This window comes from Piscirickettsia litoralis, assembly GCF_001720395.1.
GTDB classification, from domain to species: Bacteria; Pseudomonadota; Gammaproteobacteria; order Piscirickettsiales; family Piscirickettsiaceae; genus Piscirickettsia; species Piscirickettsia litoralis.
On sequence record NZ_MDTU01000001.1, the window covers coordinates 1745572 to 1860692 of the forward strand.

General features: G+C 41.1%; 113 protein-coding genes, 5 tRNA genes and 7 pseudogenes. 57 read left to right on the forward strand and 68 right to left on the reverse strand.

Going from position 1 to position 115121, the window contains the following annotated elements; genetic code table 11:
* Positions 1 to 277: 277 nt before the first annotated feature.
* Positions 278 to 1030: an SDR family NAD(P)-dependent oxidoreductase gene (locus tag BGC07_RS08670; RefSeq protein ID WP_069312779.1), complete on the forward strand. Its 753-nt coding sequence runs from the start codon at positions 278 to 280 to the stop codon at positions 1028 to 1030.
* Between the two features lie 735 nt (positions 1031 to 1765).
* On the opposite strand, the gene aroF is transcribed toward BGC07_RS08670, so the two are convergent.
* Genes aroF through trpR form a run of 9 tightly spaced genes read right to left on the reverse strand, consistent with a single transcriptional unit; the run spans position 1766 to position 9505 of the window.
* Complete coding sequence (aroF, locus tag BGC07_RS08680; protein ID WP_069312781.1) at positions 1766 to 2764, reverse strand: 3-deoxy-7-phosphoheptulonate synthase; 999 nt, start codon at positions 2762 to 2764, stop codon at positions 1766 to 1768.
* 3 nt (positions 2765 to 2767) lie between these two features.
* Positions 2768 to 3529 (reverse strand): tryptophan synthase subunit alpha, encoded by a 762-nt coding sequence (trpA, locus tag BGC07_RS08685; RefSeq protein WP_069312782.1) that lies wholly within the window; start codon positions 3527 to 3529, stop codon positions 2768 to 2770.
* The gene (gene trpB, locus BGC07_RS08690) at positions 3526 to 4719 is read right to left on the reverse strand and encodes a tryptophan synthase subunit beta (RefSeq protein WP_069312783.1); all 1194 of its coding nucleotides are present in this window, start codon (positions 4717 to 4719) and stop codon (positions 3526 to 3528) included. Before trpB ends, trpA begins: the two co-directional genes overlap by 4 nt.
* The gene (locus BGC07_RS08695; protein WP_069312784.1) at positions 4703 to 5353 is read right to left on the reverse strand and encodes a phosphoribosylanthranilate isomerase; all 651 of its coding nucleotides are present in this window, start codon (positions 5351 to 5353) and stop codon (positions 4703 to 4705) included. The genes trpB and BGC07_RS08695 overlap by 17 nt, the downstream gene beginning before the upstream one ends.
* 4 nt (positions 5354 to 5357) lie before the next feature.
* Positions 5358 to 6134: an indole-3-glycerol phosphate synthase TrpC gene (locus BGC07_RS08700; RefSeq protein ID WP_069312785.1), complete on the reverse strand. Its 777-nt coding sequence runs from the start codon at positions 6132 to 6134 to the stop codon at positions 5358 to 5360.
* Between the two features lies 1 nt (position 6135).
* Entirely contained in the window at positions 6136 to 7134 is a 999-nt protein-coding gene (trpD, locus tag BGC07_RS08705) for an anthranilate phosphoribosyltransferase (RefSeq protein WP_069312786.1), read from the reverse strand.
* A gap of 1 nt (position 7135) precedes the next feature.
* Positions 7136 to 7714: an anthranilate synthase component II gene (locus BGC07_RS08710; protein ID WP_069312787.1), complete on the reverse strand. Its 579-nt coding sequence runs from the start codon at positions 7712 to 7714 to the stop codon at positions 7136 to 7138.
* Complete coding sequence (locus BGC07_RS08715) at positions 7711 to 9174, reverse strand: anthranilate synthase component I family protein (RefSeq protein WP_069312788.1); 1464 nt, start codon at positions 9172 to 9174, stop codon at positions 7711 to 7713. Before BGC07_RS08715 ends, BGC07_RS08710 begins: the two co-directional genes overlap by 4 nt.
* A 43-nt stretch (positions 9175 to 9217) precedes the next feature.
* A complete protein-coding gene (gene trpR, locus BGC07_RS08720) occupies positions 9218 to 9505 on the reverse strand; it encodes a trp operon repressor (RefSeq protein WP_069312789.1) in 288 nt (95 codons plus the stop codon).
* A gap of 177 nt (positions 9506 to 9682) precedes the next feature.
* On the opposite strand from trpR, the gene BGC07_RS08725 reads away from it, so the two are divergent.
* Positions 9683 to 10609: a DMT family transporter gene (locus BGC07_RS08725; RefSeq protein ID WP_069312790.1), complete on the forward strand. Its 927-nt coding sequence runs from the start codon at positions 9683 to 9685 to the stop codon at positions 10607 to 10609.
* Between the two features lie 69 nt (positions 10610 to 10678).
* Here BGC07_RS08725 and BGC07_RS08730 read toward each other — a convergent pair whose 3' ends face one another.
* Positions 10679 to 11398, reverse strand: a complete 720-nt coding sequence (locus tag BGC07_RS08730) for a PhzF family phenazine biosynthesis protein (RefSeq protein WP_201258132.1) — start codon at positions 11396 to 11398, stop codon at positions 10679 to 10681.
* Between the two features lie 79 nt (positions 11399 to 11477).
* On the opposite strand from BGC07_RS08730, the gene BGC07_RS08735 reads away from it, so the two are divergent.
* The 3 genes from BGC07_RS08735 (at position 11478) to BGC07_RS08745 (ending at position 13464) form a co-directional block, all read left to right on the forward strand.
* Positions 11478 to 11903, forward strand: coding sequence for a MarR family winged helix-turn-helix transcriptional regulator (locus BGC07_RS08735; protein ID WP_069312791.1), 426 nt, complete (start codon positions 11478 to 11480; stop codon positions 11901 to 11903).
* Between the two features lie 370 nt (positions 11904 to 12273).
* On the forward strand, positions 12274 to 12813 hold the full coding sequence (locus BGC07_RS08740) for a peroxiredoxin (protein ID WP_069312792.1): 540 nt from the start codon (positions 12274 to 12276) through the stop codon (positions 12811 to 12813).
* Positions 12814 to 12927: 114 nt separating this feature from the next.
* Positions 12928 to 13464 (forward strand): carboxymuconolactone decarboxylase family protein, encoded by a 537-nt coding sequence (locus BGC07_RS08745; protein ID WP_069312793.1) that lies wholly within the window; start codon positions 12928 to 12930, stop codon positions 13462 to 13464.
* A 391-nt stretch (positions 13465 to 13855) separates the two neighbouring features.
* Here BGC07_RS08745 and BGC07_RS08750 read toward each other — a convergent pair whose 3' ends face one another.
* The 6 genes from BGC07_RS08750 to BGC07_RS08775 all read right to left on the reverse strand — a co-directional run bounded on the left by BGC07_RS08750 (position 13856) and on the right by BGC07_RS08775 (position 14847).
* A complete protein-coding gene (locus tag BGC07_RS08750; RefSeq protein ID WP_235603049.1) occupies positions 13856 to 14203 on the reverse strand; it encodes a DUF3135 domain-containing protein in 348 nt (115 codons plus the stop codon).
* A gap of 160 nt (positions 14204 to 14363) precedes the next feature.
* Positions 14364 to 14439 (reverse strand) — tRNA-Phe (locus BGC07_RS08755).
* Between the two features lie 15 nt (positions 14440 to 14454).
* Positions 14455 to 14531 (reverse strand) — tRNA-Arg (locus tag BGC07_RS08760).
* 16 nt (positions 14532 to 14547) lie between these two features.
* A tRNA-Glu gene (locus BGC07_RS08765) sits at positions 14548 to 14623 on the reverse strand.
* A gap of 60 nt (positions 14624 to 14683) precedes the next feature.
* Positions 14684 to 14759: transfer RNA gene (locus BGC07_RS08770), tRNA-His, on the reverse strand.
* A gap of 11 nt (positions 14760 to 14770) precedes the next feature.
* A tRNA-Pro gene (locus BGC07_RS08775) sits at positions 14771 to 14847 on the reverse strand.
* Positions 14848 to 15050: 203 nt separating this feature from the next.
* Between BGC07_RS08775 and glyQ the strand changes: the two genes are divergently transcribed.
* The 10 genes from glyQ (at position 15051) to BGC07_RS08825 (ending at position 23456) form a co-directional block, all read left to right on the forward strand.
* A complete protein-coding gene (glyQ, locus tag BGC07_RS08780) occupies positions 15051 to 15995 on the forward strand; it encodes a glycine--tRNA ligase subunit alpha (protein ID WP_069312794.1) in 945 nt (314 codons plus the stop codon).
* Positions 15995 to 18076: a glycine--tRNA ligase subunit beta gene (glyS, locus tag BGC07_RS08785; protein WP_077216826.1), complete on the forward strand. Its 2082-nt coding sequence runs from the start codon at positions 15995 to 15997 to the stop codon at positions 18074 to 18076. Before glyQ ends, glyS begins: the two co-directional genes overlap by 1 nt.
* Positions 18077 to 18213: 137 nt before the next feature.
* Positions 18214 to 18726, forward strand: coding sequence for an acyl-CoA thioesterase (locus BGC07_RS08790; RefSeq protein ID WP_069312795.1), 513 nt, complete (start codon positions 18214 to 18216; stop codon positions 18724 to 18726).
* 4 nt (positions 18727 to 18730) lie between these two features.
* A complete protein-coding gene (gene gmhB / locus BGC07_RS08795; RefSeq protein WP_069312796.1) occupies positions 18731 to 19288 on the forward strand; it encodes a D-glycero-beta-D-manno-heptose 1,7-bisphosphate 7-phosphatase in 558 nt (185 codons plus the stop codon).
* The gene (locus tag BGC07_RS08800) at positions 19275 to 20021 is read left to right on the forward strand and encodes a lysophospholipid acyltransferase family protein (protein ID WP_069312797.1); all 747 of its coding nucleotides are present in this window, start codon (positions 19275 to 19277) and stop codon (positions 20019 to 20021) included. The genes gmhB and BGC07_RS08800 overlap by 14 nt, the downstream gene beginning before the upstream one ends.
* Positions 20022 to 20247: 226 nt before the next feature.
* Complete coding sequence (locus BGC07_RS08805) at positions 20248 to 20565, forward strand: hypothetical protein (protein ID WP_235603050.1); 318 nt, start codon at positions 20248 to 20250, stop codon at positions 20563 to 20565.
* A gap of 87 nt (positions 20566 to 20652) precedes the next feature.
* Positions 20653 to 21444, forward strand: coding sequence for a sterol desaturase family protein (locus BGC07_RS08810; RefSeq protein ID WP_069312798.1), 792 nt, complete (start codon positions 20653 to 20655; stop codon positions 21442 to 21444).
* A 30-nt stretch (positions 21445 to 21474) separates the two neighbouring features.
* The gene (locus tag BGC07_RS08815; protein WP_069312799.1) at positions 21475 to 21732 is read left to right on the forward strand and encodes a hypothetical protein; all 258 of its coding nucleotides are present in this window, start codon (positions 21475 to 21477) and stop codon (positions 21730 to 21732) included.
* Positions 21733 to 21840: 108 nt separating this feature from the next.
* Positions 21841 to 22368 (forward strand): hypothetical protein, encoded by a 528-nt coding sequence (locus BGC07_RS08820; protein ID WP_069312800.1) that lies wholly within the window; start codon positions 21841 to 21843, stop codon positions 22366 to 22368.
* Positions 22369 to 22388: 20 nt separating this feature from the next.
* On the forward strand, positions 22389 to 23456 hold the full coding sequence (locus BGC07_RS08825) for a 4-oxalomesaconate tautomerase (RefSeq protein WP_069312801.1): 1068 nt from the start codon (positions 22389 to 22391) through the stop codon (positions 23454 to 23456).
* A gap of 81 nt (positions 23457 to 23537) precedes the next feature.
* On the opposite strand, the gene BGC07_RS08830 is transcribed toward BGC07_RS08825, so the two are convergent.
* Positions 23538 to 23879: a hypothetical protein gene (locus BGC07_RS08830; protein ID WP_069312802.1), complete on the reverse strand. Its 342-nt coding sequence runs from the start codon at positions 23877 to 23879 to the stop codon at positions 23538 to 23540.
* A 484-nt stretch (positions 23880 to 24363) separates the two neighbouring features.
* On the opposite strand from BGC07_RS08830, the gene BGC07_RS08835 reads away from it, so the two are divergent.
* On the forward strand, positions 24364 to 25230 hold the full coding sequence (locus BGC07_RS08835; RefSeq protein WP_069312803.1) for a hypothetical protein: 867 nt from the start codon (positions 24364 to 24366) through the stop codon (positions 25228 to 25230).
* 17 nt (positions 25231 to 25247) lie between these two features.
* Here BGC07_RS08835 and BGC07_RS08840 read toward each other — a convergent pair whose 3' ends face one another.
* Genes BGC07_RS08840 through def form a run of 8 tightly spaced genes read right to left on the reverse strand, consistent with a single transcriptional unit; the run spans position 25248 to position 31287 of the window.
* Positions 25248 to 25610, reverse strand: coding sequence for a diacylglycerol kinase (locus BGC07_RS08840; RefSeq protein ID WP_069312804.1), 363 nt, complete (start codon positions 25608 to 25610; stop codon positions 25248 to 25250).
* Between the two features lie 18 nt (positions 25611 to 25628).
* Positions 25629 to 27080, reverse strand: a complete 1452-nt coding sequence (locus BGC07_RS08845; protein ID WP_077216828.1) for a potassium transporter TrkG — start codon at positions 27078 to 27080, stop codon at positions 25629 to 25631.
* Between the two features lie 6 nt (positions 27081 to 27086).
* Entirely contained in the window at positions 27087 to 28466 is a 1380-nt protein-coding gene (trkA, locus tag BGC07_RS08850) for a Trk system potassium transporter TrkA (protein ID WP_069312805.1), read from the reverse strand.
* A 25-nt stretch (positions 28467 to 28491) separates the two neighbouring features.
* The gene (rsmB, locus tag BGC07_RS08855) at positions 28492 to 29469 is read right to left on the reverse strand and encodes a 16S rRNA (cytosine(967)-C(5))-methyltransferase RsmB (RefSeq protein WP_235603051.1); all 978 of its coding nucleotides are present in this window, start codon (positions 29467 to 29469) and stop codon (positions 28492 to 28494) included.
* Positions 29456 to 29803 carry a transcription antitermination factor NusB gene (locus tag BGC07_RS22140; RefSeq protein ID WP_235603052.1) on the reverse strand — a complete coding sequence of 116 codons (348 nt, stop codon included), beginning with the start codon at positions 29801 to 29803 and terminating at the stop codon, positions 29456 to 29458. The genes rsmB and BGC07_RS22140 overlap by 14 nt, the downstream gene beginning before the upstream one ends.
* Positions 29793 to 30530, reverse strand: a complete 738-nt coding sequence (gene fmt / locus BGC07_RS08860; protein ID WP_235603053.1) for a methionyl-tRNA formyltransferase — start codon at positions 30528 to 30530, stop codon at positions 29793 to 29795. Before fmt ends, BGC07_RS22140 begins: the two co-directional genes overlap by 11 nt.
* A gap of 1 nt (position 30531) precedes the next feature.
* A complete protein-coding gene (locus tag BGC07_RS22145) occupies positions 30532 to 30759 on the reverse strand; it encodes a formyltransferase family protein (protein ID WP_235603054.1) in 228 nt (75 codons plus the stop codon).
* A gap of 24 nt (positions 30760 to 30783) precedes the next feature.
* A complete protein-coding gene (gene def / locus BGC07_RS08865; RefSeq protein WP_069313845.1) occupies positions 30784 to 31287 on the reverse strand; it encodes a peptide deformylase in 504 nt (167 codons plus the stop codon).
* Positions 31288 to 31422: 135 nt separating this feature from the next.
* Here def and dprA point away from each other — a divergent pair, with 135 nt between their 5' ends.
* From dprA to BGC07_RS08895, 6 genes and pseudogenes are all read left to right on the forward strand, one after another.
* Positions 31423 to 32601, forward strand: a complete 1179-nt coding sequence (dprA, locus tag BGC07_RS08870; RefSeq protein ID WP_069312806.1) for a DNA-processing protein DprA — start codon at positions 31423 to 31425, stop codon at positions 32599 to 32601.
* Positions 32598 to 33077 (forward strand): DUF494 family protein, encoded by a 480-nt coding sequence (locus tag BGC07_RS08875; RefSeq protein ID WP_069312807.1) that lies wholly within the window; start codon positions 32598 to 32600, stop codon positions 33075 to 33077. Before dprA ends, BGC07_RS08875 begins: the two co-directional genes overlap by 4 nt.
* 127 nt (positions 33078 to 33204) lie before the next feature.
* Positions 33205 to 35533, forward strand: a pseudogene (gene topA, locus BGC07_RS08880) (type I DNA topoisomerase).
* Positions 35526 to 36089: an L-threonylcarbamoyladenylate synthase gene (locus BGC07_RS08885; RefSeq protein WP_069312808.1), complete on the forward strand. Its 564-nt coding sequence runs from the start codon at positions 35526 to 35528 to the stop codon at positions 36087 to 36089. The pseudogene topA and the gene BGC07_RS08885 overlap by 8 nt, the downstream one beginning before the upstream one ends.
* Positions 36090 to 36093: 4 nt before the next feature.
* Positions 36094 to 36998 (forward strand): annotated as a pseudogene (gene hemF / locus BGC07_RS08890) (oxygen-dependent coproporphyrinogen oxidase).
* A 59-nt stretch (positions 36999 to 37057) separates the two neighbouring features.
* Positions 37058 to 37657, forward strand: coding sequence for a DUF4823 domain-containing protein (locus BGC07_RS08895; protein ID WP_235603055.1), 600 nt, complete (start codon positions 37058 to 37060; stop codon positions 37655 to 37657).
* Positions 37658 to 37745: 88 nt separating this feature from the next.
* Here BGC07_RS08895 and BGC07_RS08900 read toward each other — a convergent pair whose 3' ends face one another.
* Positions 37746 to 38036 carry a hypothetical protein gene (locus tag BGC07_RS08900; RefSeq protein WP_069312809.1) on the reverse strand — a complete coding sequence of 97 codons (291 nt, stop codon included), beginning with the start codon at positions 38034 to 38036 and terminating at the stop codon, positions 37746 to 37748.
* Between the two features lie 9 nt (positions 38037 to 38045).
* On the reverse strand, positions 38046 to 38495 hold the full coding sequence (locus BGC07_RS08905) for a hypothetical protein (protein ID WP_069312810.1): 450 nt from the start codon (positions 38493 to 38495) through the stop codon (positions 38046 to 38048).
* A 229-nt stretch (positions 38496 to 38724) separates the two neighbouring features.
* On the opposite strand from BGC07_RS08905, the gene BGC07_RS08910 reads away from it, so the two are divergent.
* The gene (locus BGC07_RS08910) at positions 38725 to 39501 is read left to right on the forward strand and encodes an SDR family NAD(P)-dependent oxidoreductase (RefSeq protein WP_069312811.1); all 777 of its coding nucleotides are present in this window, start codon (positions 38725 to 38727) and stop codon (positions 39499 to 39501) included.
* On the opposite strand, the gene BGC07_RS08915 is transcribed toward BGC07_RS08910, so the two are convergent.
* From BGC07_RS08915 to BGC07_RS23225, 3 genes are all read right to left on the reverse strand, one after another.
* Positions 39498 to 40091, reverse strand: a complete 594-nt coding sequence (locus tag BGC07_RS08915) for a DUF924 family protein (RefSeq protein WP_201258133.1) — start codon at positions 40089 to 40091, stop codon at positions 39498 to 39500. The genes BGC07_RS08910 and BGC07_RS08915 overlap by 4 nt on opposite strands.
* Positions 40092 to 40153: 62 nt before the next feature.
* Complete coding sequence (locus BGC07_RS20620) at positions 40154 to 40327, reverse strand: hypothetical protein (protein WP_158006898.1); 174 nt, start codon at positions 40325 to 40327, stop codon at positions 40154 to 40156.
* A gap of 700 nt (positions 40328 to 41027) precedes the next feature.
* Positions 41028 to 41153, reverse strand: a complete 126-nt coding sequence (locus BGC07_RS23225) for a hypothetical protein (RefSeq protein WP_268801635.1) — start codon at positions 41151 to 41153, stop codon at positions 41028 to 41030.
* Positions 41154 to 41514: 361 nt separating this feature from the next.
* Between BGC07_RS23225 and BGC07_RS08920 the strand changes: the two genes are divergently transcribed.
* A complete protein-coding gene (locus tag BGC07_RS08920) occupies positions 41515 to 42114 on the forward strand; it encodes an ATP-binding protein (RefSeq protein ID WP_069312813.1) in 600 nt (199 codons plus the stop codon).
* 154 nt (positions 42115 to 42268) lie between these two features.
* On the opposite strand, the gene BGC07_RS08925 is transcribed toward BGC07_RS08920, so the two are convergent.
* From BGC07_RS08925 to BGC07_RS08935, 3 genes are all read right to left on the reverse strand, one after another.
* Positions 42269 to 42607, reverse strand: a complete 339-nt coding sequence (locus BGC07_RS08925) for a hypothetical protein (RefSeq protein WP_069312814.1) — start codon at positions 42605 to 42607, stop codon at positions 42269 to 42271.
* A gap of 1 nt (position 42608) precedes the next feature.
* Positions 42609 to 42881, reverse strand: a complete 273-nt coding sequence (locus tag BGC07_RS08930) for an alpha/beta fold hydrolase (RefSeq protein WP_069312815.1) — start codon at positions 42879 to 42881, stop codon at positions 42609 to 42611.
* Between the two features lie 108 nt (positions 42882 to 42989).
* Positions 42990 to 43727: a class I SAM-dependent methyltransferase gene (locus BGC07_RS08935; protein ID WP_158006899.1), complete on the reverse strand. Its 738-nt coding sequence runs from the start codon at positions 43725 to 43727 to the stop codon at positions 42990 to 42992.
* Positions 43728 to 43943: 216 nt separating this feature from the next.
* Between BGC07_RS08935 and BGC07_RS08940 the strand changes: the two genes are divergently transcribed.
* The 4 genes from BGC07_RS08940 to BGC07_RS08955 all read left to right on the forward strand — a co-directional run bounded on the left by BGC07_RS08940 (position 43944) and on the right by BGC07_RS08955 (position 47263).
* Complete coding sequence (locus tag BGC07_RS08940; RefSeq protein ID WP_069312817.1) at positions 43944 to 44231, forward strand: hypothetical protein; 288 nt, start codon at positions 43944 to 43946, stop codon at positions 44229 to 44231.
* A gap of 243 nt (positions 44232 to 44474) precedes the next feature.
* A complete protein-coding gene (locus BGC07_RS08945; RefSeq protein ID WP_069312818.1) occupies positions 44475 to 45158 on the forward strand; it encodes a TVP38/TMEM64 family protein in 684 nt (227 codons plus the stop codon).
* Positions 45159 to 45166: 8 nt separating this feature from the next.
* Positions 45167 to 46597: a dihydrolipoyl dehydrogenase family protein gene (locus tag BGC07_RS08950; RefSeq protein WP_069312819.1), complete on the forward strand. Its 1431-nt coding sequence runs from the start codon at positions 45167 to 45169 to the stop codon at positions 46595 to 46597.
* Between the two features lie 99 nt (positions 46598 to 46696).
* On the forward strand, positions 46697 to 47263 hold the full coding sequence (locus BGC07_RS08955) for a GNAT family N-acetyltransferase (protein ID WP_069312820.1): 567 nt from the start codon (positions 46697 to 46699) through the stop codon (positions 47261 to 47263).
* Here the strand turns inward: BGC07_RS08955 and cyoE are convergent.
* Genes cyoE through cyoA form a run of 5 tightly spaced genes read right to left on the reverse strand, consistent with a single transcriptional unit; the run spans position 47241 to position 51949 of the window.
* Positions 47241 to 48077, reverse strand: coding sequence for a heme o synthase (gene cyoE / locus BGC07_RS08960; RefSeq protein ID WP_069312821.1), 837 nt, complete (start codon positions 48075 to 48077; stop codon positions 47241 to 47243). The two genes, BGC07_RS08955 and cyoE, sit on opposite strands and share 23 nt — an antisense overlap.
* The gene (locus BGC07_RS08965) at positions 48078 to 48419 is read right to left on the reverse strand and encodes a cytochrome o ubiquinol oxidase subunit IV (RefSeq protein ID WP_069312822.1); all 342 of its coding nucleotides are present in this window, start codon (positions 48417 to 48419) and stop codon (positions 48078 to 48080) included.
* 1 nt (position 48420) lies between these two features.
* Positions 48421 to 49023, reverse strand: coding sequence for a cytochrome c oxidase subunit 3 (locus BGC07_RS08970; protein WP_069312823.1), 603 nt, complete (start codon positions 49021 to 49023; stop codon positions 48421 to 48423).
* Positions 49020 to 51014, reverse strand: coding sequence for a cytochrome o ubiquinol oxidase subunit I (gene cyoB / locus BGC07_RS08975; RefSeq protein WP_069312824.1), 1995 nt, complete (start codon positions 51012 to 51014; stop codon positions 49020 to 49022). Before cyoB ends, BGC07_RS08970 begins: the two co-directional genes overlap by 4 nt.
* 20 nt (positions 51015 to 51034) lie before the next feature.
* Positions 51035 to 51949, reverse strand: coding sequence for a ubiquinol oxidase subunit II (gene cyoA / locus BGC07_RS08980; RefSeq protein WP_394332134.1), 915 nt, complete (start codon positions 51947 to 51949; stop codon positions 51035 to 51037).
* Positions 51950 to 52191: 242 nt separating this feature from the next.
* Between cyoA and BGC07_RS08985 the strand changes: the two genes are divergently transcribed.
* Positions 52192 to 53586 (forward strand): MFS transporter, encoded by a 1395-nt coding sequence (locus BGC07_RS08985; RefSeq protein ID WP_069312826.1) that lies wholly within the window; start codon positions 52192 to 52194, stop codon positions 53584 to 53586.
* Between the two features lie 81 nt (positions 53587 to 53667).
* Here the strand turns inward: BGC07_RS08985 and BGC07_RS08990 are convergent, their stop codons facing one another.
* The 25 genes and pseudogenes from BGC07_RS08990 to rpmH all read right to left on the reverse strand — a co-directional run bounded on the left by BGC07_RS08990 (position 53668) and on the right by rpmH (position 81038).
* Complete coding sequence (locus BGC07_RS08990; protein ID WP_069312827.1) at positions 53668 to 54528, reverse strand: AraC family transcriptional regulator; 861 nt, start codon at positions 54526 to 54528, stop codon at positions 53668 to 53670.
* A 359-nt stretch (positions 54529 to 54887) separates the two neighbouring features.
* The gene (locus BGC07_RS08995; protein ID WP_069312828.1) at positions 54888 to 55832 is read right to left on the reverse strand and encodes a COG2958 family protein; all 945 of its coding nucleotides are present in this window, start codon (positions 55830 to 55832) and stop codon (positions 54888 to 54890) included.
* Between the two features lie 23 nt (positions 55833 to 55855).
* The gene (locus BGC07_RS09000) at positions 55856 to 59398 is read right to left on the reverse strand and encodes a DEAD/DEAH box helicase family protein (protein ID WP_201258134.1); all 3543 of its coding nucleotides are present in this window, start codon (positions 59396 to 59398) and stop codon (positions 55856 to 55858) included.
* 198 nt (positions 59399 to 59596) lie between these two features.
* On the reverse strand, positions 59597 to 60658 hold the full coding sequence (locus tag BGC07_RS09005; protein ID WP_069312829.1) for a restriction endonuclease subunit S: 1062 nt from the start codon (positions 60656 to 60658) through the stop codon (positions 59597 to 59599).
* Complete coding sequence (locus BGC07_RS09010) at positions 60658 to 62271, reverse strand: type I restriction-modification system subunit M (protein ID WP_069312830.1); 1614 nt, start codon at positions 62269 to 62271, stop codon at positions 60658 to 60660. Before BGC07_RS09010 ends, BGC07_RS09005 begins: the two co-directional genes overlap by 1 nt.
* Positions 62272 to 62498: 227 nt before the next feature.
* Positions 62499 to 64334, reverse strand: a complete 1836-nt coding sequence (gene glmS / locus BGC07_RS09015) for a glutamine--fructose-6-phosphate transaminase (isomerizing) (RefSeq protein WP_069312831.1) — start codon at positions 64332 to 64334, stop codon at positions 62499 to 62501.
* A 5-nt stretch (positions 64335 to 64339) separates the two neighbouring features.
* A complete protein-coding gene (glmU, locus tag BGC07_RS09020; RefSeq protein ID WP_069312832.1) occupies positions 64340 to 65710 on the reverse strand; it encodes a bifunctional UDP-N-acetylglucosamine diphosphorylase/glucosamine-1-phosphate N-acetyltransferase GlmU in 1371 nt (456 codons plus the stop codon).
* 73 nt (positions 65711 to 65783) lie between these two features.
* On the reverse strand, positions 65784 to 66212 hold the full coding sequence (locus tag BGC07_RS09025) for a F0F1 ATP synthase subunit epsilon (protein WP_069312833.1): 429 nt from the start codon (positions 66210 to 66212) through the stop codon (positions 65784 to 65786).
* Positions 66213 to 66234: 22 nt separating this feature from the next.
* Complete coding sequence (gene atpD, locus BGC07_RS09030) at positions 66235 to 67626, reverse strand: F0F1 ATP synthase subunit beta (RefSeq protein WP_069312834.1); 1392 nt, start codon at positions 67624 to 67626, stop codon at positions 66235 to 66237.
* A 30-nt stretch (positions 67627 to 67656) separates the two neighbouring features.
* A pseudogene (gene atpG, locus BGC07_RS09035) lies at positions 67657 to 68518 on the reverse strand (F0F1 ATP synthase subunit gamma).
* A 25-nt stretch (positions 68519 to 68543) separates the two neighbouring features.
* On the reverse strand, positions 68544 to 70085 hold the full coding sequence (gene atpA, locus BGC07_RS09040; protein ID WP_069312836.1) for a F0F1 ATP synthase subunit alpha: 1542 nt from the start codon (positions 70083 to 70085) through the stop codon (positions 68544 to 68546).
* 16 nt (positions 70086 to 70101) lie between these two features.
* The gene (locus BGC07_RS09045) at positions 70102 to 70629 is read right to left on the reverse strand and encodes a F0F1 ATP synthase subunit delta (protein ID WP_069312837.1); all 528 of its coding nucleotides are present in this window, start codon (positions 70627 to 70629) and stop codon (positions 70102 to 70104) included.
* A gap of 11 nt (positions 70630 to 70640) precedes the next feature.
* Positions 70641 to 71111: a F0F1 ATP synthase subunit B gene (locus BGC07_RS09050; protein ID WP_069312838.1), complete on the reverse strand. Its 471-nt coding sequence runs from the start codon at positions 71109 to 71111 to the stop codon at positions 70641 to 70643.
* 53 nt (positions 71112 to 71164) lie between these two features.
* Positions 71165 to 71581 (reverse strand): F0F1 ATP synthase subunit C, encoded by a 417-nt coding sequence (atpE, locus tag BGC07_RS24160; protein WP_069312839.1) that lies wholly within the window; start codon positions 71579 to 71581, stop codon positions 71165 to 71167.
* 42 nt (positions 71582 to 71623) lie between these two features.
* Positions 71624 to 72439 carry a F0F1 ATP synthase subunit A gene (atpB, locus tag BGC07_RS09060; RefSeq protein ID WP_069312840.1) on the reverse strand — a complete coding sequence of 272 codons (816 nt, stop codon included), beginning with the start codon at positions 72437 to 72439 and terminating at the stop codon, positions 71624 to 71626.
* Positions 72439 to 72690, reverse strand: a complete 252-nt coding sequence (locus tag BGC07_RS22155) for a hypothetical protein (RefSeq protein ID WP_235603395.1) — start codon at positions 72688 to 72690, stop codon at positions 72439 to 72441. The genes atpB and BGC07_RS22155 overlap by 1 nt, the downstream gene beginning before the upstream one ends.
* Before the next feature lie 267 nt (positions 72691 to 72957).
* Positions 72958 to 73845, reverse strand: a complete 888-nt coding sequence (locus BGC07_RS09070) for a ParB/RepB/Spo0J family partition protein (protein WP_069313847.1) — start codon at positions 73843 to 73845, stop codon at positions 72958 to 72960.
* A 14-nt stretch (positions 73846 to 73859) separates the two neighbouring features.
* Positions 73860 to 74703 (reverse strand): annotated as a pseudogene (locus BGC07_RS09075) (ParA family protein).
* Between the two features lie 23 nt (positions 74704 to 74726).
* The gene (locus BGC07_RS22160) at positions 74727 to 74990 is read right to left on the reverse strand and encodes an RsmG family class I SAM-dependent methyltransferase (RefSeq protein ID WP_394332117.1); all 264 of its coding nucleotides are present in this window, start codon (positions 74988 to 74990) and stop codon (positions 74727 to 74729) included.
* Positions 74965 to 75351, reverse strand: coding sequence for a 16S rRNA (guanine(527)-N(7))-methyltransferase RsmG (rsmG, locus tag BGC07_RS22165; protein WP_235603058.1), 387 nt, complete (start codon positions 75349 to 75351; stop codon positions 74965 to 74967). The genes BGC07_RS22160 and rsmG overlap by 26 nt, the downstream gene beginning before the upstream one ends.
* Before the next feature lie 3 nt (positions 75352 to 75354).
* Positions 75355 to 77247, reverse strand: a complete 1893-nt coding sequence (gene mnmG, locus BGC07_RS09085; RefSeq protein ID WP_069312841.1) for a tRNA uridine-5-carboxymethylaminomethyl(34) synthesis enzyme MnmG — start codon at positions 77245 to 77247, stop codon at positions 75355 to 75357.
* 85 nt (positions 77248 to 77332) lie between these two features.
* Positions 77333 to 78697, reverse strand: a complete 1365-nt coding sequence (mnmE, locus tag BGC07_RS20100) for a tRNA uridine-5-carboxymethylaminomethyl(34) synthesis GTPase MnmE (RefSeq protein ID WP_069312842.1) — start codon at positions 78695 to 78697, stop codon at positions 77333 to 77335.
* A gap of 6 nt (positions 78698 to 78703) precedes the next feature.
* Positions 78704 to 80371: a membrane protein insertase YidC gene (gene yidC, locus BGC07_RS20105; protein ID WP_069312843.1), complete on the reverse strand. Its 1668-nt coding sequence runs from the start codon at positions 80369 to 80371 to the stop codon at positions 78704 to 78706.
* A 154-nt stretch (positions 80372 to 80525) separates the two neighbouring features.
* On the reverse strand, positions 80526 to 80885 hold the full coding sequence (gene rnpA / locus BGC07_RS09100; protein ID WP_069312844.1) for a ribonuclease P protein component: 360 nt from the start codon (positions 80883 to 80885) through the stop codon (positions 80526 to 80528).
* Between the two features lie 18 nt (positions 80886 to 80903).
* Complete coding sequence (gene rpmH, locus BGC07_RS19425) at positions 80904 to 81038, reverse strand: 50S ribosomal protein L34 (protein ID WP_077216832.1); 135 nt, start codon at positions 81036 to 81038, stop codon at positions 80904 to 80906.
* 619 nt (positions 81039 to 81657) lie between these two features.
* Between rpmH and dnaA the strand changes: the two genes are divergently transcribed.
* The 5 genes and pseudogenes from dnaA (at position 81658) to gyrB (ending at position 87849) form a co-directional block, all read left to right on the forward strand.
* On the forward strand, positions 81658 to 83154 hold the full coding sequence (gene dnaA / locus BGC07_RS09105; protein WP_069312845.1) for a chromosomal replication initiator protein DnaA: 1497 nt from the start codon (positions 81658 to 81660) through the stop codon (positions 83152 to 83154).
* 26 nt (positions 83155 to 83180) lie between these two features.
* Entirely contained in the window at positions 83181 to 84287 is a 1107-nt protein-coding gene (gene dnaN, locus BGC07_RS09110; RefSeq protein WP_069312846.1) for a DNA polymerase III subunit beta, read from the forward strand.
* 27 nt (positions 84288 to 84314) lie between these two features.
* Complete coding sequence (locus BGC07_RS09115) at positions 84315 to 84854, forward strand: AAA family ATPase (RefSeq protein ID WP_158006900.1); 540 nt, start codon at positions 84315 to 84317, stop codon at positions 84852 to 84854.
* Positions 84854 to 85408: a DNA replication/repair protein RecF gene (locus BGC07_RS09120; protein WP_069312848.1), complete on the forward strand. Its 555-nt coding sequence runs from the start codon at positions 84854 to 84856 to the stop codon at positions 85406 to 85408. The genes BGC07_RS09115 and BGC07_RS09120 overlap by 1 nt, the downstream gene beginning before the upstream one ends.
* 30 nt (positions 85409 to 85438) lie before the next feature.
* Positions 85439 to 87849: pseudogene (gene gyrB / locus BGC07_RS23655) on the forward strand (DNA topoisomerase (ATP-hydrolyzing) subunit B).
* A 33-nt stretch (positions 87850 to 87882) separates the two neighbouring features.
* On the opposite strand, the gene bioA reads toward gyrB, so the two are convergent.
* Positions 87883 to 89202: an adenosylmethionine--8-amino-7-oxononanoate transaminase gene (gene bioA, locus BGC07_RS09130; protein WP_069312849.1), complete on the reverse strand. Its 1320-nt coding sequence runs from the start codon at positions 89200 to 89202 to the stop codon at positions 87883 to 87885.
* Positions 89203 to 89297: 95 nt separating this feature from the next.
* The gene (locus BGC07_RS09135) at positions 89298 to 89477 is read right to left on the reverse strand and encodes a hypothetical protein (protein WP_069312850.1); all 180 of its coding nucleotides are present in this window, start codon (positions 89475 to 89477) and stop codon (positions 89298 to 89300) included.
* 251 nt (positions 89478 to 89728) lie between these two features.
* Here BGC07_RS09135 and BGC07_RS09140 point away from each other — a divergent pair, with 251 nt between their 5' ends.
* From BGC07_RS09140 to BGC07_RS09235, 21 genes and pseudogenes are all read left to right on the forward strand, one after another.
* On the forward strand, positions 89729 to 90031 hold the full coding sequence (locus BGC07_RS09140; RefSeq protein WP_069312851.1) for a YcgL domain-containing protein: 303 nt from the start codon (positions 89729 to 89731) through the stop codon (positions 90029 to 90031).
* Complete coding sequence (locus tag BGC07_RS09145; RefSeq protein ID WP_069312852.1) at positions 90021 to 90464, forward strand: YcgN family cysteine cluster protein; 444 nt, start codon at positions 90021 to 90023, stop codon at positions 90462 to 90464. The genes BGC07_RS09140 and BGC07_RS09145 overlap by 11 nt, the downstream gene beginning before the upstream one ends.
* A 14-nt stretch (positions 90465 to 90478) precedes the next feature.
* Positions 90479 to 91408, forward strand: a complete 930-nt coding sequence (rsmH, locus tag BGC07_RS09150) for a 16S rRNA (cytosine(1402)-N(4))-methyltransferase RsmH (RefSeq protein ID WP_139121659.1) — start codon at positions 90479 to 90481, stop codon at positions 91406 to 91408.
* A 6-nt stretch (positions 91409 to 91414) separates the two neighbouring features.
* A complete protein-coding gene (ftsL, locus tag BGC07_RS09155; RefSeq protein WP_077216834.1) occupies positions 91415 to 91735 on the forward strand; it encodes a cell division protein FtsL in 321 nt (106 codons plus the stop codon).
* A 371-nt stretch (positions 91736 to 92106) separates the two neighbouring features.
* Positions 92107 to 93456 carry a peptidoglycan D,D-transpeptidase FtsI family protein gene (locus tag BGC07_RS09165; RefSeq protein ID WP_077216835.1) on the forward strand — a complete coding sequence of 450 codons (1350 nt, stop codon included), beginning with the start codon at positions 92107 to 92109 and terminating at the stop codon, positions 93454 to 93456.
* Complete coding sequence (locus BGC07_RS22185; RefSeq protein ID WP_268801637.1) at positions 93407 to 94189, forward strand: Mur ligase family protein; 783 nt, start codon at positions 93407 to 93409, stop codon at positions 94187 to 94189. Before BGC07_RS09165 ends, BGC07_RS22185 begins: the two co-directional genes overlap by 50 nt.
* Before the next feature lie 25 nt (positions 94190 to 94214).
* Positions 94215 to 94928 carry a Mur ligase family protein gene (locus BGC07_RS23230; RefSeq protein WP_268801638.1) on the forward strand — a complete coding sequence of 238 codons (714 nt, stop codon included), beginning with the start codon at positions 94215 to 94217 and terminating at the stop codon, positions 94926 to 94928.
* Entirely contained in the window at positions 94894 to 96264 is a 1371-nt protein-coding gene (locus tag BGC07_RS09175; RefSeq protein ID WP_069312855.1) for a UDP-N-acetylmuramoyl-tripeptide--D-alanyl-D-alanine ligase, read from the forward strand. Before BGC07_RS23230 ends, BGC07_RS09175 begins: the two co-directional genes overlap by 35 nt.
* A complete protein-coding gene (gene mraY, locus BGC07_RS09180) occupies positions 96258 to 97199 on the forward strand; it encodes a phospho-N-acetylmuramoyl-pentapeptide-transferase (RefSeq protein WP_235603059.1) in 942 nt (313 codons plus the stop codon). The genes BGC07_RS09175 and mraY overlap by 7 nt, the downstream gene beginning before the upstream one ends.
* Positions 97200 to 97300: 101 nt before the next feature.
* A complete protein-coding gene (gene murD / locus BGC07_RS09185) occupies positions 97301 to 98644 on the forward strand; it encodes a UDP-N-acetylmuramoyl-L-alanine--D-glutamate ligase (protein WP_069312856.1) in 1344 nt (447 codons plus the stop codon).
* A complete protein-coding gene (ftsW, locus tag BGC07_RS09190) occupies positions 98641 to 99795 on the forward strand; it encodes a putative lipid II flippase FtsW (protein WP_069312857.1) in 1155 nt (384 codons plus the stop codon). The genes murD and ftsW overlap by 4 nt, the downstream gene beginning before the upstream one ends.
* Entirely contained in the window at positions 99782 to 100159 is a 378-nt protein-coding gene (locus BGC07_RS23235; protein ID WP_268801639.1) for a UDP-N-acetylglucosamine--N-acetylmuramyl-(pentapeptide) pyrophosphoryl-undecaprenol N-acetylglucosamine transferase, read from the forward strand. Before ftsW ends, BGC07_RS23235 begins: the two co-directional genes overlap by 14 nt.
* Positions 100089 to 100883: an undecaprenyldiphospho-muramoylpentapeptide beta-N-acetylglucosaminyltransferase gene (gene murG / locus BGC07_RS09195; RefSeq protein WP_268801640.1), complete on the forward strand. Its 795-nt coding sequence runs from the start codon at positions 100089 to 100091 to the stop codon at positions 100881 to 100883. Before BGC07_RS23235 ends, murG begins: the two co-directional genes overlap by 71 nt.
* A complete protein-coding gene (gene murC / locus BGC07_RS09200) occupies positions 100858 to 102315 on the forward strand; it encodes a UDP-N-acetylmuramate--L-alanine ligase (protein ID WP_069312858.1) in 1458 nt (485 codons plus the stop codon). The genes murG and murC overlap by 26 nt, the downstream gene beginning before the upstream one ends.
* Positions 102316 to 102328: 13 nt before the next feature.
* On the forward strand, positions 102329 to 103303 hold the full coding sequence (locus BGC07_RS09205) for a D-alanine--D-alanine ligase (RefSeq protein ID WP_201258135.1): 975 nt from the start codon (positions 102329 to 102331) through the stop codon (positions 103301 to 103303).
* Positions 103303 to 104037: a cell division protein FtsQ/DivIB gene (locus BGC07_RS09210; RefSeq protein WP_069312860.1), complete on the forward strand. Its 735-nt coding sequence runs from the start codon at positions 103303 to 103305 to the stop codon at positions 104035 to 104037. The genes BGC07_RS09205 and BGC07_RS09210 overlap by 1 nt, the downstream gene beginning before the upstream one ends.
* Before the next feature lie 58 nt (positions 104038 to 104095).
* A complete protein-coding gene (gene ftsA, locus BGC07_RS09215) occupies positions 104096 to 105331 on the forward strand; it encodes a cell division protein FtsA (protein ID WP_069312861.1) in 1236 nt (411 codons plus the stop codon).
* A 46-nt stretch (positions 105332 to 105377) separates the two neighbouring features.
* Positions 105378 to 106514 carry a cell division protein FtsZ gene (gene ftsZ / locus BGC07_RS09220; RefSeq protein WP_069312862.1) on the forward strand — a complete coding sequence of 379 codons (1137 nt, stop codon included), beginning with the start codon at positions 105378 to 105380 and terminating at the stop codon, positions 106512 to 106514.
* Positions 106515 to 106586: 72 nt separating this feature from the next.
* Positions 106587 to 107447 carry a UDP-3-O-acyl-N-acetylglucosamine deacetylase gene (gene lpxC / locus BGC07_RS09225; protein WP_069312863.1) on the forward strand — a complete coding sequence of 287 codons (861 nt, stop codon included), beginning with the start codon at positions 106587 to 106589 and terminating at the stop codon, positions 107445 to 107447.
* A 136-nt stretch (positions 107448 to 107583) separates the two neighbouring features.
* A complete protein-coding gene (gene secA / locus BGC07_RS09230) occupies positions 107584 to 110310 on the forward strand; it encodes a preprotein translocase subunit SecA (protein ID WP_069312864.1) in 2727 nt (908 codons plus the stop codon).
* A gap of 211 nt (positions 110311 to 110521) precedes the next feature.
* Positions 110522 to 111653 (forward strand): annotated as a pseudogene (locus tag BGC07_RS09235) (fatty acid desaturase).
* 500 nt (positions 111654 to 112153) lie between these two features.
* On the opposite strand, the gene BGC07_RS09240 reads toward BGC07_RS09235, so the two are convergent.
* Together BGC07_RS09240 and BGC07_RS09245 are read right to left on the reverse strand one after the other, a co-directional pair.
* Positions 112154 to 112810, reverse strand: coding sequence for a 2OG-Fe dioxygenase family protein (locus BGC07_RS09240; protein ID WP_069312865.1), 657 nt, complete (start codon positions 112808 to 112810; stop codon positions 112154 to 112156).
* A 235-nt stretch (positions 112811 to 113045) separates the two neighbouring features.
* A complete protein-coding gene (locus BGC07_RS09245; RefSeq protein ID WP_235603062.1) occupies positions 113046 to 113384 on the reverse strand; it encodes an acylphosphatase in 339 nt (112 codons plus the stop codon).
* Between the two features lie 41 nt (positions 113385 to 113425).
* On the opposite strand from BGC07_RS09245, the gene BGC07_RS09250 reads away from it, so the two are divergent.
* Positions 113426 to 114199: a phosphodiester glycosidase family protein gene (locus BGC07_RS09250; protein ID WP_069312866.1), complete on the forward strand. Its 774-nt coding sequence runs from the start codon at positions 113426 to 113428 to the stop codon at positions 114197 to 114199.
* 244 nt (positions 114200 to 114443) lie between these two features.
* Here the strand turns inward: BGC07_RS09250 and BGC07_RS09255 are convergent, their stop codons facing one another.
* Positions 114444 to 114650 carry a hypothetical protein gene (locus BGC07_RS09255; protein WP_069312867.1) on the reverse strand — a complete coding sequence of 69 codons (207 nt, stop codon included), beginning with the start codon at positions 114648 to 114650 and terminating at the stop codon, positions 114444 to 114446.
* Positions 114651 to 114876: 226 nt separating this feature from the next.
* Here BGC07_RS09255 and BGC07_RS09260 point away from each other — a divergent pair.
* Positions 114877 to 115121: pseudogene (locus BGC07_RS09260) on the forward strand (DUF2933 domain-containing protein); the annotation flags it as partial.

Sequence of the window (115121 nt, forward strand, 5' to 3'; positions counted from 1 at the left end):
TGTTAGCCTGAGGCTTTTTCGCTACCGACTCGCCGCCGGTGAAAGTGAATTATACGCACTTTTTAACACCCGTCAACACCTAACTCATCTTTTTTTAAGTTTTTTTTCATATTCTTACAAATACGCATTTTAGCCGGAGTTTACTCTATATATAGCTAAAAATCTAAACAAGAAGAACCTAAAAGAGTAAGCCGCATTAAAAACTGTTAAAATCTTGCTCTAGTCACTTTTAACATCGAACCAGCACAATACTATCAACATTCAATAGGTAAAAAATATGCCAACAATTTTAATCACAGGGGCCACATCAGGCTTTGGTCGCACTACAGCAGAGCTGTTTGCCAATAAAGGATGGAACCTTATTGTAACGGGCCGTCGCAGCCAATACCTCAAAGAACTCAAGACAACTCTCTCACAAAAAGCAGCCGTACATACGATCACTCTTGACGTACGCAATACCGATGAGGTTTTCAAAGCGCTAGAAAACTTACCCACTCCGCTCAACAACATTGATGTTTTAATCAATAATGCCGGACTTGCTCTAGGTTTAGAAACTGCCGACCAGGCCAACCTCAATGATTGGCATCAAATGATCGACACTAATATCACCGGCCTAGTCAATGTTACTCGCGCCGTGCTACCTCAAATGAGAAAGGCGAATCAGGGTTACATCATCAATATCGGCTCTATCGCCGCCAACACCCCTTACACAGGCGGCAATGTTTACGGCGCAACTAAAGCTTTCGTCGATCAATTCACCAAGAACCTCCGTACCGATTTAATTGGCACAAAAATACGGGCAACAAACATCGCTCCCGGGCTTGCAGAAACAGAGTTCTCTATCGTTCGTTTTAAAGGCGACAAAGGTCGCGCAGACCAAGTGTATAAAGATTTAAAGCCACTGACCGCCCAAGATATTGCAAATACAATTGGCTGGCTCGTGGACACTCCAGAACATGTGAATGTCAATTATTTAGAAGTCATGCCCACCTGCCAAACCTGGGCTGGCGTTACCGCCAAACCAAACTAAAAAAGGCCCAATTCGGGCCTAGAAATAAAGACTTAAAAACACACTTAATTTTATCAAAAGAAATGCACTACAGTAACAGGATTATTTTCGTTACTTGGCTTTGCTTCTTCTTTTTTAAACCTCTCTTTTTTCCTACAGATGAATGATACCCTTGTAAATAGCTCTCTCTAATTTGATTCGCTTGCAGCCCACACCACTTTATGTTGCCGCTCTCCTGATAACTATAAAATTTTTCTTGATTATTTCTAGCATCTAAGGCCCCTGATTTAAATGCGAATTGATCATCACAATATATTGACACCCATTTACCCTTATAATTCTGCACAGAGGCGCAACCCACTAAAAAATGATACAGCTACCAATATTATAGTTATCATTACTTTTTGCTTCACATCAGCTCTTCAAATTTTTAATCAAAAACAAAATATAGCCGATACTATTCCCTGTTTATTAAATTAGTCTTAAACAACTCAAAATTCATCGACAAAAAAGCCCACAATCGTGGGCAAGAAACAGCTAATTGGACCGATTTAGTTAGAACAGTACTGATGCTAGGCCTTCAACTGATAGAAAATTTAAATAGATTGGTTAGGTGCTATATTCCCAAAAGAACAAATTTTGATGAAATTAACCAAGGTATTATATTGGACCTCCAGCGAGTATTTAGCTTTAAGGGAGGTCACTGCTTAAAAATGAAATACTGCAGTTGCTCAAACACTTTTAAGAATAATGATATTAGCCTTTGATCACACGATGCAAACACTGTAACTCTTCAGCCAATTGATTAAAGCTTTCACAGCTAATCGTTTGCTGAGCATCTGTTAATGCTTCATCGGGATTAGGGTGAGACTCTATTAGTAATCCATCGGCACCTGCGGCCACTGCCGCTTTTGCCATCGGCGCAACCAATGATCTCTTACCGGTACCATGGCTAGGATCAATAATCACAGGTAAGTGAGATAGCTCTTTAAGTACCGGCACAGCAGCAATATCCAAGGTATTACGAGTATAGGTTTCGAAACTACGGATACCGCGCTCACATAAAATCACCTCAAAATTACCACCGCTCATGATGTATTCAGCGGCGTGCAAAAACTCATGATAAGTTGCAGAGAGGCCCCGCTTTAATAACGCAGGCGTGCGTGTTTTACCGACTGCTTTTAGTAAGCTGAAGTTTTGCATATTGCGTGCGCCAATTTGCAAGATATCAGTATAGCGACTGACAAGCTCCAGCTCTTGCACATCCATCACTTCGGTGACGACAAGCAACCCATAAGCATCAGCCGCTTCGCGCAAGTAAATTAAACCTTCTTCACCTAAGCCTTGAAAATCATAGGGAGATGTTCTTGGTTTAAACGCGCCCCCACGTAATATTTTTGCACCACTTTGGCTAATTGCCTCTGCCGTTGCAAAAATTTGCTCACGTGACTCGACTGAACAAGAGCCACTGATTAGTGTCAACTCATCACCACCAATAGTGACATCTTTAATCTTAATTTGAGTGCCTTCAGGCTTAAAACTGCGACAAGCCAGCTTATATTTTCCGGTCAACTGTTTTACCTCAAATACACCAGGTAGCCGAACAAATTGCTCTGAATCTACCTGATCATCGACACCATGAATCACGATAAGGTCTTGTCCTTGCTCGATGACAGAAAATCCCATTTGCTCTAAACGCGTCATCAGGTGCTGTTGATCTTGTTGGGATATCCCCTCTTGGAGCTTCAAGTGCATAAATTACCTCGGATCGATCTCTTTCACTAGTGTTTCTATCTGTTCTGGATTAAGCTCTTGATCAATTAAATTGACAATATACGAACCAACCACAAAACCATCGGCTGACTCTAAGGCATCTGCCGCCGTTTTCTTACAACCTATGCCAAAACCAATCACCACCGGCTTTTGTGCTATCTCTTTTACCATGGCAACATGCTGTACTGTTGTCACCACATTTGTTTGCAAATTATTAACACCGGTTACCCCTTTACGACTTACATAATAAAGGAAAGGACTGTCTAATGCAGCAGATTCTTTCACACGCTCCATCGACATCGTATTAGTAATAAGAGGAATGATCTGTAAATCATACTGTTGGCATAATTTAATATGATCTGACATCTCCTCTAAGGGCAAATCGACGACTAATACTGCATCAACACCCGCTTGTTTACTGCGACGATAAAAGTTTTCCCCCTGCTTTAAGACCGGGTTGTAATAGCTAAATAAAACAAGAGGAATATTCGAATATTCACGTACCCGCTCAACGATATTGATCACATCATCAAAAGTCGTTTGGTTGGTTAAAGCTCGAGTCATTGCCTTTTGAATCACCGGGCCATCAGCAACTGGATCTGAAAATGGCAAACCAAGCTCAATAATATCAACTCCTGCACGCTCTAGGCTTAAAATGGACTCGACCGTTTGATCCACAGATATGTGGCCTGCGGTAATATAAGCAATAAAGGGCTGTTTCTTCTTAAAAATTGCTGAAATACTCATGATAAGTCCTCCTGATATTGCTCAACCTGGCCTAAATCTTTATCGCCTCGTCCAGATAAATTGATCACTACATTTTGTCCTTGCAGCTTATCTTTTTCACGAATGACATAAGCTAAAGCATGTGAAGACTCTAAGGCGGGAATAACCCCTTCAAGCCTTGCTAGAGTTTTCATCGCCGCTAACGCTTCACTATCACTCGCCGAAGAGTATTTTGCACGACCACTATCTTGCAAAAAAGCATGTTGAGGTGCAATGGACGGATAGTCTAAGCCTGCCGAAATCGAATGAGTTTCACTGATTTGGCCATCATCATTTTGTAATACATAGCTTTTTACCCCGTGCAGTACACCGATTTGCTTGTCAAAAAATCGTGCTGCATGCTTTCCTGGCGCTGCGCCACTACCACCGGCTTCAACACCGATTAAAGCAACTTCTTCATAAGGAACAAATTCGGCAAAAATACCTATTGCATTTGAACCGCCACCTACGCAAGCAACAATAGTATCAGGCCGTTTGCCGAAGGCTTTCAGCGCTTGCTCATGCGCTTCTTGACCGATAACCGCCTGAAAAGTTGCCACCATCTCAGGAAAAGGGGCCGGACCCAAGGCAGAACCTAAGCAATAATGGGTATGATCAAAACTTGCCGCCCAATCGCGAAGCGCAGCATTAACCGCATCCTTTAAGGTTTTTGTCCCCGTTTCTACGCTGATCACTTTCGCACCCAGGAGCTTCATTCGCTGTACATTCGGTGCTTGGCGCGCCATGTCCACCGCCCCCATATAAATAATGCACTCCAAGCCTAGACGTGCACAAGCAGTCGCTGTAGCAACACCGTGCTGACCTGCACCAGTTTCTGCAATAATGCGCTTTTTACCCAACTTTTTAGCAAATAAACATTGGCCCAAAGCATTATTAAGCTTATGCGCTCCTGTGTGTAATAAGTCTTCACGCTTTAGATAAACATTAATATCGCCCAGAGATTCACTCAAACGTCCAGCATAAGTCAGTGGCGTGGGCCGCCCAGCGTACTCACGCAAAGTCGCCAATAAATCGTTAGTAAATACGTCATCACTCATCACCTGATTAAATAAATCATTAATTTCATTGACCGGGTCAACAAGAATTTCTGGAATAAATTGACCACCAAACTCACCAAAATAGTGGTCCACCGCTTTAATTGTTTGCAACATAACACTCTCCTAGAGCTTGAGCTAAATAAGTAAACTGTTTGATTAATGTCTGCGACTTAATACCTCGAATAGACTCTACGCCGCTAGCAACATCAACGCCATAAGGCTGATATTCATGAATTTTAGCTTGGATATTGTCAATATTTAAGCCGCCAGCAATAAAATAACGAAAATCACTCAGCATGTTTTTTTTGTTTAATTTCGCCTCTTGGCCAGTGCCAGGTGTTGTCGAATCAAAGAGTAAATAATCTCGCTCTTTATCTAGTTTTTTAAAACTCTCTTGATCAATGTTATTAATATTGCCCAATTCATCAAATTCAACGATATAAATTCTTTTTAAATCACTAGGCAAGTTTTTATTGGCTAAGCGTGAATTTTCACCATGCAATTGCACTGTATTTAAGCTACAGGCTTTGGCGATGCTAATAATTTTTTCTGCATCATGATGGGTAAAAACACCAACGGGGATAGCTCCCTCACTGACGATAAATGCACTGAGGTGCGCCGCATCTTGCACTGTTAAATAGCGAGGTGACTTTTCTTCAAAATTTAAACCGATATAACGCGCACCTGCATCAATCGCAACTTTTGCATCTTTAATCGTCTTAATGCCACAAATCTTTACTTGAGTCATGATGCTAACCTTGCAACATTGTTTGAATCAATGATTTCGGATCATCACTTTTAACCAGCAACTCACCAATTAAAGCCGCGTTAAAGCCTGATTTTCTAACCTCTTTGACTTGATCAACTGAATGTATAGCAGATTCAGCAACAATTTTAATACCTTTATCGCTAGATACATGATCAATCATACGCAAGCAATGCTCAGGGTCGACTTCTAAAGTGTGCAAATTACGATTATTAATACCTAGCACTGTTGCTCCTGCGTCTTCGGCGATCTTAATTTCATCAATACTGTGGGTTTCGACAAAAGGCTGCAAGCCGACTTCAAGCGCTACTTTAATTAAGTGAGCAAGCTCGCCTTTCACCATCGAAGTGATCAACAATACCGCATCAGCACCAAAAGCTGCAGCTTGATAGATTTGCAGTTCATCGATGATAAAGTCTTTGCGCAATACTGAAATATTGGTATTTCTTAAGCGCTCGGAAACTTGCTTTAAATCAGTTAAAGAGCCATTAAAATACTTTTCTTCGGTCAATACAGAAATTGCTTGTACACCGCCTTGAGCATACTGGTAAGCCAAGGCAAGAGGATCAGCAATTTCGGCCAAATGACCTTTGGATGGAGAGCTGCGTTTAATTTCAGCAATAATATTAAAAGCATCAGGCAAAAATTCTTTTTTAACTGATTTTGTTAAACTAATAACGTCCAGTTTTTCAAAAATTTCTTTTTCATTAATATTAGCGATTTCTTCTTTTTTAATCGCGATCATTTTTTCAATAAAGTTCATATTAACTTTGCTCCTGAACTAAGCCTTTTAAAGTCGCTAATGCCTTGCCTTCTACGATAGACGCTCTTACCAAACTAATAGCTGCAAGTAGAGAGTCGGTAATGCCATAGAGCTCTACCGCAACCGCCGCATTTAATATTAAGGTATCGGCTAATGGACTTTGCTCACCTTCTAAAACATCTAAAATTTTACGAGCATTAAACATTTTATCACCACCGGCCAAGTCACTAATCTGGCATTTCTCAAACCCTAAAGCCTCAGGATCAATAATTTTTTGAGTAATTTTCCCATCAATTATTTCTAAGCACTCTGTGATTGCATGTGTTGTTAGCTCATCGATGCCATCACCGTGCACAAGCAATGCTTTTTTCACATTCATTTTAGCAAGTACATTTGCAAGTAAATTCATGCGTTCTTTGTTTGCCACACCAACAATAAGGTAGTCTGCTTGAGCGGGGTTGAGTAGCGGCCCCATCAGGTTAAAGCACGTCGGAATCCCTAAGGCTTTGCGTGTGCTTTTAATATGGGCAAAACTTGGATGAAACATCTGCGCAAAGAAAAAACCGATATTATATTTTGCAAGTGAAGACTGAATCTTAGTTTCATCAGTATATAAATTAACACCTAACTGCTCTAAAACATCTGCCGAGCCACAGCTTGATGTCGAAGCACGGTTACCATGTTTAACCACTTTTACCCTACAACTTGCCGCTAAAATCGCAGCTGCTGTAGAGATATTGACGGTATTCGCACCATCACCCCCTGTACCCACAATATCCAAAGCAGGTTGGCTGACAGTGATAGGCATTTGCTGCTCTTTTGCAACTTTCACAATTCCTAAAAATTCATCCACCGTCTCACCTTTTGCCGATAATAGACTTAAAAAAGCAGCAGATAGAGGAGCATTATCAGTAATAAATAACTCTTTCGCTGCATTATAGCTTTCATCTAGGCTTAAATTTTCCCTATTAACTAATTTTTTAACCACTTGCCCTAACATGCTAATGAAGCTCCGCCGCTGTATTTAGAAAATTAATGACAATTTTTTCACCGTCCGGTGTTAAAATAGATTCTGGATGAAACTGTACCCCATAAAGCGGTAAATCTTTATGTGAAATTGCCATCACCGTCTCATCAGCCACTTCGCCATGAATATTAAAGTTATCTTCAATAGATTCTTTTTCAACAACTAAAGAGTGGTAACGCGCCGCTGGAAAAGGTAATTTTAAACCAGAAAATAACATACTGCGATCATGGTAAATATAATCATCTTTGCCGTGAATGACTTCACCAGAGTTAACGATATTACCCCCAAACGCCTCAGCAATAATTTGATGCCCTAAACATACCCCTAAAATTGGAATAAACTTTGAGCACTCTCTAACAATCTCTAAACAGTTTCCAGCCTCATCTGGACGACCAGGCCCCGGAGAAATAACGATTGCTTGCGGCGCTAAGGCTTTAACATCACTTGCAGTGACTTCATCATTCTTAACCACCTTAACATCTTGACCTAACTCAATTAACTGCTGATAAAGATTAAAAGTAAAGCTATCATAATTATCAATTAGTAAAATCATTGTTTTTTCTCCGCAAGTAAAATGGCTTCTAATAACATTCTGGCTTTATTGCGTCTTTCGTTCACTTCTTCTTGAATATCTGAATCATGGACAATACCACCACCGGCGCGAATCGTTCCTACACCGTTTTTAATCGATAACATGCGAATCGCAATCGCACTGGTTAAATCCTGCTTAGAGTCAGTCATACAAAAACAACCGCCATAATAACCACGTGGACTGTTTTCTAATTGGTTAATCAACTGCATAGCTCGAATTTTCGGCGCCCCCGATAACGTCCCTGCCGGCAATGTCGCCGAAATAGCATCGAAAGAATCACAATCTTCTTTTAACTCACCAACGACCGTTGATGACAAGTGCATGACATGAGAAAGCTTGAGCACTTCTTTTAAAGCGGTCACTTTTACTGTGCTCGCCTTTGCTACTTTTCCTAAATCATTACGGCTTAAATCAACCAACATCATATGCTCAGCGCCATCTTTTTCTGAGTTTTGCAACTGCCCGGCTAAAGCATTTAAATCATCTCCAGGTTGAATCCGCACCGTTCCCGCAAGTGGCCGTGTTTCTATACTCTGCTCTGTGACATTGACCAATGCCTCTGGGGAAGCGACCATAACATCCTGGCCTGCAACCTGGCTAAAACATAAATAAGGCGCAAAACTTAACTTTCTTAAGTGTTGATAAATCGTCAACGCAGCTGATTTGATACTAATCTTAAATTCAGCCGAAGGCACCATTTGGAAAATATCACCCGATAAAATATAGGGTTTAGCACGTTCTACCATGTCTGCATAGTGCTCATCATCAGTAGCAATATCCAAGTGTTGATAAACATCTAGACCACTTGGCTGTACCTCCAGTACTTGTTCACTGGCAGTTTGGGCAGTTAATGTTTCTATACGATCTAAAGCTTGATAATAACCATCTGCATCATCATTAAGATCAACAATAGTCGCAATAGTTAATTTACGATTTTTATAATCATAATGCATTTGATCTTGATAAAAACGAAAAAGATAATCCGGATTATCACTTTGCTGTAATTCGCTAATTCCAGGCAAGTGCTTAACCGATTCATAGCTGATAAAGCCAAATGAGCCACCAATCACACCAGGTAATGCTTGGCTAGAAACAGCTTGATAATTTCTCTGAGCATTGCGTAATACAGCAAAAGGAGTGACATCTGACTCAAGATGATGCTTATTTTGGATGGTATATTCACATTGATTATTCTTGATAGCGATCTCAGCAACAGGCCGACTTGCAATCGTTGTCGTAGTGAAGTACTTATTTTCAGGATCCGCAGTCTCTAATAAAACGGCTCGGCTATCAATCGCTTGAACATTTTTAAATGACTCAACAGCACCAAAATGATCAAAGCTTATTTCTTTAAAGACAATAATACGTGTTTGCGTTTTAGCAAGAGCAAGAAACTCTGAATGAGACAAGGACGATAACATGCTTTACTCCTGGTACTAAGGCCATAGCACCAGGAGAGCAAGTTTATTGAACTAAGGCTTCTTTAAGCACTGCTCTCAAGTCGCTATCGACTCGTTTTAATTCATTGGACCCACGAGTAATCTTGGTAATGCTGATGGCAAGGTCAGCTGCAATTTGTCTCTGGGTCTTCTCCCCACTCAACAACTCACCAACTAACAATGCACGCATCGATACATCATCAGCTTCTGCAGCGGTTAAAAAGATCTTAAGCACTTGGCTTAGTTGATCTTTTTCTAGGCCGGCGCACAAATCAACAAAGCGCCACCAACCTTCTTCTGTTGCTTGATTCATCAAATTACCTCTCTAGGTCTTGTGTATTTATATAACGGTACAAAAGCACTGTCAAGCTTTATTTTGCTCATTATATCTCAGCCCTGGCCTGTAAAGAAACTCACCTCGATACCTATATACGCTAGTTTTAACTAAATTGTGCTAAAATGGCCCAACTCGGTTACAGCAAATACCACTATGAAACAAAATACTCTTTTCGCCTTAACATTGCTCATACTCGCCCAGCTAATGACAGGCATTAATATTACGACCTCTAAATATCTCGTTAGCCATCTGCCAGTGCTCTTACTCATGCAAGCCCGCTTTAGCATTGGCGCTCTTATTTTATTGATTTGTCTCTGCTTTCCCAAAAAGTCAACGAATAATATCAACTATTCACCATTGACCAGCCTTAGCTATAAAGATTGGCTCATCATCTTTGCTCAGGCCTGCTGTGCCGGCATACTGTTCAATATTCTAATGCTGTGGGGCGTGCAATATACCTCGGCGAGCATGGCCGGCATCATTACCAGCGCCTTACCCGCGACCATCACGGTATTTTCAATTATTTTGCTTAAAGAAATACTCAATAAGTTCAAATTACTTTGTATCGGCTTTGCAACCGCAGGTTTACTCGTCATTAATATGCAAAGCTTGCACTTTAGTACTCACTCGAACCTCGCCTTATGGGGAGACTTTTTAATCATTCTCTCACTGATTCCAGAGGCTTTGTATTATATTTTAACCAAACTCAGCCAGAGCAATGTCTCTCCCATCACCCTGGCTTTTTTAATGAATGCAATCAATGCCGTATTAATGTTACCGTTAATGCTGCTATTGCATGACCCTATTCATCTAACAGTGACAGATTGGTCTATCTTAATACTTTCTGGTGTCTCTTCGGCATTTTTCTATTTATTCTGGTTCCAAGGCGCTCCAACTATTGATGGTACAACATCAGGCTTAATGACAGCATTGATGCCAATTTTCACCTTAATTCTATCCTGGGCTTTTTTAGCAGAAAAAATTAGCTTATTACAAGCAACCGGTATGCTCTTAATATTACTTTCAATCTTTTTCAGCACCCGCTCAAAAAAAAGATCCAAGCAAAAAGTTCAAGCCTGATTCATCTTAATTTTTCCTTGTAAATACAACACAGCTTGACCGGTTAAATTCACTCGATCACCCATCACTTCACACTGAATTAGCCCCCCCACGTTTGGAGGCTTGATAAGCGATGAGCTGGTTTTTATCAAGTTGGTTCGCCCAAAAGGGTGCTAATACACAATGTGCACTACCAGTGACAGGGTCCTCATTGACGCCACACTTAGGCACAAAATAACGAGAACTAAAATCATATCGACCGCTCGCAGCCGTTACACTAATCCCTCTTAAATCTAATTTCATCAATTGACTAAAATCAGGCTGGATCTCTTTAATAGTTTTTTCATCATTAAAAACAGCCACATAATCTTGCTTTGATTGATAAAGTTTATTTGGAGTAGCTCCTAATGCAGCACTCACTTCAGGGAGTCGTTCTATCTGCCAAGAAGGAATCACTGGAAAATTGAGTTGTATAAGGTTATTTTCCTGTCGCTTGACAATGAGAGGTCCACTTAAAGAGTCAAATATAATTTCATTTAATTCTGGTTTGATATGATTAAAAATCACATAGGCGCTAGCAAGAGTTGCATGGCCACAGAGCTTAACTTCATTCGTCGGAGTAAACCAACGTATTGAAAAGCCAGCAGAGTTTTCCACAAAAAACGCGGTTTCTGATAAATTATTTTCCGCAGCAATGTGTTGCATCAACTCATCACCTAGCCAAGCATCCAAAGGACATACCGCCGCAGGATTACCACCAAAAAGCTGGCCACTAAAGGCATCTACTTGGTAAATGTCAATTTCTTTCATTACTCACTCTCCTCTTGCCCTACTTTAAATAGCTTGCTAAAATATAGCATACTATATTATTAAATCAAGAATACTCAATATGCCTGACAATTTAGAGCACAGCACATCAACTTTACTTAAAAAAGCAGCCTTACTTCTCACTAAGCAAGCCAGTCAGGAGCTAAGAAAAATAGACCTTGCACATGCCTACACTCCTTTTTTAATGCAACTATGGCAAACTGATGGACAAACTCAAACCGAATTGCGCAAAAAAATAGGAATCGAGCAACCGACTGCGGTTAGAACACTAGACCGCATGCAAAGAGATGGGTTAATCCTGCGCAAGGCCAGCTCAAGTGATCGACGAGTTAGCTATATATACCTGACTCAATATGCTAAAAATTTGGAGGCAGACGTCATGGCTTGTGCTCAGACCATTAATACACTCGCTCTAAAAGATTTCTCAAGTCAAGACAAAAAAACAATCAATAAACTATTAATTACCATTATAAAAAACTTAGAATAATTTAAAAAATATAATTATTTTAAAAATAAAAAAAGACTAATTAATATTTATAATAATAAAGATACCCTACAGAACTTCTTGCCATTCAAGTTTACACTATTTAATTATCCTATCTGTTCTATACCTATAACTCAAAACCAGTAAAACCAAATAAATTTATAAAATAGGCTATTTAAACAATGAGTTAAAATCAATGCCCCACCTCTTCAGCCCTTCATAAATTACCTTAACTAACCACCTCATTCATCATTTAACTCTATTGATAGACTGTATCTATCAATTTTATAAAAAATAACGATTTTACATATTAATCAAATTGCCCGATACTGAGCTTGTCAACGAAATACTAACCTATAGAGGATTAAACACGATGATTAGCGTCGGTCAAAAACTACCTGAGTTTACTGTTAAAGCAACAATTTCTAACAACCTTACTGACAATGCTTTTACTGAAATTACCGATAAATCTTATGAAGGTAAATGGAAAGTCTTATTTTTCTGGCCTAAAGATTTTACCTTTGTCTGTCCAACAGAAATTGCTGCCTTCAACGCACTTTATAGCGACTTTGATGATCGCGATGCTGTTTTACTCGGCGGTAGCACCGATAGTGAATTTGTTCACTTAGCTTGGCGCCAACACAAAGAAGAATTGCATGATCTGCGCTTTCCAATGATCGCTGATGTAAAGCGTGAACTCTCTGAAAAATTGGGCATTTTAGATGCTGAAGAAGGTGTTGCACAACGCGCAACATTTATCGTCGATCCTGAAAACATCGTTCGTTTTGTTATGGTGACTGATTTAAGTGTCGGCCGTAACCCACAAGAAGTCATCCGTGTACTAGATGCTCTGCAAACAGATGAACTTTGCCCATGTAATTGGCAAGCCGGAGAAGAGACGATCACGGTTTAATTTTATTTTGCTGGGGCAACCCAGCATATTTTTACTAACTTTCAAATTAACAATTTAAATAATAAATTTAATAATTTAGATTTAATTTAAAAGTTAAAACTTAAGGAATACATCATGAATATAGATAATTTAAAAAAACTAATGCCATATTATGCCAAAGATATCAAACTCAACCTTTCTTCTGTGTTGTCAGAACAAGGTGCCCCAGGACTCACTATTAATCAAATTGCAGCGATTAGCCTAGCTTCTGCATTTGCAACTAAAAGCAATGTCATTATCAACGAAATTCTAAGCTCTGCACGTGAGCATATTTCAGACAATGAGCTTGAGGCAAGTAAATTAGCTGCAACTTTAATGGCGATGAATAATATTTATTACCGCTATGTGCACTTAGCGTCTAATAAAGAAGTCACTCGCCTTCCGGCCAAGCTACGCATGCAAGGCATCATGAATCCAGGAGTTGATAGTATCGACTTTGAACTTTATTCTCTTGCAGTATCTGCAATTAATGGTTGCGGTATGTGCATGGACTCTCACACTAAGCAATTACTCAAGCATAATGTAAAGCCAGAAGCAATTCAATCTAGCATTCGCATTGCCAGCGTTATTCATGCAGCAAGCCAAGCTATTCATATCGAGCAAAGTCTATAGTTATAAAAGAAGAGCTTGCCTCTTCTTTTATATTAATATAATCCTATAAAAAGCAGATTATTTCTCTATAGTCAATACCAGAAATTGATTGATATAGTTATAGCACTACATAATAATAACAGGGAAAGTTGCTATGCTTATTCACAGTATTAAAAATAAAATTTTATTAATTTTAAATAATTTATTTTACAATAATGCAAGTCAAATTTATTTACTTACTAAAAACTACCATTTACTCAACAGGGAAAATAAAGAAGAGACTTTTAATCGTATTAATAACATCAATAATAAAAGATAAGCAAAGCTAGATTCAAGCGGATTTTATTCGATCTATCCTCTATAGGTGTCTGTGTAGCCGCTCTGTTATACTAAAAATTGTCGCTTAACTATTTTAACTATCGCGCTTTCTCTTTAACAAAACAACATTCTCACCCAGGGTAGCTTCTTCTTGCTTAAAGCTATTTTCCCTGCAGAGCGCATTAAGTTCTCGAGCGTTGACTAAAAGCTGTTGCATAGAACTCCATAACTCAGAAAATGATTCATGCATCATCTGTGAAAAACGCACACACCGGCCTAATTCATTACTATTTTTACGCTGACGCTCTAGATTGAGCTTAAAGTCCAAGCCACGCAGGCGACGCTGAGTCTCCGTTGACGAAGACCGGCTAATCAATTCTTCTGTCCACTGCTGACGCAAAGACTCTAATTTTTCAGGATTATCTTTTGCTAACTGGCTCAACTCTTCGAAAGAATAACCATGAATATCAACATTTTTTTTGAGAAGTAAAACTATCCATAATCCAGCTCAGTGAAGTTTAATTTAAGAATCAAATAGTTAAGATTGAAAAATAATCTCAAGAAGTGATACTGTATCAGGATTAGACATCAAAGACAAGAAATGGTGGCCGGAGGCGGAATCGAACCGCCGACACGAGGATTTTCAATCCTCTGCTCTACCAACTGAGCTATCCGGCCAGCATGTAAGGAAAATGGCGCGCCCGGAAGGATTCGAACCTCCGACCGCCTGGTTCGTAGCCAGGTACTCTATCCAGCTGAGCTACGGGCGCGTAAAAAGAACAAAAGTGGCGTCCCCTAGGGGGTTCGAACCCCTGTTACCGCCGTGAAAGGGCGGTGTCCTAGGCCACTAGACGAAGGGGACATAAACCTTCTATTGCAAGAATCTCACTTGCTTTAATTTAGACCCAAGATCCAAATTAATTGGGGTGGATGATGGGACTTGAACCCACGACCACCGGTACCACAAACCGGGGCTCTACCAGCTGAGCTACACCCACCGTCGTAAAACTGGTCGGGACAGGAAGATTCGAACTTCCGACCCCCTGTACCCAAAACAGGTGCGCTACCAGGCTGCGCCATGCCCCGACTCGACGGAGAGAGATATTACCTAAGCATTAAATAAATTGCAAGTTTTTTTATCAACTTTTCTTCGCACTCCTAGATATGGGGGTGTGGATAAAGTTATCCACTATATTCAGTGGTTATCCACAAGCTTCAGCCACTATATTCATGGATGAATCCCAGGTATAATCAAGAGTTCTGTTTAACGAGGCGGGTTTAACCTAAATATGAGTCAGCTAGCTACAACATCGCAACATGACGTACGTACCTTTCAAGGTCTGATATTAACATTACAAGAATACTGGGCAGCACAAGGCTGCGCGATTGTTCAGCCTTATGATATGGAAATGGGTGCAGGGACATTTCACCCCGCGACTTTTTTACGCGCCGCAGGCCCTGAGCCGTGGAGTGCAGCTTATGTGCAACCCTGCCGCCGCCCAACCGATGGTCGCTATGGTGAAAACCCAAACCGTGGTCAACATTATTACCAATTTCAGGTGGTCATCAAGCCTTCTCCACTTAATATTCAAGAACTCTATTTAGGTTCACTTAAAGCACTCGGTATCGATACTTTAGAATACGATGTACGCTTTGTTGAAGATAACTGGGAATCTCCCACCCTTGGCGCTTGGGGGTTAGGCTGGGAAGTCTGGTTAAACGGTATGGAAGTGACTCAATTTACTTACTTCCAGCAAGTCGGTGGTATGGACTGCTCTCCTGTTACCGGTGAAATTACTTACGGCCTAGAACGTATTGCGATGTATGTTCAAGGCGTCGACTCTATGTATGATCTGGTTTGGACCGATGGTCCCTTAGGGCGCATTACTTACGGTGATGTGTTCTTACAAAATGAAGTTGAAATGTCGACCTATAATTTCGAGCACGCACCCGTAGCACAATTATTAGAGCAATTTAATCATTGTGAAACCGAAAGTCAGCGTCTTATTGATGAGAAGCTCCCCTTACCGGCCTATGAAATGATGGTGAAAGCCTCACATATTTTTAATTTACTCGATGCTCGCCATGCGATTTCGGTGACCGAACGCCAGCGTTACATATTGCGCGTACGTGCACTGTCGCGCGCTATTATCGAAAGCTATTACAACGCACGCGAAGCACTTGGCTTCCCCATGCTCCAACAAACACAAGATAAAGATCAGGAGTCAATGTAATGAGTGCAATGACCGAATCATTTCTATTTGAAATAGGCACCGAAGAATTACCCCCTAAAAGCCTCGAGAAATTAGCTCTTAGCCTAAAAGAAAGTTTTGAGACCTCTTTAAAAGCAGCAAAATTAAATCATGGCAATATAGAAGTATTCGCCGCGCCTAGACGCATCGGCTTATTAATTAAAAAACTCGACAGCACACAACCGGATCAAATCATTGAGCGTCGCGGCCCCGCAGTACAAGCTGCTTTCGATAAAGACGGTAAACCAACGCCTGCAGCCTTAGGCTTTGCCCGCTCTTGCAAAACCGATATCAACAATATTGAACGATTAGAAACAGACAAAGGCCAGTGGCTCTTTTTTAAACTTTTAGAGAAGGGTGTTAACGCCACAGAATTACTGCCTAAAATCGCCGAGCAAGCAGTGAAAAAGCTGCCCATTGCAAAAGCCATGCGCTGGGGTAGCCATAAAACTCAATTTGTTCGCCCCGTCCACTGGATTACTATGCTCTATGGTGCTGATGTTGTAGATGCTAGTATTTTAGATTTAAATGCCGGCCGCATCACTCAAGGCCATCGTTTTCACAGTGCTGGTGCACTCTCCCTAACGCATGCTGATGATTATGCCAATGTGCTCAAGGAACAAGGCCATGTGATCGCGAGCTTTAACGAACGCCGTAGTCTGATTAAAAACCAGCTAGAAAGCATTGGCGCAACAGTCAATGGTCACGTCGATATCAATACAGATTTGCTCGATGAAGTTACCGCCCTGGTCGAATGGCCCGTCGCTTTAATGGCTAATTTTGATGAAGAGTTTTTGGCCGTCCCACAAGAAGCCCTAATCTCTTCTATGCAAGAGCATCAAAAATGCTTTGCTGTATTAGACCAACAGGGCAAGATGATGCCTCATTTTGTCACAATTAGTAATATCGATAGCAAAAATCCAGCAACCGTTATATCAGGCAATGAAAAAGTTATGCGCGCGCGCCTTGCCGATGCGGCTTTCTTTTATCAAACCGATAAGAAGCACTCGCTCGAGTCTCACTTAACGCGCTTAAAAACTGTGACTTTCCAAGCAAAATTAGGCACGCTCTATGACCGTGCCGAGCGCCTTGCCTCAATCAGTGGTTTTATTGCCAAGCAACTCTCAGCAGATCGCAAACTCGCCGAACGTGCAGGCTTACTGGCAAAAACTGACTTGATGAGCGAAATGGTGATGGAGTTCCCTGAATTACAGGGGATTATGGGAAATTATTACGCTCAAAACGATGGTGAAGCGAATGAAGTGGCCATCGCCTTAGAAGAGCAATACTTACCGCGCTTTGCTGGCGATCGTTTACCTCAGTCAACGATAGGCGCTGCCGTTGCCCTTGCCGATAAATTAGATACTTTAGTCGGTATCTTTGGTATCGGCCAAAAACCAACCGGGGATAAAGATCCCTTTGCACTACGCCGTGCTTCTTTAGGCTTATTGCGCATCCTCGTCGAGAACAAACTAGCACTTAATCTAGCTGATCTTATTCAGCATGTGATTGCACTCTATGGCAATAAACTCAGCAATGAAAATACAGAGCACGATGTACTCCAGTTTATCAATGAACGTTTGCGCGCTTATTACTCTGAACAAGATATTACTCCAGACACACTAGAAGCCGTCACCAGCTTGGGTTTAACCACACCGCTGGATATCGACCAGCGTATCAAGGCAGTGCATGATTTTCGTAAACTCGAAGCCGCCGCAGCCCTTGCCGCTGCAAATAAACGCGTAAAAAATATCTTAGAGAAGCAAAAAATTGCGATTCAGCAGATTAGTATCAACCCTGAATTATTTGCTGAAAGTGCAGAAAAAGAACTCTATCAAGCCATCTGTTCTAAACAACAAGAGATTCAGCCCCTGCTTGGCGAATGCGCCTATGGTCAGCTTTTAGAGTCACTAGCAAGCTTACGCCACAGTGTCGATAACTTCTTTGACCATGTTATGGTGATGGCCGAAGATGAAAGCTTAAAAGCCAATCGCTTAGCTTTACTAGCAGAGCTGCGCCAGTTATTCCTAAAAGTAGCTGATATTTCTTACTTGCAAAGCTAGTTGCCATAAAGAAAATCTATAGACCCCTCTGCGATACAAATTACAATGATAGTGGGGTCTGTCAAGCTTGCTATTCGGCCTAATTATCGAAGAAGCTAATATAGAAATTAATAGCAAGCCACAACGGAGTATTTATTATGAGCCCATCTATTCCCAAGGCAAAAACGGTTGATGAATCTGCCGTCCATGAGCACGTTTATAAGGTATTTCCAAATGACTTAAATGCCCACCGTACAGTATTTGGTGGCTTGGTCATGTCTACCCTGGATCGCATCGCTCTCGTTGTTGCCGAACGCCATAGCGGCCATGTCTGCGTGACTGCATCTGTCGATGCCATGCACTTTCTCGCTCCAGCCAAAGATGGTGATACGCTCATTTTTAAAGCCGCAATCAATCGCGCTTGGGATAGTTCGATGGAGGTTGGCACTAAAGTGATCGCAGAAAATAGCTATACTGGTGATGAACGTCATATTCTCTCTTCTTACTTCACCTTTGTCGCCCTAGATGAACACGAAAAACTTGCAAAGGTCCCGGCAGTGATTGCGAATACCGCCGATGAAAAGCGTCGCTTCAAGGAGGCCCAATTACGCCGTGATTTACGCTTACAGAACAAAAAAGCCATTGCCAATTCACGCAAGAAAGGCGATTAACATTATGCAGCAAAAACCCTTGGTTATTTTAGATCGTGATGGTGTCATTAATGAAGACTCAGAACATTACATTAAATCTGCTGAGGAATGGCAGCCAATCGAGCACAGCTTAGGCGCTATCGCCAAACTCAATGCAAATGACATTAAAGTCGCTGTCGCGACAAACCAGTCCGGCATGGCCCGCGGCTATTTCGATTTAGCAACTTTACAAGCCATGCACAAAAAAATGGCCACCTTACTTAAAGAGCAAGATGGCAAGATCGATTATCTAGAATACTGCCCACATGGCCCTGATGAAGGATGTGGTTGTCGTAAGCCTAGGCCAGGTATGCTCGAAAGTATCTTACATTATTTTAATTTACCAGCAGAGCAGGCTTATTTTGTCGGTGATAGCTACAAAGACATTCAAGCCGCACGCGCCATCGGCTGTACACCTATTTTGGTCTTGAGTGGCAAAGGACGTGGTACACTCAATCAACACCCAGAACTTGAAAAACAAATCAAAATCTTTCAAACTCTGAATCACTTTGTTAACGAGTTACTAGCCAATGCAACAGCCTAAACCGAGTTTATTTTTAAAAACAACTTCTCTCATCCGTTCAATTATTTATTATATTATTGTCGGTATCATCACTGTATTTATCAGCATTACATCGATTATTACTTTACCCTTACCTTTTAAAATCCGTTATAACTATATTATGGCCTTTTGTCCAATTGCCTTACTCTGCGCACGCTGGATTTGTGGCATACGTTGTAACATAGAAGGTAAAGAGCACTTAAGCGGCGAAAAAGTCGCGGTAATCATCAGCAATCATCAATCTGCCTGGGAAACCTTCCTTTTTCCGACTATTTTTCCGCCATTGGCAATTATTATCAAAAAATCTCTGCTTAAAATCCCCTTTTGGGGCTGGTCTTTTGCATCTCTTGAGCCTATTGCCATTAACCGTGATGATGGCAAAAAAGCCATGCTACAAATCCTCCGTCAAGGCAAAGCCGCCGTTGATAAAGGCCGCTGGATTGTCATTTATCCAGAAGGAACTCGTTCACAGCCTGGAGAAATTGCTCCTTTTAAAAAAGGCAGCGGCATACTCGCCGCCTCTTTACATCAGCCTATTTTTCCTATCGCCCATGATGCGGGCAAGTGCTGGCCAAAAAATAGCTTTATTAAATACCCTGGCACAGTCAATGTGCGCATCGGCAACAAAATTGACACTAAAAATAAAAAGCATGACCAAATTAACAGCGAATGCTACGAATGGATAAAAGAACAACTTCAAAGCTTTAAAAACTAACCTGTTGATTCTAAAAAAATCTAGCTATGCAGCTTAGAGTTTCAGTGGCATAGCTTTTGCACTCCTAGACAATAGAACAATCAGGAGGCAAATATGGTTGCACGCTTCAAAGATCTTTTTAAGGCCGACGGCTCAACTGAAATTAGTTATAAAAGCACGCTTGAATATACCGCGACAATAACTCAACTCCCACACACCAGAGGGTCTGAAAAAAAAGACTGCTGGCGTGAACAAAAAATGCCAATATCCTAAAGGTTTCCCTAAAAAAATAATAAAAAAATTAGAGAAATTAAAAACAAACCCACAAATTAGCGCTGAAGATATTTTATATTTAGAGTGCGAAATTCTCGCAACACCGATGGCGATATATAGTCAAGATTCGCAGAATTTAAACAATCACCTTTTTCTGACTCAAGGCTTTTGCCTGGAAAATTATATCAATGAACGCATTGAGAATATCTATAAAGATATGCTTAATAATATGGAGCACCACCATTTACAAGAGCAACGCCGCGTCATCAGACTGTTGCAGCTGCTTATTTAAATCAAAAACAAATTTTTAAAAATTTTTAGCAAAATCAAATAGATAAACTAACCTCATAATAAAAGTAGTAAATGAGGTATGCAGGTCATGCAGCAGTTTATCGGCCAATATGGTCATGTTATTATTATTCTTTGGTTTATCAGCTTAATTTTATTAGAGTCTTTAATACCACATTATCTATCATTCAAAACCAATCTAGAGAAAATCTCACGTTTAACAAAACACATTAGCCTTTGGCTAATAAATCAAGGCGTTGGATTAGTTATCGTTCTGCCAATGATTATATGGGCGAGCCAACATGCGCTCTGGCAACAAACGGCCTTTATTCCTCTGCCTGTTGCGATTATTTTAGGCTTATTAGCTTTAGATTTAATTAGCTATTGGTATCACCGCATCGCCCATATTTTACCCTTTTTGTGGCGTTTTCACGAAATTCACCACTTAGATGAGGGCTTAGATGTAAGCACAGGCTTGCGTGTACATTTTGGCGAAGTGATTATCACCGGACTCATTAAAGCGTGTTTTATTTTCTTACTTGGCATTCCGCTAGAAGCGGCCATCTTATTTGAAACTCTAGTTGTTTTACAAGGGATTTATCATCATTCTAATTTTAAAACACCCAATGGGTTAATTAACACTTTATCGCTTATTATTACCACACCAAAACAGCACGCTGTTCATCACCACGCACTGCGCGAAGATACTGACTCGAATTATGGCTTTATATTTATCTGGTGGGATAAAATATTTGCTTCATTCAATACAGCCAAACGGCAAAAAAATTGGCGCATCGGCTTAGAATATAGCAATGATTTGTCATTTTTTTTCTTTATTAATTTCACCTTTTCAAATCAAGCTACTAAAAGAGCGAGTCAATGATAACAAAGGTTCAGAACAGGAGCCATCACTATGAAAGCAATTAAGCTAATTAAAGAATCGCTCGTACAGCAAACTGCAATTATTTACATGATCATCTCGGCAATATGTATTGCTTCTGCCGGTTTTTTTGCAAAAATTGCCATGCAATATACAAGCGTGCAAATGACACTACTCGCACGTTTTGGCGTGCCACTAGTACTATTAGTTATATTTTTCACTCTTTATAAAAAGTGGCGAGATTTACAGTTAACTAATACAAAAAACACTTTATCCGCGCTGTATTTTTAACACTTGCCCAATTTCTATTATTTATCTCTATCATTCATTTATCTCTTGCAGAAGCAACTGTTCTTTACAGCACTGGACCTATTTTATTGCTATTTTTCTTTTTCAAAAATGAAAAAAATTAACCTTCAATCACTGGTTGCTGTACTCATCGGCGCTGCCGGTGTTGGTCTGATGATGCATGTGGAAAATGGTGTAATTAATCCATATGTTTTAGTTGGCTTATTATCAGGTTTTTGCCTATCGGCCTCACAATTGCTATTGCACAACGCAGCTAAAAAAGAAAAAAATAGCCATGTCATGCTCTTTGTTTATTTATTTTCGACACTCTTATCCTTTGTTTATTTTGGCCTAGCGGATATAGAAGCAGAATTGAAAGCACTCAGCCCTCTTCTTTCATTTTCTATTCCTTTAATCGGTATTTTAATGCTGGTTGGTTTAGCCAGCTTAGGCAATCAATTTTTCCGTGGCAGAGCCTATCAGCAGGTACGCGATCCGGCGAGTATCGCGCCTCTTATTTATATTTCTATATTAGTCGCAGGGCTCTATGACATTTTCTTCTACAATCACCTGCCTGATATGGAAGTCATTATCGGTGCCATCTTAATTGTGACCAGTGCTTTATTTAGCAAAAAATAGCCAATAGTTAGGAGAATATCATGAAAGGAATTCCATGTATTTTAATGCGCGGCGGTACATCAAAAGGCCCTTTTTTCCTGGCCTCCGATCTGCCTGATAACCCCAAAGAACGCGATCAAATCTTATTAAAAATTATGGGTTCCCCCCATCAATCTCAAATCGATGGCATCGGTGGAGGCAGCAGCGTTTCCAGTAAGGTTGCGATTATTAGCCCCTCTAATCGAGAAGGTATCGATGTTGATTATTTATTTTGCCAAGTCGTCATCGGTGAGTCTCGCGTCGACTCTAGCTTAAACTGTGGCAATATGCTCTCAGGCGTCGGCCCTTTTGCAATCACGAAAGGCTTGGTTAAAGCTCAAGAAAAAGAAACCATTGTCCGTATTTATAACCAAAATACTGGGGTAGTCGTCGAAGCAAAAGTGCAAACACCCAACAAAGAGCTTAGCTTTGATGGTGAAGTCACTATTGATGGAGTGCCTGGACAAAGTGCACCAATAGAACTCAGCTTTCTAGATTCTGTCGGTGCTAAAACAGGCAAATTATTACCAACAGGCGCAGCTGTTAATACTATTGAGAATATAGAAGTTTCCTGCATTGATGTCTCCGTGCCTGTTGTTATGATGCTAGCAAAATCGCTTGAAAAATCAGGTTATGAAACCAAACAAGAGCTGGATCAAGATAAAAAACTAATAAAAAAAATGGAAGCTATCCGCCAAAAAGCAGCAATACTCATGGGTATGGGCGATGTCAGCCAGTCGGTCATACCCAAAATGGCATTACTCGCAGAACCTCGTTTTAATGGCAATATCAGCTCACGCTACTTCACTCCCAAAGACTGCCACCCCAGCCATGCAGTCACCGGGGCTATTTGCATTGCAACCGCTTGCCTTATCCCTGGCTCTATTGCTAATAAAGCTGCTCATAATATTCTTACTCAAGAAGAATCCCATGGAATTATTGTCGAGCACCCAGCTGGAAAAATAGATGCTGTGATTCATAAAGAAATGACTGGAGAAACCATCGATATTCCTAAAGTTTCTTTTATCAGAACAGCAAGGCCATTATTTTCCGGTGAAGTGATGATTTAATTACTAAACCTGATTATCAAGCAGTAGCTGCCTTTGTAACCCTTGCTCTTCGCTTTGATTGCGAAAAAGAGTGGCCACTGTTTACGTCGCCGACGTTAACTTAAGGGCAGTTGCTGTGCCATAGCCATAGCCATATTTCCCACTATGCGATGCTAAGGGTTGGCGCAAGTCTGTTAAGCTTTGTGCTCTTTTCTTTTTGTCATTACCTAAATTTGCTTGAAAACAGGCTGCAATTTTTACATGATCACCCACACCAAAGTCATGTCGGTGTGGAGCCAATATCGGACTACCATCGCTAAGCTCATCTTTTAACGGTATATCAATGGTATATAATCTTGTTTTAGAGCCGGATTCGACATCACTTAAATTATATTTTTGGGGTTCACTTTGAGCACGTTTTCTGACATCTTCTGGATTTAACATAAACCTCTCTCTAATTAGTGATGAAGCGACTCACAATAAAACACTCTAACTTATTTAAGTTTCAGCCAATTATTTTAGTTTTTTATTTAAACTTATAGTTTTATTAGGTTAATAATTTTGATATTTAATATTAATTTATTAATAGTCTTATATTTATTTAATCTTTTTATATTAATCTTTCACGCGCTAAATCTATCATATCACCCTCAAAAAATGTAAGTTTTGTGTAAATTTTTAGTTAGTTTTAAGGCTACGCTGCATAAAATTGTAAATAAAAAGTCAGTAAAATGCGAAAATTTCACCAAAAAAATCAAAATTAAAATTAAAAAATAAAATACAAACAATATAAACCATAATATGAATATTTTAAATTATTTTCTCTAACGTGAAAAATATAGGATTTTATGTGCATAAATTACATTTTTTGAGATTAAGTTAATAATAGATTAATATCTATGTCATATTCAGCATAGGAACGAATAAAATGATTGATTTAAATAAACTAACACCCAGCCAGAGAACTCAAATTGCTGCGATCTGCATAGGGCTTCTTTACGACATTATCGTCGAAAAAGACCAACAATATCAATTAGAGCGTCTTAATCTTATTTTAGAAGAATCAGCTTACACACCGACAAAACAAGCTCCAGAATATGAACCCATCACAAAACCAGATGCACCTGAAATAAAATTGCTTGCAGATAGTCCTAGTTTAGAACCCGCAGTTAAAGAAATAAGTACTTGGTCAAAAGACGACTGGGACGATAACTTAAATAAAAAAACTAATACACTCACTGTAGAAGCATTGAGCCGACTCCTCAAAGATTCAGGTGGTACATTTACCAATATAACGTCAACAGGTGCAGGCTTAGTTGTTACAGGTTATAAAGCACCACCAGCTCCAGGTCATTCACCGACAACAGGGACAGGGGCGACGATTACATTTAATCAACCTGCTGGCACAAACACCCTAGAAGTTAGCGCAGACCCTTCAGCTGATTTAGGGGATGATAATAGCGATGAAACTTTTTTCAACTATGTCAGAAATGTTGCATATGGAGCAGCAGCTGTCGGAGACGAAAAGAGCCTCAAGTTGAGTTTTGACAAGATTCCTGAAGGCAAAGAAGCATCGTGTGCAACCGCTGTAGCCGCCGAGTTTGTTGAATTCGGGCGCTCAGGAGAAAATGATATACTCCAGATTACTGGAATATCTTATCAGCTAGCAGACCTCATACAAAGTCTGAAGGAAAGTATGGAGCGACAAAGACTAAGCTCGACCCCTCTTAAAGATCGACATGATGAGCGAGAAAGAGCTAGACCTGTTGAGTTAGACATCGATTACGACAACTAATAAAAGAAAATCTGAATCTAAAAAATTAAAATAACCAGCCAAGTACACGCAACATTTATCATCGCCACAAGGACTGTGGCACTACCAATGTCCTTGGCTTTTTTAGAAAGAGAATGACGCTCCATAGAGATTCTATCTATCACCGCCTCTATGGCGGTATTGATTAACTCTGCAATTAAAACAAGTAATATACTGCTGATCATCAGCACTTTAGCAACAGCCGATACCTGTAAAAAAAGAGCCACGGGAATAAAAATAACGGCGATTAATAACTCTAATCGAAATGCAGCTTCTGACTTAAATGCTGCAATTAATCCTTCATACGAGTACATTAATGCTTGTGCTAAGCGAATAATTTCTTTTTTTACAACCTCTAACATTGATGCACCTAATACGCTTTATACACGCCAAAAAGTCCGGCTAAATAGTACTAACACAGTAAATACTTCTAAGCGGCCCAATAACATTGCAAAAGACAATATCCACAGAGCAGAGTTATTTAATGTGCCATAATTGCTAATTGCTTCACCCAAAGCCGGCCCTGTGTTAGAAATGCAAGCGATCAAAGCAGAAAATGCTGTCACTTGGTCCAAACCTGTTGCCATCAGTAATAACATTAAAATGACAAAACTCATCACATACGCTGCTAAAAACCCCCACGTTGCATTAATAACATTAGCAGGCACCGGAAAACCACCAAGTTTAATATGAAATACACCATTTGGGTGAACTAAGCGCTGGATTTCACGCTGGCTTTGCTTACGTAATAAAATCAGGCGAATCACCTTAATTCCCCCTGAGGTTGACCCCGCACAGCCACCAATCGCACCTAAAATTAATAAGCCAACTTGAATGAGTTGAGGCCAAGAACCAATACTTACCGAGCCAAACCCCGTGGTGGTCATAAAGGATGAAACTTGAAACATGGAGTCTCGAATCACTTTGCTCACCGAGGTTTCTGTTCCTGAAAAATAAAGCCAGGCCGCAATCACAATCGAAGCAATAAGGAAAATACCAATATAAACTTTAAACTCAGGCTCACGCCAATACGTTCTTAAGTCTCCCTTACGTAACATGATAAAATGCAAAGAGAAGTTAGTTCCACCCACTAGCATAAAAAACACCATCGCATATTGAATCAAAGCAGATGAATAAAACGCACCGCTAGCATCATGAGGAGCATAACCTCCGGTTGAAATCGTTCCGAATGCATAGCAAATGGCATTGAATAAATTCATACCAAAGAGCCAAAACGTCATAATACAAATAACAGTGAGGCCAACATAAATATACCAAAGGGTTTTCGCTGTTTCGGTAATACGTGGTGTGAGTTTATCTTTTACCGGCCCGGTGACCTCTGCACGGTATAATTGCATACCGCCAACGCCAATCATAGGCAGTACAGCGATGGCCAGAACAATAATTCCCATACCACCTAAAAATTGCAACTGCTGACGATAATATAAAATCGATGGCGGTAAATTTTCTATATGGCTAAGTACTGTACCTCCGGTTGTCGTAAAGCCTGATATCGCTTCAAAGACCGCTTCACTAAGCACCATATGAGGATGATAAGACAGCATGAAGGGCAGCGCACTGTAAATACCAAGCACAAGCCAAAATAAGAAAACAACCACAAAACCATCACGTGCTTTTAAATCAACTTTATGTTCACGAGTTGGCAACCAAGCAAAAAAACCTGAGAAAAAAGCCAAGCAAAACGAAATTAAAAAGGGTGTTGCATCATAATCTTGATAAAGCCAGGACACATAAACGGGAGGCAACATACTAAAACTAAAGAGCATTAACAAAATGCCAATAATTTTAAGAATCGATTTTTCTTGTATCATGACTTATTATAAAAACCCAGTGGAAACCTGAAATAAACTTTCGATATCACGAATTTTACGTTTATTGGTCATGAATAAAATGACATGATCATCCGCTTGAATCGTAATATCTTCACAATGAATATAAACCTGATCACCGCGCACAACAGCACCCACAGCAGAACCTTCAGGCAACTTTAGTTGAGACACTTTACGACCAACCACTTTCGATGTTTGGGCATCACCGTGCGCCACCGCCTCAATCGCCTCAGCGGCCCCTTTGCGTAAAGAATGAACTTTTTCTACATCACCACGGCGAATATGCGCAAGCAAAGCACCAATCGTTGCATGCTGTGGAGAAATCGCGATATCAATATCTCCGCCTTCGACTAAATCAACATAAGCCGGGCGATTAATCAAAGAAATCGCATATTTCGCTCCCAAACGCTTTGCTTGCATCGCTGACATAATATTATTTTCATCATCATTGGTCAGTGAACAGAATATATCAATATTTTCGATATTTTCCTGGCTTAATAAATCAGAATCTGTCGCATCACCTAATAAAATAATCGTCCGATCGAGCGTATGACAAGCACGCTCGCTGTGCTTTGGATCAATTTCGATGAGTTTAATATCATAATCCGCTTCTAAACGCTTAGCGACGTGAGTGCCAATATTGCCGCCACCGGCAATCATAATACTGTTAAAACGTGGGCGATCTTCATAAATTTTCGACATTAATGTTTTAATATCATCGTTAGCACTGATGAAAAATATTTCATCTCCAGGCAATAAAGTCGTATTAGCGCCTGGGATAATCCCTTGATTATCGCGAAAAATCGCCACCACTTTTGCATCAATATGCTTATCAATATTAGATAAAAAGCTCGCTGGATGTCCGGCCAATATACTGTTTCTATCAACTTTAATGGCAACAAGGCGTACTTTCGTGCCAGCGAAGTTTAACACCTGTAAGGCCCCTGGGTAACGGATTAAACGACAAATTTGTCGCGTGACCACCTGCTCTGGGCTAATAATCACATCTATCGGAATAACTTTATTAGTAAATAGCTCATCACCATGTTTGGTGTAACTTTGCGAGCGAATACGTGCGATTTTCATCGGTGTTTTAAATAAGCTATGTGCTATTTGACAAGCAATCATATTCACTTCATCACTACTGGTGACGGCAACAACCATGTCCGCATCTTCAACTCCAGCTTGTATCAACACATGAGGATAAGAGGCGAGGCCGGTGACTGTGCGAATATCAAGCTTTTCTTGTAAGGCTTCTAGGTTTTCACTATTCGCATCGACGATAGTAATTTCATTATCATCTTCTTGGCTCAATTGTGCAGCAATCGTCGAACCGACTTGACCTGCACCGAGAATAATAATTTTCATAATCCCTACCGCTCACTACTTCAATTTAACTTTTTGCAACTTTACGCAGTTTTGCATAATAAAAACCATCCATTCCATCCACTTCGGGAAATATTTGTCGACCAAAAGGGCGAGCAACTCCCCAATCCGCCTCAATTTTAACTTCCTCACTTCCTTTTTGCGTTGTCAGAAATTTCTTAATTACCGCTTCATTTTCTTCAGGGAGTATAGAACAGGTCGCATAAACAAGAATACCGCCCTTTTTCAAGCACGGCCACAACGCTGTTAATAAATGCAACTGCAAGTGATGCAGTTGGCCGATATCTTCTAGAGTACGTAATAGCTTAATATCTGGATGACGACGTATCACCCCTGTACCCGAGCACGGTGCATCTAATAAAATACGGTCAAATAGCTGACCGTCCCACCAGTCATCAATTTTTTCAACCGCGGCCTCAAGCAGCTCTGCAGATAAATTCAATCGTCTTAAATTCTCTTGAACGCGCTCTAAGCGCTTGCCATCAACATCGACACAGGTCAAATCAATATTGTCCGCTGTCTCTAAAATATGACAGCTCTTACCGCCAGGCGCGGCACAAGCATCTAAAACTCGTTGTCCTGACACTAAATCCAATAAAGACGCTGCTAATTGTGCCGCTTCATTTTGGACTGAGCATGCGCCTTCGGAAAATCCCGGCAATGCTGTCACCGCCGTTGGTTTTTCTAAACGAATGGCTTGCTTACAAGCATTAATTTCTATCGACTCAGCAGCAATATTCACTTCAGCTAATTTCTCTAAATACGCCTCTCGTGTTCCCCAACGCTGATTCACACGTAAACTCATTGGTGGGCGTTCATTATTGGCTTTTAAAATATTTTGCCAGCGCTCCGGCCAAGCCCGCTTGCAGCGCTTAATTAACCAATTGGGGTGTGAATAAACAGCAATATCTTGGGTTAATAACGGATAATCTTGACGTTGCGCAGCACGTAAAATCGCATTGACTAAACCTTTAGCATGTGGCATTTTTTAGATCCTTTACCGCATCCACCGTTTCAGAAATCGCAGCGTGCGGCTTGATACGCATAAACAACAGCTGGTATAAACCGACGATTAATAACATCTTCAAGCTCGCTTCACGACGGCGCAGGGGTCGGTTTAACAGCTGATCACAAATTGCATCTAATCTCTGGTACCAACGCGTAGAACCAAAGCACAGCTCTTGCAATAAACTCTTATCACTATCATTCAATGCTGAGTTATATTTAAGCAAGGCAGCAGGCAGTGACATCCCCTGGTGAATCACATCGGCAAGTACTCGACTAGCAAGCGCTCGCAAGTTTATCGCTTTATTGGCCAAAACAACGCCCCACAGCAAAGCGTTCGGCCTTACCATTTAAAATATCTCGCGCGGATAGCGCCTTACTACCAGGCAATTGCAATTGCTTAATCAACAAACTTCCAGAGCCTGTCATCACCTCTATGCTCTCTAGGTGATGCTTAATGATCGTCCCAGGTGCTGCCGCCTTATTCAAGGCGTTATTATCTACCGTTGTTACTGCTTGTGCTTGCCAAATACGAATATTATCACCATCGAGGGTGCTAAAGGCGACCGGCCACGGGTTAAATGCCCGCACTTTACAATCTAATTGCACCGCAGTCTCTGACCAATCTAAACACGCCTCTTGCTTGGACAGCTTACGCGCATAAGTCACGCCGGCTTCATCTTGTCGAGTGCAAATCGCTTTACCCTCAGCAATATCATCGATCACTTGGGGCAATACATCGGCCGTTAAATCAAGTAACTTATTGTATAAATCAGCACTGCTGTCTGTATTAGCTATCGCACATTTTGCTTGTGCTAAACTCGCTCCGGTATCCAAGCCAATATCCATCTGCATAATTGTCACCCCCGACTCAGCATCACCGGCTTCTATCGCCCGTTGAATCGGCGCAGCGCCACGCCACCGCGGCAATAAAGACGTATGCACATTAATGCAGCCTAAACGCGGAATATCTAAGACTTCTTGGGGTAATAACATGCCATAAGCAGCAACGATCATTAAATCGGGTTTTAGCTCACGCAACTCATCTTGCTCTGCTATTTTTTTTGAAGCTCGCCGGCTGTAACACAGGAACATTGAGTTTTTGAGCGACTTGCTTTACTGGCGTTGCCGTAAGCTTACGGCCTCGGCCTTGTGGGCGATCAGGTTGGCTATATACCGCAATTAAGTTATGCGACGTTTTTGCAACCATCGCCAAGATTTCTGCTGCAAACTCTGGCGTGCCGGCAAAAACAATATTTAATGACTTCATAATGATCCTAACACCCGCCTTAAATTATAGGGCCTGGCGACGCTGCTTTAATAACTTTTTCTCAAGGCGTTTACGTTTTAACGGTGATAAGTAATCAATAAACACTTTGCCTTGCAAATGATCAATTTCATGCTGCAAGCACACTGCCAGTAAACCGTCGGCTTCAAGCTCAAATTTTTCACCTTTTTGATCAAACGCAGAGATTTTAATGCGCGCAGCACGTTCAACTTTAGCAAATACACCTGGGAAAGATAAACAACCTTCTTCATACTCAGTGTGATCAAACGTCTCTAATATCTCAGGGTTAATCACACACAATGGATCAGATTTGTCGTTAGACAAGTCCATGACTAAAACCTGCTGTTGAATATTCACCTGCGTCGCAGCTAAACCGATGCCTGAGGATTCATACATCGTTTCATACATGTCCTCTATCGTTTTTGCTAAAGCATCATCAAATACAGTGACTTTTTTTGCCTGTAAGCGTAAACGTGAATCTGGGTATTGCAAAATATTTAATAAGGCCATGATAAAACTGCGCTTGCCTCTTGTCGTTTTCAAAACTTGAATGATAACACCATCCCTTTAGAGTGTATAGAAAGCTGGCATGAGTAGCTTTTTTTGTTTAGTCTGAAAGTATATTGGTGTGATCGTGGAGGCATTATGAACCAAGAACAAGCAGCCTGTATTGCACTTTACCACACCCGTCATATCGGCCCACAACGCCTCTACCGTTTGCTCGATCATTTTCAAACTGCAAGCAACATTGTCAATGCCGACCTCCAGCAATTACAATCAGTTAATTTATCTAAGCAGCTTATTAGCGCCATACTCAAGCCCAATTGGCGCATGGCCGATAAAGTCGCAACCTGGGTGTTAGAACCCGACCATCATGTTGTTTTTTTTAATGAGCCAAGTTACCCCACCTTGCTCAAGCAAATTAATACACCACCAGCACTGTTATATATAGTTGGTGATATTCAGCTATTAAATAAACCGCAGCTCGCTATGGTGGGCACGCGCAAGCCCACCCCCTCAGGGCAAGAAGCGGCCTATCAATTTGCTTATGAAGCTGTATATAATCAATTATGCATTACTAGCGGACTTGCCATCGGCATTGATACGATTAGCCATCAAACCGCCATAGACAACCAAGGGAAAACCATCGCCGTGCTTGGCTGTGGTGTCGATGTTATTTATCCATCGCAAAACAAAAAGCTCTATCAGGACATTCGTGAACAAGGCGCTATTGTCTCTGAATTTGCTCTCGGCGCCCAGCCTACTGCCAGGCATTTCCCCCAACGCAATCGAATTATTGCAGGTCTTAGCTCTGGCACACTCGTTGTCGAGGCGGCGGTTAAAAGCGGCTCCCTCATCACCGCTCAATATGCCCTGGATGCCAATCGTGATGTTTTTGCCATTCCAGGTTCTATTTATAACGAGCAGGCCCAAGGTTGCCATTCATTAATCAAACAAGGCGCAACGCTGGTTGAAAGCTTCAGTGATATTGCTGATAACTTTAACTTCAATCATTTTAATTCGGTCACTAGCGGACCCTCTAGAATACAACCTAAAGCAGCGCTAAAAACAGTTAAATCACATCACACAACACAGGAGAATCAACTCCCACAACAATCTGCTCTTGATTTAACAGAAATTGACCCCACCTCTATCTGCGTGTTAGAACATTTAGGCTTCGAAGCGACAGCAATAGATCAGCTGGTTGAAAGAACAGGGCTAGCTGCAGAGGTCATTTCCTCGTCGCTATTGAATTTAGAACTCGACGGGCGAGTCTCAACAATACCTGGCGGCTATATAAGAACTAAGGGGAAGCGACTATGATAAAAGAAAGCGTACTTGACGTTTTGATGTATTTATTCGATCAAAATAGCGAAGCAGATCAGCCTCTTAGCTCAGATCAAGCCGTTTTAAGTGCTCAGCTTGAAAAAGCAGGCTTTGCTAAAGACGAAGTCGATCGCGCCTTTCATTGGTTAGAAGGTTTAGTCGATACCAGCAAATGGCCAAAGCGGTTTGAGCGCTCAACGACAACACGCGCCTTTGCAGATGAAGAAATGAGCACAATTGGTCCAGAGTATCTTAACTACATACTCTACCTTGAGCATATTGGCGTACTCAATGTAGAGTTACGCGAGCTGGTGATTGATCGGATCATGGCACTCGGTGTTGATGAAATTGATTTAAGCCATGTGAAATGGGTCGCTTTAATGGTACTGAATAATCATTATGAAGATGATTTTGAGACCGAGTGGTTCGAAGAAATGATCCTCACCGACCCCAAGGCTGAAGTACAACACTAATAACTAGTACTTGTATAAACTTTGATAAAGTTGTAAGTTTGCGCTTTAAGTAATATAAACCACCATAACAAATTTTTATGGTGATAGCGTTCAATAGTTTTAGATTTAGAGATGATCGATTGCAATCATGGGTAACAAATTAGTCATTGTAGAATCTCCCGCAAAGGGAAAGACCATCAATAAGTATCTGGGTAAAGACTTTGAAGTCATGGCCTCTTATGGGCACGTCCGCGACCTTTTGCCGAAAGAAGGTGCCGTTCAGCCGGAACACGACTTCTCGATGACCTACCAACTCACCGAGCGTGGTGAGAAAAGCATCAGTGATATTATTAAAGCATTACGTAAATCATCTGATCTTTATCTGGCATCTGACCCTGACCGCGAAGGAGAAGCCATCGCCTGGCACTTGCTTGAAGAGCTCAAAGAGCGTGGCGAGCTAGAGGGCAAGAACGTTCACCGTGTTGTTTTTTACGAAATCACCGAACGCGCCGTCCAAGATGCAATTAACAATCCCCGTGGTGTTGCCATGGAACTCGTTGATGCTCAACAAGCCCGTCGTGCACTCGATTATCTCGTTGGCTTTAATTTATCCCCTCTGCTTTGGCAAAAAAATTCGCCGTGGCTTATCTGCTGGTCGTGTTCAAAGTCCAGCACTGCGCATGATTGTCGAGCGTGAGCAAGAAATTCAAGCCTTTAAACCTCGCGAATATTGGACCATTGCTTCTGACTTAATTCACGATAAACAAGAATTCGCGGCAAAGCTAACCCTCTATGCCAATGAAAAAGTCAAGCAATTCACATTTAATAACGAGAAGAAAGCAACAACCGCTCAAAAAACGCTGATTAAAAAAGCCAATAATGAACTAAAAGTTGTCAAAATAGAGAAAAAGCAACGCAAGCGCAATCCTGCCGCGCCATTTACAACCTCAACCTTACAGCAAGAAGCTGTGCGCAAACTCGGCTTTTCTGCTCAACGCACCATGCGCACCGCGCAGCAGCTGTATGAAGGGATTGAAACCGGTGATGGCACTGTCGGTTTAATCACCTATATGCGTACCGACTCGGTCCATCTCGCCGATGAGGCCATTGCTGAATTGCGTGATTTTATTCTTGAGCGCTATGGCAAAGAATCATTACCCAAATCACCACGTAGTTTTAAGTCTAAGGCTAAAAATGCCCAAGAGGCTCATGAGGCGGTTCGACCCACTTCATGCTTACGTTTGCCTAAAGAGTTAAAACCTCATTTATCGAGCGATCAATTTAAGCTCTATGAGCTGATTTGGAAACGCACCGTCGCTTGTCAAATGCAACACGCATTAATCGATACGGTTGCAGTGGATCTTGCTTGCGGCGATGCAGAACATTTATTCCGCGCCAATGGCTCACAAGTAGCGAAGCCTGGCTTTTTATCCGTCTATGAAGAAAGCAAAGACGACGATAAAGCCAAAGATGATGATGACAAACGCTGGTTACCAATCATGAAAGAAGGTGATCTGATCAAGCTGTTAGAGATAAAAGCCGATCAGCACTTTACTGAGCCACCACCACGCTACACCGAAGCTACATTAATTAAAACCCTTGAAGAACACGGCATTGGCCGCCCTTCGACCTATACGGCGATTTTATCCACTCTACAGCAGCGTGAATATATAGAACTCGACAAAAAGCGTTTCCAACCGACGGATGTCGGTAATGTCGTCAATAAGTTTTTAACAAAATATTTCGAAAAATACGTTGATTACGAGTTTACCGCCCACCTTGAAGATGACTTAGATGCCATCTCGCGCGGTGAGAAACAATGGAAACCCTTAATGCATGATTTTTGGAGTCCATTCCAAGATCAAGTAAAAACCATTGATGAAACCGTACAGCGCAAAGACGTCACCCAAGAAGAGCTCGACGAAGATTGCCCAAAATGCGGTGCGAAACTCTCTGAGCGCCTTGGTCGTCGCGGTAAATTTGTCGGTTGTACTAATTATCCAGAGTGTGACTATACGCGCAGTCTCGACGGGGAAGAGCAAGCCCCCCCTGAAAAAGTAGAAGATCGGCAATGCCCGAAATGCGAGAGCGACCTTTATATTCGTCAAGGGCGCTATGGTAAATTTATCGGTTGTAGCAACTATCCGAAATGTAAATTTATCGAGCCTTTGGAAAAGCCTGCCGAAACCGGTGTTGAGTGCCCAGAATGTAAACAGAGCCACTTAGTCCAAAGACGTTCGCGCTATGGAAAAATCTTCTACTCTTGCAATCGCTACCCTGATTGCAAATATGCCGTTTGGAATGAGCCTTTAAAAGAAAGCTGCCCAACCTGTAGCTGGCCGATCTTAACCATTAAAACCACAAAACGTTGGGGTACCGAAAAAGTTTGTCCTCAAAAAGAATGTGATTTTAAAGCACCTTACGAGATCCCCGAACAATCTGGTGAAGAAAAAGCAGAAAAAAAAGACGGTGAATAAGCCAAATCCAGATATTGCAAAGGCGGCGCGATGCATACAACAAGGTGGTATCATTGCGCTACCCACAGAAGGGGTGATTGGCTTAAGCTGTGACCCTAATAATGAGTCTGCAATCAAGCGTCTTTTAGATATTAAGCAACGTCCCGCACATAAAGGGTTAATTCTTGTTGCTGCTGACCTTAGCCAATTACAACCTTTTATCCAAAGATTGAGCGCTGAATTGCTTGATAAATTAACAGCCATACGGTCATACCCAACAACTTGGATAGCACCCGCACAAAAGAATATCTCCAAACTCATTACCGGCGATTTCAATAGTGTCGCCATACGATTAACAACACACCCTCTTGTAAAAGAGCTCTGCCAACAGTGCGACCATGCACTTATCTCAACCAGTGCAAATATCAGCAACCAACCCAGCAGGCGCGATTTAAGCACTCTAGACCCTAACTTAGTCCATCAATTAGATTATTTACTCGCAGGCACAGTCGGCCCACACCAAGGCCCTTCTGAAATTCGTGACTTACTGACCGATACTGTTCTACGACAAGGCTAACACTATGCAAAGCGCACTCGTCAAAAACTTTTTATTACAGTTACAAGATGATATTTGCCAAAAAATAACGACACTAGACGGCAAACAGTTTGAAGAAGATACTTGGCAACATGAAAGTGGCGGTGGCGGCCGCACGCGTATCTTACAAGGGAATATTATTGAAAAAGGGGGTGTCAATTTTTCTCATGTTCAAGGCGATGCCCTACCTGATGCCATACTCAAACGCTTACCCAATTTAGCAGGCTACCAGTTTGAGGCCATGGGCGTATCCATCGTCATGCACCCTGATAATCCTTATATTCCGACCTCTCACTTTAATGTCCGTTTTTTAATGCCACTTGTGCCGATAAACATAAAAAAGATGTATGGTGGTTTGGTGGCGGCTTTGATCTAACACCTTACTATGGCTTCGATGAGGACTGCAAACACTGGCACCAAGTCGCCGCCAAAGCATGCGCGCCTTATGGCGATGATGTTTATCCGCGCTTTAAGCAAGAGTGTGATGACTATTTTTACTTAAAGCACCGCAATGAGGCTCGAGGCATCGGCGGCTTATTTTTTGATGAACTAAACAGCTGGGGCTTTGACCAATGCTTCTCCTTTATTCAGGCCGTAGGGCAAGCTTATACAGATGCTTACCTACCTATCGTTGAGCGCCGTCAAAATACACCTTATAGCGATACAGAAAAGCAATTTCAAAAATACCGTCGCGGCCGCTATGTCGAGTTTAATCTTGTCTATGATCGCGGTACCTTATTTGGTTTACAAACCGGTGGTCGCACTGAGTCTATCTTGATGTCACTGCCCCCTGAAGTTTCCTGGCAGTATAATTGGACACCCAAGGCCGAAACTAAAGAAGAAATACTATACACTCGCTATTTAAAGCCACGTGATTGGTTGGCAGAATAAGCGAGCATCTTTTAAGCTAAAAGTATCACATCAAACCTAAAACCTAAGGATGGGTTTTCTTGTATAAACTCATTTATCAATTCACTGCATTATTATTGTTTATTAGTTTAATCGTAGGCTGTGTCTCACATTACAATTATTACACGCCTCGCCCTAATGATCGTGACAGCTGCGGCCTGTTAGCAGACAATGAGTCTGTCTATATTGGTACCGCCGAAAACTTTCATCTCGGCGATAAATACTATACAGGTAGCGGTGATCAAATTAGTCAATTATTGCTCGAAGAAATTAATAAATATGTCATTCATATCAAACGCAGCAAACACAATGTCACCTTACAACAAGGCTTAACCCAAGCACACAGTGAAGGCTACGCCATCTACATTTATCCACAAATCATTCGTTGGCAGCGACCGATGGGTACAATGAGTTGGCTCGTTGACCACACCGAAGTTCGTCTTAGCTTATATAACGTAAAACACGGCAAACTTGTCAGCGATATCATTGTCCGCGCCGGCCAACCTGTCGCTAGTCAATGGTTTGAAAAGAGCAGTCAACGCTTACAGCTTGCTTTTTCAAGAATTGTTTCACGCTGGTACACTTGCACTAAAAATCAACTGGAGCCAACCGCACCCGGGCTAGATGCTACAGATAGTTAAAATAATTAGCCTAGAAAAACTTCAATTAACCAATCAATCATTGCAACAAGAGCCTTCAATGTAATAACTCAAACTGTGTATGACATATTTAAAGTTCAACTTTTATTTCTATACTCTTATCCATATATCGGCCTACTTTTTTGTTATCTTGTTCAGCAGTTAAAAACAAATATTTTGCTTCTCTTTTAGTTATTGTCTTTTTCTCCTGATTCCGATCGAATACATTTTTAACACAATCTTTAAGTCTTGTATGCCCACCACGATTATCGAGATATTTTTTCATCTTTTCATTTTTATAGTCAAAAATAACATCTACAGTTTGAGCCTCCCATTTACCATCATGCTTTCTGACTACATACTTTGCTTTAGCTTCGAGCAAAGGTGTCTTTTATTCATTATCGAATATCCATTGGCTGCGATCAAAGTCATATAAATTAGGGACTTTAACTGTCTCTTTGATTACTAAATTTTCTCCTTCCACTTTAAATACTCGTTCAGCAGCAACTGTCTCACCTATTAACATCACTGACTTATTCTTTTCTTTTAGAGTTGCTAATATAGATCTTTGTAGGCTGTATGGCACTCCACCCTGATGCAAGTGAGACTTTACAAAATCAACAAAAGCATCATCGTCAAAGAAATGTTTTTTAAGAAGACCTTCGAAAGCCTCATCTGAAGCTGTAGAAAAGTCTCTTTTAATCTCCTCACTATCATCACCATCCATTGAAAAAACATCTGCCCCAAAATCTCTACGAAAGTCTTCGTAGCAATTGGCGTCTCTTGGATTCACTGGAACTAAGTAATCACGTTGTCTAAACTGTTCTCTAAATTCTGGCATAAACCTCTAAACCTCAAAAAAGATATATTCTTACTCTTATCTTTTACCTTTAAAAAATAAATTTCGTAACGGTGCAAATAGCAATAATTTTAGATTAAGTGTTTTTAATTCGTAAAAAAGAAAGTCAGGAGAAAATTCATCAGCTCATGATCAACATATATCGATAGACATGTTAGGTGTTCCGAATGCTATAATATCGATACAAGACAAACTAAAAACTAAATAAACAATGACATATAAAGTATGTATTACAGGAGCAAGTAGTGGCATCGGAGAAGCCTTAGCCTATTATTATGCTCAGAAAAGCGCTGACCTCACTCTCATCGCGCGTAATACCGAGCGCCTAAATCAAGTAAAATCCCACTGTGAAAAGCTCGGAGCCACCGTGACAACAGCATTAATCGATATACGTGACCACCAGCAACTTAATGACTTTTTAGTCCATAATGATCAACAAAAACCTATTGACCTAATCATTGCCAATGCTGGCCCCTCACTCAAACAACTCAGCAATGAAACAGCTGACTATTATTCTGCGCAGCGGGCCATGGTTGATATTCATATCAATGGCACATTTAACAGTATTTATCCACTTATCCAACGGATGCAACAGCGCCAATCCGGCCAGATTGCCATCATGAGTTCGATGAATGCCAAAATTTTTCTACCCGGCCGAAGCATTTATGGTGCAGTAAAAGCCGCCTTACTACACTTTAGCTTAGCACTGCGCCAACAGCTTAGAAATGATCATATCAAGGTTAATGTAATTTGCCCTGGTTGGGTGAAAACACCTCGTACAGACCTTAATCAATTTTCCATGCCATTTAAAGTTACAGCAGTCACTGCAGCCAAAACTATTGGAAAAGGACTTAATAAAAATAAAGCAGTCATTCAGTTTCCATGGCAACTTACTACAGTTATTCGCCTTTACAACATATTGCCTTTAACAATTCAAGAATGGGTCAGTCACACGCTCTATTTTGCTAAATCAAAAGACAATGATTAAAAACCACTACCTTCCTGCTGTAAATATGCTTGTTCTTTTTCTGTAGAATCCCTGCCTAAACTAGCATTACGGTGAGGAAAACGACCAAATTTATCAATTACATCATAATGACTTTTTGCATAAGCTGCATACTGTTCAAACACTGCTTTATCTTTTGCAGCCGCTATATGAAGCAATTCATCGAACTTCTCCAGTGATTCCACCTGGTCAGTAATATCTTCAGAATGTTCTAATGGTAAATAAGCAAATACTCGCTCTATTAGAGTCAACTCAGTATCTAATTTTTTATCGATCAGTAAGCGACATAACTTGCGGGCTATGCCATCATAAGCAAAGGCTTTTGCTGTATCTCGGTAGATATTACGAGGAAATTGGTCAGTTAAAATAATTGCTGCTAAAATTTCACGCGCGCTATTTCTTGCAAAAGGCCACTGGTCTTCTACAATCTCATCCAGTATAGTTTCATATTGGTTTGCAATTTTACTATCAACAGCAGGATCTTTACCCCACCATAGTTTTGCCTGATTATTTGCTGTATCTACCATACTAGCATGGTTACCAAACCAAAAATCTAAAATATCATTAACCATAAAGTCCATCTTATTTACGATATACTATCGTATCTGCCTAGTATTAAATTATATTAGGTAACTTATTTTTTAACATCTGAAAAATGTTTATTTTTATGATATGAGTCTGTAGCAGAAAACTGCTTATTCATTTTCAACTGCCCCTGATAATTCGCTTCAATTCCTTTAGCCCGCCAAAGTGAAATATGATGAGGCATAAAGACATAGCCCAAAGGCGCAATCGTATCGTGATTCATTATATAATCTCCAAAATTTAATGATACATTCTGTCACCAGATATTCCATGTAACGTGATATAATCTAACACAATTATGAGCAATGATAAAATAATTTAAAATTTCTTAACATATTTTTTGTTCTTGCTAAAACAGCCCCTGCATTATAGACTACAATGATTAAAATTTAAATCCCATAAAAGAAAACTAGCAATTCATATAACACCTTTTCAAAATCTATTAATCTTCCTTTTTAATTTTTGTTCACTGCTTAACACTCTCAAATGCAATACATCGATTGGCTATATAATAGCCTATTCATTTATATCAATAAACAAGCAAATTTCTACTAAATACTTCAATAACTGATTTAAAGCAATCTAATTTTTATTAGCAAACACTACTATATTCTTATGTTATGATTTTATGATATAGAGGTAAGCAAACTGATCCATGCTGATAAATTTTTTCACAATCACAACACAACCAAAAACATACTTAACAACTTTAACTATAAAAATACAGAGATTTTCTACGGTATGCTTTCCTTCAGTTTCAAAATAATAAAGTTAACAACAAGCAATGGAGAGTAGAAAATTAGATTTTGTCAACAGTAATAATACTACATTATATACTAAAATATATTGCATATATATACTCATAAGAATCTGCATATAGCAGTTAATTTCTCTAAAACATTTGCATTAGCAAATGCAGTTATCTAAAAAATACCATCCAGAATATATGAAATAGCACCTGCATTGGTTGCTCGACTAATAACTTCAGGCTTTGTTTTGCAGTCTAGTCTGACCTTGATCGTATTCGTATACTCTTCAACTGTTCTCATTGATAGCGCAATCTAGCTACAATATCTTTAACAGTATTGCCACGCAGCAAATAAAATATACACTACGCCTCTCTTCTACTCAATCGAATATTATCAATCACTAAACGCCCCTGAGGTTCTCCTAAAGAAATGAACCGATTGACATAGTTTTCTTCGACTATTTTAAGTTTGATTTATTTTTTATGGCCAACACCCTGATTTAGTTATCCATACTCTATGGATGATTTTAGTTATTATCCTAATATCTCTCGTTAAAGCTCCAGTCATATATTCAAAACCACTAGGAAAAATTGATATTTGAGTTATAGTTATAGCTCAATCAAGTATAACTAAAAATATAGAGTATAAAGGCGATAAACCAATGAATATTGCATTTATGGGTGCACAAGGCACAGGAAAATCAACAACTTTACAAGCAATTATCAACAAATTGCCTCACCCTAGCTATATTATTGGAGATCAATATCGCTTAATCGCTAAAGCCTTAAACTACAATAACCCTAGGCAAATCATCTTAGAAGGTGGTTCTTACCAATACACCCAAAGCATGAGCGCCTTTGTTTCAACAGCGCTAGGCAGCTTTACTCAGCTAGACATAAGCCAAGCTCACTATAACTTTGCTGATCTAGATCCAATCACTTATTATGCTTTCTACTTATACTGGATCAATAAAGATGCAAAGAAAAGAGCTATACAACCCTACGCCCTGCCTTTCATAGAAAAGCTCGTAGACTATTACAGTCAAAAATTTAATTTACATTTTTATTTTCCTATAGATATTATTCCTTTAAAAAGTGATGATATGCGTGCTTTTGATCCTGAATTTCAACAAGAGATTGAATCTCTTTTAAGACAGTCTCTAGATAAATTTAATATTAAAATATTAAATTTATTGCAAAAAAAGCCAATTGAAAGCCGATGCGATGAAATTATTTATTGGATTAATAAATATAATAATTAACCATTAGCGTTAGAAAATCATCACAAAGCTGCCAGTAATTTCCAACTCAAGGAAATAGAGTGTGAACAATAGAGTAACTATTTTATGGTCAGTTACTGCTAAGCCACACTCTAGGTCATGCCTACATCAAGCAGGGTGTTTGCTAAATTTACTATTAACAGCTTTTTTCCACATGATGTTGGTTTGTTATATAGTAAGATAAGTTATAATTTAAAGAAAGTGAAAAATAGCAGTCTTGCTGTATTATTTTTTTAACTTCTTTCTCCAGTTTATTTATCAATTCCTGTGAAAAATTATCATCCCGGTGTGGTTTTTCTAATAAAGATAAAGAAATTAAAATATGAGTATGCTTATATAAACCAGTCGGATAAGCTCGGCCTTTACACACCCCAGAACTCGAATCATGCTGATTGATTACATTTTCAATTACCTCAAAAATTTCGTCTGCATTAATTAATAAATCATCAGAATACTTAAGCTCGATATGTGGCACTTTAAAAATCTCCTTTATTATTAACTCGCTGTTTTTCTAAAAACTTCCAGACTGACTGATGATAAAATTCTGGCTTTTCAAAAAATGGATCATGAGAACAATCGCGTAATACCACAAGCTCAGCATTCACCAAATTATTACGCATATAATCACATGGCACACCAGGCCCACCATGCAAAATAAGCAATGTTTCCTTATTTTCACAGCCTGTGCTATAAGTCATTATGTTATAGTCACGGTACTTGATAGCTTGGCGCTCAATATGAATCGTCATTGTTATCCTTGCCTATTATTTAATATAAGCGCTATATTAACATAGCCTATAAGAAATTATAAAGGCAAACAGAAAAACCAAAACTATTAACAAGTATGATAAACGATTTCAGCCACTCTTTTTCAAAATAAATAAACCATGATGTAGCTTCATTTTTGCTTTTTCTGATTTAATTAATTCACTCACCTTGCGCCAGAAGATATTTTTATCCATACCATTTAAAAAACTTACAGGCTGAGTTTCTTGTAACCATTGCAAACACATTTCACTTTTAGAAAAAGAAGTGTTTAGTTTTTCTTTTGAAAAAACCAAACAAATATTTAGTCTATTAAAATAATCGATTACTTGTTCATAATTATATTTATATGCAGGATCTTTAACTTCTATATCAGGAAAGCTGTCTGCAACTCGGGCTAATAGTTTTTTTAGCTCTTCACCATTATCAACCAAAGAAAATCTAAAGCAAATAACTCCACCCGATTTTAAAGTACGGTAACTATTTAAAAAAACTTCCTGTAGCTTTAATGGACTCAACCAGTGTAGGGCTGCGTTAGAAAAAACAATATCGAACTTGTTATCTTGACAGGAATTAAGGAATTGGCAAACATCTTGACGAATGAAATTAATATTTTTATCTGAAAATTTATTACGTGCATATTTAATCATACTTTCTGATAAATCGACACCTAGAAAATCATTACAATCATTAAGATCGCCACTAATAAATGATAATAAATTGCCTGTACCACAACCAAGATCAACCACTTTATTTATTTTACATGGGAAAAATTGCTTTGCTAACTGATAAAGCTCTAGACCTGAGCTATATTGATAATTAAGCTGCAAACTATTATAACTAGGTGCGTGCCATGCACTATCACTGGTGCTCATAATATTTTTGTTTCACTAAATTTAGCAATTTTTAATTATATTAATTTATATCATAAAAAATCATTAAATATCAACACCAGAACATCAATCAAAAAGCAACATTATACACAATTAAAATAGTAAAAATGCTAGACAAGCCGCACAAAAAAGTCATAATAAAGGAGGTTTACCTTGTATCGATTATTATTGATTGCTGCTCTGATGCTTTCCCTAATGAGCTGTGCTACAAATAAAGACGATAGTATAAATCATATATGTTTAATCAATGGTATCGCCTCACCTTGCACAACACAACAATTTAATGGGCTAAAAAGGCAACAAAGAAATCAATATAAAATAATAACCGGGTGTAAAAAGAAAAATTTAGACTGGGTTGGAGGTGATCCGTGCTGTCCACCTGGCTATAAACAAATTGGCTGTATTGCCAATTTACCTTGTCAGTGTAAAGAACTTAGATAACAAGTTTGCGTGCTATGGAGGGATTTAGATGCATAAATATATAGTATTCTCGCTATGTGGAACCTGTTTTTTCGCATTGCTATTAACCGCCTCACTATATTTGCGCTTAATGAATCATCATAAAGCACGATCAATCGCTGAACTGAATCAAGCACCACATATTAAACACTAACGCAGCTCAGGCAAGAGACGCTAACACCTTCTTGGCAGATGATGATATGTTAAGCATAACAAGGAGGACTTATGAAACGCTTTATCCCTTTAATTCTCATCATCATTGCAATTATTCTGTTCTTTAGTTTCGGCCTACAGCAATATTTAAGTTTTAATGCACTGCAAGAAAACAACCAAATACTCCAACAGTTTACTAAGAACCATTTTATAGTTGCCGCACTTAGTTTTTGCTTGCTCTACATCATCAGCGTTACGCTATCTATTCCGGGTGCGACGTTACTTACCATCGCTGGTGGTTTGCTATTTGGATCATTCTTCGGCACTATCTTTGTCGTCATCAGCGCTACTATTGGTGCATGTTTACTCTTTTTAGCAGTGCGGACTTCTTTCGGTGAGCTACTAAGTAACAAGGCAGGGCCACGCTTAAAGCAATTGGAAGCCGGCTTTCAAGAAAACAGTTTCAACTACTTACTCACCTTACGATTGATTCCTATTTTTCCATTTTGGCTATTAAATATTGCTCCAGCACTACTTAAAATGCAGCTAAAACCCTATACCATCGCAACATTTCTTGGCATTATCCCTGGATCCTTTGTTTATGTTTCTTTAGGCGATGGTTTAGAGCATTTATTTTCGTTAGGAAAAACTCCTGACCTTAGTATAATTTTTCGACCTAAAATATTAATCCCCATCATCGGTTTAGCTGTTTTATCCCTCCTGCCCGTACTCTATAAAAAAATCAAACAAAAGTGAGCGAAATCATGAGCCAAATTCATAAAACAGATTTATGCATTATCGGTGCGGGCTCAGGGGGTTTGAGTGTTGCCTCTGCTGCTGTACAAATGGGTGCTAACGTCACACTCATCGAACAGCATAAAATAGGCGGAGATTGCTTAAACTATGGCTGTGTGCCTTCTAAAGCGCTTATTGCAGCAGCAAAGCATGCACAGCTAATAAAAAATAGTCCAGCCTTTGGTATTCGAACCACAGATTTTTCTATTGATCATCAAGCTCTTCATGGTCATATCCATGAAAGAATCAATCATATTGCCCCTCACGACTCTATAGAGCGTTTTGAAAATTTAGGAGTCAATGTTATTTTAGGCACCGGAAAATTCACCAGCCCAAATTCTGTACTCGTCAATGATAGCAAAATTCATGCACGACGCTTTATCATTGCGACAGGCTCAAAAGCCGCAATTCCGAATATTCCTGGACTAGAATCTGCACCCTACTTTACCAATGAGACCATATTTGACTTAACACATGCACCAGATCACCTCGTTGTCATTGGTGGTGGTCCTATCGGCTTGGAAATCGCCTGCGCTTATGCTCACCTTGATATCAAAGTCACTTTAATTGCTCGTTCTAATATTTTAGCCAAAGAAGATAAAGAACTTGTTGAGCTAATTCGAAATCATTTAAAAAACAAATTAACAATCTTAGAAAATACTGCCATTAATAAAATCAGCTATAACGATATAAACAATGTTGCAAATATTCACCTCAAAAATGATAATGATGTATCTATTGAAGCTTCTCATCTATTGATTGCAACAGGAAGAGCGCCCGCACTTCATACTTTAAATTTATCAACCGCTAATATTAATTATAATAATGAAGGCATCCTAGTAGATAATCGATTGTGCACAAGCAATAAAAAAGTCTATGTCATCGGTGATGTCATTGGTAAAGAACAATTCACTCACGCAGCAAATTATCATGCCGGTATCGTTATTCGTAATATCCTCTTTCACTTGCCAGCCAAAGCCTCAGCATTGATTCCTCGTGCCACATTTACACTACCGGAAATAGCTCATATTGGCCTCACCGAACAACAAGCACGTCAGCAATACGGTGATAAAATACAGTGTCTAAATTGGCCTTTTGCTCGCAATGATCGAGCAATTACTGATCGCCAAACAAACGGCTTAGTTAAAGTCATTGCCAATAAAAAAGGAAAAATATTAGGCGCGGGAATAGTTCATGAGCATGCAAGCGACCTTCTAACGCCTTGGATGCTAGCAATCAATAATAACCTAACGATCAAGAGCATAGCTGGATTAGTTCATCCTTATCCAACCTTAGGTGAGGCAAATAAATATGCTGCAGGTAGTTTTTATACACCTAAATTATTTTCTAATAGAATGAAATCTATTATTAAGCTACTAATGAAAATTAATCGATATTAAAAAACAAGGGGCTGATACCTAACATTAGCATTTACCATTAATAAAAAACATGATAACTTGTAAAAATTATTCTATAAAAACATGACAGATAAGACATATATGGAAAAGCAGCTAGCGGTTGACGAGCACACAACACTCTCACTACCAACGATTAGTAATGCAATCGAGATCTTTTCTTTGGTTAACCAATATCGTAATGATTTAAGAGAGTTTTTGCCTTGGGTCGATGAAACTCACCATGTTGATGATACACGAGAATATATCAAATTTTGCCTCTCTCAATACGATAACGGCTCTGCCCTTGTTTACTTATTATATTACCAAAATAAAATTGCCGGCACTTTAAGCTTTAATACATTAGATAAAAGCAATGATATTGCTAAAATTGGCTACTGGCTAGCGTCCTGCTATCAAGGGCAAGGCTTAATGACCAAAGCCTGTGCAAAAATGATTGAATATGGTTTTAATGGCCTTCACTTAAACCGTATTGAGATCCACTGTGCCATTAATAATATAAAAAGCCAAAATATCCCTATACGTTTAAACTTTAAAAAAGAAGGTGAGTTAAAACAAGGTATAAAGCTTGCTAACAATCAATATGTAGATGGAGTTATTTACGGCTTAGTAAAAGAGGATTTTAATCTTAAACTGACATCGCCACACTGAGCAACATAATACCTAGAATCGATACAACAAACATCTTACGCGACCAGGTAATATTGCTATCAGAGCGCAGGCCTTTAATTGCTAAAATCAGCCATGAGAGGCCAAATAAACAAGCGGCTGCTAAGTAAATATAACCCGTATAACCAAAAATAGTCGGTAATAAAGCAACAATTGCAAACAGCAACGTATAAACACACATGACTACTTTCGTATATTCTATGCCTTTGACAACGGGTAAAACAGGGATATTAGCTGCTTTATAGTCTTTTAAGCGAAAGATCGCAATGGCATAAGAGTGTGGCATTTGCCATAAAAATAAGATCGCAAATAAAATCATCGCCCCCGCGTCAAAGCGGTTCGTTGTAGCGCAGTAGCCAACAACCGGAGGCACAGCACCCGAAATTGCGCCTATAAAAGTACCATGAATCGATGTGCGTTTAAGCCATAACGTATATAAAACAATATAGACAAACAAACCGACCAGCGCAACAATCACTGTCAGTAAATTAGTAAAGATAGATAAAAAGGCAATCCCTAATAACCCTAAGACAATGCCATAAAAAATTAGGCCAATATTGGGCAGCAAACCTAAAGCTGAAACACGCTTTTTGGTCCGCGCCATCAGTTTATCGATATCTTGATCGATATAATTATTAATCACACAACCGCAGGCAATAACTAAGGACATGCCAATAATCATCGCCGCAAAGGTGACAAAGCTAAAATTTTCCTTAGTACCAAGAAAATAGCCACCGCAAGCGGTGACTATATTTCCAAAAATGATACCCGGCTTGGTAACAGAGAGAAGTCGCAATTAGTGCACCATGTAATAATTCAAATTATACATAATCCATAACGAACCACCGACAACCACTGCCGTTACTAAAATTGTAAAGGCAAATGTCAGCATATCCCAACGCGCATTCTCAGTGCGGGTATTTAAGCCAAAGAAGCAAACTAGTTGAACCAGTAATAATACAACTAGAATGATTGCAAGGATTGCAGTGACTCCTGCGGGTGTAAACGCATGTTTAGTCACCAATAAGGTAGCAACAGCGAATAATACGGCTGAAAAAATAAAGCCGAGTGCATAGTTTTTAAGCGATTTGCCAATGTTTTTCTTTTCATTGACCGCAACTTCATAATGACCTGACATATTAAGCAATCCCCATCATATAAACGATAATAAAGATGAAAACCCAGACAAGGTTCAAGAAGTGGAAAAACATTCCCATGCACGCTAAACGTGTTCTCATCCCAGTCGTAATGCCTTGCATTAAAAACTGAATGATTAAAACAACGGCCCATAACAACGCGACAATCACATGAATCATGTGAATACCCACTAAGCTAAAAAATGCCGATAAAAATGCACTTTGATGCCATGTGTGATGGTTATGAAATAGCACTGCAAATTCATGGAAGGTCATAGAGACAAAGACAATTCCAGAAATAATAGTGACGATCAACCACAGTAAGACTCGACCACGGCTACCTGCCTGCGCAGCAGCGGAACTAATACCATAAGTAAAACTACAAGCTAATAAAAATAGCGTTGTTAAAAACACATAGCCTGGCGATGCAATTTGCACAATGCCAATATTGCCATAGGTTTGATCTTTCAAGACGACATAGCAAGCAAATAATGCTGCAAATAATACGGCATCGCTTAAAACAAACGTCCAAAAACCGAAAAGTGATTTGGAGCCATCATCGTGATGATGATGCTCCTTATGATGATTCATCGTTGTTGCTGTCATGATGTTGCTCCGCTCAGATATTTCGCTTCAGTCGCTTCAACATCTTTTGCTTTCACATAGTAATCAATATTAAAGTTAAAGGTTCTTGCCAGTGCAAAGGCAAGAATTGCGATACCAGAAATGCTGTATAACCAGACAATTTCCCATACCATCGCAAAACCAAAGATTAAGCTTAAAATACCAATGATAAAACCGATGCTGGTATTTTTCGGCATGTGGATATCGCTATACACAGGTTTTGCCGGTTTTTTGCCAGACTTTCTTTGCTTCTCTTTGTCTTCCCAGAACGAGTCACGACTATCAACTTCTGGTGTGATCGCAAAGTTATAAAACGGCGCAGGCGATGGAATAGACCATTCTAATGTTCTAGCATCCCAAGGATCACCTGTTAAATCACGGTTCTCATGGCGCTGCTTGATACTGACAACAAGTTGCAAGATTTGGAAGATAATACCGAGTAGAATCACCGCGGCACCAATGGCAGCAACCACTAAATAAATGTGCCAAGCCGTATCGGTATAGTGATTCAAACGACGCGTCATCCCCATAATGCCAAGAATATAGAGCGGCATAAATGCAAGGTAGAAACCGATGAACCAGCACCAGAATGAGCATTTACCCAGTCTTTCGTTTAGGGTGAAGCCGAATAGTTTCGGGAACCAGTAGTTGTAACCAGCAAATAAGCCAAAAGCAACACCACCAATAATCGTATTATGGAAGTGTGCGACCAAAAACAAGCTGTTATGGAACTGGAAGTCAACACCAGGAACTGCCATTAACACACCAGTCATACCACCGACACTAAAGGTAATTAAAAAACCAATACTCCACATCATCGGTACAGAGAAGGTAATTTTACCGCGGTACATCGTTGCCAACCAGTTGAAAATTTTCACCCCGGTTGGGATAGAAATAATCATCGTCGCAATACCAAAGAACGAGTTTACATCCGCACCTGCACCCATAGTAAAGAAGTGGTGCAACCAAACGGTAAAGGCTAGGAAAGCAATGACAAAGGTCGCCCATACCATCGCCGCATAACCAAAGATTGGTTTCTTACTGAAGGTTGCAATAATCTCAGAGAAAATACCAAAGGCAGGAAGTACCAAGATATAAACCTCTGGATGGCCCCACGTCCAAATCAGGTTGATATACAACATTGCATTACCGCCAAAATCGGAAGTAAAGAAATGCGTACCAAAAAAGCGGTCAAAGAATAGAAGTAATAAAGTGATATTTAAAATTGGGAAAGAAATAATCACAAGAATCATTGATGAAAATACAGACCAAGTGAAAATTGGCATCTTCATCAGGCTCATGCCCGGGCAACGCATTTTAATAATCGTCACAAAGATATTAATTGCACCAATCAGCGTACCAACACCCGAGATGGATAATGCCCATAGATAATAGTCAACACCGACCCCAGGGCTATAAGCGAGTTCAGAGAGCGGTGGATAAGCGAGCCAACCGGTCGCAGCAAACTTACCAACCACAAGTGAAATATTCACTAATAAGGCACCGGCAGTGGTGAGCCAGAAGCTCAATGAGTTGAGGTAAGGATAAGCAACATCGCGCGCACCAATTTGCAAAGGCACAATGATATTGACCAAACCAAAGACAAAGGCCATCGCCATAAAGAAGATCATGATCACACCATGCGCGGTGAAAACTTGGTCATAATGTTCTGGCGGTAAATAGCCTAAATGATGACCATAAGCCAGCGCTTGTTGTAAACGCATCATAATGGCATCAGAGAAACCACGCAGCAGCATGACAAAGGCCAAGATGATATACATGATACCAATCTTTTTGTGGTCAACGCTGGTCAACCATTCTTTCCAAAGCCATTTCCACTTTTTAAAATAAGTCAGGGAGCCAAGAACTGCCAAGACCACAATGGCCATGAACGTGCCTGCACCCATAATAATTGGATTATCATAAGGGATTGACTGTAACGTCAATCGCCCTAATAGTAATGTTTCAAGCATACTTGTGTCCTATAAATTAATTACAGATGTACTTCTGGGCCAGTATTCATTGGCACCATCTGCCCCTTAGGCGGCATCATAAAGCTCATCATCACTTCTTTGAATAAGCCAGGTTTGACAGATGAAAAGTATTCTGGAGGGTTGCTTTCACTCGGAACAACCAATTTCTTATACTCTGCTGTTGTTAATTTATTCGGTGATGCTTTAACAGATTGCACCCACTTATCAAAATCATTCTCAGAGGTCACTTTAGTGACAAAGCGCATATTAGCAAAACCATCGCCACTGAAACTAACCGAGCGACCACGGTATTCACCCATCTTATTGGCCATCATATGCAACTTAGTTTGCATGCCATTCATAGAGTAAATTTGACCGGCAAGCTGCTGAATTTGAAACGAGTTCATCGGTGCATCAGAGGTGATTAAAAACTTCACCGGCTGATGAACTGGGAATTGTACGTAATTCACCGTCGCAATGCCTTGATCTGGATATATAAACAACCACTTCCATTCGAGCGAAATCGCCTGAATCGTGATCGGTTTAACAACCTCACCATTGCGCTTTACATCCAATGGACGATAAGGGTCTAACTTGTGTGTCGAGTGCCACGTAATCACACCAAGAATAGCGATGATGATAATAGGCACACCCCACCAGATAATTTCCAACTTAGTGCTGTGTGTAAACTCGGGAGTATACTTGGCATCATTGTTCGATGCACGATAGCGTCTTGCAATGACTAGCGTTGCAATAATCACAGGGATTACAACGATTAGCATAAGGATTAGAGCGGTGATAAAGAGCTTCATCTCGTCTGCTGCGATAATCCCATGTGGATCGAACAACATCGTTTTACAACCACTTAAGGACAAAGTAGCTAGTAATAACAAGAGAAAAGCAGGGACTTTATGTTTGATATTTTTCTTAAGCATTTTTTTCACATTAGAAATAAATTTCATTATTAACTATTCCCTGTACACGCTAGTGTCAGCGATTACTACAACCACTTTCTCAAGCCCAAAATTTAAGAATCTTAAAAAGGCGCTTTTGAAATTGCCTAGAAGGTACACCATTTTTCAACAATTATCAATTGTGATTTAACGACAGTTGTATTAATCAAAACTTTCTGGTGCTATGATGGCATTTCTTTAGCCAGATAATGATCAAAAGCATAATGACTGTAAAAACCCATACTGATTCTCATTATCAAGTAACGAATATTTTATCAGGTAAACATCAAATGAAATCAACTTTTTCTCTTGCCAGCCTCTTTGGCTTGCGTATGCTTGGGCTTTTTATGATTTTGCCCATTTTTGCTCTATACGCCAACCAGTTACAAGGGGCAACCACCCTCACAATCGGCTTAACCCTAGGCGTTTATGGTGTGACCTCCTGCCTTTTTCAACTCGTCTTCGGCTGGGCCTCTGACCGCTTTGGCCGCAAGAAAATCATCGCCTTAGGGCTACTCATTTTTGCTATCGGCTCTGTTGTTGCCGGCCTGTCTGACTCCATTTATGGAGTTTTTATCGGTCGTGCACTGCAAGGCGCTGGCGCTATTGGCTCAGCTACACTTGCCCTTATTGCTGATCTCACCAAAGATGAACACCGTACCAAGGCGATGGCCACTGTCGGCATGACCATTGGTTTCTCCTTTGTCATTGCCATGGTGCTCGGCCCATTATTAGTCGGCCATATCGGCTTGAACGGTCTCTTCTATTTAACTGGCATACTCGCCATTATTGCAATTTTTGTCCTTTATAAAATTGTTCCTACACCCACGCGCTCTATCACGCACGAGGGTAATACCGCGCATTGGTCACAGTTCAAAACGGTCATCACCAATCCACAGCTTCTGAACCTGGATTTAGGCATTTTCACATTGCATGCGGTGCTAACTGCAAGCTTCATGTTTATCCCGCTCGATATGCTTCACCAGCTGAACTTAGGCGCTCACGAGCAATGGATGGTGTATTTACCCGTCTTTATTGTTTCAGTCGTATTAATGGTGCCTTTTGTCATCATCGCGGAGAAAAAACGCCACATGAAAGGCGTTTTACTCGCTATGATCGCATTGATGTTTTTTTCTCAGCTCGGCGTCTGGTTTTTCAATCATGATTTACCAGGAATTATTCTCTCACTCATGCTGTTTTTCACTGCGTTCACTGTATTAGAAGCTCTATTACCTTCATGGATTTCCAAGGTCTCTCCGGTTGCTGCCAAAGGGACGGCAATGGGGGTGTATTCAAGCAGCCAATATCTAGGAGCGTTTGTCGGTGGTTCTGTCGCAGGTTTATTACTATCTTGGCACAATGACACCGCATTAATGATGATTATTTTAGCTGTGCTAGCGATTTGGTGGATCTTTAGCTTTCTACAAGCCAAGCCCCCTCACTACAGCAGTCGTTTAATTCATGTCGGCAAACTTAGTTCAGCAGAGGCTGCGGCCTTGCAAACCAAACTGGCAAAACGTCCAGGTGTGATTGAAGCGATGGTCGCAGATGAAGAAGGTACTGCTTATCTTAAAGTCATCTCTGATTTATATAAAGATGACGATAAAACCAATCAATAAAAACAAATAAATAAATTTTAAATACTAAATTAACAAATAGGCTAATACTATACTCTAATTCTAATTAGCCTATTTTTTATCCTATTTTAGTGGCAGATAAATATCCGTCATTAACTCATGCTCAGCAACATCAGTAATCATATTCAGATAATTAAAAAAGCACGGAAAATCACGCAACTCCTCACCACTGCCAGGCAACCATTTGCCATATAGGGCGCGCACACTATCACCAATATGATCATGCGAACCTAAATGACGCACTCGCGCACAACGTCCTGCGGGAATCACCTTGTTAATAATGTTGTTTTCTTCCTTAACTCTGCCAGCTGTCACTAAACCAAAATCAAACCTAAAATCTTCAGGCGCTGTTAAGTTGGGGTCATTATAAGCGATACCATAGTAGCCCGCTTTTCGTACCGGCAGCTTATTCTCAGCTATCCAACTTAAAAAACGACTCGCAGTATCATTAATTAATTCTGGTGTACCATGATGCTCGATTGCAATAATAGCCGTTTTTTTAAAGTCAATAATATCCACTTGCATAACTTGCTCTCTTTTTATTTCAGGAAGTATGTATTTTTCCAGCCAAGGCTGCCATTTTGGCTGCTGTCTAAATTGAGTCGGTGTTTGCCCAAAAGCCTTTTTAAATGCACGAGAAAACGATTCTGGGTTTTCAAAACCGGCATCTAATGCGATATCAATGACTTTACATTGCTTATTAAAGACAAGCTGATAGGAGGCTCGCTTTAATCGCATTAACCGAATGAGTTGAAACACATTAATTCCAGCATATTCGCAAAATTGCCGATGAAAGTGGTATTTTGAAAAATTTGCAACCTCAGCCAATTGCTCAACGGTTAGCTCTTCATACAAATGCTCATTGATGTAGCGAAACACCTCATTCATCCTACTGGTATATTTTTTTGCTGCTCTCTCACTCATCACCATTACCCGTCTCAATAATGTATTTAATTTAACCAAACTCGCCCCGATCAATCTTGACCGCAATTGCTACATTACAGCGACAGCGGCTGACCTTTTGAAAGAGTAGGCATTTGTTTATACAGATTCGGCTATCAATTCATATTTATCAAAAGTATAGTAACTAATAAGCCAATGGATGAATGAAGGGTTTTTGATTGCAAAACCTAGAGTATTTATATACTGACCTTATTCGCTTCTTTTAAGTCTTGAGACGGTTATCGCCGTATAAGTGTCTATTTGCCAGTACTGGAAAAAGAAGGATCACGCTCAGAATATTGTCTTGCCTAAAAAATAAAAAAGCCGCTGAAGGTTTTAATTTAGTGATTCCAATCTCGAGTCCGAACTCGCCCAGTCTGATAGTAATTAGAAACCAGATCAATAAAATCTTTAAAGTCAGTATTTTCTTCAACGATTCGATTAACCGATTGCCAGTCTATTACCGAACGTTTTTGCGCTGGTAGTAATAGTTCACTTTCTGATGGATTTTCTATTGAGAGTAAAATAACGCCAATTCCATGCAAAGCGCTCAACATACGAAGCTCTTGCTCAACACGACTGTCCACAATAGAAGTCGCAACCAAATAACCCTCACTTGCCCATGATGAATTGCTGACCGCCTGGAAAAAGCATTTGCGGACATTGCCCATCGTCAGCGCTTTTTTTACTTCAAACGACCACAGGCGAACACTCTGCCCACCTCCTTGCAACACACAGGTTTTAACGTGCTGATGCCATTTTTGAGCAACAGGCTCCATAGCAACAATATCTGGATATAACCAATGATTGCCACCACTACCCAAATTATTTTTAGAGCGCTTTTCATCAACTCGCAAGCAATATAACCCATGCTCTGAATGAAGATAATCGATTAAAACAGGATATAAATCATGCTCGCTAACATTATGTTTTTTTTCATTATGTTCAGAGCTTAATAAATTTTGCTCTTGTGAATTTTTAAGCGAATCTCCACACCCCAAACCATCACTCTCTTCATACCAATACACTCTTGGCCGCGGCGTATCTTGCCATTTAATATGCTTTGACTGCTTAAGAATGCCTTGCTTTTGTGCACCAATTTCAGCGACGATTTGCGAGATAAAATCTCGCTCACCTTCAAAACGAGCATTCTTGCGCTTATCAATATAGTCATCGCTGTATTTATCAGTTATTGCTACAGCAATCTCTTTGGCGGTAAAGCGCCGGTTGGCATTTTCCTTTAGAAACAATGCGATTTTTTTGGTTTGTGGTAATTTAAACTGCATGGTATTAATATCTTAACTTTCTATCATGCACGCCTACTCTCTCCAACCACAGCATTAGCATTCACTTCTCTGATCACATCACACAACTCTATTACTGTATTCTCATCAAAGAAACCATGCGCACTTTGATCGTGGCGATCAGTAAATGGTGCTTCAAAAATATGTGACACCTCTAACACACCATTATCAACAAGGTAATTAATGATTTGATCAATAAAATTAATCTGCTCCGCATTATAAGCTCCCTTATCAAGAAAACGACTAAAGGCTTCTTTAGCGGCATTCATATCCAGGCCAATTAATTCACGGATAAACCGACCTAACGGTTTCTCTTGTAATATTTTTTCTCGATAAGCTTTAACATCACTCATACCACTTGCATCTAACAATAGGCCTTCTAAAACATCTAGGTCAGCTTGAGTGATTGGTTTGTTGCGTTTGAGCTTTTGAATCGTTAACTGATCTTGATGATCTTTGATATACAATTCAGTTTTCTTGCGGTACTGCGTTAAATCAACACTTGGGTTGCTATACACCGTAGTGACATCATAGATGCCTTGCACCTCATCCTCAAAGTTAGTATACACCCTCTCTTTTTTATCCTTATCCAAAGCAAACATCAAATTTCGCAAGCTGCGCCGCAGTTTTTCTAGTGTTATTACGTTAATATCCTGCCAAAAAGCTTGAGTTTGAATTTCTTGAATCAACTCAAGCTCAACCTGGATAACTGGAATACTTGACTTAGTTTCCAACTGTTCTGCAAATTCGATGATACGTGTTTGATCTAATTTAGAAAATACACCTTTTTCTAACAAGGCAAGCTGCATGGTAAGTACTAAGTTGTCAAAACAAAGCGATAAGTGATTAGGCTTTTCATCGCTATTAAAAGCCTCAGCCTCTGTTGGTAATCTAGAGATATGATTTTCCAACTCAATTAACTTACTATCATCAATCGTATTCCAATAATCACGCACTAGAAAAGGCTCTATAACCTGGCGTTTTGGTCTCACTATAAAATTATCGAGATTCATGCCGACCACTAAATGATGAAGCATATCCAGCTGATAGCAACTCAACTCCCTATAGCTTTCATAGTCTTCTGAGTTTTTCTCTTGAAACTCAAGATCTTTCAGTCGCTCACCAACCAAGCTCGCAAGTTTTATTCGCTTTTCAAACACGACTTGAGTCACCGGCTTGCTGATCTTTGTCACGACACCCTGAGGATTTGCATCAAAAAACTCAAAGTTCTGGCAATAATCAAATACTTTAAATGTTGTTTTATCCAAACCCGGGCCAAATAAATCTTTACATAATCGTGTACCACGCCCCATCATCTGAGTAAATTTTACTTTAGAGCGCACTACCTTAAAAAAGACCAAATTAACCACTTCCGGCACATCAATCCCGGTATCTAACATATCTACCGAAATAGCAATGCGACACTTTGGGTTCTTCGCATCAAACTCATCTATTTTATTTTCACTGCCTTTAAAGTCATCAATTAGGCTTTGCGCATACGTTTCTTTAAAAGTAATGACGCGTGCCAGCTTACCCGCCCATTTGGGATAATTCTTATTAAAGATTTTTTCAAGAAAAACGGCATGCTCATTATTCGCTGCAAAAATGATGGTTTTGCCAATAACATCACCACCTTCAACATGTAGCCCCCCTTGATTACCCTTACTCATCAGTTGAATAAACATTTTCTCAGCACTATCTTCGTTAAACAAAAATGTATTCACTTCAGAAGGAAGCACTGCGTCTCGATCTTCTAACTCTGCTTTATCTTCCCATTCTTTGCGCTCTTCTTCAGATAAATCTTTATACTTAATGCCTTCACGAATAAATTTAGTCGCAACAGCAATCTTCGTTGGCGGCACTAAATAACCTTCTTCATAGGCTGTCTCATCTTCATAAGCATAGGTTGGCATGCCTTTTTGCAGATCAAAAATCGCATAAGTATCTTTTTCAACTTCGTCTTTTGGGGTTGCCGTTAAACCGATTAAAAGCCCATCAAAATATTCAAAAATTTGCCGATATTTCGAATAAACCGAACGATGTGCTTCATCAACAATAATTAAATCAAAATGACCCACACCAAAAGGCCGCTCATCCGCTCCACGATCAAGCAAGTTTTTCATCGTCGGATAGGTAGAAAAATACAATCGACTATCAATGTTATTTTTACTTTGCCCCGAGCCAAGAACAGAACAACTGACACGAGGCAGTAATTTAACAAAATTTCTTTTCGCTTGAGTAAGTAGTGCATTACGATCCGCTAAAAATAAAATATTCTTGACCCAGTTATTTTTAACTAATAAATCAACCAAACTAATCACCGTACGTGTTTTACCGGTACCGGTTGCCATTACCAAAAGTGCCTTACGCTGATGCTCAAGCTCAAAATGCTGTAAAATGTGGGTAATTGCCGCTTTTTGATAATGGCGATTGGTTATCTCATCACTAATTTCAGCACTCAGCCTTTTACCTTCACCATTTGCTTTGCTAAAAAATGATTGTCTATCCTGACGACGTCGAATCATCAACTCTAACTCAGCTTTGCTATAAAAGCCTTGAACTTGTCGCGGTGGATAAAAAGAATCATTCCAAAGATAAGTTTCATATCCATTAGTATAGAAAATAATCGGCCGCACACCACATTGTTTTTCTAAACAATCCGCATAGAGCTTCGCCTGTTGCTGACCCTCTTCAGCTTGCCGGCGTGTTCGTTTTGCTTCAACAACAGCCAAAGCACTACCATCATCTCCCCACAGTACATAATCCACAAAACCATTGCCTTGTGGATTTACTGCCGAAATTGGCATGCCTGATACCGGATACTCCCGACCTTTTTTATCTTTTAGTGTCCAGCCAGCTTCAGCTAATAACACATCGATTAAATAGGTTCGTGTTTCAGACTCACAATAATCATGTCGATCTTGTGTTTGTTCTGCTGCTTTTTTCGCTCTGCCAATTTTATCTAATAGTTCTTGATTCGCCGCTTTGAGTTTTTCATTTTCTTTTAATTTCTCTTGATAGGCCACTCGCTCGACTTTATCGTCTTGTTCTATTTGTTTCTCTAGTTCTTGAACTCTTTTAATACTACTTAGCGCTCGAATCGCAACCTGTTCATCCACAACCACGTGCTGAGGAATCAGCGACTCATCAAAGGGCTTAATAACAAACTGACCACGATCAAGCTTCGGTGTATAAGTACGCACAAACCAATACAACACATGATACAACTCTTTAACGGCTTGTAGCGCATCACGCTGCGTTAAAGCCGTCTTACTATGCACCGCCTCATTACCAATTTTAATAATCAATTTTAATTTTGGAAATAAATTACTAGCAAGATTTTTCTTAAAGCCGTGATCATGAATTAACGTCATTAAACTTGTATCATGGCGTGGTCGTGTTAACCAGTTATCGATATCAAACACGGTTTCAACCATAAACTCCAGGGCATTGCGTGCATAAAACCCTGCAATCCGTGAATCAATCCTAATATTACTCTCCGCACTCTTCGCACGACCACATAACTCTATGCAATACTCACGAAACAAGCTATCCTTATCATCTTCAGCCGCCTTAATTGCAATATCAAAAAATTAAAGTTACTTTTACTATTTTTATCAGACATTTTAATTCCCTTTACATAAATATATTTTTAATTATTTGATAAATTTAATTCGCCTTTAAAGTCTTTTTGCATAAGAACATTAAAATATTGATCAACTTCTTTGTGCTGTCTATCCAAAAAGTCACGAATTTTTTTTGATAATTTTAAGTTTCTCTATAAACTCCACTTGAAGATATCTAGGAGGAAGGTAGATATCTAACTCCTGAAGAATCGCTAAATTAATATTCTTTTGTGCCGACTCTGGAGCTATATCAACTAAGACCCTTTGATAAAAAACCAGCCAATAGTGCACAAACTCACCAATAATCAACTCTTCATTTGCAATAAACCCTACCACGCTGTCAGGAAAACAAGCATCAAAAGTTAAAATAGCTGTGTCAGCAATGTTAGCAGCTATCGTGATACATACTGTACCTTTTGGCCACAACCGGCTCTGCTTCAAGCCTAACTCTGAATAAGTAGATTTATAATTATCTAAGTAATCACCAGCCCTAGCTATATCACCAGTTTGTATCAACGGATACTTTCCACCTAGTAGTAAAGGATCATTTCTTGGTCGATGCTTTGACTTCCCTCGGGCTAATTCACCCAAAGTCTCAAATTTACTAGTTTTCCACCCCTTCGGATTTGTTACTGGATCACCAAACATATCAATAAATACCGACTGAGCAAGATCATTTAATTCCTGCTCCATCCGCTGGCAATCTTTACGCAATTGATCTGCTTTTTCTAATACCGCTGCGATTTGTTTTTGTGTTTTTAGTGGGGGGAGGGGGATTTTAACCGACTCAATCACTTTCTTGTTTATTTGAGGAAATGTCGACCCAGTAGAGCTTCTATATAACTCATTTTCATAAGATGAAATAAAATACCATAAGTACTTGGAATCCAACTGATCATCACGAACTCTAAGGCCAGCAACCCCTCTGCCTAAGCAGTACTCTTTATCTGCCCAATTTAAGTCACCAATTGTTGCTCGAACACAAATTATGATATCACCTTCTTGACAAAGCTTTGTAGGTTCAACTGTTGCTTTCTTGGGGTTTGGGAACGTATCACCATAATCAGCAGCTCCTGCAATGAGAGGAATACCTTTACCATACTCTACATATGTATGGCCTTTTGGTGCTGAACCCATATCTATTTGACAGACTGTAGATAGGTTAACTACATTGCAGTTCATTATAATAGCTCTTCCAACTCTTCCACACCCTTAGCCATTTTGTCTTGCAAGGCTTTAATCCGCTTTAAAATCTCTTGAGGGGTATCGTATTGTACTTCTTCATAGACCACTTCTTTATAGCGGTTCAGGCTTAAATCAAAATCAGCATCGATAATATTATCAATCGACACCATAAAGCTTTGCTCAGTCTTTTTACGCTGATATTCAGGGCTATCGCTATTTGGTGTGCTATCGGCGTTAGTTAGCGTTGAAAAACGAGCGATAATATCATCAATATTGCTTTGCTCATGCGTCGGCTGCTCACCATCTTTGAATAATTGAGTACGCTTATCATCCAGTGAGTAACCATCGGCCTGCATATCATAAAACCAAACATTATCCGTACCACCACTGTTGGTTTTAGTAAAGATAAGAATCGCGGTGCTCACCCCTGCATATGGTTTAAAGACACCTGAAGGTAGGGAGATAACCGCCTCTAGCTTTTGTTCTTCAACAATTTTTTTACGGATAGACTTGTGCGCTTTGGTTGAGCCAAATAATACTCCATCAGGGATAATCACCGCCGCACGACCACCGACTTTTAACATACGCAAAATTAATGCTAAAAAGAGCAACTCTGATTTTTCAGTCGGTTTTTTCTTTTTAACTTCAACTTTAATCTCATTGCCATCTTCATCAATTTCAGTTTTGTATTTAACGGCTGTTTTCTTAGTGATAGGATTTTTGCCCAATGCGCGCAATAAATCAGGCGCAACAATATCAAAATCAACTGAACCTTTAAATGGCGGATTCGCTAAAATTAAGCTGTAAGCTTCAGCGATATTGGCATCACCTTGATCTTGTAAGCTATCACGATAGTAGACACTTGGGTTTTCAATGCCATGCAATAACATATTCATCGCGCCGATGCGTAGCATGTGCTTGTCAAAATCATAACCGGTAAACATTGTGTTATTAAAATGCTCACGGTTTTTAGTTTTCGGATCATTTAGCTCTTTTTGATGATGCTTTTCCATATATTCGACCGCAGCCATCAAAAAGCCACAAGTGCCAGATGAAGGATCACAAATAGTATCCGCCATTTTAGGACGCATTAATTCAACCATCATCTGAATGATATTACGCGGAGTACGAAATTGACCGTTCACTCCAGATTGCTGTAATTTACTTAATAAATATTCGTACAGGTCACCTTTAGTGTCTTTATCATTCATATCGATTGCACTAAGAAGCTGCACCACCTGATCTAATAACTTCGCTGAGGGAATCATAAAAATCGCGTCTTTCATATGCTCAGCAAAGCTTCCCTTATCTTGCAAGGATTTAATCTTAGGAAACACCTTATCACGCACAATTTCCATCATCACATCTGGATCAGTATCTTTAAAATCACTCCAACGTAGCGCTTTCTCGTCTGGCCCGAACGTTGGATTAACCAAAGCCTTTCCTGTCGCTCGAGCACGAAGTTCTGCGGTACGTTGTAACTCATCTAAGCGACGAATAAATAGCAGGTAAGAAATTTGCTCAATCACAGAAATGGGGTTAGCAACACCACCCGTCCAAAACATTTCCCAAACTTGGTCGATCTGATTACGAATTTTACCTGTAAGCATTATGAGAACTCTTATTATTAATAACAAACATCAAAATAATCATATTGGACTGATTTTATTACATAAGTGCTTGTTAAGATAGCTTTATCGATTTTTTATTATAAAATCTAACAAAAAATGCCAGATGACAATCAAATAAAAACAACATCTTAAACTTAAAGGCATCTTCAAAAAATAAAAAAGAGGCTCAAGGCCTCTTTACATGCGAATACCTATATATACTCGAGTTATTCCACTGTCACACTCTTAGCCAAATTCCTCGGCTGATCAATATTCTCACCTTTCTCAAGGGCGACATAATAAGATAGTAATTGCAGCGGAATATTATAAGTTAGTGGCGCAAGATGCTCATGTTTAATGGCCGGGACAATGATTTTTTTCGCAGGAAGATTAAATTTAGGTGCTAAAGCTTCGTCAATAATTGCATAAAGCTTACCGCCACGGGTAATCACTTCATTAAGGTTAGAAATTAACTTTTCCATGAGAAGCTCATCGTGATTAATCATGGTAATCACTGGCATATTCTCATCAACCAAAGCTAGCGGCCCGTGCTTTAACTCACCTGCTGGATAAGCTTCAGCGTGAATATAAGAAATTTCCTTAAGTTTTAACGCCCCTTCCATTGCAATCGGGAATAACTCACCACGACCTAAAAATAGTGCATGGTTTTTATCCTTAAAATCACCAGCAATGTTTTTAATTTGCTCTGCTGTTTTTAAAGCCAACTCAATATGTTCGCTTAAGTCGGCAAATAATAGCTCAGTATCCACGCCTTTAAGCTCGGGCGCACCGCGATGCATCGCTAACGCTAAAACAAGCTGTAATAAAGTCACCATTTGGGTTGTAAAGGCTTTGGTCGAAGCAACGCTGACTTCAGCACCGGCTGCCGTTAAAAACGAAACATCAGACTCACGAACGAGCGAGCTATGGGCAACATTACACACGGCCATCGTTGCAACATAACCGAGGGTTTGTGCCTTACGAAGTGCGGCCAGCGTATCTGCCGTTTCACCGGATTGGGAAATCGTTAAAAATAACGTATCATTATCAACCATTTGACGGCGATAGCGATATTCACTAGCAATATCCACCTTAGTGGCAATGCCAGCGATTTGTTCGAACCATTCAGCAGCCACTAAGCCAACATGATAACTCGAGCCACAAGCGACAATTTGTACGCGTTTGGTTTTAGAAAAAATCGCGGCATGTTGACGACTGACAGCCTGAGCTAGGGTAGAGCCTTGTGGCATTAAACGCTCTATTGTTGTTTGTACGACATGCGGCTGTTCATAAATTTCTTTAAGCATATAGTGATCAAAATCACCTTTATCTGCATGATCTACCTGTAAGTTTTCATGCTGAATTTCTCTTTTAACTAAATCACCTTCATTATTATAAACTGTGATAGTATTTAATGTAATTTCAGCAACATCACCTTCTTCTAGGTAAATAAATTCTTCGGTTAAGTGCCCTAATGATAAACTATCTGAGGAAATATAATTTTCATTCTCACCTACGCCAATCACCAATGGCGAACCTGAGCGAATCACATACATTTTATCCGCTATTTGGCTATCGATCATCGCAATGGCATACGCACCATGAAAGGTTCTACTAGCCTTGAGCAAAGCTTCTACTGGTGATTTGCTTGTCTTTAATGCATGATGAATAAAGTGAACAGCAACTTCGGTATCTGTAGTTGATTCGAAATTATAGCCTTCTTTTTCTAACTCTTTTCTTAATTCTAGGTAATTTTCAATGATGCCATTGTGAACAATAGCGATATTTCCTGATTTATGCGGGTGCGCGTTTTCAACACTAGGTTCACCATGAGTTGCCCAGCGGGTATGTGCAATTCCAACGCTTGCTTTTTCCAAATCAAAAGCAGCAACTTCTGCCTCTAAATTTGCAACTTTTCCTAAACTACGAATACGGGTGATCTCATTATTTTGGATAACAGCAATACCCGCCGAGTCATAGCCACGATATTCTAAGCGTTTTAAGCCATTGATTAAAAATTCAACACAAGGTTTTGTCGAGACTTTACCTACAATTCCACACATCGTATCTATCCTATTTCATTTTTTTCAGGGCGTTGCCAATTAAAAGACTTTTGCTTAGTTCTAGCTACTGTGAGCTGATCTTCAGGTACATGACGACTCACCGTTGACCCGGCACCGATCATGGCATTCACGCCCACTTCAATCGGTGCAACGAGCACACAATTCGAGCCGACAAAGGCCTTATCATTAATAATTGTCTGGTGTTTATTCACGCCATCATAATTACAAGTAATTGCACCGGCACCAATATTGACTCCGGCACCGACAATGCTATCTCCAATATAGCTTAAATGATTCGCCTTGCTTGCTACGCCAATTGTTGATTTTTTCACTTCAACAAAATTGCCAATACGCGCCTTTTCTTGTAATTTTGTTTCAGGGCGTAAACGAGCAAAAGGACCAACCTCTGCATCTCTTGCTATTTCAGAATTTTCAATCACACTATAGGCTTTTATATGGACATTATCGGCAATTTTAGAATTTTTTATAATTACACCCGGCTCGATAATACAATTTTTACCGATAGCGACATTACCCGCTAAAACAACATTAATGTCGACGCCGGTATCTTGACCGATAGTCACATCACCGCGTATATCAAGTCGGCTTGGATCTGCAAGGTAAACACCTGCAAGCATGAGTTGTTGTGCTTTTTTATCCTGATAGCAACGCTCTAGCTTTGCTAGTTGCACTCGCGTATTCACGCCTTCAATTTCAATTGGATCTTTTGCCTTTACAGCATTTACATTAACCGCTTGCTCTAGTGCTTTTTCAACTAAATCAGTTAAATAATATTCTTTTTGATTATTATTATTTTCTAATTTATTGATATTATCTTTCAAAAAATCAATTGGAAATATAAACACACCACTATTTATTTCTACTATTTTTTTCTGCAAATCAGTCGCATCTTTTTCTTCGATGATTTGCTTCACTTGCTTCGCAGAATCGCGCACAATTCTGCCATAACCATAAGGGTTAGCGACATCAGCAGTGAGCACACCAACACTGTCATTATCTACACGTGTCACTAAACGTTGCACTGTTTCTTCGGATAATAACGGTACATCTGCATTTAACACCAAACAGCGCGCTGTTTTCACCTCATCCATTGCAGCCCGTACTGCATCACCAGTGCCTAACTGTTCTTGTTGTTTTGCCCAAACAAGATCCGTTTGATTTGCTAATGCCGCTTGTAATTGCTCGCCGCCATGACCATAAACGATAATAATTTTTTTAGGAGTTAGTGAGCGGGCTAAATCCGTCACATGGTTAATTAGCGGCTTACCCGCCAACGGGTGTAATACTTTAGGTAGGCTAGAGCGCATGCGTGTTCCCTGGCCTGCTGCTAGAATAACCACAGTTAACGATGACATTTCTTACCTCCAATAATAGCAAAAGGCGGGGTTGACCCGCCTTTTTATTTTAACAGCTTTTCAGTGCTAATCATTAATGTTGTTTTAACTGGTTTAAGTATTGCAGCATTCTAAGTTGTGCCGCAGCTTCTGCCAGGTGCTTTTGTGCTTTTGCATGATCAAACTGACTTGCGCCTTTATCAGCAAGCAAAGCTTCAGCACGCTCTTTCGCTTCTCGTGCTGCACCTTCGTTTAAGTCATGAGCACGAATCACCGTATCCGCTAAGATAATCACCTCATCGGGTTGAACTTCAAGAAACCCACCAGAGACATAAAGCGTTTCTTCTTCACTGCCTTCTCGTTGGATTCTTAAAGTGCCTGGCTCAACCGTCGTTAGCAACTGTGCATGGCCTGGAGTAATACCAACCTCACCTAAGCCACCCCGCGCAATCACCATCGTCGCCTCGCCTGAGAAGATTTCACCTTCTACACTCGCAACGCGAACCTTTAATAATGCAGTCATGATAATCTCCTAAGCACAGCTGTTATAGCGACTTCGCTTTTTCAGCAGCTTCATCCATGGAACCGACCATATAGAAGGCTTGTTCAGGAAGGTCATCATACTCACCTTCAACAATCGCTTTAAAGTCACGAATTGTTTCTTTAACGGGCACATATTTACCAGGCGCTCCGGTGAAAATTTCTGCAACGAAAAAGGGCTGAGATAAGAATTTCTCGATCTTACGTGCACGCATCACTGTGCTCTTATCTTCTTCAGACAATTCATCCATACCCAAAATGGCAATGATATCTTTCAACTCTTTATGGCGCTGTAAAATACCTTGTACTTTACGTGCAACATCATAATGCTCTTGACCAACCACTAATGGATCAAGCTGACGCGATGTAGAATCGAGTGGATCAACCGCCGGATAAATACCAAGCTCTGCAATCTGACGTGACAATACAACCGTTGCATCTAAGTGTGAGAACGTTGTCGCAGGCGATGGATCGGTTAAGTCATCCGCAGGAACGTAAACCGCTTGAACCGATGTAATCGAACCGGTCTTCGTCGACGTAATACGCTCTTGCAATACACCCATTTCCTCGGCTAGTGTTGGCTGATAACCTACCGCCGATGGCATACGACCCAACAGTGCTGATACTTCGGTTCCAGCCAAAGTATAACGATAGATATTATCGATAAATAGCAGGACATCACGGCCTTCATCACGGAATTTTTCCGCCATCGTCAAGCCCGTCAAGGCAACACGTAAACGGTTTCCTGGAGGCTCATTCATCTGACCATAAACCAAAGACACTTTGTCTAATACATTAGACTCTTGCATCTCGTGATAAAAATCGTTACCTTCACGCGTCCGCTCACCAACACCGGCAAAGACAGAATAACCACTGTGCTCAGCGGCGATATTACGGATTAACTCCATCATATTAACGGTTTTACCAACACCGGCACCACCGAATAAACCAACCTTACCACCTTTCGCAAATGGGCAAAGCAAGTCAATCACTTTAATACCTGTTTCTAGCACTTCGGCACTGTGCGCTTGATCACGAAAAGTCGGTGCTGCACGGTGAATTGGCATACGCTCTTCTTCACCAATCGGACCCGCCTCATCAATTGGATCCCCCAAAACGTTCATGATGCGGCCTAATGTTTTCTTGCCGACAGGAACATTAATGGGTTTATCTGTATTCGTTACAACCGCACCACGACGCAAACCATCTGTACTAGATTCTCCCATTGCAATCGCACGTACAACACCATCACCCAGCTGTTGCTGAACTTCTAAGGTGATATCGCTTGGCTTACGGCCTTCAACCGTCATTGCATCGTAAATTTTTGGCACAGCATTGCGTGGAAACTCTACATCTACTACGGCGCCGATAACTTCAACAATTTTACCGGTAGTCATTTTCAAAACCTCTTTTAAACTATTTACTCGTTAAACTGCCGCAGCACCAGAAACAATCTCAGAAAGCTCCTGAGTAATTGCCGCCTGTCGTGCTTTGTTATATTTCAGTTTGAGTTTGTGGATCATATCCGTCGCATTATCTGTGGCATTTTTCATGGCAACCATACGAGCTGCTTGCTCACAGGCAATATTCTCAACAACACCCTGATAAACTTGAGACTCGATATAACGAACCATGAGCTGATCGAGCAATTCTTTTGCTTCAGGTTCGTAAATATAGTCCCAAAAATGCTTTAATTTCTCATCTTCAGCAGGCACCAGAGGCAATAACTGGGTTATCGTTGGTGTTTGCGTGATTGAATTAACAAAGTCATTTGTTGCCAAATACAAGCGATCCAATTTATTCTCTGCATAGGCATCAAGCATCACTTTCACCGAACCGATCAAGCTTTCAACTTTAGGTTGATCGCCTAAATGATTCGATGTTGCAACGACATTGGCATGGCAATAGTGAAAGAAATTCTCTGCTTTTACACCAATCGCACAAATATCGACCTCAATTCCTTGATCATCCCACTCTTTTAGTGACGTGAGTAGCTTGCGAAATAAATTTAAATTTAAACCGCCACACAAGCCACGATCCGTGGAAATCACGATATAACCCACACGTTTGACTTCATGCTGCTTCATATAAGCATTCATGTACTCGGGGTGAGACAAACTAATATGCCCCACAACTTCACGCATACGCTGAGCATAAGGTTTGGTGGCAGACATGCGATCACGTGCTTTACGCATCTTGCTTGCCGCCATTAATTCCATTGCTTTTGTAATTTTTTTTGGTATTCTGTACGCTTGAAATCTTTGTCTTAATTTCTTTTCCGACAGCCATTAGAATACCTTAATTAAATTAAAATTTACCAAGTTTGCGTTTCTTTGAATTGAGTGACGACACGCTTGAGCTCAGCTTCGATTTCAGCGCTATAGGCACCTTTTTCATTGATTTTCGCCATTAAATCTTTTTCTTGGTCATTAAAGTACGCTAATAATGCTGTCTCAAAGTTAACCACTTGATTGACATCTACATCATCAAGAAAGCCCTTTTCAGCCGCATAAAGGGCCAGACCCATCTCAGCGATAGAAAGAGGAGAGTATTGCTTTTGCTTCATCAACTCCATCATGCGTTGACCACGCTCAAGCTGCTTACGCGTTACATCGTCTAAATCTGATGCAAATTGCGAAAACGCTTCGAGTTCACGATATTGAGCAAGAGCAAGACGAACACCACCACCGAGCTTCTTAATGATTTTAGTCTGCGCTGCACCACCGACACGCGATACAGAAATACCTGCATTAATTGCCGGGCGAATACCGGCGGCAAATAAACCAGTTTCCAAGAAAATCTGACCGTCAGTGATCGAAATCACGTTCGTTGGTACAAAGGCAGAAACGTCCCCTGCTTGCGTTTCAATAATCGGCAATGCCGTTAACGATCCAGTTTTACCTTTTACTTTCCCGTCGGTCATTTTTTCGACGTATTCAGCGTTCACGCGCGCAGCACGTTCAAGAAGGCGTGAGTGCAAATAGAATACATCCCCCGGATAAGCTTCACGCCCTGGCGGACGACGGAGTAATAATGATACTTGACGATAAGCCCAAGCTTGCTTAGTTAAATCATCATAAATAATTAAAGCGTCTTCGCCTTTATCACGATAGTATTCACCCATCGCACAACCGGCATAAGGTGCTAAAAACTGAAGTGCCGCTGAATCAGAAGCGGAAGCCGCAACAACGGTCGTGTATTCCATCGCGCCATGCTCTTCGAGCTTACGGACAATATTTGCAATAGAAGAGGCTTTTTGGCCGATGGCAACATAAACGCATTTAACGTTTTTGCCTTTTTGGTTAATAATCGTATCGATTGCAATCGCCGTTTTACCCGTCTGACGGTCACCAATGATCAACTCACGCTGACCACGGCCGACAGGGACCATCGCATCAATACATTTCAAACCAGTTTGTAGCGGTTCATCGACACTTTTACGTGTAATGACGCCAGGTGCCACTTTTTCTACCGGCGAAAAGTCTTTAGCTTCGTGCGGCCCTTTACCATCGATGGCATTACCCAACGTATCAACCACACGGCCGAGCAAAGCTTCACCAACAGGCACTTCTAAGATATGCCCTGTACACTGAACCTTATCGCCTTCGGTTAAGTCTTCATAAGGTCCGAGGACCACCGCACCGACAGAGTCACGCTCAAGGTTTAAAGCCAATGCAAAGCGTGAATTAGAGAGTTTAATCATCTCTCCCATTGTCACGTCTTCTAGGCCATGAATACGTAAAATGCCGTCTTTAATACTAACAATTGTACCTTCAGTATGTGATTCTGAAGTTGCGTCAAAATCTTTAATGCGCTCTTTAATAAGATCACTGATTTCTGTTGAATCTAAACGCATAGTTCACCCTCAAATATTATAACGTCAACGCGCTTGCTAAACGTTCAAGCTTGCCTTTAACCGAACCATCAATCACTTCATCACCGACTTGGATTATTGCACCGCCAATTAAAGCGCCATTTACAGAACAATCCAGTTTAACTTGGCGAGAGTACTTTTTCTCTAATGCTGCAGCAATTTTTTCCTGCTCTGCTGATGCTAATGCAAATGCACTGGTTACCGTTGCATTTAACAGACGCTCAGCCTCTGCTCGATACGCTTCATACAACTCTTTAATCGCAGGCAAACAGGCTAAGCGATTTTTTTCTGCAAGCAACTTAACCAAGTTAGTTGCCTCTGCATCAAGCACTTTGCTAGCAATTTCTAAAAACCACATGGCTTTTTTTTCTACTGAAAACGCTGGATTATTCAAAATCGCCGCTGTTGTCGGCACCGTTGCAATATCACTTAAGGTCGATAAAACATCAGACCAAAATGGACAGCGCTGGCTTTCTCTAGCAAGTTCAAAGATAGCTTTAGCATAAGGTCTAGCGACAATTTCCATGACTAAACCGCCTAAAATTCTTTAACAAGCTTATCTAAAAGCTCTTTGTTTGCCGCTTGATCGATACTACGTTCCAGAATTTTTTCCGTACCTGCCAATGCAATATCAACAAGCTGTAAGCGCAAAACTTCTTTCGCTTGAGCGGTTTCTTGCTCAATCTCAGCTTTCGCCGCAGCAACAATACGCGCACCCTCTTGGCGAGCATCTTCCTTAGCATCTTCAACAATACGATGTGCACGTTGATTCGCTTTATCTAAGATCGATGCTGTTTGTGCTTTTGCATCTCTTAAAATGCCTGCAGCTTGATGATTCGCAAGCTCTAATGCTTTCTTACCTGCATCAGCCGCTTCCAAACCTTTGGCAATAGTCTCACGGCGCTCATTCAGCGCCTTCATAATTGGCGGTAGAACCCATCGCCAAGTCGCTAAAACAAATAGGAGAAATGCAATCATTTGTCCTATCAGGGTCGCGTTTAAGTTCATAAATGTGGCCCTTATTTCAAATAAAGATTCAAAGTAATCCTAAAGACTTTCACTTATTTAGCTTCTGCCTTACCTTCTGTCGCTTCAGCAACAACAGCAGCAAGAGGCTTGATTACATCAGAGTCACTTTTAATACCTAATTTTTTAGCTTGTGCAACAAGTTGCATAGATTGCATTGTCGTTTCAGCATTCGCTTGAGCTGTTAGGTTGGTTGTAAATGGATTTGCAAAGATAAATACCAAAGCAATCGCCACACCGATCATTGCAATCGCATCGATCAAACCAGCAACAACAAACATCCACATTCTAAGCGTTGGCATCATTTCAGGTTGACGAGCCACACCTTCTAGGAATTTACCACCTAGAACACCAAAGCCAATCGCCGTACCCAAGGCACCTAAACCAATCAAAAGACCTGCTGCAACCGCAGACATACCATTGACTTGAGCCAAAATCGCAATAAAGTTCATCACTTCTCCTCAAAGTTACACAAAACGTGCAGTTAGTTAAAATTAATGCTTTTCGTCAGCCATGTTTAAATAAACGACTGTCAAAATCATAAAGATAAAGGCTTGTAAGGTAATTACCAGCAAGTGGAACATTGCCCAAATCCAATTCACCGCCCAACCGACAGGTTGCAAACTCCAGTGCGACAGCAAAAGACCTGCAATCAAAATAAAGACGAGTTCACCTGCATACAAATTACCGAACAAACGAAGAGATAATGACAAAGGCCGTGCAAACAATGTCACCAATTCTAATACTAAATTCACCGGAATCAGCCATTTACCAAACGGGTTTAGCGCCAATTCTTTGATAAAACCCAAAACACCTTTTGAGCGTACAGCAAAAATAATGCTTAACAAAAACACGCTAATCGACAAGGCAAATGTCAAATTCACATCCGCCGTCGGCACCGCACGAAAATGACTCGCCCCAAGCAGAGTTGCCACCCCAGGAATAATATCAACGGGCACCAAATCCATTAAGTTCATTAAAAAGACCCAAACGAAAATCGTCAATGCCAGCGGCGCGACAATTTCACTTTTGCCCGAATACGTGGTTTTAACCTGATCATCAATAAAATCAATGATCACTTCAATAAAATTCTGCAGCTTGCCTGGCACACCGGAAACCATGCGCACAGCAACGAAGCGAAAGACCAATAAGAAAAGCAAGCCCAAAATAATGGACATAAGCAAGGTATCAAGATGAACCACCCAAAACCCTGAACCCCCACCAAAGCTCATTGTTTTTAAGTCAAATGAAAGGTAATTCAAGTGATGAGAAATATATTCTGTACTTGTAATCGCCGACGCTGTAGCCACTAAATTGCCCCACCAACACTTTCTGATTTATATACAAGCGGTAGTAAACTCGATACCACTTGATTAATTGCGTAACCTACTATAAAGGGAATCACTGGTAACTGAAAAACCTTCACACACAGCACCAATAACACGATCAACACAACAATCCCCACCGCCATTTTCGAAAAAACAGTCAAATAAAAGTCGGTTAAAACCGACTTTGGTGAGCTTGCTGCGTTTTTGGATTGTCGCCGCAAATACCGCCACATATAATATGTACTCGGCAGTACAACACTTACCCCCCCAAAAAAATACAGACAATCCCCATTGCCGCGAGACACACCCTGCCGCTAAAGCAAACAACAGGCTTAATATCAACTGTATCAAAGGAATTTTATATACCAGCTTCTTTGGCTGCATACTCTCTCCCCTAATACAACACGCAACAACTGATTCTCAGCGAGCAAATTATAATCGCTAATATGATTAGGTTCAACTCCCTTGCTAAAATAGCAAAGAATCATTAACAATTGCAATCATCGAATATGACTAAGAATACCATCTAACTCATCTAAGCTTGTGTACTCAATAACAAGCTTCCCCTTACCCTTAGAGCCATGCTTGATGGTTACAGCCGCCCCAAGCTTATCGGTCAAATCATTTTGTAATTTACGCACATCAGGATCCAGTGCTTTTTTTTCTTTATCTCCCTTACCCTTACCTTCCAGCAGGTTTTTAACCAAGCGCTCGGTTTCACGCACAGATAACCCCCGTGCCACCACCTGACGTGCTGATTGGATTTGCTGGTTTTTATCCAGAGAAAGCAAAGCACGCGCATGACCCATTTCCAAATCCCCACGCTCAAGCATGGTTTTTACACTGATTTCAAGCGCCATTAACCTCAACAAGTTACTTACCGCAGCGCGTGAACGACCAACCACCTCTGCTACCTGCTGATGCGTCATATCAAACTCATCCACCAAACGCTGTAACGCTGCCGCCTCTTCAATCGGATTTAAATTTTCACGCTGAATGTTTTCAATTAAAGCCAAAGCTAGAGCAATATCATCAGGAATTTCCCGAATCACCGCCGGAATCGTCTCTTTACCTGCAAGCTGTGATGCTCGCCAGCGTCTCTCCCCAGCAATAATTTCAAACTTTTCTCCGCCAACAGGGCGAACAACAATCGGTTGAATCACCCCTTGCTTGCGAATTGATGCTGACAAATTTTCCAGCGCCTCTGGATCCATGTCACGACGCGGCTGATACTGACCGCGTTGCAAAACATCGATCGGCAAATATTTCAAAGCCTCTCGCGTTTTATCTGCTTTTTTACCAATCAATGTGGTATCTAAACTCGCTCCTGACAATAGTGCATCTAAACCTTTTCCCAAACCTCGGCGCTTTACTGTTTTCGCTGTCATCACATTTACCACCCTTACGCCACTTTTGATTTGGTTTTAGATTTAGATTTAGATTGTTCAGGATTCGCTTTAGTTTTAATCGTTTTCTTAGCTGTCTTGTTTTTACGAATAAACTCTTTTGCCAAAGCAATATAGGCTAACGAGCCCTTTGAGTATTTATCATATTTAATAATCGGCAAACCATGACTCGGCGCTTCGGCCAAGCGCACATTACGTGGAATAATCGCTTTATAAACCTGCTTACCAAAATGCTGAACCAACTGCTCAGACACCTCAATCGTCAAACGGTTACGGGCGTCATACATTGTCCTTAACACACCTTCAACTCTCAGCTCTGAATTTAACGATTGCTTAATTTGCTCAACAGTTTCAACCAAAGAAGACAAACCTTCTAAAGCAAAATACTCGCATTGAATCGGAATTAATACAGAATCTGCTGCAGTCAATGCATTTAAGGTCAGCATATTTAAAGAAGGTGGACAGTCAATTAAAATAAAATCATACTCTTCTTTGACTGGCGCTAACGCTTTCGCCAAACGCTGTTCACGCTCATCAAATTGGAAGAGTTGAATTTCAGCCTCTGTGGTATTCGCATTTCCTGCGATTAAATCATAACCAGCAAGATCTGCATGGATACGCGCCTTCTCAACCGAAGTTTCAGCAATCAACACATCATTAATTGTATATTCTACTTCATGCTTATTAACACCACTCCCCATCGTCGCATTACCCTGAGGATCAATATCAATCAATAGCACTTTCTTTTTTAATGAAGCTAATGATGCTGCTAGGTTAATGCAGCTGGTAGTTTTACCCACCCCCCCATTTTTGATTTGCTAACGCAATCACTTTCCCCACAACAATAACTCCCCCGAAAATGCTTATTTTTTTAAACTTATACGCACTAAATGACGATCACCATCCACAAAAGGTACGGATAACTTTATGGTTTCGAGCAATTGATATTCCTTCGCAACAGCTTGCCATTCTTCCTCCGGATATACTCCTTTCATCGCTAGAAACTCTCCCTTATCTCGACAAAGGTGAGAAGCTCCTTCTAGCATATCATTGATTGATGCAAAGGCGCGACTGACGATTGTGCTAAATTTATTTTCATCTTCAAACTGTTCGATTCTTTTTTGCAAGACCTGCACATTCTTCAAGCCCAGCGTTAACACCGCTTGTTGTACAAAACGTGTTTTTTTTGCCATTACTATCGAGCAAAGTAAAACGATAGTCTGGCAAGCAAATCGCCAACGGAATTCCAGGTAAACCTGCGCCCGTCCCCACATCAAGAATATCTTCGCCATTCAAATAAGGAGCAACAGCCAGGCTATCTAGCAAGTGCAAACTTACCATTTCATTAATATTACGGATCGCTGTTAAATTATAGGTTTTATTCCATTTATTTAACAACTGCACATAATCAATCAATAACTCAATTTGTTCTTCATTGAGCGATAAATTTAATTGATCAACCCCTTTAACTAATTTTTCTTTTAACATATTTTAAGCCAGTTTTTGCTCTTTGATGTAGCGTTGCTTTTTTAAATAAACCAATAATAAAGAGATCGCCGCAGGAGTCACTCCCGAAATACGTGAAGCCTGACCAATCGTTGCCGGTTTAGCTAATTTTAATTTTGCCTTCACCTCATTAGACAACCCACTCACCCCATCATAATCAAAATCGTCTGGCAAGACAGCCTCTTCGTGACGTTGCTGTTTTGCAATTTCATCCATTTGGCGCTCAATATAACCCGCATATTTGATCTGTACCTCCACCTGCTCAGCAACCGCTGACAAGCAAGGCTTTTCTGCGGGCGCAACCGCTGCGATATCTTCATAGCTCACCTCAGGGCGGCGCAATAAACTTAACAAGCTGTGCTCACGATTTATCTCTACATTTAAGCGACTTTTCAGTAATCTAGCTTGCTCTGTTTTCGGTTGCAGCCAAGTTGATTTTAAACGCTGCTTTTCCAACTCAATCGCTTCACATTTCTCTTCAAATGCACGCCAACGCAAATCATCAACCAACCCTAACTCGCGCGCTTTTGTTGTTAAGCGTAAATCCGCATTATCCTCACGCAGCAATAAACGATATTCCGCGCGCGAAGTAAACATTCGATACGGCTCTTGCGTACCTAAAGTAATTAGGTCGTCAACCAATACTCCCAAATAAGATTCATCACGACGAAAACTAACACTGTCTTTTTCTTGAGCCATTAAAGCGGCATTTAAGCCTGCCAATAAACCCTGAGCACCGGCTTCTTCATAACCAGTCGTTCCGTTAATTTGGCCCGCAAAAAACAGTCCTGGCATATACTTTGTCTCTAAGCTTGATTTTAAGCCACGTGGATCAAAATAGTCATATTCAATCGCATAACCAGGTCGTAAAATATGCGCATTCTCAAATCCTTTCATTGAACGCACAAGCGCTATTTGCACATCAAACGGCAAACTTGTTGAAATGCCATTTGGGTAAATCTCATGAGTCGTTAAACCCTCTGGCTCAATAAAAATTTGGTGCGATGATTTATCGGCAAAACGAATAATCTTATCTTCAATCGAAGGGCAATACCTAGGCCCTACGCCTTCGATCACTCCCGAATACATCGGCGAGCGATCCAAGCCGGCACGAATAATATCATGCGTTTTCTCATTAGTATGGGTGATATAACATGAGATTTGCTCAGGATGCAGCTTAGCTGAGCCCATGAAAGAAAACACCGGGCAAGGCCTATCCCCAGGCTGTTCTTGCAAACCGGAAAAGTCTATCGTTTTACCATCAACACGTGGTGGCGTTCCCGTCTTTAAACGTCCAACCGTAAAGGGTAACTCTCTAAGTCGACGCGCTAGCGCGTTCGATGCCGGGTCACCTGCCCGTCCGCCCGAGTGATTTTCCAAACCAATATGTATCACTCCACCCAAAAATGTTCCAACTGTCAATACAACAGTTTTCGCATGGAACTTCAAGCCCATTTGAGTGGCGACACCGGTCACACACCCCTTCTCAACGATTAAGTCATCTACAGACTGCTGGAAAACTTTCAAATGAGGTTGGTTTTCGACCGTCTCACGAATGGCTGCCTTGTATAACACACGATCTGCTTGTGCTCGTGTCGCCCGCACCGCAGGGCCTTTACGCGCATTCAAGGTACGAAATTGAATGCCGCCACGATCTGCCGCCAAGGCCATCGCACCGCCCATCGCATCAATCTCTTTAACCAAATGCCCTTTACCCACACCACCAATCGCTGGGTTACAAGACATCTGACCGATCGTCTCAACATTGTGGGTAAGCAACAAGGTGCTCACACCCGTCCGTGCAGCCGCTAGAGCAGCTTCTACACCCGCATGACCACCACCCACAACAACAACATCAAAACGTTCATCAAAAAACATACTCAAGACCTAACTCAATAAAAACTGTGGATAACCTGTTAATTCATTGGTAAAAGTTGTGTATAACAACCCAAGTTATGCACAATTATTTTCCAATACAAAAACTAGAGAAGATTTGACCCAGCAAATCATCCGAACTAAATTCGCCAGTAATTGCCGATAAATGCCCTTGCACACCACGCAAATCCTCTGCAAGCAACTCACCTGCATTTAATACTAAAAATTGCTCGCATGCCTTGTTTAATTCCTGCTCTGCTCGCGCCAAAGCATCTAAATGACGGCGACGTGCTGAAAAACGTCCTTCAGCCTGACTATTAAAGCCCATAACAGACTTCAAATGCTGCCTTAACAGTTCTGTACCAGCGCCAGTTTTGGCAGACAAGTTGATCCATGTGACACCATCTGCCTGAAAAAGTTCTGGCTCAAGCCTGGCTTTTGCATCAATTTTATTACGGATAACAGTAACTTCTAAACCCTCTGGCAAGATATCTAACTGACTCGGCCACACGTCGGCAAGTGTTGTTTTCTGGTTATCATTCACATCCACGAGCAAAAGCAGTTGATCTGCCTGACGAATTTCATTTAAAGCTCGCTCCACCCCATGGCGCTCAACCACATCCTCAGTCTGGCGCAAACCCGCAGTATCTATAATATGCAAAGGCATACCATCAATATGAATATACTCGCGAAGCAAGTCACGTGTAGTACCAGCAATTTCAGTGACAATTGCCGACTCTTTGCCAGTTAATGCGTTCAACAAACTCGATTTTCCCGCATTCGGGCGGCCCGCCAAAACAACAGTCATCCCCTCTCGCAGCAAAGCACCCTGACGCGCCTGCGAGCGAATCAGCTCTAACTGTGCGCGAATTTCACCTAACTTTTCCTCAACAACACCATCTGATAAAAAATCCACTTCCTCTTCAGGAAAGTCGATAGCTGCCTCAACATAAGTGCGCAAATAAATCACCTGATCGACCAGCGCATGCACTTGCTTAGAAAACTCCCCCTGCAAAGACCGCAGCGCAGAGCGCGCCGCCTGAGTAGACGATGCATCAATCAAGTCAGCCACTGCCTCAGCCTGTGCTAAGTCTAACTTATCATTTAAAAAGGCACGTTCTGAGAATTCACCAGGTCGCGCCATACGCACGCCCTGAGATAAAATATATTGTAAGAGAACGTCCATTACTACAGGGCCGCCATGCCCCTGAAGCTCCAACACATCTTCACCGGTGAATGAATTCGGCCCCTCAAAATACAAGCCAATACCAAAATCTAAAATCTCACTATTTTCACCCAAGAAAGGCCCATACTGGGCATAACGAACTTTAGGTAGTTTACCTAGCAGCGACCTAGCCAGCTCTTTGACTTTAGGGCCTGAAATACGCAAAATGCCGACGCCGCCACGCCCGGAGGGCGTCGCTTGCGCGGCAATTGTTTCAACAACAGACATGAAAAACTAAGCCTTTTTCTTCTTCTTTTTACCAGAAGATTTATTCGATGCATCCTCTTTATCAACATCGCGCATCATCCACCACTGTTGCACAATCGTCAGCGTATTATTGATGATCCAGTATAAAACCAAACCCGCTGGAAAATGAGCAAATAAGAAAGTGAACACGACAGGCAAAAACATCATGATTTTAGCTTGCGTAGGGTCTGGTGGCGCAGGCGTTAGGCGTTGCTGCACAAACATCGAAATTCCCATCAGTACCGGCAAAATATAGAAAGGGTCTTTAACGGATAAGTCATGAATCCAGAAAATAAACGGCGCATGGCGCAGCTCAACACTTTCCATAATCATCCAGTACAAAGCAATGAAAACTGGGATTTGAATCAGCATGGGTAAACAGCCACCCAACGGATTCACTTTTTTCTCGCGATACAACCCCATCACGGCCTGACCCGCCTTTTGGCGATCATCCTTGTAGCGTTCCTGAATTTTTTTAATTTCAGGCTGCAACTTACGCATTTTCGCCATCGAGCGATAACTTTTTGCCGTTAGCGGGAAGAAAATCAACTTTACAACTACAGTGGTAAAGATAATTGCCAAACCCCAATTACCAAACAGCATAAAGAAATGATCCATCACCCAGAACAACGCGCCTGAGAAGAACCAAAACCAACCATAATCCAAAGTCCGCTGCAGATTAGGCGCAACCGCCTCCAAGCGCTTAGCAACGATAGGCCCAACATACAACTTAGAATTCTGCTCTGTTACTTGACCGGGCTTTAACGTCACTAAAGGCCCTTTAAAACCAATGATGTAGCGATTATCAGCACCGACCGCACTATATAGCGTGCTCTGACCTTTTGCTGGCGGAACCCAAGCACTTAAGAAGTAATGCTGGAGCATGGCCACCCAACCACCTTCTGTTGGCTGGTTAAGGTTTTGCTTGCGCATCTCTGAAAATGGGACTTTTTCATAGTTAGAATGCTGGCTAGACACTGCAGCACCGGTATAAGTCGTATAGCTATCAAGCAAGCTTTTCGACTTTACTTGCTCTTTGCGCACTAATTGGGAATACAATTGACCCGACCATAGGGCTGCGCTTTGGTTAGCAAGACGCGTCATCACCTGAACCTGATAACTGCCTCGATTAAACTGGTAAATCTTTTCAACTTCAACACCATTTGCCAAATGACCGACCAAGGTGACTTTTAATGTCTTCTCTCCGGCCGCCAACGTATATTTGTCCGCCTTTGTCTGATAGATAATACTCTGATGTGACTTTTGACCCGTTAACGTCTCTACGCCGCTTTGAGCCACATAATAGTTATTTGCATTATCGTTAAACAGAGTCACTTTATCTTTTGAGTTCAGCGACTTGTCGTAATTTTCTAAGCCCGCTTTTACAATACTACCTCCCGCAGTATCGAGCGTTAAGTGCAATAAATCCGTATCAATTTGTATCAACTTACCTGTTGCAGCCGCTGTTTTTGCAATATGTGGTGTCACTGCCGCCTGCGATGCTTGCGTGGCGGGTTGATCTTGCTTGGTCTTTACTTGTTGAGGTTGAGTCTGTACAGGCTTCGGGCCATACTTTAATTCCCACTGGCTCCACAGTAAAACCAGTATAAAGGCAAGTATGCCTAGCAATGTCCAACGTATACGTTGTGCATTCATTGATTATCTCTCTTTAAGTGTTGACAAATCGCGTTATGCCGAACCTTACGGCGAACAGCAGGGATTAAAAACCACTTATGATACCACAATTACACCTAAGGTATAGCCACCTACCCCATGATGATTAAGACAAGTAAAAAAATGAAGACGAAGTTTATTTAAGTCGAGTCGCCTGAAAACGCTGAAAAAGAAGTTGGGTTGCTAAGTGCAATTCAGATCGAGATAGTTTATCCACTCCAGGGCGAGTTACAACCACACAATCGGTCATCGGCAGCTTATCGGATTGCTGGCGGAACGATTCTCGAACCAAACGTTTAATCAAATTACGCGATACTGCACGACGAGCATGTTTTTTAGAAATTGCCAAACCCAAGCGAGAGGTTGAGTGTTCACGCTGAGAAGTTGAATAGTATAAGGCAAGGCCACGCACAGAAACACGGCGTTGGCATTTAAACACCAACCCAAAGTCTCTCGCATTAACAAGACGTAATGAACGAGAGAACTTTGCTGGCATTACCGAACTTACCAAAAGTTAAGCGCTAAGGCGTGCACGGCCTTTAGCGCGACGTCTTTGAATAATAAGACGACCACTCTTAGTAGCCATACGAGCACGGAAGCCGTGCGTGCGCTTGCGCTTTAATACGCTAGGCTGGAATGTTCTTTTCATTGCGATTACCTCTATTGATCAATAGTGCTTCGTTAAAAGCAAGCGAGGATGTTAATCAATTTAATTGCTAATGTCAATCCGTCTGTGCATAACCTTGTAAGTTATACACAGTCTTCTATACTTTATCCTCACTTTCGACTCGCCATATCTACCTAAACTCTCAAGTAATAGAAGATCCCGATAGCCACTCAGAAAAACTTCTAGACCGCAAAAACCGAAATCAAAATTATCAGTCATCTAGGAATTAACATCAGTTAGGCCTATTTTATAATTAATAAACTAAGAAATAACTGTGTCTAGACTTATAGTTATCTTTTATTAGGAAAGATAATTCTGTAGATATCATCTAAAACACTATATATATCATGAAGTTATATCTATTTAAACCTTGTGGATAAGCTGTATAGTTCTTGTTTAGTAACTTTGAATAAGTTGGATTAATTGTGGATAAAAAAGAGCGCAAACTTACTCACGAGTTAACCACATACTTTTATACAGTTTATCCACAGCTTTCGCTATTTCCTGCTGTTGCCTGTTTGTGTATTATAAGTCGCACGGTCGCTATGTGGATAACTAGTGTGTATAATTTTGTTTTATTCGACATAATTAAGATATAAATATGAATAGTGTTGTTGATACGTCGCTATGGGCGCAGTGTGCGGCTCGTTTAACTGAGGAACTATCATCCTCAGATTATAATATGTGGGTTCGGCCTTTAAAGGCCGATGTGAAGTCAGGCCAAACCCTTGTTTTGGTCGCACCGAACCGATTTGTGATGGACTGGGTGAAGCAGCGTTTTTTGTCTCTGATTCAAGATGTTGTCTATGAAGTGTCGAGTGACCCGGGGTTTAATGTCATTGTTGAGACCGCTGCAAAGCCGACTGGGGTCAATAGACTCACCGTAGCGCAGCCGCAGAAAGTTGAGCCGGAAATAGAAAAAAAGACTGAAAGCCGTTTGCATATTGTGGATAAGTTGGCTAGTAATGCACAGGTTGACCAGAGTTATACACATAAACGAATCGAAATTGAAAAAAAAGTCCCTAATGATACGGCTAATGTAAGCGGTTTAAGTAAAAAAACGGTCGTTGAACATCCTGTTAATAACTTAAATACAGGGTTTACGTTTGAGAGTTTTGTTGAGGGGAAATCAAACCAGCTTGCGCGCGCTGCAGCGACGCAAGTTGCTGAAAACCCTGGGAGTGCCTATAACCCATTATTTTTATATGGTGGAGTAGGTTTAGGTAAAACTCACTTAATGCATGCTGTGGGTAACTTGATTCAGCAACACAACCGTAATGCCAATGTTGTTTATTTGCACTCAGAACGCTTTGTTGGAGATATGGTAAAAGCACTTCAAAATAATGCGATTGATGAATTTAAAAGTTATTACCGCTCTGTTGATGCTTTATTAATTGATGACATCCAATTTTTTGCAGGAAAAGAGCGTTCACAAGAAGAGTTTTTCTATACTTTTAACTCATTGCTTGAGGGGCAACAGCAAATTATTTTAACCTGTGACCGTTATCCTAAAGAGCTGAATGGCTTAGAAGAACGGCTAAAATCACGCTTCGGTTGGGGGTTAACTGTTGCGATCGAGCCTCCAGAGTTAGAGACGCGTGTTGCAATTTTAATGACGAAAGCTGAGCAGGTGAACATTCATTTGCCTGCTGAGGTTGCTTTTTTCATTGCGAAACGTGTTAACTCAAATGTGCGAGAGTTAGAAGGTGCACTGAAGAGAGTGATTGCACACTCTCGCTTTACCGGCCATGACATTACATTGGACTTTGTCCAAGAAGCTTTAAAAGACTTGTTAGCACTGCAAGAAAAGTTAGTGACGATTGAAAATATTCAGAAAACAGTTGCAGATTATTATAAAATTAAAATGGCAGATTTGCTGTCCAAGCGCCGTAGTCGTTCGGTAGCGCGGCCGCGTCAGATTGCGATGACGTTGGCTAAAGAGCTCACTAATCATAGCTTGCCTGAAATTGGTGATCATTTTGGGGGGCGAGACCATACAACAGTATTGCACGCATGTCGAAAAGTGGCTGAATTAAAAGATGATCAGGCCGATATTCGAGAGGATTATGTCAGCTTGTTAAGAATATTATCATCATAAAATATAATGTTACAGGGGATTTTCTAATGAAATTTATTGTGCAACGTGATCGTCTATTAAGACCTTTGCAGATGCTTGCAAGCGTAGTGGAGCGGCGTCATACATTACCGGTATTAAGTCATATTTTATTTAATGTGCAAGAAGACCAGCTGCAATTAACAGCGAGCGATTTAGAGATTGAGTTAATTTCTCGTGTTCACTTAGAATTTGGGAGTGGTCAAGCTGCTGGTCAGTTCACTTTGCCTGCTAAAAAAGTACTAGATATCGTTAAGAACTTGCCTGATGAGGCGATGGTTGAGTTCACTGTTGATGGTGAGCGTGTGAGCTTAAGTGCTGGACGCAGCCGCTTTACTCTATCTTCCTTATCGGCGCATGAGTTCCCATTACTTGATGAGTCGAGTGAGGGGTTAGGTTTATCTTTGGGTCAGGAAAACCTTAAATACCTGTTTGACCGCGTATCTTTTTCAATGGCACAACAAGATGTGCGCCACTATTTAAACGGTATGTTGCTAGAAGTTGAGGGGAATATATTGCGTGCCGTTGCTACCGATGGTCACCGTATTGCCTTAGCCTCTGTGCCAATGAACGTCGAAGTTAAAGAGAAAAAACAGGTCATTTTGCCACGTAAAGGGGTGCAAGAGTTAACGCGTTTGTTAAATCTAGATGCTGATATTGAGTTAACGTTGACTGAAAACCATCTGCGAGTATTTAGTGATGAGTTTACTTTCTCCTCTAAATTGATTGAAGGTAAATTTCCTGATTATCGACGAGTCATTCCAGAAGGGAATGATAAGTTAATTGTTGTTGATCGTGACTTGTTAAAACAAGCCTTGGTGCGGGTCGTTATTTTATCGAATGAGAAGTATCGTGGTGTGCGTGCAGAGTTTAGTCAAAATACTTTAAAAATTGGTGCTAATAACCCTGAACAAGAAGAGGCTGAAGACTATCTTGAGGTTCAGTATAATGACGAACCCTTGGAGGTTGGTTTTAATGCCTCTTATTTGCAAGATATATTATCTGTTTTAAGTCCGGGGCCGATTCGCTTGCTTGCCAAAGACGCAACGGGGAGTGTGCTTATTCAAGAGTCAGAAGATGCAGATTCCTGCTATGTCGTTATGCCAATGCGTCTATAAAGCTCTATAGTCTGATTAGTAATAGTATTGATTATTCAAGAGCTTAAGCTGGAGAATTTTAGGAATCTAAGTCCGACGACCTTGAAATTTTCGAGTTCTTTTAATTACGTGTTGGGTGTTAATGGTAGTGGCAAATCTAACTTACTAGAAGCGATTGGTTTATTTGGTCTGGGGCGCTCTTTTCGTGCCTCAGGTTGGCGACAAATGTTACAGCACGAGCAGGCTTTTTATCGGCTTGAAGCGCTTTGCCAGTGTGATGGAGTGGAGCAGCGCGGCCTGATTTATCGTGATCAGAGCATGAGGCAGCAGCAACTGTACTTTGACGACGAACGTGTAGGGTCGAGTATTGCGTTTGTAGATCACTTTCCCATTCAAGATATTCACCCAGAGAGCGGACAATTGCTTATTGATGGTCCTTCTGAGCGTCGCCGTTATTTAGACTGGGGCGCGTTTCACGTGAAACGGGATTTATTTGCTCAGGCTTGGCGGCGCTATAATCAAGCATTGCAACAGCGAAATCATTTAATTAAATTTAACGAAAAAAAGAAAAGAGTTGTCTTTATTTGATGACTTTATATGTAAATATGCAGCTTTTATCGATTCAGAAAGGAAGAAATATTTTGCCAGGCTTGAGCAGGTTTGTTGTTATATGTTGTCGCATTTTTTTTGATGATTGTGAGTTTGAGCTGCAGTATTATGCCGGTTGGGATGACACTAAAAGCTTGAAAGAGCATCTAGCTTTAACGCTGGAGAGTGATTTTCGTCGTGGTTATACCTATGTCGGTGCACACCGTGCGGATATCAAAGTACGTGTGCAAGGTCGAGATGTGGCTAAAGTGTTATCACGCGGCCAACAGAAATTATTAGTTTATGCGCTAAAGTTGGCTCAAGGGAAAACTTTGCAGAGTTTAACGGCTAAACGGGCTATTTATTTGTTGGATGATTTAGCCGCCGAGTTAGATGCAGACAATTTAAAGCGCGTATTGACGGTGCTTAGTGAGCTAGGAAGTCAGGTGTTTATCAGTGGTATTGATGTATTGCCTGCGATTACTGAACAGATTGAAGGGTTTGATTTTAAACAGTTTCACGTGGAACGCGGATTTATCAAAGAAGTGGTATAATAGCGGGATGCGTAGATTGAGGGGATAAAAATGACTGAGAATACATACGACTCGTCAAATATTAAAGTGTTAAAAGGGTTAGATGCGGTGCGTAAGCGCCCGGGAATGTACATTGGCGATACGGATGATGGAACGGGCTTGCATCACATGGTATTTGAAGTGGTTGATAATTCGATTGATGAGGCTTTGGCTGGCCATTGCTCTAAAATTGAAGTCATTATCCACTCTGATGAGTCGATTACTGTGCGTGATGATGGTCGTGGCATTCCTGTTGATATTCATCCTGAAGAAGGGCGCTCAGCGGCCGAAGTCATTATGACTGTATTGCATGCGGGCGGAAAGTTCGATAGTAGTTCTTATAAAGTCTCAGGTGGATTGCACGGTGTTGGTATTTCGGTAGTCAATGCATTGTCAGATCAGCTGAAATTAACGATCAATAAAAACGGCAAAACGTATCAGCAGAGTTATGTGTCTGGGGAGCCAGAAGCTCCACTCGCTATTGTGGGTGACACTAAGCGTCAAGGTACAGAGATTCGTTTTCACCCAAGCCCTGCGACATTCACTAATATTGAATTTCATTATGAAATATTAGCGAAGCGTTTGCGTGAGTTGTCATTTTTAAATTCGGGTGTGCATATTATTTTGCAAGATGAGCGCACCGATAAGAAAGATGAGTTTCACTATGAAGGCGGTATCCAAGCCTTTGTAGAGCATTTAAGCCGTAATAAAACGCCGATTCATAATGAAGTGATTTGTTTTGAAGGGATGAAAAATGATATTCAAGTTTCAGCGGCGATGCAATGGAACGAGTCTTATCAGGAAAATATTTTTTGCTTTACTAATAATATTCCTCAGCGCGATGGTGGCTCTCACCTGGCGGGCTTGCGTACTGCACTGACGCGCACATTGAATCAATATATAGAAGCTGAAGGATTTGCTAAAAAGCCAAGGTTAATGCAACCGGTGACGATGCGCGTGAAGGTTTGGTTGTTGTTTTGTCGGTGAAAGTGCCGGATCCTAAATTTTCTTCGCAAACAAAAGATAAGTTGGTTTCATCCGAGGTTAAGCCGATTGTAGAGAGCTTAATTACTGAAAAGCTAAAAGAGTTTTTGGCTGAGCAGCCACAAGAAGCCAAAGCGATTGTCGGTAAGATCATTGATGCAGCACGTGCTCGTGAGGCTGCACGTAAAGCGCGTGAGATGACGCGCCGTAAAGGTGTTCTTGATATTGCGGGCTTGCCGGGCAAGTTAGCTGACTGCCAAGAAAAAGATCCAGCGCAATCTGAGCTATATCTTGTTGAGGGAGACTCGGCGGGAGGATCTGCTAAGCAAGGTCGTGATCGTCGAACGCAAGCGATTTTACCCTTAAAAGGTAAAATTTTAAATGTGGAAAAAGCACGTTTTGATAAAATGCTTTCATCGGCAGAAGTAGGAACGTTGATTACGGCTTTAGGTTGTGGAATCCGCAATGATGATTATAATCCGGATAAAATTCGCTATCATCGTATTATTATCATGACCGATGCTGATGTCGATGGCTCACACATTAGAACGTTGTTGCTCACCTTCTTTTATCGCCAAATGCCAGAACTCATCGAGCGGGGTTATCTGTATATTGCACAACCTCCTTTGTATAAAGTTAAAAAAGGTAAGCAAGAATACTATGTCAAAGACGATGATGCTTTATCCGATTATCTGACACAAATTGCTTTAGAAAATGCCCAGTTGTTTGTGAATAAAGATGCAGCGGCGATCATGGGGAACCAATTGGAAAACTTGGTGCATCAATATAAGAAGGGTGCAGAGATTATCCAGCGCTTATCTAAGCGTTACCCCTCTGCATTTTTGCAAGCTTTAGTTGATTTACCCGCGATTAATGAAGAAGTGCTTGCTGATCGTAATCAGGCTGAGCAGTGGCTTGGTCAGTTACAAAACTGGCTAAAAACGCACCAAAGCCAAGTAGGTTTTAAGGTGAATTATCGTGAGGAAACAGAAGACTCTCTTGCTCTGCTAGATTTGTGTCAAACGATGCATGGCGTAGATACTCATTATTTGGTGCGTTCAGATTTCTTTGCTTCAAAAGAGTATGAAGTGATAGTTAATGTGGGGGCTTCATTGCAAGGTTTGCTTGAGCCGGGGGCCTTTATTCAGAGAGGCGAACGTACGCAATATGTGAGTCATTTTAACCAAGTGATGGACTGGCTGATGAGTGAGGCGAAGCGCGGGCAAAATATTCAGCGTTATAAAGGTCTTGGGGAAATGAATCCCGAACAGCTTTGGGAAACGACGATGAACAGTGAGACGCGCCGTATGTTGCAAGTCACAATTGAAGATGCTGTTGCTGCCGATGAGCTCTTTACAACGTTGATGGGCGATCATGTAGAGCCACGGCGTGACTTCATCGAAACGAATGCTTTGCAGGTCTCTAATTTGGACGTGTAGTATCTACCACTTTTAGTGAGTAATGACTAATGTCTAGCTTAAAATAGCTTCAATTGCTTGAGTTGTGATTGAAGCTATTTTTTTGAGTTCTTCTTTTGTGGTAATTAATGGCGGCAGCCAATATAAGGTATTGCCTAAAGGGCGCAATAGTGCACCATTTTTAATGGCTTCTTGGTAGATGAGGTAACCCCAGCGTGTTTTATCATTGTCGGGAACGATTAAGTCTGCTGCTGCGACCATACCAATACTACGAATATTTTTAAGTTTGCCTGTTTGCTGGGCGGTATCTTCAAGCAATTCACGCATATATTGCCCCTTTTCTTGAGTGCTTTCATAAAACCCTGGGCTGTTTAGGAGTTTTTGCGTGGCTAGAGCGACAGCGGCGGCTAAGGCATTACCCGAATGAGTATGTGAATGCATAAAGGCTTTGCCGGTCTCATAATCATCATAGAATAGCTGGTAAATTTCATTGTGAGTGAGGACTGCACTCATGGGTAAAACACCACCAGTGAGTCCTTTAGATAAGCAGATAAAGTCAGGGGAAATGTTAGCATGCTGGCAGGCGAGCGGTCGTCCTGTGCGGCCGAGCCCTGTCATGATCTCATCGGCAATAAGGTGGATATCATTGGCTTTGCACCAGGCATTTAAACGCTTTAAAAAATCAGCACTATAGATCAGCATGCCGCCAGCGCCTTGGACAATGGGTTCAATTAAGATGGCGGTAAGCTGGTGTTTGACTGCTTCTAACTGAAGCTGAGCTTTTTGCCAATGTAGTGAACAGTCATGCCATAGTGGATCATCTGTGCCACTGACGTAGGGGATATGATCAATAAAGGTAACGTTATTTAGACAGGCAGATTGATAAGGTGCTTTGTATAGGCCCAAGTCGCTCACAGAGAGTGTGGCTAAGGTTTCGCCGTGATAGCCATGACTTAGGGCAGCGAAGTGTTTTTTTTCAGGTTGCGGTTGAATAACTCGGCTATGCAAACTCATTTTCATCGCGATTTCTACCGCGCAAGAGCCATCGCTAGCATACATGACTTTGTCTAATCCGGGCTGTAACGTTGCTAGAGCTTCTGAGAGTTCGACAATCGTATGGTTGGTGGTGTTGGCAAGAATAACGTGCTCGAATTTTTCTAGTTGGTTATGTATGGCTTTTTTAAGAATTGGATGATTGTGTCCGAAGGATTTGCACCACCAGCTAGAGATAACATCGATAATTTTTTGACCGTTATTTAGTGTTAAATAACAACCTTGTGCTTGAATGACTTCAAGAGGAGGGAAGCTTTCATAGTCCTTCATTTGTGAGCAAGGGTGCCAAAGGTGTTTTAAATCGCGCGAAATTAAAGACATAACACAAGCGCCTAGTTCAGTCTAATTATAAAACTAGACTGTAGGTGCTTCGAGTTATGTCTGTCAAATTTTTAAATATATAAAAGTTTACAGGTTTAGTTGTTACTTAAAATAAAGCCATTTTCAATGATCAATCCTTCAGGCTTTAACATTTTTTTACAGCTGATGGAGTAGTAAATATGTTTTTTGGGGTCGAAGTGTGGATGACTATGTTTATGCTCTGTGTTTGTACTTTGGGCGTGAGAAGTATGTTGTAATTTTGTGGCAGTATTCATGCCGGCATCCTTGTTGAGCGTTCGGGTTGAGAGTGAGAACTAAAATATAACTTAGTTCTCATGAGAAGTGAACTCTTTTAGATGCTGCAAAGCAGAAGGAAATTGTCTTGTTAATCTGTTGTTAATGTTATGAATTATTAAAATTAAATTAATATTCTCATTGACTGCTATTGGCTGTAATTTCAACGTTGCCATGCAGTGGCAAGGAATTGATGTTATTATGGCCTGTTTGTAAAGGTTAGGTAGCTGCGATGGAAATTAACTGTTCAATATTTAAAAGCTTACGTCACCACGAGATGTATTTGTATACACAAGCTGGGGTTAATTTAGAAACGTTGCCGACAGAGTTAATGGAGCGTTTCGGCCGTTATGAACATGTGATGGATTTAACGTTGAATGAACAGCGAAAATTAGCACGTGAGAATGTATTTGATGTTATTGAATCGATTGAGAAACATGGTTTTTATTTGCAGATTCCACCTAAGTTAAGTGATTGTGTGGCGCGGACGATTGAGCGCATTGAAATTGCTGAGAACGCATTAAGTGAAGAGTAATTTTTGGCAAGAAAAAACACTCGCACAACTGACGGATCGTGAGTGGGAAGCGTTGTGTGATCGTTGTGGTCGCTGTTGCTTAAATAAGCTTGAAGATGTCGATGATGGGCGGTTTTACTATACGGATGTCGCTTGTGTTTTGTTAGATAAAAAAACGCGCGCTTGTAAAGATTATCAGAACAGACAAGCTAAAGTTTCAGGTTGTGTTAAGTTAAGTCGGGATAATATTAGTAAAATCAAATGGCTGCCGACAACGTGCGCTTATCGTTTGCGTTTAGAAGGAAAAAATTTACCTGACTGGCATCCTTTGGTGTCCGGCGTGGATGTGAGTGTTGAACAGGCAGGCATCGCTGTCGACGATCAAGTATACTGTGAAAGTGAAGTCTTAGAAGACGAGTTAGAAGAGCATGTGATTCATTGGGTGAGAACATAACTAAAGGGTAAAGAATATTAATGGCGCACCAATCTGTTCTATTACAAGAGTCTATTGAAGCACTCGCAATACAGGATAATGAAGTTTATATTGATGGCACATTCGGTCGTGGTGGTCATACATTCGAGATTTTGCACAGTTTAGCTGAAGGTGGTCAGGTTTTAGCTTTTGACAAAGACCCTGAGGCAATTGCTGTCGCAGCGAATCGTTTTGGTGAAGATTCGCGCTTTCATATTGCGCACCGTTCTTTTGCCCAGATGTTCGATGAGGTGCAAGCACGTGGTTGGCAGGGGAAGGTTGCTGGAATTTTATTGGATTTAGGGGTGTCTTCTCCACAGCTTGATAATGATGAGCGTGGCTTTAGTTTTATGCGTGAAGGACCTTTAGATATGCGTATGAACCCTGCTGAGGGTTTATCTGCAAGTGAGTGGTTATGCTCGGTCGAAGAAAGTGAGTTGGTTCAAGTATTATTTGATTATGGTGAGGAGCGTTATGCCAGAAGAATTGCTAAGGCAATTTGTGAGGCTTGTCTGCGTGGACCAATAAAAACAACAAAAGCGTTAGCAGAAATTGTATCTAAAGCACACCCACGCTGGGAGAAAAATAAGCATCCGGCAACGCGTACTTTTCAGGCGATTCGCATTAAAATTAATAATGAGTTAGGTGATTTACATACGGTTTTAAAAGATAGCTTGGCGATATTAAAGCCGGGTGGGCGTTTAGTGGTGATCAGTTTTCACTCCCTAGAAGACCGTATTGTGAAAAAATTTATGCGTAAAGAAGCACGCGGAGATGAGTTTCCGGCGGGGTTGCCTGTCACGGCTGATATGCTTAATCCACAGCTTAAAATAGTGACGAAAGCGATTAAGCCGTCTAAGCTAGAAATAGAAGAAAATGTGCGCGCACGTAGCGCCGTGCTAAGGGTTGGTGAGCGTTTGGGGTAGAGGTAGATGGGTTCTTTTATCGATTGGAGTGTGCTGGGTGTTATTCGCGAGACATTTTGTCGGCGTGCTGCATGGATTATTATGCTATGCGCACTATTGAACTTGTTTAGTGCGCTGGCTGTTGTTTATGTTCGAGATGAAGGGCGAGTGTTATTTGTCCATTTGCAAAAGTTGACCAAAGAGCAAAGTGCGCTGTATACAGAGTGGACACAGCTTTTATTAGAGGAAAGTACCTGGACATCCTATGGGAGAATAGAAGCTGAAGCAAAGGATAAATTGGGCATGATTCAACCTGATTCGCCTCAGCTAATTACGTTGCCTTCTTAATGATATCCCGGCAAGAACCTGGGAAAAGTCGATTAAGTTATCGATTATGGATTATTTTTTTTAATTTTTTTTACTTTAATTCTTGCTTTTTGTGCTCGTGCTTTTTTTATCTGCAAGTTGTCAAACATAATTTTTTAAAGCAGCACAGCCAAGAGCGCTCAACGAGAAATATATTATTGCCAGCCGTACGTGGTAGTATCTTTGATCGCCATGGCGAGCCTTTGGCGATTTCCGCGCCGATATATTCTGTTTTTATTAACCCTAAAAAGTTTATATTAGATAAAAAATGAAGAAAAAAAATCTAGAGAGTTTATTAGATTTAGATTTTAAAAAATAACAAAAAGTTGGAAAAATATAAAAATAGACAGTTTATGTACTTGAAGCGTTCTGTGTTACCTACTATCGCAATACAAGTGAAGTCTCTCGATTTGCCAGGTGTTTATATTGGGCAGTATTATCGTCGTTTTTATCCTGATGGAGCAATGTTAGCTCCTTTGGTGGGTTTAACTAACATTGATGAGCAAGGCCAAGAAGGTGTGGAGCTAGCCTATAATGATTGGTTGGTTGGGGTGAGTCAAAAGAAAAATATTCGCCATGATCGTCGTGGTGATATTATCGATGTTTTGGTACAAAAAACAGGTAGTCAATATGGCAAAGGTTTAGCCTTGAGTATTGATCGGCGCATTCAGCACATCGCACACACTGCGCTTATTGGAGCTATTTATAATTACCAAGCACGTTCTGGTTCTATTGTTGTGCTTGATGCGAAAAACAGTGAAATACTGGCTATAGCCAACCATCCTTCTTTTAACCCAAATAATCGTAGTAATTTGGCTCCGGAACTGATTCGCAATCGTGCGGTGACTGATGTATTTGAGCCGGGTTCTGTAATGAAACCGTTTACAATTGCCTATGCTTTATCTTCTGGGAAATTTCAAAAGAACGATACGATTAATACCGCTCCAGGTTGGTTAAATATCGATGGTCGTAAAATCCATGATGCAAGAAATTATGGTGAGCTGGCTATAGCAGATGTTTTAAAAAAATCGAGTAATGTCGGCATTGCTAAGATGATGATGCAATTGCCCGCGTTGGAGTTTAAGTATTTTCTTTCCCGCTTTGGTTTTGGCGAGGTGAGTTTTAGTGGTTTGCCGGGTGAGCGCTCGGGCGTCATTAGTGGTGAAGGGCGATTAACCCAAGCGAAAGCGGCTTCCCTTGGTTTTGGCTATGGCTTAGCGGCAACAACATTACAACTGGCTCAGGCCTATGCGGTCTTAGCCGCAGAAGGGGTGCGCTATCCTGTTCGTATTGTGGAGGGGCAGGCACAAGGGCAACGAGTCTTAGATGCTGATATCGCTGTTGATGTAGTCAAAATGCTAGAAACGGTTGTGAGTCCAACAGGAACGGGGCATCGCGCTATGATACCGGGATTTCGCGTGGCCGGTAAAACGGGGACGGTGCGTATGGTTAGTAAAAAAGGCTATGACTTGGATCGTTATACCGCGCTGTTTGCCGGCATCGTGCCGGTGAATCAACCAAGATTGGTCGTGGTTGTTGTGATTCATGACCCACGCGGTGATCGGTATTATGGTGGGGAAATTGCTGCGCCTGTGTTTGCAACGATTGCAAAGCGGTCGCTACATGTTTTGGGTGTGGAGCCGGATAATAATAATGATGGATACAAAATTAGAGAATATAAAAAAGCTAATCGATCATCTTAAGATTGATGCGGAACATATTGACTATAAATCAATTACAGTAATGACCGATGACAGTCGTGATGTCAGTGTTGGGGCTATTTTTTGTGCTTATCCTGGTGAGAGTACCGATGGTCGTCGTTATATAAGGCAGGCTTGCGAGCGTGGTGCGTCTATTATTCTTTATGAGGCAAAATGTGCTGAGGATTTCAGCGTTGTTTCAGAAAGTTTCACGGTAACAGCCGTTGCGATTGATAACCTGCGTGAGCAGGTTAGTGAATTGGCCGGATTGTTTTATGGCTGTCCGGCAAATCAGTTGGAGATGCTGGGAGTGACGGGGACTAATGGTAAAACGTCGGTCTCGTATTTATATGCACAGCTATTAACTCAATTGGGAAAGCTGACCGCATTGATTGGAACTAACGGAGCTGGAGAGTATGGTGATTTGCAGAAAAACCAGAACACGACGCCCGGCCCTATTGAGTTACAGCGTTTATTGCACCAATTTAGCAGCCAACAAATAACGGATGTGGCAATGGAGGTGTCTTCGCACAGTTTAGTGCAAGATCGGCTGAGTGCTGTGAAAATTGATACTGCGGTGTATACCAATTTAACCCAAGATCACCTTGATTATCATAGAACCATGGAAAATTATGCGGCGGCAAAAGCAAAGTTGATCAATCAGCCGGGCTTGAAAAATTTAATTATTAATAATGATGATAGTTTTTGTTCTAGTCTGAAAAAAACAAGCGGCTAAACACTTAAATATTATTAGTTATGGTTTGAGTTCGAATGCCGATGTACAGCTAATTAACCCTGTATTTAGCATGACTGGCATGCGCGGAAAATTAGTAACTCCTTGGGGTGAGGGGACATTAGAAGCGCCATTGTTGGGCGAGTTTAATGCGCTGAACCTGCTTGCGGTAATTTCTGCCTTGGGTGTTAGAGGGGTAAGTTTAGGTGAAATATTGCCTTTATTAAAGCAAATTACTCCACCAGTCGGGCGCTTGCAGACATTTTATTATCAAGCATCATTGGTGGTTGTTGATTATGCGCATACGCCGGATGCATTAAAGCAAGTGCTATTAACGCTAAAGAAAATTACTACTGATCGGTTAATTTGTGTGTTTGGTTGCGGGGGCAATCGAGATCAACAAAAAAGAACTATCATGGGAAATATTGCATCGAAAATTGCAGACAAAGTAATTTTAACCAGTGATAATCCGCGAGATGAAGATCCTGTGGCGATTATTAGTGATATTAATGCAGGGGTCGAGTTTGGTGCTGATATTGAGATTATTGTTCAGCGTGATCAGGCCATTAATCAGGCTTTTTCCGTGTTAAAGCGAGGAGATATATTACTGATTGCAGGTAAAGGTCATGAAGATTACCAAGAAATCCGCGGTCAGCGTTATTATTTTTCAGATATTGATAAAATTAAAAATATAATGGAGAAAAACAATGAAAACCTTACAACAGTTAGCCTATGCGATTGATGCCGAATATATTGGGCCTGATGTAGCTGTTCAGACAATATCTCATGATACGCGCACTTTAATGAAGGGTGATACCTATATCGCCTTAAAAGGAGAGCGCTTAGATGGTCATGATTTTATTGATGAAGCTGTTGCACAGGGTGCAGCGGCAGTGATTGTCAGCGAAAAAACAGTCAATATCAACATTCCCCATATGAAAGTGAAAGATACAACAATAGCCTTGGGGCAAATGGCGAAAGTTTGGCGGGAGCAGTTTGATTTAAAGATTGCTGCAATTACTGGTAGTGCTGGAAAAACGACAACACGTAATATTTTACATGCTATTTTGCAAGGCGCAGCTCAAACATTATTGCCGACAAAAAATTATAATAATCACTGGGGGGTGCCGTTAACCTTAATGCGCTTGCGATCAGATGATGATTATGCAGTGTTAGAATTAGGTGCGAATCATGCCGGTGAAATTGCCTATACCGTAGGTTTAACTCAGCCTGATGTTGCGGTATTGACTAATGCCGGTGCGAGTCATTTAGAAGGTTTTGGTTCAATTGACGGCGTCGCTCGAGCAAAAGCAGAAATTTTCCAAGGTCTAAAAGCTAAAAAAGGCACAGCGGTTTTAAATAAAGACGATAAATTTTATGCATTTTGGCAACAGCAATTAGAGTCAGAATGTGTGAATTATTTAAGTTTTGGCCTTGATGAAAGTGCTGATATTTATGCAACTGATATCCAAATGACAGGCGAGGGGAGTTCATTTACATTACACATTTTCTCTGAGTGTTTTGCTGTGATATTGCCTTTATTAGGTGTGCATAATGTTAAAAATGCTTTGGCAGCGGTCACCGCGGCGGTTGCGTTAAAAATAAATTATAAACATATAATCAATGGTCTAGCCCAGGTGAAGCCTGAGCCGGGGCGACTATCGCTGATGCCTACAGTTGCAGGAGTTCGATTGATTGATGATACTTATAATGCAAGCGTAAATGCCGTGTTAAGTGCGTTGGAAGTTTTAGCAGCATTTTCGGGTCAGCGTATTGCTGTGCTTGGAGATATGGGTGAGTTGGGAGCGGATGAAATTAGTTATCATCGTCAAGTGGGTCAAGCTGCACGTGAGCTAGGGATTGAGCAGCTGTATACTGTTGGTGAAAAAATGCATTATGCGGCGCAAGCGTTTGGTGTAAATTCACGGCACTTTGCCAATAAAAACGACTTAGTTGACGTATTAAAAGAGAGTGTTGGTGAGTCGCCGGTCACTATGCTTGTAAAAGGGGCGCGTGCTATGCAAATGGAAAGCATTGTCAAGGCGTTACAACAACATAATGAGGATGTTTTATGTTAGCTTTTCTTGCTATGGATTTAATGTGGCGCTCTTTTTTTGCGCTTATTACCCCGTTAATCATTATTTTATTGACAGCACCTTGGTGTATTCGCCGTTTGCAACGTTATAAGCTGGGCCAAGTTGTTCGGGATGATGGGCCGGAATCACATTTGAGTAAAACAGGGACGCCAACGATGGGTGGCGTGTTGATTTTATTGGGTGTGTTGATTAGTTGTTTGTTATGGGGTGATTGGCAGAGTCAATACCTTTGGGTTGCATTGGTCGTGATGCTTGGCTTTGGTTGTATAGGTTTGGTCGATGATGCCCGTAAACTTATTTTTAAAAACCCAAAAGGTCTTGCGGCGCGTTGGAAATATTTTTGGCAATCTGTCATTGGCCTAGTTGCCGCACTGTTTGCCGTATTAATGCTACATGAGCAGGTTCTATGGCTGCCTTTTTTAAAAGGAGTGGGGATTAATCTAGGCTTAGGCGCAATTTTGCTCGCTTATTTTGCCATTGTTGGCTCGAGTAATGCGGTCAATTTAACTGATGGCTTGGATGGTTTGGCGACATTTTGTGTGATTCTTGTTGCCGCGGCTTTTGCTGCAATTGCGGTTGTGAGTCAAAATTCGATGTGGGCTTTGCAGTTCGGTATTCCTTATGTGCAAGGAGGCTCTGAAGTTGTTATTTTTTGTTTAGCAATTGTCGGTGCTGGCTTGGGCTTTCTGTGGTTTAATATCTACCCTGCGCGCGTTTTTATGGGAGATGTCGGCTCTCTTGCATTGGGGGCGGCGTTAGGCGTGGTTGCTGTATTGTTACAGCAAGAATTATTGCTGGTGATTATGGGTGGAATTTTTGTGGCTGAAACAGTGTCTGTGATTTTACAGGTGGGGTATTTTAAATATTCCGGCGGCAAGCGCACTTTTTTTGATGGCACCGCTGCATCACCATTTTGAAAAAAAAGGTTGGCCTGAAACGCAAGTAATGTGGCGATTTGGCTTAATTACGGTGATTTTGGTGTTTATTGGCTTAGCGAGTTTATTTTTAAGAGGTTGATATGCGGTCTACTCTTGTGATCGGTTTGGGTAAAACAGGTTGGTCTTGTGTAAATTTTTTAAAGAAGCAGGGGCAAACGGTATGTGTGATTGATACACGCAAAAACCCGCCTTATTTAGAAAAATTGCAAGAGTGTTATCCAGATGTTGAGTGTTATTGCGGTGATTGGCCTGATGATTTATTAGAGCGAAAGTTTGTTGGTATGGTGATTAGCCCGGGTTTAGCGATAAATGACCCGTTGTTGCAGCCATTGCTAATTAATAATGAGAAATTTATAGGGGATATAGAATTATTTGCTCGTTATGTTAAAGCGCCGGTTGTTGCAATTACGGGCTCAAATGGTAAAAGCAGTGTGACAAGCTTGCTTGGAAAAGTTGCCGAGCAGGCAGGTGTTCGTGTTGCTGTAGGCGGGAATTTGGGGACGCCGATTCTTGAGCTGTTAAATGATGAGGTCGAGCTTTATATTTTAGAATTATCGAGCTTTCAGTTGGAAACAACCTCTAGTTTAAAGCCAGAGGTTGCTGCTTTATTAAATACCTCGCCTGATCATATGGATCGTTATCATGACTTTTCTTCTTATCAGCAAACAAAGGCGCGTGTTTTTTTAAATTCAAAATATCAGCTGCACCATATTAATGAAGACTGGCTGAGTTTTAGCGATACATCTACATTAGTTACTTTTGGTGGACTAAGTTCAGGTTTAAGCTTATCGGCTCGTAAGCATTGGGGGCTTTTGCAAGCAGGTTTAGAGTTTTGGCTGTGTAATGGTGAGGAAAGAGTTTTAGCGACAAAAGAATTGACTTTAAGTGGGCAGCATCATTTTGATAATGCGTTAGCTGTTTTGGCAATGAGCCAGCTATTAGGGTTTTCTTTAAGTATTACTAAAAAGGTGATTTGTGAGTTTACTGGCTTGCCTCATCGTTGTGAGCTTGTTCAGGAGATTAAACACATTCGGTGGTTTAATGATTCTAAGGCAACGAATGTTGGTGCTGCCGCTGCCTCTATTTGCAGTGTCGGTCAGCAAACAAAAAACAAAGTAATCTTTCTTGCGGGTGGGCAAGGAAAAAATGCTGATTTTGATAGTTTACAAGAAAGTGTGAAAGGGTTTGTGAGAACCGTCATTGTGTTTGGCGAGGATGCTGAGCGTTTACAGTTAAGCCTAAGTCGATTTGCGCCAGTTATTCGTGTAGAGAGTTTGGCGGCAGCTGTATCTGCTGCGGCAAAAGTCGCACAAATGAAGGACAGCGTGTTATTTGCTCCGGCTTGTGCAAGCTTTGATATGTTTGAGAATTTTGAAGCGCGTGGTGAGGCATTTATTCGGGAAGTAAAAAGGCAGTTATTATGACAGGGCGCACTTTGGTGGGTCTGCGCTTAGACGGGCTTTTAATTATTGCAATTTTAAGCTTATTGGGGTTGGGCCTTGTTATGGTCGGCTCTGCCTCGATGGTGGTGGCACAAAGTAATTATGATGCACCTTTTCATTTTCTAATTCGTCAGGGCATTTATGTCGCCTTAGGTTGTGGCGTGATGCTTTTTATGGTGTGTTTAAACACCGAGCTTTGGCGAAAACTTGCGTTGCCTTTGTTATTTTTAGGGATTGGCTTGCTGGTTATTGTATTGCTGCCCGGGGTGGGTAGAGAGGTGAATGGTAGCACGCGGTGGCTACATTTAGGGCCAATCTCTCTGCAGGTTTCTGAGTTGATTAAGTTTTGTATGATTGTTTATGTGGCCGATTATTTAGTGCGTCATGAACAAGCGGTGCAAGAAACTTTGGTTGGTTTTTTAAAGCCGTTAGCGTTGATTGGTGTCATTGCTGTGTTTTTATTATTGCAGCCGGATTTTGGTGCCTTGGTCGTATTAGCCGCCACAGTGTTTGTCATGCTTTTTATGGCTAAAGTACCTTTGCGACGTTTTGTGGTGATTTTTGTTATTGTGGCGATCGGTTTTAGCTTGGTGATGGTAGCAGCGCCTTATCGGCTTGCGCGATTGACTTCTTTTTTAAACCCTTGGGCGGACCAATTTAATACTGGCTATCAGCTGACCCAGTCTTTGATTGCATTTGGCCGTGGTGGTTGGTTTGGTGTGGGTTTGGGTGATAGTGTGCAGAAGCTTTTTTATTTGCCTGAAGCGCATACTGATTTTCTTGTTGCCATTATTGGTGAGGAGTTAGGTTTTATCGGAGTGATGGTTGTTGTTGGTCTATTTGCCTTATTGGTTTTTCGTGGCTTATTGATCGCGCGCCAAGCTGAATATTTGCAGCAGAAATTCGATGCTTATCTTGCTTATGGAGTAAGTTTTTGGGTAGGCTTACAGGCCATTATTAATTTGGGGGTAAATACGGGATTATTGCCGACTAAGGGGTTAACTTTACCCTTGATGAGTTTTGGTGGCAGTAGTTTAGTGATTAATTGCTTGGCTTTGGGGCTGTTGTTACGTATCGATATACAAAACAAATTACAATTACAGCAAAGAGGAGGAGTTCATGGATCGAAATAACGCTCCTATGGTGTTGATGATGGCAGGGGGAACGGGTGGGCATGTTTTTCCGGCGCTTGAAACCGCGAAGGTTTTGCAAGAGCGAGGCTACGCGGTTCAATGGTTGGGAACTGCGACTCGGATTGAAGCGGATATTGTGCCTGAAGCAGGGATAAAGCTGCACTGTTTGCATGTACGTGGTATACGCGGCAAGGGGGTGTTGGGTAAGTTAAAAGGTATTTTTGGCTTGTTATTAGCGACATGGCAAGCATTGCGACTGATGAAAAAAACTAAAGCCCGCTTTAGTTGTTGGTATGGGAGGTTTTGCCGCTGGACCTGGAGGGTTAGCTGCTTGGTTACGTCGAGTGCCATTGTTGATTCATGAACAAAATTCGATTCCAGGCGTGACCAATAAAATCCTTGCGCGTTTTTCTAAGCGCTCGCTGACAGGGTTCCCTGATGTGTTAACAAAGCAAGGGGCCGTGTATGTTGGCAATCCGATTCGCCGAGAAATTGTAGAGATAGCTTCTCCTGAAAAGCGCTATGGTGAGCGTCATGGGCGATTAAACATTTTGGTTGTCGGTGGCAGCTTAGGTGCGCGTACGTTAAATGAAGTATTGCCCAAAGCACTGTTGGGCTTAAAAGAGCAGGTCATTGTTCATCATCAAACCGGCAAAGATAATGTGGCTGCTGTACAAAATGCGTATGATGAAGCCAATATTAATGCGAAGGTACAGCCATTTATTAAAGACATGGCTGATGCGTATCGTTGGGCGGATTTGGTGATTTGTCGCTCGGGCGCGCTTACCGTAGCCGAGATTACTGCGGCAGGGGTGGCTGCACTGTTTATTCCATTTCCTTACGCTGTTGATGATCACCAGCGCAAAAATGCTGAAAGCCTGGTTGAAAGTGGCGCTGCACGTATGGTGTTGGAGTCCGAACTAAGCGTGCAAGGCTTGTTTGATATATTGAGTAATTTGTGTCAGTCGCGTACATACTTATTGGAAATGGCTCAAAAGGCACGTCAACGTAGTCGGCCCAAAGCAACAGAAAGTGTTGTTTGTGCTTGTGTGGAGATGATAAATGAGAAAAGTGATAGAAGAAAGTAACCCGCACCACTTAGCGATGCGCCGTATTCGTCGTATTCATTTTATTGGTATCGGTGGTGTGGGAATGGCTGGAATTGCCGAGGTATTATATAGCCAAGGGTATGTGATTACAGGGTCAGATATTGTAGAAAATACCTTAACACAGCGTTTGAGTATGCTGGGCGTTGAAATTTTTCTGGGTCATCGAGCAAGCAATGTTGAGGGAGCCGATGTGGTGGTGGTTTCAAGCGCTGTGGCTGAAGATAATCCCGAAGTTGTTTTAGCTCATCAGTTGCATATTCCTGTAGTCGGCCGCGCGCAAATGCTGGCAGAGCTCATGCGTTTTAGTCAAGGTGTGGCGATTGCAGGAACGCATGGTAAAACAACGACGACAAGTTTAATTGCGAGTATTTTAAGTGAAGGGGGGTTAAACCCAACCTTTGTGATTGGAGGTCAATTAAATAGTGCTGGGGCGAATGCCGTGTTGGGTTCAGGGCGTTATTTTATCGCCGAAGCTGATGAAAGCGATGCTTCGTTTTTACATTTAAATCCAACGATTGCAGTTGTGACGAATATCGATGAAGATCATATGACAACCTATCAAGGTGAACTTGCTAATTTAAAACAAACATTTTTAGAGTTTGTCCATAACTTGCCATTTTATGGTTTGGCTGTGTTGTGCGTCGATGATTTGGGGGTTAGAGAGTTATTAGGGCATATTAGCTGTCCGACCGTGACTTATGGTTTTCATGAAGATGCGGATTATCGCATTGCTGATTTTTATCAAACGGGTTTAACCAGCCATTTTCGTTTATTATTGCCAGATCAAACTGAGCTCAAGCTAGCGCTTAATTTGCCAGGGCTTCATAATGTGCAAAATGCGGTTGCTGCGGTTGCTGTAGCGTTGGATTGTGGCGTCGGTGTCACGGCAATTAAACGTGCTTTAGAGCAATTTGCTGGGGTGGGGCGTCGCTTTCAGGTGTATGGACCCTTTGATATTCCGGCTGGACAGGTGACATTGGTTGATGATTATGGCCATCATCCCTGTGAAATTAAGATGACTTTGCAAGCGGCACGTGATGCTTGGCCAAGTAAGCGTATTGTGCACGTCTTTCAGCCGCATCGTTATACACGAACACGCGACTTATTTAATGAGTTTGTAGAAGCCTTGAAAGAGAGTGATGTTGTCGTGCTTATGGAGGTGCATGCAGCAGGAGAGGCACCGATTCAAGGTGCAACAGCGTCCGCTTTATTTAAAAGTATTCAAAAAAAAGGGGTGAACGCTGTTTTTGTGCGCAGTGAAGCACAGTTAGAACACACCTTGCGAACACTATTAGCAGACCAAGATATCTTATTATTACAAGGGGCGGGCGGCATCGGTGGCGTGGTGCAGCGGTTTGTAAATAATAAACTGGGTTTTGCCTACAATGAACTCGCTGGTGCAGCATCTTAGGCAGGAGAGTACAATGATAAGTCAGCAATGGGGAAAGGTCGCCGTATTGATGGGTGGAGCCTCTGCCGAACGTGAAGTTTCTCTAGACTCTGGAGGCAATGTATTGGCAGCATTGCTCCGTCAGGGGGTGGATGCACATGTCGTTGATCCGGCTGAAGATGGTTTTGACCAATTAAAAACAGCGGGTTTTGATCGAGCGTTTAATATTTTGCATGGTCGTGGTGGTGAAGATGGTCAGATTCAAGCCTTTCTTGAAATTTTAGGCTTGCCTTATACGGGAAGTGGTATTTTAGGTTCAGCCTTATCTATGGATAAAATGCGCACTAAACAGGTGTGGTCTGCAATAGGCTTGCCAACGCCTGAGGCATATGTTGTCAATTCGGTTGAGAAGCTAGAGCAATATTTTGAAAGCATTAATGGGCCTGTTGCAGTGAAGCCGGTCAATGATGGTTCAACCATCGGAGTTTCTCGTGTTGATAACAAACAAGAGTGTCAGCGAGCATACGATAAAGCCTGCCTATACGGTGAGGTGATGGTAGAGCGTTGGGTGTGTGGTGATGAATATACGGTGGGTATTTTAGTGGATGAAGCGCTACCGGCAATTAAAATTACTCCTGCTCACGACTTTTACGATTATAATGCAAAATATCTTTCTGATGAAACTGAGTATTTATGCCCTTGTGATTTGGATCAAACAACAGAGCGCTTAATTCAAAATATGGCATTGCAGGCTTTTGGGGCGGTTGATTGTCGGGGCTGGGGGCGTGTTGATTTTATGCGCGATAATAAAGGCCAGTTTTGGTTATTAGAGGTGAATACGACACCGGGAATGACCAGCCATAGTTTAGTGCCTAAGGCAGCGAAACAAAAAGGCCTAAGTTTTGATGAGTTAGTCTTAGAAATTTTATCGAATACTTTTCTTGTTGCGGACTCTGGCATGGGGGTGGGCCAGCAGGCAGATAGTATGGAAACTGAGAGTCCGGAATAATGAGCAAGATTCAAGGGCAGGCAAAGGTATTGACGTGTTTGTTTCAGTGGCGTTGGTGGCTGATTGCTTTGCTTGTTGTTTTGTTGAGTTTGTGGGGATACTTTAAATTGCAAAACCCAGATGTTTTGCCTATTCGTACGGTAAAAGTAGTCGGAGATTATAATTTTGTTGCTAGGTCGACCTTAATTAAAACCATTACGCCCGTGGTACATGGCGGCTTTTTTAATATTAATGTTGATCAGATACAAGATACTGTACTCAAGTTTCCAGGTGTTAAAGAAGTTTACGTTAAACGCGTGTGGCCTCACACGATCATAATAAAAATAGAGCCTCAAAAAATACTAGGGCGTTGGGGGAATAGTGAGCTGCTTACTGCAAATGGCCGCTTGGTGCCGATTAGCGATAAAAATATATTGGTGAAATATACGCCGCAATTTAATGCGCCTGTAGGCGATGAGCAAAAAGTGATCCATTTTTACGAGCAATCGACACCATTTTTGAAAAAGTTATCATGGCGAGTAAAGAATGTTATTTTAAGTGACGGTTTGCAGTGGTCAATACGCTTCAACAATAATACAATTGTTAAATTGGGGCAAAGAAATGTTCAGTTGCGTTTACAACGGTTGGCCGAAGTATTTCCACAGCTTTTTGCGAATAATGTGAAAAAGGTTAATTATATTGATATGCGCTATACAAAAGGAATGGCAGTGAAGTGGCAGACACAACAAGCATAAGGATGGGTTGGAGAGAGCATATTATTTTAAGAGAGTGTAGGGTGCATGTCTAAAAGACTTGGAAAAAAACCTGGTAGCGGGCTTGGATGTTGGGACATCTAAAGTGGTTGCGGTGATTGCTGAAGAGAATCTGGATGGCCAGCTGCAAATTGTTGGCATTGGCAAGCATCCTTCACGGGGCTTAAAGCGAGGTGTCGTTGTTAATATCGATGCGACGGTCAATGCAATTCAACATGCCATAGAAGAGGCAGAATTGATGGCCGGCACGCGCATAGACAGTGTGCATGCAGGTGTTGCAGGAAGTCATGTTCGCAGTCGCAATTCAACGGGGATTGTCGCCATTCGTGGCAGTGAAGTGACCGAGTATGATGTCTCAAGGGTGACCGATAGTGCTAAAGCTGTTGCGATTCCAGGGGACCAAGAAGTCTTGCATGTTGTGCCACAAGGTTATCTAATTGATGCGCAAGAAGCGGTACATGATCCAATTGGTATGGCCGGGGTGAGGTTAGAGTCGCGTGTTCATATTGTCACCGGAGCGGTCAGTGCAATTCAAAATGTGATGAAGTGTATTCGTCAGTGCGGTGTTGCTGTTGAACCTGAGACGGTTGTGCTTGAGCAATTGGCTTCTAGTTATGCAGTACTATCAGAAGATGAAAAAGAGTTAGGTGTTTGCTTGGTTGATATTGGGGGTGGTACAACCGATATTGCTGTGTTTATTGATGGTGCAATTCGCCACACTGCGGTGATTCCTATTGCCGGCGATCAGGTGACGAGTGATCTGGCTCATGGTTTGCGTACACCAATTCATTTTGCTGAGCAAATTAAAATAGAGTTTGGTTGTACAGGCGTATTAGAAGGTATGCCTGATGATTTAATCGAAGTGCCGAGTGTGGGTGATCGTCCAGGTAAACGTTTAACCTATGCTGATCTTGCTCAGTTTATTGGCCCACGTTATGAAGAATTATTTAATTTGATTCATGTCGAGCTGCGTCGCAGTGGCTTATGTGATCAATTAACCGCAGGGATTGTGTTGACGGGAGGGACATCAAAAATTCGTGGAGCTGTTGATTTGGCCGAACAAATTTTTGAAATGCCCGTTCGTTTAGGTTTACCTCAGCATGTACAAGGCTTAGCTGATGTTATTCGTAACCCGATTTATTCAACGGCCGTTGGATTGGTTCTTTATGCTGCGCAGGAGCAACAAGGATCTATGGGGTATACTGACATTAGAGGACAAAACGAAAAAGTAAATATTTGGCGGCGGATGAAAAGTTGGTTCCAAGGCCATTTCTAGTTTAGGCTTGAAATAACAGAGATAATTTTTTTGGGGGAGAATGAGTATGTTTGAATTGATGGACAGCGTACAACAAACGGCTGTCATTAAAGTGATTGGTGTTGGTGGCGGTGGCGGTAATGCCGTCGAGCACATGGTTGCTGGCAACATTGAAGGTGTCGATTTTATTTGTGCAAATACTGATGCACAAGCCCTTAAAAATTCTGCTGCACGAACAATCATGCAATTAGGCACTGAAGTTACTAAAGGTTTAGGTGCGGGTGCGGATCCAAGCAAAGGTCGCCAAGCGGCCGAAGAAGATCGTGAGCGTATCAAAGAAGTTTTAGAAGGGGCGGATATGCTCTTTATCACTGCCGGCATGGGCGGTGGTACCGGTACTGGTGCGGCTCCAGTGGTTGCAGAAATTGCCAAAGAGCTCGGCATTTTAACGGTTGCTGTGGTGACTAAGCCGTTTCCGTTTGAAGGCCGTCGTCGCATGCAGGTGGCTGAGCATGGGATTCAAGAATTTTCTAAGCATGTTGATTCATTAATTACCATCCCTAATGAAAAATTATTAAGCGTATTAGGAAAAAGTGTTAGCTTATTGGATGCCTTTAAAGAAGCGAATAATGTGTTATTAGGTGCGGTGCAAGGGATTTCTGAGTTGATCACTCGTGGTGGTTTGATTAACGTTGACTTTGCCGATGTGCGTACAGTGATGTCTGAGATGGGTATGGCAATGATGGGGACAGGCTCTGCATCAGGTGAATCACGTGCACGTGAGGCGGCAGAAGCCGCAATTAAGAGTCCTTTACTTGAAGATATTAATTTGGCGGGTGCGCGTGGCTTGTTGGTTAATATTACGGCAGGGATGGATTTATCAATTGGAGAATTTGAAGAAGTCGGCGATGCCATTAAAGAGTTTGCTTCTGAAGAGGCGACGGTGGTTGTCGGCACTGTGATTGACCCTGAGATGAGCGAAGATTTGCGTGTGACGGTTGTTGCAACGGGTATTGGCTTAGATCGTACTACTGAGCAAAAAGAGCCGACGGTTAAGGTGTTGGAGAGCATGCGTGATCATAATCGCCTAGACCGCCCTCAAGTGATCCGTAAGCAGGAAAAAAGTGAGGAAACTTCAAGTCAACAAAACCAAGATGTAGATTATCTCGATATCCCTGCATTCTTACGTCGTCAGGTAGATTAATACGATAGTTTTGCTTTGGTGGTGCTTTATATTAGAATGGCTGCTCATTATGTTACTTAGGGTGTCGTAAAAATGGTGCTACAGCAGACTTTGCGTAATACAATCAAAGCCACAGGCGTGGGTTTACATACAGGTTGTGAGGTGAGTATTGTATTAAAACCAGCCCCGGTGAATACTGGGATTGTGTTTAGGCGGGTTGACTGTGAACCTATGGTGGAGTTGCCAGCGCGTTTTAATGAAGTGACTTCAACGCAGTTGGCAACAACTCTAAGTCGAGGTGATACCGAGGTCAATACTGTCGAGCACCTTATGTCAGCGCTGTCGGGCCTTGGTATTGATAATTTATATGTTGATGTGGAGACTGCTGAGCTACCTATTATGGACGGTAGTGCAAGTGCGTTTGTGTTTTTAATTGAATCAGCGGGTGTGGAAGAACAAGACGCACCACGCCGTTATATTCGCGTCAAAAAAGAAATCAAAGTCACAGATGGCGATAAATTCGCTAAGTTATCACCTTATGAAGGCTTTAAGCTCTCATATCGCATTCATTATGATCATCCTGTTATTGCAAACACACCTCAGGCGGTATCCATAGAACTGTCGCAGACGCGTTATATTAAAGAGGTGGCACGTGCTCGCACGTTTGGCTTTGTCAAGGAATTAGATTGGTTATTGAAAAATAACCTGGCGAAGGGAGCGAGCTTGGAGAATGCTATTGCTATTGATGATGATCGCGTTATCAATGAGGATGGCTTACGTTATGAGGATGAATTTGTTCGCCATAAGTTACTGGATGCGGTGGGCGACTTGTCATTAGCTGGAGCGCTATTGGCGGAGTTTGAAGGCTACAAATCGGGGCATACTTTGAATAATCAATTATTACACGCATTATTTGCAGATCCTGATGCTTTTGAAGAAGTCACGCTCTCTTAATTTGCTTGTGTTAAGCAAGGCCTCAGCCTTGTAATTTAGTATAAGTGCCCATATTAGTTAGAGGACTGTTTGTTCACGCTGATTTTAAGCGAAGATCAAATACCAATTCAACATTCGGATTTAAAGTAGATATACCATGATTGCACGTAAGCTCATGCAGCAGATTTTTGGAAGTCGGAATCAGCGCTTTTTAAAGGCTCTGTCGAAAACAGTAAGGGCGATAGGCCAGCTTGAGCCGGCGATGCAAGGCTTAAGCGATGAAGAGTTGCGTGCTAAAACGGATGAATTTAAAGGGCGGATACAGCAAGGTGAAAGCTTAGATAAATTACTGGTTGAAGCCTTTGCTGTGGTACGTGAGGCGAGTGTCCGCGTTCTAAAGATGCGCCATTTTGATGTGCAGTTGCTCGGTGGCATGGTCTTGCACTCAGGAAAGGTGGCAGAGATGGCTACCGGTGAAGGTAAAACCCTGGTTGCAACGCTTGCTGTTTACCTCAACGCCTTAACAGGAAAAGGCGTTCACGTTGTGACGGTCAATGACTATTTGGCTCAGCGTGATGCTGAGGAAATGGGTATGCTCTATCGTTTTTTAGGCTTGACCACTGGAGTAATTATTGCCGATTTGTCTCCGGATGAGCGTCGCCAGGCTTATAATGCCGATATTACCTATGGTACGAATAATGAGTTTGGTTTTGATTATCTACGCGATAACATGGCTTTTAGCTTAGAAGAGCGAGTACAGCGCGAATTAAACTATGCAGTCGTCGATGAAGTCGATTCGATTTTAATTGATGAGGCGAGAACGCCGTTGATTATCTCAGGTCCTTCTGATGAACATACTGACCTTTATGAAAAATTAAATACTGTCGTGCCGAAATTAGTGGCTCAAACTGAAAAAGACGGCCCGGGCGATTACAGTTTAGATGAAAAAGCAAAACAGGCCTATTTAACCGAGCAGGGCCATGAAACCGTTGAGAAAATTCTGTTAGAGCAAGGTATTTTGGCTGAGGGTAGCAGCCTATATGATGCGAGTAATATTCGCTTAATGCATCACTTAAATGCGGCTTTGCGTGCACATACCATGTATGCCGTTGATGTTGACTATATTGTGAGCGATGGTGAGGTGGTGATCGTCGATGAACACACCGGCCGTATTATGCCGGGGCGGCGTTGGTCAGATGGTTTACACCAAGCCGTTGAAGCCAAAGAAGGGGTGAAAATTCAGAATGAAAACCAAACCTTAGCTTCGATTACCTTCCAAAATTATTTCCGTATGTACAATAAATTATCGGGGATGACAGGAACCGCGGATACTGAAGCCTTTGAGCTTCACCAAATTTACAGCTTAGAAGTGACAGTGATTCCGACTAATAAACCGATTGCCCGTAAAGATATGTCTGATCTGGTTTATTTGAGCAGCGATGAGAAATATGCGGCGATTGTTGAAGATATTAAGGACTGTATTAAGCGCAAACAGCCTGCACTTGTCGGTACTGCATCGATTGAAACATCAGAATTGCTATCGGCGATGTTGAAAAAAGAGCGCATTGAGCATGCTGTTTTGAATGCAAAATTCCACGGCCAAGAAGCCCAAATCATTGCCAATGCCGGTGAGCCTGGTCGCGTGACGATTGCAACCAACATGGCTGGTCGTGGTACTGATATTGTGTTAGGGGGTAGCTTGAAAGCACAGCTTGCAGCCCTTGAAAATGCCACAGAAAGTCAGATTGATAAGTTAACAGAAGAATGGCAAAAGCGTCATGACCTTGTGCTTAAAGCAGGAGGCTTGCGAGTCATTGGTACTGAACGCCATGAGTCACGTCGAATTGATAATCAGTTGCGTGGTCGTGCAGGTCGTCAGGGTGATGCTGGTTCGAGCCAGTTTTATTTGTGCTTAGAAGATAATTTGATGCGAATTTTTGCCTCAGATCGTATGGCAGGAATGATGCGCCGCTTGGGTATGGGTGAAGGTGAAGCCATTGAGCATCGCTTTGTCACTAAGGCGATTGCTAATGCTCAGAAAAAAGTTGAAAGCCGTAACTTCGATATTCGTAAGCAATTGCTTGAATATGATGATGTGGCCAATGAGCAGCGTAAGGTGATTTATGCACAGCGTGTTGATTTACTCAAAAGCGAGTCGGTCAAAGATATTATCGAGGATATGCGTCAAGATGTGGTTGATAAGGCAATTTCTCTGCATATTCAGCCACAGACACTTGAAGAAGAGTGGGAAATTGATAGCTTAGAGAAGCTTTTAGAGGCTGATTTTGGTTTAAAGCTGAGCTTGCAAGGTTGGCTCGATAATGAAGATGATCTAGACGAAGAAGCTTTGCGCGAGCGTATCCAGGAATCTGTGAAAGATGCATGGCTTGGTAAAGAAGAACTGACTGATGTGAGTACGTTACGTCAATTTGAAAAGATGTTGATGTTGCAATCTTTGGATAGTCACTGGAAAGAACATTTGGCTGCGATGGATCATTTGCGTCAGGGGATTAATTTGCGTGGTTATGCTCAAAAAGATCCTAAACAAGAGTATAAACGTGAAGCCTTTGAGCTATTTTCTAATATGCTCGATAATTTGAAATACGATGTGATTAGTACGCTCTGTCAGGTGCAGGTCCAAGCACCGGATGATGTTGCAGCGATGGAAGAGCAGTGGCAACACACTAACCCTACTCAAATGCAATTCCAACATGAAGACTTTGATCAGCTTGATACTGAAGAGGCGATGATGGCGGAGGGTGATGGTGATCAAGCGGTCGCACAGAAGCCTTTTGTGCGCTCTGGTGTGAAAGTAGGGCGTAATCAGGCCTGTCCATGTGGTTCTGGTAAAAAATATAAACAGTGTCATGGGCGTATCGAATAAAGGGATATCAATCAGGCTTCTGCGGAAGCCTTTTTATTACGTGTGTTGATCTTACTTTGTATTAGGGTATACTGGCGATTTTTGGGTGTGAGTGTGTATGGGGTTCTCTTATATAGTGACCCGATTTTAATTTTTAATTAAAATCATACATTTAGCCACAAAGTCGCTTACACTTAATGTGAGTTAAGCAGAGCGTCAAACAAAGGTATTTATGAATAAATCACAAAAGCAGCCGATCAATTGGAAGAGTACGCTAGTGCTAACATTAACGCCACTCGCTGCGATCATCCTTGTTCCCTATTATGCATTTACCTACGGCTTTAGTATGTGGGACTGGTTATGGTTTAGTCTGTTTATTATCGCAACAGGGTTATCTATCACCGCAGGGTATCATCGTTTGTGGTCTCATAGGGCCTATAAGGCAAATAGTTTTTTAAAGATATTTTTTATGCTTTTTGGTGCAGCGACTTTACAAAATAGTATATTGGTCTGGGCTTCTGATCACCGTAAACATCATCGTTTTGTTGATGACAAAGAGCAAGACCCTTATGCAGCAACACGGGGCTTTTGGTATAGCCATATCGGCTGGATGTTTCGTGCAGCACCTGAAGAAACAAGAATTCAAAATGTGAAAGATTTAGAAAGTGATAAAATTGTTGCTTTTCAGCATCGTTATTATGTGCCACTTGCTGTTTTTATGTGTTTTGGTTTACCGATGTTAATTGGTGCGACTTATGGCAGCATTGGTGGTTGTTTGATTTTAGTGGGCTTGTTTCGCTTGGTAATTAACCATCACTTTACTTTCTTTATTAACTCGTTAGCTCATATTTGGGGGAAAGAGCGTTATAGCGATGAGAATACCGCTAAAGATAATCCACTATTATCAATACTCACTTTTGGTGAGGGGTATCACAATTTTCATCATAAATATGCAGGAGATTATCGTAATGGTGTGCTTTGGTATGATTATGATCCATCGAAATGGTTGATTTTTTTGAGCCTCTAAAATCGGTTGGACCTATGATTTAAAACGTATTCCTAAGCCAACAATAGAAGCTGCTCGTGCGTCGATGCAATTCAAGCGAGCACAAGAAAAACTTAAAGCAAAACCCTATATGGCAAAAGTTGTTGAACTTGAAAAAAGCTTAGAAGCTCAATATAAAGAATTATTTGAAACGATTAAAAAATGGGCTAAAGCGAAGCAAGAACACTTAAATGCGCAAAAAGAAAAACTATCTGCTGCTCATATTGCTCAACTTAAAGAACAGTATGTTCTAATCAAAAAGCAGTTTAAAGCTGAACGCCGTTTATGGCGTGCGACAATGAACTCTCTCGCGGTTTAGATTGATTTATCACTTTTTTAGGGGGAGTATATCCAAACTCTCCCAATTTTTAGTGCTTGGGAAATATAGTTAGAAGGTCTTTTTAAACCCTTTTTTAGTGATTGTTCCAGGCAGATTTCTTATCATTACATGGGAAGTTGAAATCTCACTACAATTGGCTTTATATTTATAATATTTGCTAAGTTTATGGTGCTTTCCAGTCAAACCAAATTTTCATATAAAGTTTACAATTTTATTAATTTAAAAGTTTCTCATTATTACAATGACTTTAACTGAAATAATTATGAGCTGAAAATGATTTGAAAACCAGCCGTTTAAATGACTTCTAATCATTATGGTGTGCTGTAAAGAAAAATGATAAACGTGTGGTTATTAAAGTCGAAGATGAAATCGAGGGGATTGGATTGCAAGCTCTGTGTAGGCATGGCTTGATGAAACAGGCTCTTGTATAAGATCATTGCCAAGAGCCTGCTCTATTATTTAATTGATTACTCTGGAACTTAAAGACTCATCAACGTCGACTGGGTAAAGACAAAAACATCACGATAACCTTCATTATCCGTGGGTTTTACTGCATCAGTAAAGTGAAAAACTTCATTATCATCGATGATTAACATTTCTCCAGGCTCAAGGATTTTTCTGACAACGGGGGGACGGGCGCCAGCCTTATCGGTATAAATGTGTGTCTCTCCTGCTGTGACTTTGTGACGGTTGATACAGAAGATGCCAACATGATTAACCGCATCGCGGTGAATGCCCTCAGGTGCGGCTTCGCCTAGCTGCTCTGAGGTTGTCACTGTGCGCAACATATGGATATCGATTAAGTCGCCAAACTGAGCATTGATAGTGTCGCAAAATTGTTGCAATGCAAGTTGTAGTGTTGGCTCTTGAATAAGTTTGTCAACGACAATTGGGTACTGTCGTTTGATGCCGCCGGCGACTGGATTAGTTTTGTCATCTTGGAAGATATATTTATGAGGTTGCTTTTCCCAAAGACTACGATCGATATATTTAAAGCATGAAAGCCCATGATGACGATAGCCCCCTGGAACATAAGGATCTACAGGAAGTTGCTCAAAATACTTGGTTAAAGAGGAAAAATCTTCATTGAACTTAAAGAGATTTATAATGGGATTTACCAATGATTTAATGCTCATAAAAACTCCATGTTATAGCAACTTGATATTGCAATGCGGTAAAATACAATTGTTTTTAACATATAAATTATTACCTGAAATATCTATTTTAGGCAAATAACTCATTTTTTATGTAATTTTTATAAAACTAACTACTCCTTATTAAGCGTTATAGTACACCGTTAATAAGCTTATAAAGCAACATTAATTTTATGATTTAAGGCGCTTGTTTTAAATTCAGTATTTGTGAGTGATACTATTTTTTGATAATAAAGTCATTTAGGTTTGGGGCGGCGCATTTTTCTTGAATAAGGCGGTCAACTTTAGCGTTATCAGGGCCAATAGCAATTTTAGCTTCAAACTCTTTCATCGACTGTTCTGGGCCGCAGGCGATGATTTCCACTGAGCCCGTAGCTTGATTTTGTACCCAACCGGCTAAATTAAGGTCTTTTGCAACCTGTAATGTAAACATACGAAAGCCTACACCTTGGACTTGGCCATAAACAACGTAGCGTTTACATAGATACATAAGGCGATCCTGATCATTATCCCTAATAATATCAAGAATAGGATAAATCTTCTTAAAGCGCTGCATATGCTATGATCTGGTGTGCCGAATTGTTGTAGGAGTAAGTTGTGAGAGTTGTAGTGCGTAGTTTGTTTTTTGTTTTTCTTATAAGTCCATGGTTGAGCTTTGCCGCAAATCAGCAGGTGGTGGTGAAGCGGCAAGTGAATCTTCCAGAACGAATGGGAGTATTAAAAACATTAGAGGTTCGGTCTTCTGGGGCGCTACCTATCAATGTTCATGCTGTTATTCTAAAGCGAGGTTTGTATCAATCTCAGTTATATTTGCAACCTGCCGCTTCAATTGATTGGGTTAATGAAGTGGTCAAGCAGCAAAAAGCGGTAGTAGGGATTAATGCGGGATACTTTATGGAAAATTTTAAGCCCAATGGTTTGCTTATGATTGCAGGAAAACGCCGTTCAGCCATGAAGTATAATCGCCTGCTATCGGCGCTAGTCTTGGTTAATCAACAAAAGGAAGTAGACCTTAAAACACGTTCGCAAGGTTATCAAGGAGCCTACAGTGCTTTGCAAGTAGGGCCGATTTTAGTGGCTAATGGTAAAGTGGCAGTGAAGCCTAACTTGCGCTATCACCGCCGCACGGTGCTTGCGAAGGCGGCTAACGGTGATTTAATCATTTTGCAATCTTCTGCCAGTAACTTGTATCGTTTGGCCGACTTACTAACGCAGCATGCAGCGATTTTTGGAGCAGAAAAAATCACTTTTGCGGTGAATTGTGATGGCGGTAGTTCCAGCGCCTTAATGATCAATGATAAAAATAAGCCTGTATATCTATCAGAGGCTACCCCTGTTAAAACCATGCTACTGTTTAAGGGAGTGAGTTAAAAGTTATAAAATCTGTTATCTTTATTTAATTCTATCTGCTAGCTTATGGGGCCTGCGATCGGTTTATAGGTTATTTTCTTTGAGTTATTAAAGAGTGCGAGAGCCGTTTTTTATAGTTTGATCAATAATGCAGTGGCTATTATGAGGTTTACTTGGGGAAGCCTTATTTTTTAAGCTTGGCATATGGGGATCGCGGTCCTGCTGATTCTCTCCGCGTTCACAAGCCTTAGTTTAAGATAGCACTTTAAGACGAAAACTCCGGACTAACACGGTAATCTTCAGCATAAAAGCCATCAATATCTCCCAACAAAACAGCATAACTTTGTTCGGTAATCAGCTTTTGTAAAGCGCTAAATGCGCTTTGGCTGCTGTCATAATGCCTTGCTAGTTTTGAATGGTTGACCCAGGCGTTTTCCCAACCCTTATGTGTACGTTGTTGAATTTCATACATAGACTGTACTCCTTGGCAATATTACAGCCTTATTGTATAAATCCTTGATGACAGCAAGATGACTACAATATGAAAATTTTGTAACAAAGCGATAAGACGATACCAGTAAAATTAAAATTGGTTTAAGGCAACTTTGTTATGCTGGCTCTACTCGATCGTAGTAAAGGGTGCTAGAATAGCCCCTACTTATCGGTGTGCAACAAATCATTTCAGTAAAAGGCAAACCATGAACAGCTGGAAGAAGTTTATTCAATATCGGCGTTTATATCAGCACTCTAAGCAAGCGCTCTCTTTTGAGTTATGGTTCCGGCGGCTACTGTTTTGGTCAGGTGCAATTGCTGTCGGCCTTGTCGCTGTAGGGTTTGCAATTATTGCTGAAAAAGCTAATCATATTTCTAATGGTTGGTTTCAGGACTACCCTTATTTGCCCTTGGCGCTGTGTCCATTGGGTTTTATGTTAATTATCTGTTT

What these genes read in the sequence shown, in the direction of transcription:
- BGC07_RS08670 (WP_069312779.1), top strand. Translation starts at nt 278, where the DNA reads ATGCCAACAATTTTAATCACAGGGGCCACATCAGGCTTTGGTCGCACT.
- aroF (WP_069312781.1), bottom strand. Translation starts at nt 2,764, where the DNA reads ATGCACTTGAAGCTCCAAGAGGGGATATCCCAACAAGATCAACAGCAC.
- trpA (WP_069312782.1), bottom strand. Translation starts at nt 3,529, where the DNA reads ATGAGTATTTCAGCAATTTTTAAGAAGAAACAGCCCTTTATTGCTTAT.
- trpB (WP_069312783.1), bottom strand. Translation starts at nt 4,719, where the DNA reads ATGTTGCAAACAATTAAAGCGGTGGACCACTATTTTGGTGAGTTTGGT.
- BGC07_RS08695 (WP_069312784.1), bottom strand. Translation starts at nt 5,353, where the DNA reads ATGACTCAAGTAAAGATTTGTGGCATTAAGACGATTAAAGATGCAAAA.
- BGC07_RS08700 (WP_069312785.1), bottom strand. Translation starts at nt 6,134, where the DNA reads ATGAACTTTATTGAAAAAATGATCGCGATTAAAAAAGAAGAAATCGCT.
- trpD (WP_069312786.1), bottom strand. Translation starts at nt 7,134, where the DNA reads ATGTTAGGGCAAGTGGTTAAAAAATTAGTTAATAGGGAAAATTTAAGC.
- BGC07_RS08710 (WP_069312787.1), bottom strand. Translation starts at nt 7,714, where the DNA reads ATGATTTTACTAATTGATAATTATGATAGCTTTACTTTTAATCTTTAT.
- BGC07_RS08715 (WP_069312788.1), bottom strand. Translation starts at nt 9,174, where the DNA reads ATGTTATCGTCCTTGTCTCATTCAGAGTTTCTTGCTCTTGCTAAAACG.
- trpR (WP_069312789.1), bottom strand. Translation starts at nt 9,505, where the DNA reads ATGAATCAAGCAACAGAAGAAGGTTGGTGGCGCTTTGTTGATTTGTGC.
- BGC07_RS08725 (WP_069312790.1), top strand. Translation starts at nt 9,683, where the DNA reads ATGAAACAAAATACTCTTTTCGCCTTAACATTGCTCATACTCGCCCAG.
- BGC07_RS08730 (WP_201258132.1), bottom strand. Translation starts at nt 11,398, where the DNA reads ATGAAAGAAATTGACATTTACCAAGTAGATGCCTTTAGTGGCCAGCTT.
- BGC07_RS08735 (WP_069312791.1), top strand. Translation starts at nt 11,478, where the DNA reads ATGCCTGACAATTTAGAGCACAGCACATCAACTTTACTTAAAAAAGCA.
- BGC07_RS08740 (WP_069312792.1), top strand. Translation starts at nt 12,274, where the DNA reads ATGATTAGCGTCGGTCAAAAACTACCTGAGTTTACTGTTAAAGCAACA.
- BGC07_RS08745 (WP_069312793.1), top strand. Translation starts at nt 12,928, where the DNA reads ATGAATATAGATAATTTAAAAAAACTAATGCCATATTATGCCAAAGAT.
- glyQ (WP_069312794.1), top strand. Translation starts at nt 15,051, where the DNA reads ATGAGTCAGCTAGCTACAACATCGCAACATGACGTACGTACCTTTCAA.
- glyS (WP_077216826.1), top strand. Translation starts at nt 15,995, where the DNA reads ATGAGTGCAATGACCGAATCATTTCTATTTGAAATAGGCACCGAAGAA.
- BGC07_RS08790 (WP_069312795.1), top strand. Translation starts at nt 18,214, where the DNA reads ATGAGCCCATCTATTCCCAAGGCAAAAACGGTTGATGAATCTGCCGTC.
- gmhB (WP_069312796.1), top strand. Translation starts at nt 18,731, where the DNA reads ATGCAGCAAAAACCCTTGGTTATTTTAGATCGTGATGGTGTCATTAAT.
- BGC07_RS08800 (WP_069312797.1), top strand. Translation starts at nt 19,275, where the DNA reads ATGCAACAGCCTAAACCGAGTTTATTTTTAAAAACAACTTCTCTCATC.
- BGC07_RS08810 (WP_069312798.1), top strand. Translation starts at nt 20,653, where the DNA reads ATGCAGCAGTTTATCGGCCAATATGGTCATGTTATTATTATTCTTTGG.
- BGC07_RS08815 (WP_069312799.1), top strand. Translation starts at nt 21,475, where the DNA reads ATGAAAGCAATTAAGCTAATTAAAGAATCGCTCGTACAGCAAACTGCA.
- BGC07_RS08820 (WP_069312800.1), top strand. Translation starts at nt 21,841, where the DNA reads ATGAAAAAAATTAACCTTCAATCACTGGTTGCTGTACTCATCGGCGCT.
- BGC07_RS08825 (WP_069312801.1), top strand. Translation starts at nt 22,389, where the DNA reads ATGAAAGGAATTCCATGTATTTTAATGCGCGGCGGTACATCAAAAGGC.
- BGC07_RS08830 (WP_069312802.1), bottom strand. Translation starts at nt 23,879, where the DNA reads ATGTTAAATCCAGAAGATGTCAGAAAACGTGCTCAAAGTGAACCCCAA.
- BGC07_RS08835 (WP_069312803.1), top strand. Translation starts at nt 24,364, where the DNA reads ATGATTGATTTAAATAAACTAACACCCAGCCAGAGAACTCAAATTGCT.
- BGC07_RS08840 (WP_069312804.1), bottom strand. Translation starts at nt 25,610, where the DNA reads ATGTTAGAGGTTGTAAAAAAAGAAATTATTCGCTTAGCACAAGCATTA.
- BGC07_RS08845 (WP_077216828.1), bottom strand. Translation starts at nt 27,080, where the DNA reads ATGATACAAGAAAAATCGATTCTTAAAATTATTGGCATTTTGTTAATG.
- trkA (WP_069312805.1), bottom strand. Translation starts at nt 28,466, where the DNA reads ATGAAAATTATTATTCTCGGTGCAGGTCAAGTCGGTTCGACGATTGCT.
- rsmB (WP_235603051.1), bottom strand. Translation starts at nt 29,469, where the DNA reads ATGCCACATGCTAAAGGTTTAGTCAATGCGATTTTACGTGCTGCGCAA.
- BGC07_RS22145 (WP_235603054.1), bottom strand. Translation starts at nt 30,759, where the DNA reads ATGAAGTCATTAAATATTGTTTTTGCCGGCACGCCAGAGTTTGCAGCA.
- def (WP_069313845.1), bottom strand. Translation starts at nt 31,287, where the DNA reads ATGGCCTTATTAAATATTTTGCAATACCCAGATTCACGTTTACGCTTA.
- dprA (WP_069312806.1), top strand. Translation starts at nt 31,423, where the DNA reads ATGAACCAAGAACAAGCAGCCTGTATTGCACTTTACCACACCCGTCAT.
- BGC07_RS08875 (WP_069312807.1), top strand. Translation starts at nt 32,598, where the DNA reads ATGATAAAAGAAAGCGTACTTGACGTTTTGATGTATTTATTCGATCAA.
- BGC07_RS08905 (WP_069312810.1), bottom strand. Translation starts at nt 38,495, where the DNA reads ATGCCAGAATTTAGAGAACAGTTTAGACAACGTGATTACTTAGTTCCA.
- BGC07_RS08910 (WP_069312811.1), top strand. Translation starts at nt 38,725, where the DNA reads ATGACATATAAAGTATGTATTACAGGAGCAAGTAGTGGCATCGGAGAA.
- BGC07_RS08915 (WP_201258133.1), bottom strand. Translation starts at nt 40,091, where the DNA reads ATGGTTAATGATATTTTAGATTTTTGGTTTGGTAACCATGCTAGTATG.
- BGC07_RS20620 (WP_158006898.1), bottom strand. Translation starts at nt 40,327, where the DNA reads ATGAATCACGATACGATTGCGCCTTTGGGCTATGTCTTTATGCCTCAT.
- BGC07_RS23225 (WP_268801635.1), bottom strand. Translation starts at nt 41,153, where the DNA reads ATGAGAACAGTTGAAGAGTATACGAATACGATCAAGGTCAGACTAGAC.
- BGC07_RS08920 (WP_069312813.1), top strand. Translation starts at nt 41,515, where the DNA reads ATGAATATTGCATTTATGGGTGCACAAGGCACAGGAAAATCAACAACT.
- BGC07_RS08930 (WP_069312815.1), bottom strand. Translation starts at nt 42,881, where the DNA reads ATGACGATTCATATTGAGCGCCAAGCTATCAAGTACCGTGACTATAAC.
- BGC07_RS08945 (WP_069312818.1), top strand. Translation starts at nt 44,475, where the DNA reads ATGAAACGCTTTATCCCTTTAATTCTCATCATCATTGCAATTATTCTG.
- BGC07_RS08950 (WP_069312819.1), top strand. Translation starts at nt 45,167, where the DNA reads ATGAGCCAAATTCATAAAACAGATTTATGCATTATCGGTGCGGGCTCA.
- BGC07_RS08955 (WP_069312820.1), top strand. Translation starts at nt 46,697, where the DNA reads ATGGAAAAGCAGCTAGCGGTTGACGAGCACACAACACTCTCACTACCA.
- BGC07_RS08965 (WP_069312822.1), bottom strand. Translation starts at nt 48,419, where the DNA reads ATGTCAGGTCATTATGAAGTTGCGGTCAATGAAAAGAAAAACATTGGC.
- BGC07_RS08970 (WP_069312823.1), bottom strand. Translation starts at nt 49,023, where the DNA reads ATGACAGCAACAACGATGAATCATCATAAGGAGCATCATCATCACGAT.
- cyoB (WP_069312824.1), bottom strand. Translation starts at nt 51,014, where the DNA reads ATGCTTGAAACATTACTATTAGGGCGATTGACGTTACAGTCAATCCCT.
- cyoA (WP_394332134.1), bottom strand. Translation starts at nt 51,949, where the DNA reads ATGCTTAAGAAAAATATCAAACATAAAGTCCCTGCTTTTCTCTTGTTA.
- BGC07_RS08985 (WP_069312826.1), top strand. Translation starts at nt 52,192, where the DNA reads ATGACTGTAAAAACCCATACTGATTCTCATTATCAAGTAACGAATATT.
- BGC07_RS08990 (WP_069312827.1), bottom strand. Translation starts at nt 54,528, where the DNA reads ATGAGTGAGAGAGCAGCAAAAAAATATACCAGTAGGATGAATGAGGTG.
- BGC07_RS08995 (WP_069312828.1), bottom strand. Translation starts at nt 55,832, where the DNA reads ATGCAGTTTAAATTACCACAAACCAAAAAAATCGCATTGTTTCTAAAG.
- BGC07_RS09005 (WP_069312829.1), bottom strand. Translation starts at nt 60,658, where the DNA reads ATGAACTGCAATGTAGTTAACCTATCTACAGTCTGTCAAATAGATATG.
- BGC07_RS09010 (WP_069312830.1), bottom strand. Translation starts at nt 62,271, where the DNA reads ATGCTTACAGGTAAAATTCGTAATCAGATCGACCAAGTTTGGGAAATG.
- glmS (WP_069312831.1), bottom strand. Translation starts at nt 64,334, where the DNA reads ATGTGTGGAATTGTAGGTAAAGTCTCGACAAAACCTTGTGTTGAATTT.
- glmU (WP_069312832.1), bottom strand. Translation starts at nt 65,710, where the DNA reads ATGTCATCGTTAACTGTGGTTATTCTAGCAGCAGGCCAGGGAACACGC.
- BGC07_RS09025 (WP_069312833.1), bottom strand. Translation starts at nt 66,212, where the DNA reads ATGACTGCATTATTAAAGGTTCGCGTTGCGAGTGTAGAAGGTGAAATC.
- atpD (WP_069312834.1), bottom strand. Translation starts at nt 67,626, where the DNA reads ATGACTACCGGTAAAATTGTTGAAGTTATCGGCGCCGTAGTAGATGTA.
- atpA (WP_069312836.1), bottom strand. Translation starts at nt 70,085, where the DNA reads ATGCGTTTAGATTCAACAGAAATCAGTGATCTTATTAAAGAGCGCATT.
- BGC07_RS09045 (WP_069312837.1), bottom strand. Translation starts at nt 70,629, where the DNA reads ATGGAAATTGTCGCTAGACCTTATGCTAAAGCTATCTTTGAACTTGCT.
- BGC07_RS09050 (WP_069312838.1), bottom strand. Translation starts at nt 71,111, where the DNA reads ATGAACTTAAACGCGACCCTGATAGGACAAATGATTGCATTTCTCCTA.
- atpE (WP_069312839.1), bottom strand. Translation starts at nt 71,581, where the DNA reads ATGAACTTTATTGCGATTTTGGCTCAAGTCAATGGTATGTCTGCGGTT.
- BGC07_RS22155 (WP_235603395.1), bottom strand. Translation starts at nt 72,690, where the DNA reads ATGTGGCGGTATTTGCGGCGACAATCCAAAAACGCAGCAAGCTCACCA.
- BGC07_RS09070 (WP_069313847.1), bottom strand. Translation starts at nt 73,845, where the DNA reads ATGACAGCGAAAACAGTAAAGCGCCGAGGTTTGGGAAAAGGTTTAGAT.
- rsmG (WP_235603058.1), bottom strand. Translation starts at nt 75,351, where the DNA reads ATGTTAAAAGAAAAATTAGTTAAAGGGGTTGATCAATTAAATTTATCG.
- mnmG (WP_069312841.1), bottom strand. Translation starts at nt 77,247, where the DNA reads ATGTTTTTTGATGAACGTTTTGATGTTGTTGTTGTGGGTGGTGGTCAT.
- mnmE (WP_069312842.1), bottom strand. Translation starts at nt 78,697, where the DNA reads ATGTCTGTTGTTGAAACAATTGCCGCGCAAGCGACGCCCTCCGGGCGT.
- yidC (WP_069312843.1), bottom strand. Translation starts at nt 80,371, where the DNA reads ATGAATGCACAACGTATACGTTGGACATTGCTAGGCATACTTGCCTTT.
- rnpA (WP_069312844.1), bottom strand. Translation starts at nt 80,885, where the DNA reads ATGCCAGCAAAGTTCTCTCGTTCATTACGTCTTGTTAATGCGAGAGAC.
- rpmH (WP_077216832.1), bottom strand. Translation starts at nt 81,038, where the DNA reads ATGAAAAGAACATTCCAGCCTAGCGTATTAAAGCGCAAGCGCACGCAC.
- dnaA (WP_069312845.1), top strand. Translation starts at nt 81,658, where the DNA reads ATGAATAGTGTTGTTGATACGTCGCTATGGGCGCAGTGTGCGGCTCGT.
- dnaN (WP_069312846.1), top strand. Translation starts at nt 83,181, where the DNA reads ATGAAATTTATTGTGCAACGTGATCGTCTATTAAGACCTTTGCAGATG.
- BGC07_RS09120 (WP_069312848.1), top strand. Translation starts at nt 84,854, where the DNA reads ATGACTTTATATGTAAATATGCAGCTTTTATCGATTCAGAAAGGAAGA.
- bioA (WP_069312849.1), bottom strand. Translation starts at nt 89,202, where the DNA reads ATGTCTTTAATTTCGCGCGATTTAAAACACCTTTGGCACCCTTGCTCA.
- BGC07_RS09135 (WP_069312850.1), bottom strand. Translation starts at nt 89,477, where the DNA reads ATGAATACTGCCACAAAATTACAACATACTTCTCACGCCCAAAGTACA.
- BGC07_RS09140 (WP_069312851.1), top strand. Translation starts at nt 89,729, where the DNA reads ATGGAAATTAACTGTTCAATATTTAAAAGCTTACGTCACCACGAGATG.
- ftsL (WP_077216834.1), top strand. Translation starts at nt 91,415, where the DNA reads ATGGGTTCTTTTATCGATTGGAGTGTGCTGGGTGTTATTCGCGAGACA.
- BGC07_RS09165 (WP_077216835.1), top strand. Translation starts at nt 92,107, where the DNA reads ATGTACTTGAAGCGTTCTGTGTTACCTACTATCGCAATACAAGTGAAG.
- BGC07_RS22185 (WP_268801637.1), top strand. Translation starts at nt 93,407, where the DNA reads ATGATGGATACAAAATTAGAGAATATAAAAAAGCTAATCGATCATCTT.
- BGC07_RS09175 (WP_069312855.1), top strand. Translation starts at nt 94,894, where the DNA reads ATGAAAACCTTACAACAGTTAGCCTATGCGATTGATGCCGAATATATT.
- mraY (WP_235603059.1), top strand. Translation starts at nt 96,258, where the DNA reads ATGTTAGCTTTTCTTGCTATGGATTTAATGTGGCGCTCTTTTTTTGCG.
- murD (WP_069312856.1), top strand. Translation starts at nt 97,301, where the DNA reads ATGCGGTCTACTCTTGTGATCGGTTTGGGTAAAACAGGTTGGTCTTGT.
- ftsW (WP_069312857.1), top strand. Translation starts at nt 98,641, where the DNA reads ATGACAGGGCGCACTTTGGTGGGTCTGCGCTTAGACGGGCTTTTAATT.
- BGC07_RS23235 (WP_268801639.1), top strand. Translation starts at nt 99,782, where the DNA reads ATGGATCGAAATAACGCTCCTATGGTGTTGATGATGGCAGGGGGAACG.
- murG (WP_268801640.1), top strand. Translation starts at nt 100,089, where the DNA reads ATGGGAGGTTTTGCCGCTGGACCTGGAGGGTTAGCTGCTTGGTTACGT.
- murC (WP_069312858.1), top strand. Translation starts at nt 100,858, where the DNA reads ATGAGAAAAGTGATAGAAGAAAGTAACCCGCACCACTTAGCGATGCGC.
- BGC07_RS09205 (WP_201258135.1), top strand. Translation starts at nt 102,329, where the DNA reads ATGATAAGTCAGCAATGGGGAAAGGTCGCCGTATTGATGGGTGGAGCC.
- BGC07_RS09210 (WP_069312860.1), top strand. Translation starts at nt 103,303, where the DNA reads ATGAGCAAGATTCAAGGGCAGGCAAAGGTATTGACGTGTTTGTTTCAG.
- ftsZ (WP_069312862.1), top strand. Translation starts at nt 105,378, where the DNA reads ATGTTTGAATTGATGGACAGCGTACAACAAACGGCTGTCATTAAAGTG.
- lpxC (WP_069312863.1), top strand. Translation starts at nt 106,587, where the DNA reads ATGGTGCTACAGCAGACTTTGCGTAATACAATCAAAGCCACAGGCGTG.
- secA (WP_069312864.1), top strand. Translation starts at nt 107,584, where the DNA reads ATGATTGCACGTAAGCTCATGCAGCAGATTTTTGGAAGTCGGAATCAG.
- BGC07_RS09240 (WP_069312865.1), bottom strand. Translation starts at nt 112,810, where the DNA reads ATGAGCATTAAATCATTGGTAAATCCCATTATAAATCTCTTTAAGTTC.
- BGC07_RS09245 (WP_235603062.1), bottom strand. Translation starts at nt 113,384, where the DNA reads ATGCAGCGCTTTAAGAAGATTTATCCTATTCTTGATATTATTAGGGAT.
- BGC07_RS09255 (WP_069312867.1), bottom strand. Translation starts at nt 114,650, where the DNA reads ATGTATGAAATTCAACAACGTACACATAAGGGTTGGGAAAACGCCTGG.